Origin of the sequence: Bacillus cereus group sp. MYBKT14-1, assembly GCF_051915185.1 — a bacterium.
Lineage (GTDB): Bacteria > Bacillota > Bacilli > Bacillales > Bacillaceae_G > Bacillus_A > Bacillus_A cereus.
Genome location: NZ_JBQAEF010000011.1, coordinates 1 through 115,343 on the forward strand (window position 1 = coordinate 1; position 115,343 = coordinate 115,343).

Consider the following 115,343-nt stretch of genomic DNA (forward strand, 5'->3'; position numbering starts at 1 on the left):
CAAGGCCATATAATCAAGTCATGTACGATTTCTATGACACCTACTGGTAAATACTATGTGTCCATTTTGACTGAATACGAAAAAGAGATCGTACAAAAAGAAGTAGAAACAGTTGTTGGATTAGACTTTGCGATGGATCAATTATACGTCAGTTCTGAGGATGAGAGAGCCAATTATCCTAAGTTCTATCGTGAAATGTTAGACCGATTAGCAAAGGCTCAACGAGTATTATCAAGACGTACAAAAGGTTCAGGGCGTTGGAATAAACAACGTATCCGTGTAGCTAAGCTGCATGAAAAAGTAGCAAACCAACGTAATAACTTCCTTCATCATAAGTCTAAAGAGTTAGCTACTCATTTTGATGTTGTAGCTATTGAAGATCTAAATATGAAAGGAATATCGCAAGCACTTTATTTTGGAAAAAGCGTCGCTGATAATGCTTGGGGTATGTTCACTTCTTTCTTAGCTTATAAACTACATGAACAAGGCAAAAAGCTTGTGAAAATAGACAAATGGTTTCCTTCCACAAAAACATGTAGCAGTTGTGGAAATGTGAAAAATATGTCATTGTCTGAGCGAGTCTATTCTTGTATATGCGGTGTAAATTTCGATAGAGATTATAACGCAGCTATCAATATCAAAAATGAAGCAATACGCCTATTGGCGTTAGCATAGATAGCAATAAAATAACCCTTGGAACAAGGGAGTTAGCTCGGCTGTCTTAGGACGAATTCGTTAGCTACCAAAAGTAACGACTAACCGAGAAGCCCCCACTTCAAACAGTCCGTTAGGACGTTAAGTGGCGGGTAGTTCACAAACCTAGAAACGTATATTTTATTAATTCTAAAATAAAACCCTTACTTGATAGCGAATTAGTAAATTTAATTCTTATTTAACAATATAAATTTTTTCTTCATAATATGTTTTGTAGCGATTCATATGAAAGCGGGCTGAATGATTATGCTTTATTCGAATATAAGTAAGCAAATTAGAGTACATTCTCATGGTGCAGTTGGGGTTCATGCTATAACACATAGTGCTGCACACAGTACAGTTCAAGCTGTTCATCAAGCATTGCAAATGCAACAACAAATGTATGAAAGTATGCAGCCGCCTATTTATCTGGATATGCAACCATACTATATATCTGGAGGTTATTACAACCCTATAGTGATTTCAGGGGAAGGGATATATTTTTCAACAATTCCTTATGAAACTGTATACAATCTATAGAAAGATTTTGATTGTTAAATTAGTATTTATAAGTAATAATGGTTTTACTAAATTGGTATAAAAAAAGAGCAGCTGAACAGGGTGTTCTCCCCATAATTATGAATTATTCTCCATCATACGTGCAAACAATTATAGGTTATTTTAAATTGAAATATTTTCAAAATACACAAGGAGATCTCGCCTAAATTGAATGAGTAAAGAAAGCATACTAAGAGAGCAAAAATGCTTATCAATCAAAAAATTTTTCTTCATTTTATAACTTGTTGAAAAGTATAAGATACTTTTTTGCAAATGACAGAGGGTTCTCAATTGAACTAAAATGTACAAACATAAGTAATGGATTCATAAAAAGCCAATGGTTATGGAGAGAATCAATAATTATTCCTTGTTGTTGTAAAAGAAATATAAAAGGGTATACTTCTTCTTGCCTTAAAGCAGTTTCTCCTAAATTTAAAGCATTTCCCTGTTCAGCTAAGCTTTCAAATGAAAACATAGCCCCAATGACGTGATTGGGGGCCGCATTCCTTCCCATAATTGAGGTATATAAATTATTCCTTTTTATTTTTACTGAACAAACTCCATCTTCAACTGTATGTTTCCCACCTAAGATTTGTCCAAATTGTTCACATAAGGTATTCATATTAGCCATGAATCTTTAACCTTTTAAATAAGACTTATATTATAAGGTTTACTTAAAAGGTTAAAAACATAGAACAGGTACAGAACTCTTCTGTTAAAAAATATAATAGTTATGACAATTTAAAATAAACTATGAATAATTTTATTTAATATTTGTTCTACCGTATTTAATAATGAATTTTTATTTTTGTTTATTATAGAAAGACTAACATTATACTCATCTACATTAAAATTATTTTCTGTATAATCAATACTGTTTATCATGTGCTGGAAAGCGTTCGACATTTCATTTAATCCATGTATCAGAATCGAATGTTCTTCTAATATGATATTTGGAGGTATTGTTGTTTTTAGCCCTTTTAAGTTCTCATCAAAATTCTTAGTGTATGCTACAAGTTTTTGATGTGTATCTTCTCCAGAAGAATTAGAAAGAAAAACTATTTCGTCAGATAATTTAATAAGAATTGAACCCATGTTTTGTAGATACTTTCCGTATTCCGAAAGTTTAGCATTCATCTGCATCTTCCTTTCATTGTTTCAATGAATTAATACAATGTTCAAAGACTATTGGGATGTAATTAGCATGTATCATTGTTCTTTACATATTAATATGTAAGTTAAATTAATAAATTACATAAATTATTGCTTTTCATCATTGATGGAAAGCATAAAACGTAGTTGATTGAGAACAACAATATTATTTTTATAACTAAATAAAGCTAACTTATTTGAATATATTTTCTCTAATTTATTAGGTATATATTAAAAATTAAAGTAGAACCTAAGAAATAAAAATGTAGCGTATAGAAGGGTGATCGTGTGAATTTTATTTGGCAATCATTAATTTTAATTCTTGCTGGAATTCTGTTATTAAGAATTGCTGGAAGAAAATCCATATCTCAAATGACTTTAGCACAAACTGTTGTCATGATTTCCATTGGTACGATTATTGTTCAACCCATCGTAGAAAAAAGTACTATAAAGGCTATTGCTAGTGCTTTTATATTTGTGGTTACGGTTATACTTTTAGAGTATTTTCAATTAAAGTCTAATACCTTTGAAAAATTTATCACTGGTAAATCTAAAGTAGTCATTGAAAACGGTAGACTTAATATTGAAAATTTAACTAAATTACGTTTAACAGTCGATCAGTTAGAAATGCGTTTACGTAATCAAGGGATTTCTAAAATTGCAGATGTAAAAACAGCGACTCTTGAACCTAATGGTCAATTAGGTTATGAATTGGAGGATGAGGCAAAACCTTTAACGGTGAGAGATTTTCACAAAATCATGCAATCATATAATCAGTCTCTATACGATGTACATAATGAACAGGGAGAAAATAATAATATATTTCAAGAAGTAAAAAACAAAAATAAAAATAAAAATAATCATAGTCATAAAGAACTTAAATAAAAATGGTTCTAACGTACCTTACTTAAAGGATGAAAAATACAACTTTAATGAATATGCTATGTTTTGGAAATAAAGAGGAAGCATAGCGTATTTAATAAACTTGTTACTAAATAACCCAATCATGTGAAAAGATAAATAGCAATTAATTATTTTTTTGTATAAAAAGCCCATCTCCTTCTAACCATTCTGCTAAAAAAACATCTTCATAATTAGAGATTTTTTGAGAAATAAGTTGAGTTTCCAACCAAGATTCAGAAAAGTTTAAATCCTTTAATTCATCCCATAAGACCTTACCATCCCGTATAAGAGTTACGGGTACATAAACCGGTTGATCAGGCATATTAAAATCCTCCCGAGTAGTTTTTTGGTATTGTGTCTTTTTTTAGATGCTAATGGATCCATTGACTTCCAAATAACAAAATGCAACTTCTCGAATAGAAAATGTTTCACTCTGCCTTAGCAAACTTTGTAATTGACTAATATTCATTTTATTTTTCTTTAACTCTTCTCTGTCAACTATGCCATTTTTTATAAGTGGTGATGGTTTTCCTTCAAACGCTCCTCTAAAAAACAGAAATTTTTGTCCAAGATACTCTACGATAAAAAGTAAAAGTCCCCATAAAGTCATAGAGTAGATAATAGTAAAAATACTAATTTTTTGGTCATAAATTGCATTTCCTAATAATTCACCTAAAACTATAGCAGAGATAAATGTAAACGGGGTAATTTGATTAATAATTTTCCTTCCAACAAATTTAACTATTATAAAAAGAAGAAAAAAACCACTTATAAGTTCAGTAGTTATATATATATTTCATATTTTAAAACCTCCAATCATCAAAGTTTTTTAACATAAAAGTTAATTTAATAAAACATTAAATTATAAGAACTCCGAAAGTAAGTTATAGAAGATATTAAAATATATTTTAATTAATCCACAAAGAGTATATTTAATGTTATTTCCAGCATTGATGTTACATATTCATACTTCAATCTAATATTTGAATACTTGTGAGGAGGTATTTATAAAAAGAGACCTAACTAAGTAAAAATAGAAAACAAATGATTCCATTTTTCACGGACTAGAAAACGAAGTTTCTTATACTAAGGCATTATTCTATTCATAATCTAAATTATATATAAACAAGATAGATATTTTGCATTTTTTATAATCAAATATAGAGTAGTTGTAACAAAAATACGTAACATTATTATTTGTAGCAATATCCTTGTTCAAAGGTTTTTGGTACAATGTTTTGTAAAGAAGATGATAAACATGAAGTTTGGTTATATGCGTGTTTCTACATTTGATCAAAATTTAGATTGACAAAAGAATCAGCTTGAAGAATTTGGATGCGACCGCATTTTCTTCGGAAAATAATCGGTACAAAACGAAACCGGTCGGAATTAAATAGTATGCTGGAATTTCTTCGTTCAGAAGATACAGTGATTGTAACGGATTTAACTCGATTATCACGTTCTACAAAAGATCTCATTGAAATTAAGGAACAAATTTCTCAAAAAGGGGTACAGCCGCACGCCCATCAACTTAAGGGGGAAACAAGCTAAACCTTCATTCTGTCAGGTCAAAACATTCTTAAAATAGAAGTATAAAATATATAATGCTATGAACATTTACAACATAGTCTTGGTCGTTAAAAGCAAAACCACAGCAATCGCTGTGGTTTTGCTTATTAGAGGCACTTCTGTTATTTCCTAAATTTTATACGTTTATTTTGATTGAACATCACCAAAAAACTCTGCAATTAAGAAATATGGCACCATTTAAGCATCAAAAATTTTACGTTTAAAATAAAAAAAGATCTCTAAAAAATAGAAATCTTTTTTTAAAACTAAAGAATTGAGAACTTAGATAATTATATAGATTTAGTAATTGTCATATTTATTTTTACAATTTTTTTTGTGATGAGGGTAATAAGGTTCAAAACGACAATAGCATTTTTTCACGTAGTATTTTTTGTAGTAGTAGTCATAGTCTTTTTCTTCATATTTATATTTATCTTTTTTATAATCATCACAATCATATCTTTCATTTTTATGATGACCACACTCATGTTTCCAATAACTCATCTTTATCCCCTCCTTTATATTTTTATAATATGTTCTTTTTATTCTGTAGTATCAGCTTGTCCCCTAGATTAGTTAAAAAAGGGGCAATGTCCATGCCCATCAAATTAAGGTATACAAATTCACCCAAAAATGAAAGAATGAGCTGTATATCCGTGACTTAGGAGATTTTCGTCTACAAGACTTTAAGTCTATTCAAGACAAGCAGGGCGATTATTTATCCCGTCTTAAGTTACCAATTAAAATATATAGAAAAGGGTTCGAAACAGTCATATTTAAAACATAACACCCTCAATTGAAACCAGTATATATACAAATTCATTTGGAAGAAAATATGAAACAACTACAATATTTTAGTTTAGACTTTCTTGTCCCAACCAAGTCTAAAAAATGAAAGTTTAGAGTTTCCTATCTTTGTACAAAGAATAGGTGTAAAAAGACATGAAAGTAGGAACTTATTTTATAGTGTAATATGTTGAATTATCTACGGTGAAAGTTTATTTAGTATCCATTTTCTTGTCCTCATATCGGGATAAGAAAATAGATACTTCTTTAAACGGAGACACTAAAGTGGATACTTTTTCACATACATACATACAGACAACAATCAAGTGGGTACTTTTTAAAACTAGCTGCAAACAAAATGAATTTTTAACTACTATACGTTGAATTTTTAGGAGCTGGTTTCAATTTTAAACAAATGAAATGGGATATGGTAGAAATCCAATTGCTCAAATGAGTGGTCAAAAACTAAAAAAAGTAGATTCTAAGATGATTGATATAAATGGGGATAGAACAGTGGAGGGATGGGAATATAAATGGGATGCTTCAGGACAGCAAAATGGGCAATTTAAATATCAAAATACATCTACAAATGCACCTTGGAATACATTATCTACGTCATTAAATATTAAATAAACTAACAGAAGAATGCGATGTTATTTTTTTATGTTTGTTATATATGTAATGTGTAGATACCTAAAGGAGTCTATGTTTTTAAGTAGGCTCTTTCTAAATAATGATAAGATATCAGCGAATTGATAAACTATTTTGTCTAATTGGCAAACCGAAGTTTACATAATATTTTTCTAGTAAACAATTCTGGGTTTAATAGTGTAATCAATAACGAAAAGAAATCTTTTATAAAATCAATTAAGTTATTTAGTGGGTCTTTCATCATAAATATCTAAAACTACATATTTATGAAATTTTATAAAATTTTCACTTTATATTTAGTCCTAAATCATACGATTTTAATACAAAATACTATAATTTGATTAATAATAGCAGTGTAAAAAACATTAAATATATTTAGATTTTAGAGCTAATGTTACTTTATTACATAATTTGTTTAAAGGGATATATAGGGTTATTATTCAATGTAACTAAAATAATTTAAAAGGAGATAGGAAGTTATGTTTAAAGTAAAAACAAGGGGAAAAATAAAAAGAATTGTTATGGTTTCAACGGCTTGTACCATGTTGTCAATGTATGGAGCACCAATTTCTAGTACAGAGGCAGCAACCCGATCGCATGCCCCATCAGTTTATGTAACACCACAAAATACTGCTGCTTCAGATATTATTAGTATAGACTGGTCACCAGTCCAAACAGCACCTTATACGTATTGGGCTGTGCATAACTGGAATCAGGGAGGGGAGGGTGGTGGTTATGCGGGATTCCAACAACAAAGTGGTTTTGATCAATTCGGTAAACGTACCCTTCACTTTGCACTTTGGGATCCAATAGCATCAAACCAAGCAATAAAAGCTGAATATTTATCGCCGACTTCAGAAGCCAGTAGATTTGGTGGAGAAGGAACAGGTCTAAAGGTACAAACAACTTATAATTGGAAAGATAGTGAATGGTATCGAATGACTCTACGTTCTTGGCAAGAAGATGGCCATACAAAGTTTGGCCAGTGGATAAAAGATAATACACTAAATCAATGGAAGTTAGTTGCTATTATGGATCATCCAGTTGCGAATGTTGCATTTAACTATGGTTTATCGATGTTTCAAGAGGACTGGGCTGGTAATGGACAAGATGTAAGAGAAGCACGTCTTAAAAATGGATACAGCAGAAAAGTTTCAGATAAACAATGGAATTCTTGGAATAATCAGCGTATCTCTGGGCAACATGATACGTCCTATCAATACGATGGAGGAGCAACTTCAGAATATCTATGGGTTAGGGCAGGAGGAAATACTCAATCAACTATTGGTACTGGAAAAACTTTTAATATAAATCAGCCTAGTCAACCAGAAATGGGAAATTTAGATTTTGATATCCAAAATACTCGCTTTGAAGCTGGAAAAATAAATGTTTCATGGAAATTGAAAGAACAAAGTACTCCACAGTTTAAAGGGAAAATTGAAATCTATGACAATGAAAAGTTAATGGGACAACCTTTAAAAGTAATTGATAATATTAAGTCCTACCAAACTGAGGTAAGTCAAACTATGCAATTGCCTCAAACAGCTTTTGCTAAAATTACATTAACAGATATATTTGATCGAACTGTAGAGAAAAAAGTAGGAATTACAAATGGAAATTCTGATATTTTAGTAGGGAATCGATTTGCATGGTCCCTAAAAGGAATTAGTGATTTTGAGTTTGCAAAAATCAATTTCAATAAGTCGACAGAAGAAATGCAAATTGACTTAAAAGCAGGCGTACCGCATCATTATTTTAATGAAACGTATGCGAGTATTAAAGTACAAAATGCATCAGGAAAAGTAGTATATAATAATGACTTTTATGGAAACAAACAACAAAATGCTGAATCGCAAAAAGTTCCAGTCAAAGTAGGAGATTATATTGAATTAACACATCTTGAAGGTGTACATAGAGCGAATTTCACAAATTTAGACAACAGTAAACAAGAAAGCTTTGGAAAAAAAGCAATGTATGAAGTCACACAAGAAGGCTTGAAGAAAGTAGAAAAAATGCCAGAAGCAACAATTTTAGATGGAAATCAATTTACATGGTCCCTAAAAGGATATAGTGATCGAGAAATTGCAAAGATGGATTATAATAAAGCGGCAGAAGAGCTAAAAATCAAATTAGAAGCTGGTGTACCGCATTCTTACTTCAATAGCACATATGCAAGTATTAAAGTCCAGAACTTGTCTGGTAGCGTTATGTACAATAAGGAAATCATAGGAAATAGACAACAAAATGCTGAAATCCAAACAGTACCCGTAAAAGTGGGAGATTACATTGAATTAACTCATATAGAAGGAGACGCTGTAAAGGAAAAAACACGCGCAACATTAATGAATCTTGAAAATAATAAAAATGAAACTATTGGAAAGACAGCAAGATACCAGGTTACAAAAGAGGGCTTAAAGAAAGTAGAAAAAATGCCAGAGACAACAATTCTAGATGGGAAACAATTTACATGGTCATTAAAAGGATATAGTGATCGAGAAATTGCAAAAGTAGATTATAATCAAACAGCAGAAGAGCTGAAAATCAAATTAGAAGCTGGCGTACCGCATTCTTACTTCAATAGTACATATGCAAGTATTAAAGTCCAGAACTCGTCTGGTAGCGTTATGTACAATAAAGAAATCATGGGAAATAGACAACAAAATGCTGAAACCCAAACAGTACCTATAAAAGTGGGAGATTATATAGAATTTACTCATATAGAAGGGGATGAAGCTAAGGAAAAAACAAGAGCGACTTTAACTAACCTTGAGAATGGAAAACAGGAATATATAGGAAAGAAAAGAACATATCAGGTTACATCTACAGGATTAATAAGAAAATAAATGTATAAAAAAGTTGGGGGAATCCTCAACTTTTTTGTCATTTTAGCCAAGAAGACTCCTTCCAAAAGGAACGCGAATTGAGTAGGTGAAGATGAATTGGTTTCGAGCAAGAAATGAAAGGAAGCTATCTTAATTGTTTGACATACATAAACAGTTACTCCATTGCCTTTCAAGTATATGTTTATTGTATAACAGACACATGCCGAAATGGAGCTGAAATGAAGGATAATTAATAAAACACAAGCAACTCTAATTGTAATAGTCTATGGGAACATTATTAAAATTGAACGATTTTAATAGAACTTTGTTGATAATTAGTTAAAAAAGTATTGTACGATTAAATGTTTTATGTTACATTTGCGTTACAAAGATGTTACATAATGTTAAAATTATTTCATTTTTATTTCCTCTAATTTCTGTATTGTTACAAAAAGCTATAGATGTTTTTATGTGGATAGGAGTGTGTGTAGTAAAGAGCCTGAGTTGAAAATACGTGCACACTTTAAATTTCTTTTCTGTCTGAATGAAGAAGACTACCAACTAATTAAGGGGTTTAAAGTAACAACTTTAAATAAAATGTGCTTCCTTTCCCACACACACAAATTAGTACATATTTAAAGTACAGCCTAGTTGCTACACAGACTCTTGTACATATAAACATTAAGGTGAAATAGAGATAAAGATTTATTACATAAAAAGCATTACTTAGCTAAACGTAAAAATATCATCTGTGCATTTTTATGAAATGTTAAAATGCCTAGATGATATTTTTTTGAAGATTTCTTGGATATGTTTATGAATAACGATTTCTAATCTTTAATGATTTTTTACAACTAAAACATCCAATAATTTATGTAATTGAATTTATAAGGTGTATGTACATTCACTTATATAGGGAAAATGAGGTTTTTCATATGAAGTATGATTATAAAGTGTTTATATTTATTTGGACAATTATTTTATTATTTTTTCTACTTTATTATGGTTACAGTAAAATTTCTGACACCGAGCAAGTACCAGTAATAACGATCAAACAATAGAAGTACAAGATATTAGAAAAAACAAATAAGATAAAAATAGATACAGTAAAAAGTCTACGACAGGAAGTAATTAATCTTACTGTATCACATGAAAATCTTAAAGTAAAAACGCCGGTTCTATTAGAAGTGCAAAAACGTAAGGCTGTTACTTCGCGCATAGCTTAGTGGGGGCGTCAACCATCCATATGTATTCGACTTGTCGAGGCTTGTAGCTCACGTCGGATTCATCTGAGTGGTGGCTTCTTCCACAAGGAAGAATTGCTCTTTTTTGAAAGGGTGGTGCAAGTGGGAAAGCAATAGTTCGTTGCTAGTATCAACAAAAAACATACTTGGGGTGTTACCTTACGGTGGCATGAATTCTAGAGCGTCAAACTGTCTAGCGATAGAAGAAAAGACCTAGAGTTCTAACTCAAGCCTCCACTGAAACGCTTCATCTCAGTGGGGGTAGTTGACTTGAGTAGCATGCATGTGTCTGTTAACAGAGAATACATGTGACTAAAATGGAAAACTTTTAACCTATTTTTATTTATTCGTAACCTTTAGAGTTTCTAACACGATTTTCGTAGCGTCTGCAATAAGTGTATCATCGTATTCTGCATCTTCTTTATCATGATTAGAAAGGATGGAAAGAACAATCGGCTTTTTATTTGGTGGCCAAATAATTGCGATATCATTCCTTGTTCCATAAGATCCTGCACCTGTTTTATCAGCTACTTCCCATCCTTTTGGTACACCCGCACGAATTAATTTATCCCCAGTCGTATTTCTCTTCATCCAATCTACTAACAGTTCACGTTTCTCAGATGGTAGTACAGTTCCTAATGTAAAAGATTGAAGCGTCTTAGCGATTGCTTTTGGTGTACTCGTATCATGTGTTTCTCCCGGATTTACTTCATTTAATTCAGGTTCAAATCGCTCGGAGTTAGTAACAGTATCACCCATTTCCCTCAAGATTTTTTCAAATGCGGATGGACCACCTAATTTTTTAAGAATTAAATTATGTGCCGTACTGTCACTATATCGAACAGAAGCATCTGCAAGTTCTTTTAACGTCATTCCTGTATCCACATGCTTTTCAGTAATTGGATTATAATTAGATAGGTCTTCACGTGTATACGTAATTCTTTCATCAAGAGCTTCTATTGAATTCTGACGTAAAAGAGCTCCCACTGCTAATGATTTAGATGTAGAGGCAAATGCAAAACGATCATCTGCATGGTAAGCAACAGTCTGATTCGTACTTGTGTCCAGTGCGTAAATACCAAGTTTAGCGTTATATTCTTTTTCAAGTTTAGCAAAAGCATGATTACCTATATTTTCTTGCTTAACTTGATTGGTTTGATTTGTTTGTTTAGTTGATTCTGATTGCGTATTACTATTAGAACAGCCTATCAGTGTCGCGCATGAAAGTAATACGACAGGTACAATCTTTTTGTAATGTGAATTGGTAAAGAACTTGTTTAAAACGAACATAAATTTTCAACCTCTTTCAAGAATATATGTTTTTAATTTAGTACTTCATACTGATGCGAGTGTAGAGAGCATACGATAACGATACTCTACAGCTTAAATTTTTCAGGTTACAGCACATTCAAAACGTTTATGGAGCGAATAACCCAAAATTCAAGTGAATTATTTTTTACTTTTTCACTTGCAATGAGTATCCCGTAAAAGTATGAAACTGGTAACATGTAAACGTAGTATTTCAATACACACCTTTTATACATCCTTCTCTTTTGCAAAATAATGAATCCTTTCATTTTTTTATTAACCTTATAAATAGGTGTCCAGCGATATAGGTTGTATCCAATTTGGACATCTATTTTCTGGAATACACGTAATAGACATTCTAAGTAATGCATTTGTTCCACTTTTAGATGAAGAAGAACTTGAGTATGGTGAAAAAATATTATGAATTACTATATAGAAACCTAGTTCGGTAAAGGAAAGTAATCGTGTAGCATTCTTTTTGCTATCTCCTCAAAAAATACGCTCACTGACTTTATAAACTGTATTTTCAGAAACATTGCAAGCGTGTAAGACAAATGAAAGGTAATTCAATATGAGAAAAACACCCTTACTACTACAATGAAAAACAGAAACATGAATAAAAATCATGTGTTACGATATGAAATTTAATTTGGTACTTAATAAATTTGACCAAGTATTCTAGTTTCAATAGGAGAAGCCGAAACAGATTAGTTGTGAATGGTACATGACTCGTATTAAAAAATCATAATGTGGGCAGATATCTTCTATCAAATCTTATTCGTAGTGTGTACATTTGGAGGGAATTTCTCATATGAAAATAGTAAAAGTAAATGATCTTAGTAAAGAATATACAGGAAAGGTTCCACATACAGCACTTTCAAATATAGACTTAACAATTATGGAGGGGGAATTTGTTGGGATAATGGGACCTTCGGGAAGTGGGAAAACAACATTATTGAATATGATTTCTACTATTGACGCGCCAACATCAGGCAGTGTATGTATTCATAATCAAAATCCGTATCAACTCTCCTCCGATGATTTGGCCTTATTTCGCAGAAAGCAATTAGGATTCGTTTTTCAATCCTTTAATTTGCTGCATACCTTAACAGTAAAAGAGAATATAGTTCTTCCACTCGTATTAGATGGCATGAATGTGAAAAGAATAAATAAACGAGTAGAATCTATTTCGGAAAAATTAGGAATCAGCGAAATTTTAAATAAGCGAACATATGAAATATCAGGAGGGCAAGCACAGCGAACAGCGATTGCCCGTGCACTCATTCACTCTCCTAAATTGGTTCTTGCCGATGAGCCGACAGGAAACTTAGATTCTAAAGCCTCTCAAGATGTGATGGAACTATTAACACTATTAAACAAAGAAGAAAAGGCAACAATGATGTTAGTAACGCACGATCCAGTTGCTGCAAGTTACTGTGACCGCATAATTTTTATTAAAGATGGCCAGTTATGCAATGAAGTTACTTGCAAAGATGATCGTCCATTATTCTATAAAAAAATTATGGATAGTCTTTCTATGTTAGGGGGGGAATAAACATGACTTTTCGACAACTCGCATTTAATAATGTTTTACGAAATAAAAGAATATATCTTGGTCATTTTTTTAGTAGTACATTTGCGGTATTGATTTTTTTCACTTATGGGCTACTTGTCTTTCATCCGAACCTACAAGGTGAGCTGACTCATCTAAGTACCATCATGAGTGCATTTGGAAAAATAGGATTTCATTTATCCTATTACTTAATCTTTGTTTTTTCTTTCTTATTTATTTTCTATTCTGTTAGTGCATTTTTAAAAAATAGAAAAAAAGAGTTTGGATTATTAATGTTACACGGAATGTCTAATAAGCAGCTTCATCGATTAATTTTCTTCGAAAATATGTTGATTGGAATCCCTTCAATCGTAGTAGGCATTGGACTAGGAATGGTTTTTTCTAAATTGTTTTTATTAATTAGTAGTTCTTTATTAGGGATAGAGCAAACGTTAGCATTTTACTTTCCAATCAAGGCAATGATAGTAACAGCAATGTCCTTTTTTGTTTTATTTCTACTTATTTCTTTGTTTACATCAAAAATGGTGAAAATGAATGAACTTGTAGAACTCATAAAATCAGATGAAAAACCAAAAACTGAGCCAATAGTGTCTGTTTATATATCCTTGTTGGTCATTATTTTATTTGGAGCGGGTTACTCCTGCGTTCACCACAGTATCGCCGCGGTCGATTACATGCGTTTAAATCAATTATTCCTACTCGTAGGAGTAGGAGTCGTATTCATTGTATGTGGGACCTATTTTTTCTTTACTCAATTGTGTGTATATGTGTTATCCGCTTTAAAAAATAGAGAAACTACATTCTTTAAAAGAACCAATCTCCTTGTTATTTCAGAATTAATGTATCGTATGAAAGATAATGCGAGAACCTTTTTTATCGTATCAATTATATCTGCAGTATCTTTTACAGCAATTGGAGTTTGTACGGCTATTGCAAATCCTGAATTGGCTAAGCATGAGACTCCATATGCATTTACCTATCGTTCAGATAAGGGGAATATAGAAGAAAAAGCTCATATTGAAGAGATAAAGAAACAATTAGAGGAATCTGGATTTTCATATAACCTTGTAGCAACAGAATTTAAAAGGACATTAGACGGATTGGCTTTGATTAATCTTTCTGCGTATAATGAATACGCTAAAAAATTAGGGTATGAAATAGAGAAATTAACAAATGAAAATGATAGCATTGCTATACGACTTAATAAGAAAGAGAAAAGTACAGAGCATCTGGATTTTTTTGAAATAAATCATGGTGAACTCGAGATTCCACTTTCTGTACAAAAAACAGTGTATATCCCAGAGTTAGCCATGATTGATAACCCTGTTATTGTTTCTGATGCTGTTTATAATAAGGTCCTACATGTTCAAGAAGAAGGCGTACTCCGAGATTACACGATTTACGGTTTTATCGTTAAAGATTGGTCTGAAACAAGTGCGATTTCGACAAGTCTTAAGAAGTTCATTGGTACGAATCAAGAAGACTATTATAAGTTTTCATCACTGTATTTAAGATGGATTGAAATGAAACAACAAAACGGACTACTTTCTATTTCAAGTGTAATGGTGGGGATTGTATTTTTCGTATTTACGTTAAGCTTTTTATATTTCCGGCTATTTACTGATTTAGAACGCGATCAAGAGCAATATGAAATGATTTCAAAATTAGGTTTAAGTAAAAGAGAGTTAAAGCAAATCGTGACAAGACAAATGATGTTACTATTTTTCCTGCCGATAGTAGTGGCTATGCTTCACAGTAGTTTTGCATTTCTAACGTTTCATCAATTAGGACAAACAGTAAGTAGGGAAATGTCTGTTTTACAAAGCTCAATTGTAGTATTAGTAAGCTTTATTTGCATTCAAATGGTTTACTTCTTTATTATTAGACACCACTATTTAAAACGTATACGTACAAAAATGCATTCATAAACCTTTATTTATAAGAGCCATTCTCAGTTATGAGGATGGCTTTCCTAATTTTTTAAAAATTAACTAACATGGTTTTAAATTTTCGTTATGGGGATAATTTAAAACCTTAAGTTGATTGTTGTGTGGTGAGAACTCATTAAGTAGAAATACGCTGTAGTCATTAAACAGTGGCAAAATACGCGTATATTATCACTATATTAAATCCTTGAACAAAATGACTAATCGTCTAGTATAGTCAACTGGACATCTGATTTATAGTCGTGTAAAATTTTATATGTAACTAAATCATCATAATTAGATAAGTGAGTAACTTGGGGGAGAGACTACAAATTATGGAATCAAAGAAATCTACATTTACCGAGAAAGTACAATCTATTAAAGGAAGACAGCTGCAAAGTATGGGGCAACAGTTCTTCTATTCTTTGGGCTGACATCTTGTTATAACCAAAAAACCAATAGATTATCATCACAAGTAGAACATTATCAAGCAGAGTCAGAGAAATTAGCCAAAGAGTATGATGAATTAGAAATTAATTACATTAAGCTGAAGGCTAAACTAGATGCGATAGAGAATCTACCCGAGGAGAAACCTGCAGAAGTTGATGACACTGAAGAAAAACCTGTTGAGAAGGTGGAAGAGACGCTGATTCAAGATAAGGAGCCAGAGAAATCTGAAGAGGAAACACTCAAAGAGGAGCAATATGCAGCCCGAGAAAAGAAAGCATATGAGAATCTCAATTCTCTAGGAAGTTTAGAAGCGCAGGAGACATACAAAGAGCTAATTAAGCCGAAGCTTTCGAGATGGGCTAGTAAGGATATGTTACAAGTAGCTAAGGAGGGTGTAAACTTTATTGAGATAGATGATAGTAACCTACCATGGACAGATATTACCGAGCTGAACGGAACAAGTACGAAGCATATCTATAAGAGTGGATTCGACCAATTAGAGATTTCATACAACTTTGACGGGATCATTACAAAATCTAAATGGAAAACAGGAGTGAACAAATAAGATGAAAAACTTAATGTCTACACTTACATCGTTAAATTTTGATAAAACTGTTATCGCATACTCGAATGGGGTTCAGGTGTTTAAAGGAACATTACAGGATTACTTATTTATGTCCCACCAAGAGAAGCAGGCACTGAAGGTAACAACATTCCGTATCTGCACCAAAGATGGGAACTAATATGTCTACATTTGAAAGATTACAAGAAGCGTAATCCTATAGCAGTAAGCAACATTCATGATATTAATGCAAGTAGAAACCCACTTGTAGTTACAAATCTAATTTAGATTATTGAAGATTGTTTTAGTGCAGCATAAAATGTAGAACCCCATATCCATCAACTTAAGGATTTTATAACGCCCTCAAAAAAGATTTTTGTACATTTTTACCCAGAAATATCAATTTTACTGTTTTGGGTTGTTTTTTCACTAGCTTGATGAATATGGCGTACTGACACATCGCTATTAACTTAAAAATTAATTGTTTCCCAAAACGAAAAAAAGAAACATAGAAGTGAAAAATCTCTGTGTTTCTATTTTATTATAGAAGCTATTTTGAACGTAAGTAATTTGTAAGGAATAGGTAAGAAAAAAGAGATTTTTAATGTGTAAGATCAAAATATAAGGAGGTGTGAAAGGCGGAACAGATATGACTTATATATGAAAAACAAACCAGTAACAAGAGTGTTTCAAGGAAAAGAAGTAATTTCTGGCGTTAACATACATGTGGAAGAAGGGGGATTTACCGTTTGCTATAAGACAGAATAGCGTCCGTAAAAATAATAATTATGAATATGATTACGAATTCAATTCTGACATTTTGTCATTGGTGGAGATAATAGCTGTGTGATTAATACGAAACAGCAAGCAACTAACTTTACAATTTAAATAAAGGAGAGGATGCTTTATGAAAACATGCAGTAAAATTACATGTGCAAATCTATCACTTTTAATAGCTGGAAGTTCCCTGTTATACATAACACCAGCCTCAATTGTAAAAGCAGAAACCACGCAAAATGTATCTAGTTCGTTACAAACAAGTAATCAAAGCGATCGTTCTTCCGTTAAGAAAGCAATGCGGGATTCACTCCAACTTGGATACCCTGGAATACTCGCTCAAATTTCTAAGGGTGGTAAAAATTGGAGCTATGCCGCCGGGATAGCGGATCTGAGAACCAAGAAGCCGATGAAAACAGATTTTCGCTTTCGCATTGGCAGTACGACGAAGACATTCATTGCAACAGTTCTACTTCAATTGGCTGGAGAGAACCGCTTGAATCTAGATGACTCCATCGAAAAATGGTTGCCTGGCGTCATTCAAGGAAACGGATATGATGCTAACCAGATTACGATTCGGCAGATATTGAATCATACAAGTGGAATTGCTGAATACTTAAAGTCAAAAGACTATGATATTATGGATACAAAAAAATTGTATACGCCTGAAGAATTCGTAAAGATGGGAATTTCTCTTCCACCAGACTTTGCTCCAGGTAAGGGCTGGTCTTATTCAAACACAGGATACGTAATACTGGGTATCCTTATTGAAAAAGTAACTGGAAACAGCTATGCGGAAGAGGTTGAAAATCGGATTGTTGAACCGCTCGAATTGTCGAATACATTCCTACCTGGTAATTCAACTGTTATTCCAGGTACCAATCATGCCCGTGGATATGAAAGATATGACGGAGAAAGTGAGCTAAAAGACGTTACTTATTCATACCCAGGTAGCTCGGATGGAGATATGATTTCTACTGCTGACGATTTAAACAAATTCTTCTCTTACTTACTCAGTGGCAAATTACTGAAGGAACAGCAACTAAAACAAATGCTTACTACAGTTCCTACAGGAACAGAAGTAATCGATGGATATGGTCTTGGAATCTATGAAACTAAACTTCCAAACGGTGTCTCGATATGGGGACACGCAGGTGCCTCTCCAGGGTTTTCTACTTTTGCTGGAGGCACAATTGGAGGCAAGCATACATTGGCTATCAATTTGAATGGCCATAAAACTAGTCGTTCTGATCCTTTTAAAAATATTTTACTTGCTGAATTTAGCAAGTAGGTAAAAAGGAAAAACAGATAAATTTTCCTATAATTTTTATAGTTAAAAATATACCTTTCTGGTTCCAAAAAACAACTTACTCTCAAAAAAATAGGGGGTAAAACAAGTTCTTAGCTTGATGGATATGGGGTACCGACACATATCCATCAAGCTAAGATTTTAAAATATTCTCTAAATTGAAGGTTTGTGTTTTTATCGTTTGGAGGTAACAGTTGTTGTAAGTTATTATAAATCGAAAAAACGAAGTTTGGTTGTTGCAAACTTCGTTTTCGTTTATATCTTTTTATTGTTTTAAAAACTCTCCCATTATTTCCATTACGTCCTCTGAATCGGTTACTTTACCTTTAGAAAAACGCCATTGTTCTTTTCCATATCGTTCCATCTCAACCTTTATTACTTTTTCTTTATCTGAAACTTTTGCTTCTGGCAAAATAGATATGAAGTAACTAAACGATTGGCTAAATAATTTAGGCTGTTCGATTCCTGGATTTTCTTTTAACAATTTTTCATTTTTCTTATTTAATTTTGGCTGCAATTCGCTTAATAATAATGGTTTTACTTTTAATTCCACTTCAACTTTATCTTCCTCAGGAGAAGAACCTACTGATTTTACTGTAAATGTAACTTTTTCCTGCAGTACAGATTTTAACTTTTTATAATAGCTTTCAAATTCCTGGTCACTAATTCCATTATGCGTACTGGACATTGCATCTTTTTTAAATTCTTGATGTATATTTTGAGTAAATTGTTTTCCATCTTCACCGGACAATTCATTAATTTTGTCTATATCTTTATCATAATAAACAGCGTTTATATAGGTTTTTAGAGCTTCAGCTGGTTTGTTTAAGTCTTTTGTATTCTTTTCTATTTCTTGTGTATCAATTTTGAAAGAAACTTTTTCTGTTTCATCGTCTCTTTTTTTTGTTTCTTCATTGGAATAAACGAGCTCATATGATGAGGCTTTATTCACTTCATAGTAGAGAATCCCCGATGTTTTTTTACCAGGTTCTAATTCTATTAAACGTAATTTATCTGAATCAGCCTTATCATATTTCTTCATTTTTTCATCACCTTGATATAGTGTAAAGAGATAAGGTGATATCTCTAACATTTCATCCCCTTTATTTTTCAAACTCACTTTGAATTTCAATACTTTATCTTTATTTATTCCTCCCATTGACCCACTTAATGGTAATACGTACTCAGCATTTTCAACTTCAATTTCCACGTTCTTCGAAGACGAAGATGCCTTTCCATTTTTTACAGTTGTAGAACTTTGTGAAGAACTACAACCAGTCACAATAGTTAATGTGAATATAAATAAAAAACAAATCATAAAAATCTTTCTAAGTTTCACTTGAAACCCCTCCATCCCCTTATTTAAAAACATTTACTATTTTACCATGAAATTCTATTCGTTTGTCTATTGAGCGACAAGATAGCCAAACTTAGAGATAGAAGAACTAGAGATCCTCAAAGCCATACTGGTGACATAGTGCACTTGTTACTTTGCGAATGCAGAAAAGAATGAAATTCTTATTTGTAGAGGGAAATTATTAAAAATTTACATCTGATGTGTTCGGATTAGCTTGAATTAATTAATTTTGATAAGGTAGTGCAAGTCACCAACTCAATGCATCTCAAATTATCATAAAAGGAATGCAAAGATAAAAAGGACAATCCTATATATAAGAAATTTGTTGATAAATCGGATTTGAAAATAAATGAAGCGGTATTAAAAGACATGTATAAAAAGAAAGGAGTAATTGAAAAGAGCTCACCAAAATAAGAAAGCCTTAAGCAGTATCAATCTATAATTCATTATAAAAAATACCAAACAAGATGATATTGTTTTCCAATGAGATAAAATGTATAATGAGAGTGTAGACATAAACCTTTTATTAAAGGTTTTAACTCACTAACTATGTGCATAATAATAAAAGACGAGATGCTGGTAACATCCCGTCTAATTTGTAACTGCTGCCGTTAGGTGGTAGATTGCAAAGTTTAATTATTTCCTCTTTGAACCACCTTTCTTACGTTTGGCAGACGTCTGGGTGGTTCTTTTACTTTTATTATTACGTTTTGCCACTAGCTTGTTAGCACAAGCTGTTGCAAAAGTTGTTATGAACACTGTTACGAATAGTTTCGTAGCGTCCTGTAATAATTGTTGTAAAAATTCCATATTGGTTACACCTCCTTTCCCTCTAAATTAAGAGAAAGAAAGGCTGCAACCTCCCACCACACGCCTTCGGTTACTAGCTATATTATATCATAATTAAAATTAGTTATAGTTTATATTTTATTGCGAAACTTGTTATTACAGAAAACGTTACTTCAACAATAAAATGACCTTTATATTACTTCCCCCTTCTAAATACAATAGAATAATTTAGTGATTTACAAAAAATTCATAATAAACATACTTTAAATCTGCTTGAAAAACATATTAGGATTATATAATAAGATCAAAATTACATAAAATATAAATCTTTTAGAAAGTGAGCTATATTATGAATAGATTTCAAGATAATAACTTTGACACCCACACCATCAAGTTAAGAAAAATAAATGCACCAAAACGAAAAACCTCACTTCTTATCTGAAAAAAGATGAAAAGTGAGGTTTCTTGCTTAGCAGGGTAATGTTCCAAAAATGCTGATAGTATTACATGTCTATCAAGCTAAGATTGGATTTTCTATCAAATTCCATTTTTCGTTGCTGTAGCCCTTCTGTTAACGTTTCTGCTCCGTTACTATACCAACTCAAATTTCTTTCTCATCTTTAAAGTGGAACAAATTTATTAATTAAATTGTCTATTAAATGTAATCCTAAGATACTCTCAAGTGAGGGGATTGATTTTCCCTATGCTTTCTGATTCCCTGTATCCATACCATCTATAGGATAAAATTAGAAGTCGATTCTTTTTTTACATTCCATTCATGCTGATTACGTTAACATGAACCATTTTTGATTACGCCCCTGCAATTGAATATTTAAAATAGCCTACTTACCATCAAATTGATGACTCTCCATTTAAGTATTCAACAGGACAAGAAGTTAGAAATGCAGATAGAAAGCATTTAGGACCAATTACAATGCGTGATGCATTGAAGACGTCCCGAAATATCCCGGCAATAAAAACTGCAAAAGAAGTAGGAATTAATAAATCAAAGAGTTTCTCTGAAAAGCTAGGTATTACATTTAATGTTGCACCGACCGAATCAACAGCGATTGGTACAAATGAAGCGTCCCCAATTGAAATTGCATGTGCTTATGCGGCACTTGGTAATGAGGGTAAGTATACGAAGCCGTATTTTGTTAAGAAAGTTGTTTATCCAGATGGAAAGTCAAAAAGCTTGGAATAAAAAACTAAACGAGTTATGAAGGATTCTACAGCATATATGATTACTGGTATGCTTCGTACATTTGTTTCATCCGGTTTGGGTACAACAGCTAATATAAGTTATTTAGATATAGCGGGTAAAACAGGTACAACAAACTATTTTTTAGAACAAATAGCACAATATAATTTACCAGGAAGTGCAACTCGTGATAGTTGGTTTGCTGGTTATACACCACAATATACGATGGCTGTATGGACCGGATATACAAAGGATAGTAAAGATGATTATATTAGTAGTAAAAATACGAAAATTGCTCAATTGATTTTTAAAGAAATGATGAGTAAGTTTGCTACAGATAAGTCGCAATTTAAAATGTCAAACAGTGTGGTTCAAGAAGGTAGCGAATTACGTATTAAAGGTGAGAAGCGTGATTCTTCTCTAAATATGAAAATAGCAAATACAACTGAACAGCCGAGTGAAAATAAGCAAAAAGAAAAACAAAAGAAACCAGAAGAGAAAAAGCAAAGTGAGCCAAAAAGTGGTGGTGACCAGGGAAATACAAATTAACCGAACAATGGTAGTGATCGAGGGGATACAACGCCACTAAATAATGGGGATGACCATGGAACGCCATCGCCACCAAGTAATGATGAGAATACAGGAGAGATTCCAGCTAATAATTGACAATAAGTAATATGAGGGGATTTTTGGTTCTGTTGCAAATTTAAAAACCATAAACAAGTTGGCTAATGAGGAACAATATTTAGGAAGTAGCTTGTGAATAACTGTCCAATTTTCTTTTTTTGATATGGTGACTCCGTGCCAATTAAGCTAATATTTTAAATTTCACGTATCGTATTAATTAATAAAAAACACAACAGAATAAAAACTAGTATACATTTAAATCTTATGTTGAATTAATACGCTAAATAGCTAATGTATTGTTTGTTTTCGATTGACTTCTTGCGAAATATGTACCAAGGCAGTTTTTCAATTCTAATGTAGTAAGATATATATTAATAATAAAAGGGGATGGGTAAAATGAGGGATTTCCAAGAAGAAAACTATGAACAACTAAAAAGAGAAAAAAAGAACATTACTCTGGTTTTAAAAAGTGGAGTTAGAATACCAGGACAAATTGTTGGATTAGACCGTTTTACGGTTCTAATGATTGTTAATGGAAAACAACAATTAATTTATAAACAAGCTATATCCACAATTGCTATGTAAAAAATAATAACATTAGCTTTAAGAAAAGTGAATCTATATCTAGGAGGCGTTTAATTGAACTTATCTAAAGAAAAAAAACTAAAATTAATGATGCATACTATTACTTTATTTTCTTTCATGATTCTTACTTTTTTGGGCATTACAATTTTCTTTGTACCATTCATTTTTTATTTTATATTCAAATCTAAAGAACTTCGTATAATAGCTATTGAAACAGGTGTTTATCAGCTATTCACTTGGATTATTGTATTGATCTGGAATACTTTTATATTAAGGATTTTAATGTTTTCTATGTTCCATTTAGATATGAATAAGAGTAGTTTGTCAATGATATTGTGGACAGCACCATTATATATAATCATAGTTATTTTATTAGTTTTTGGGCCTTTTAAAGGGATTATATATGTATTACAAGGAAAAGAGTTTCATTACCCGATTATCTCCAAATGGACTAGCAAGTACAAATAAATAAAGAAGAATCTAGCAAATTATCAATCCGTTCTTATTATATATGAATTGTCTATTGGCGGAATTTATATATACTTTACGTTTAAAATTTCCACTTCAATCTAAATTATTTTAACATTCTGTATTAATGTGAATTTAAATAAAAAGATTTACAAGGGACTTACTATAAAGGGCACTTATAACGAGTTTCTTCCTATTATATAGAAGGTGGTCGGTGATATGAATTAAAACTGAAACACGAATTAGCTCAAGAAGCTAAAATGTAAGGTATGAAGTATGATTTAAGTGATAATAACATGAAATTATAGAATAACAGATACCAATGGGCAGAAAAGGTGTACGAACAAAAGAAGACAGGTGCCCCCATTGGGAATAAAAATATGTGGGTAATTTGGATAATAAGAACCAAAATGAGGAAACAAGATTGTCGCGGGTCGTGACGCTCCCACAGAATAGAATGATTAAATTGAATAATTTAAGAAGCGTAGAAAGGTTTAATTTCTTCGCTTCTTCTAATTTATAACAAATTTAATATTTTTCTAAATTTGTTATATAAGATTTTACAGCTTGCAATAAGAATTCTTCCTGCCCCATACCAGCACCGGCTGCCATCTGAACTACTTTTTGCTTGAATTGATGATCTACATGAAAAGTTAATGGCTCTACATTACTTTTAAAGTAAATACCTTCTACATGTGGAAGGATCGTGCCAGATTTCATATGAGAATGTAAGTACTTAATCTCCTCTTGAAACTGCAATGGATCTACTTGTAATACGAAAGGCTTAATTTCTAATTTAATAGTATCTGATGAAATACTCAATCGCATATTTGTGACACCTAGCTCCTTATAAAATAAGTTTATTAAATTATAAGTAATGGAATTAAATAATTGAGGTTTTTTAAATGAAAAAGATAAATACCCTCGTTTAGTGATTACCGCTTTTTTATTGAAAGGTTCAAAGGAGTAATCATGTTCCTTATAAGTGGATAGAGGGAAAATTTCTTCGTCCTCTGTAAGAATCTTGCCGTCTCCTCCATTAATCTCTATTACCCTAGCGGTTTTTCCAGTTTGTAGATGTTTTAGTAATTGATATAAATATATATCTTCATCTTGAATCTTAATAATAAATGTTTTTCGCTCTTTTGTTTTAGTTTTTTCATAATCAAGCATAAAAATCTCTAGCTCTTCCTCATCGATAATATATACTTGTTTTCCTCGTTTTTCTACCATTGTTGCGGGTAATTTTCCAGATTTGATGTATGTAAAGATAGTAGATGGTGCAACATTAAGAATTTCAGCTACTTCTTTCGTGCTAAGGCCTTTAACCTCATTTTTATTTTTTAAACGTTCAATATCCTCTAAATAGAAAATCTTACTACCGAATTGCTTCCAGTTATCTTTATATACACATTCTATTAATCCATCTTTTTCTTTTTTTAAAATTGTTTGTACCGTTACTCCTAATAAGTCGGCTGCCTCTTTTGTCGTTACAGTAGGTTTTGTAATGAACAATAAATCTTGTGTCATGAAAGGACACCTCCATAACTATCGTTTGCTAATATTTTAGGTATGTATATATCATATCAGAATCTGATTTATATTTAAAATAAGAAATAGATTTTATTAAATATTATATTTATAGTTATGGTTTTAAGATCTTTTTCATTCGCTTTATATGTTAATTGATTTTTATAGTTGTTTTTATTATAAAATCACTATGAATTTTAAATAATTAACTTTTAAATAATATCTATTTATTAATAAATTATAAAAAAAATATAAATATAAGTAAATGAAGAAGAATGTAGCGTTCTTACAGAAAGAAAATGAATTATCATTTGTATAATTAATAGAAGTAAAATAAAATAATAATTATAGGTAATAAAGAGAATTATATTCATAATCTTCTATAGGAGAGGTGAATTCGAAATATGAATAAAAAAAATGTAAAAGAAAATTTATTAATTATAAACAATCAAAGTGAGTATATGGATACATATATAGAGAATATAAAAGATATCATTCCATATCTATATAACAACAGTTATGTAGATATGGTGGAAGATAAGATGGAGGTTGCAGAAAAAGAAGGAAAGGGTAAATATACGTATTTAAGTGACATAGAAGTCATTTATCATTTCGTACATTTACAAAAAGATATGGATGAGAAGAAGAATAGAAAAGAGGATACGAAAAAGAGCTATATCTCAGAAATCTTATCATTTTGTCAGTGCATGGTGCAGCATGCAGAAGAATTTGAATTGGATGGGGAAGAGGTAAAGCAAAAGGACTCTTTATTGAAAACATTGCAACCTTGGCATATTCGTAAATACAATTCGTGGTTGAAACGGGTAGAGAACGGTAGGAATGGTGACACGTATGCAGTCGCGACACTTGCAAAGAAAACAGTGCTCATTCGTTCTTTTCTAAAACATCTACATGTATTTTCTTATATTGAAAAGCCTCTTCATGAAGAACTACAGCGCGCAAATGTGAATGAGCAGGATCGGCCAAATCGGGACCTATCCTATGATGAGGTTATGAAAATTTTAGGGTTTTATAAAGAAAGAGGACATTTAGTAAACTATACAATTTTACTGGCTCTAGCAAGTACTGGTGCAAGAATTCAAGAATTGTGCACCGCGAGAGTGAAAGATTTACATTATGACGGAAAGTACTGGTTAAAAGTCACTGGAAAAGGGGATAAAGTGCGTGAACTTTTTATTTCGGAACATTTATATCAATGTATTTGTGAAATGAGGCTAAGAAGAGGATGCCAAACAGTATTGGATAAAGGGGATGAGAGTCCGGTATTTATAAATCAAAGAGGAAATACTTATAACTCTAAAACATTATCGAATCAAGTAACAGATATGATAAAAAAGACAAACTTAGAGTTTCTACTGTATCGTGAAAATCCAGTAACGGCGCATACATTCCGTCATGCTTTTGCAATTATGGCAGTAGAGCAAGGTAATGCAGATCTATATCATTTAATGCAAACACTTGGCCATGAAAATATTCAAACAACTAAAATATATTTAGAAAAGCATATGAAGCGTAAAAACAACGTTGGATCTACTTTCGCTGATATGCTGGTTTAAATTTTATGTAGTATATAGGGGTGTTTAATTATGTATTTTTTACATAATTAAAAAATGTATATGTTTGTTTATTTATTGTGAAGAAATATATAAATTAGGGAAATAAATAAAAATAACGAAATTCATTTTATACAGAAAAAACCAGGATGATTTTAAAAAGTTATCCTGATTTTTTCTTAAATACACATAATTATTCATATTTCATAAAGTTAATTTGAGCTAATTATAAGTTAGCAGAATTTATATCTATTCCAATCTTGATAGTGTTAATAACATTATATAGTTTGTAGAATTAGTTTATAGAGATTATGAAACTATTTTTCATTAGGTGTATCTAATTGATGATTGATTACAGTGCTGGACTTTTTATTCATAAGTATATAGATCCCACCTATGAATGATAAGATTACTGGATAGAAAATCGCCCAACCACTAAATGAGTATACAAAAATACATATAACTAACGATAGGAAGGCCATCCACCAACCTATATCTTGAACTTTTAATAACTTAAGAGCAGCTAGCATTGTAAAAATATACGAGGTAATAAAAATTACACTAGGGCCTTTTAGAAGCATCTCTAAATTTGGTCGTGCTATACCATAAAAAATTAAAATACAACTAAAAATTCCGCCTAAAACTAGTAAAACCCTTGTTGGAGTTTGGAATTTAGAATGTAATTTAGCAAAGAAGGAAGGGAAATGTCCTTCTCTAGCCTGAGCGTAAATCATTCTTGAAAAACCTGCAATGTTAGCATGTACAGCACTAAACGAAATGAAAATTGCTAAAATAGTGGTTATATATGTACCTATTGGTCCTAATCCTTTTGATATTAGAATGCTAAGGGAAGCTATCTGGTTCTTATCACCATATGAGTGAGTCCCTATTGTTACAAAAGATATTGCAATGTACATAATTGAGATGCAAATTGCCCCTAAAAGTAGACTAATGGAAATATCTTTAGCAGGTCTTTTAAACTCTTCAGCTAATGGGGTAATCATTTCTCATCCTACAAATGAGAAAAAGATAATTACAGAAGAAGCTCCAACAGAAGACCATCCGTTTGGTACAAAAGGTGTAAAAGAACTTAATTTTACATAGGGGATAGAAACGACAACAGCCACAATTATTAGAAGTGAAATTATACAAATGACAAACACACTTACTTTTGATGATAACTCAATTCCTTTAATATGAAAGAGTAAAGAAGTAATCAAAATTAATGCCGAGATGCCAATAACTCCTGCATTACTTATTGGAAAAACATAGCCAATATATTGGGCACCTGTTAAAGCGATAATAGGTACTCCAATAGGAATAGATCCTAACATAATCCACCCTAGGATGGCACTCGTATTTGCATTAAATGCCATTTGAACATAAGCTGTAATTCCTCCTGCGCTAGGAATCATTTTAGCAAGACGCGCCAGAGTTGCGACAATGGGAAAAGCTAATATAGACATGATAAACCAAGAGAAAAGCGAAGCTGGTCCAGCGCTATTTGCAGTAATATTGCCGGTTTATACAGTTATCTAACAAAGGTAGTGACAGAATAAGTACATATACTTGAAGACTATATTAATTTGTGCTTAGAGTATGGAAAGCCTACAACCTTAATAGTGCTTTTTTCTCCAGTAGAACATAAATCACTTTTTACAGAGAGTGAAAAATCTTGATTACATATGAGAGATTATTCTAAAAAGATAAATATTGTGAAATGATAAAATTTAAAATTATATATTTGGTATAGTGTTAGACTAGGGCTTCGGCACTAGCTTTTCTTTCGCTTGAATATATTACTAAGTCATATATAATATGCTTATATACTTGAAAGTGAGGGAGAGAATGGTATACAGCAAGGCGCAAAATGAAGCCACAAAAAACTATAAAAAACGTAATCCAGTACAAGCGAAGTACCTTAATTATAAAACTATGGCTAGAAGTTTCATCAAGAATTTAGCCACACAAGAAGATTTGGATATGCTAAAAGAATTAATGGCAGAAAAAGAGGAGAATGACCGTGCTAGAAAATAAATTAGGTATCAAAAATCAGTTGGAATTGAATCGAGTGGAAGAACGACTATCAAAAATGAAAGCCAAAGATTTATATGATTCAGGAGAAATAAACCACATAGAAGTTGGCACATTTAAGGGTCTTTCTGACATTCATAATTATTTATTTGAAGATATTTATTTCTTTGCTGGAAAGATTCGAAAGGTTAACATAGCGAAGGGGAACTTTCGATTTGCTCCTGTTATGTATCTAAGCCATTCACTAGAACATATAAACAATATGCCACAAACAACCTTTGATGAAATCGTTGAAAAGTATGTTGAAATGAACATTGCCCATCCTTTTAGAGAAGGAAACGGTAGAGCGACTAGAATATGGTTAGATTTAATCTTTAAGAATGAAATTCAAAAGGTAGTTGACTGGAATAGGATTGATAAAGAAGATTATTTACTGGCAATGGAACGCAGCCCGATTAAAGATATTGAAATTAAGTATTTACTCAAAAATGCACTAGTAGATAAAATTAATAGCCGTGAAGTATTCATGAAAGGCATTGATATTAGTTATTATTATGAGGGATATACTGAATATGATATAGAGGATTTATAAATAAAAAAGGGCTGAAATTGCCCTTTTTTATTTGCGTTTTGAAGAGGATTTTTCATATAAAAACAGTATAAAATGCATTCCACTAGGGATTCCTAGTGTTATTTGGAACTTATCTTTATAGTATTACTTTTATGTAAAGATCCGCAAAAGAAGTTCCTCTTTTCTGATAATAAATATTAATGAGTAATTATTAATTAATATACATAAATTACTTTATGGTTCATTCATGTATTCCTTTCCATCTACATCAATTATTTATTGCAACAGGTTTCCCGTCCCAAATAAGATATCCTAACTAAGGACATTAGAAGTATCTTTATAATCATTTTCCAATATAATCAATGTGTTTATGAAAGGAACTCTGTGTTATTTTTGCTTTTTTACTAACTAATACAGCTTCAAACAAAGGACACAATTGCTACATACTAAGTGTAATTTATTACCCATTCAAAATTCTGTCTATTCAATCTTTCTAAAAATAAAAAAAGATTAAACTTATAAATATACTAGTTATAATGAGGGCGTCGAGACGTAATTCAATACCTCTAGAGAAAATACCAACCTCGTTTAGTTTTAAAAATTCTAAAGAACTTGCCAGTGATTTTTAAAAATTGGACATAATGCTATGATTACTATACGGAGTGTAGTGGATCAGAAGGAAAGTTTATTCAACACAATAAAGAAAGCGTTATCAAATAAATTTCATTTTGAATTGGTCATTCCAATAACTTAGATTCAACTGTAATTAAAAATAATAAATTATGGGGGTGTTTATATGAACATGAATGTACTATCTATTAAAGAAAAAAAGATTGTTAAATACAAAAGTTGTTTTGATGTGATTGGGCCCATAATGATAGGTCCTTCAAGTTCACATACTGCAGGTGCTTTGGCTATTGGAACAGTTGCTAATAGATTATTTCAAGGTCTTCCCAAAAAAGTTGTGGTAAAGTATTATGAATCATTTGCTGAAACCCATAAAGGTCACGGAACTGATTTTGCAATTATTGCTGGTATATTAGGCTTTGCTGCCGATGATAGCAAAGTGCCAGATGCCATTAAAATAGCAGAGTCTAAGGGAATTGACATTACCTTTATTGAAAAATCGGGTAATAGTCCTGCTGGTCATCCAAATACGGCAGATGTATATGTAGAGGATGAAAGTCGAAGTATTAGAACGATGGGTATTTCGGTCGGTGGTGGGTTGATTGAAGTCAAACATGTTGAAATTGATGGTTTTAGCTTAGATTTGCAGGGGCCATTGCCAGTTGTTATTGCGATTTCGGAAAGAGCTGACTTTGAATTTGTTTTACGCAGAATCTTTAAACAATATGATGTGGAAATTAACAGCTTTCATAGTTTGGAAGATAAAACAAGATATTTATATGCATTCGCTTTGGATTCGATATTACCTGGTACTGTTCAGAAGGAATTAGGAGATTTAAGCAATATAGCTAGCCTTATTATTCTTTAGTTACATTAAGGAGTGAAAAATATGTATATGTCCATAAAAGAGATTGTGGATGCAGCTAATAAAAGCCAAAAGCCAATTTATGAATTAGCAATCGAACAGGAAATCAAACAAACTAAAACTTCTTATGAAGAAGTTTGGAGTAAAATGGAACGAAATTTAACGACTATGCAACATGCAATAAATAAAAGTATTGAAGGCGATGGTGTATTTTCTCCAACTGGGTTAACCGGAGGGGATGCTGTAAAACTTAAAAACTATCGAGAACATAGGAAAACTCTTTCTGGAGATTTGATGGTGTTAGGGATTCAAAGTGCTATCGGTGTTAATGAAGTAAATGCTGCATTAGGAGCTATTTGTGCAACTCCAACAGCAGGTGCGAGTGGGACGATTCCGGGAGTCCTATTTAGTATTAAAGATACGTTGCAGTTAAATCATGAAGATTTGATTCATTTTCTATTCACTTCAGCGTTATTTGGAACGATAGTCGCAAACAACGCTTGTATTTCAGGAGCGTACGGAGGATGTCAAGCTGAAGTAGGAAGTGCCTCAGCGATGGCGGCTGCAGCTGCGGTAGAAGCTGCGGGTGGAACCCCACAGCAATCTTCTGAAGCTTTTTCGACCGCATTACAAAATTTACTCGGTTTAGTTTGTGATCCGGTCGCTGGTTTGGTAGAAATTCCTTGTGTAAAGAGAAACGCCATTGGAGCGACAAATGCTTTAGCAGCAGCGGACATCGCATTAGCTGGCGTAAACAATCTCATCAATGCTGACGAAGTGATTGAAGCCATGTATAGAGTTGGAAGACAGATGCCTCGCGAATTAAGAGAGACAGGTTTAGGTGGTATTGCAGCTACACCTACAGGAATTGCCATTAAAAATAAAATCTTTGGGGAGAAACAATCAAATCAATAAGTTATCGAATATATTGTGAAGTTTTTAACAATCTTTACTCTATTGTTCGCCTAAGGATGTCTGTATATTGGGGGAGTTATCAATAAAATATACTACTATATAATTAAAATATTTTATAAGTGGTAACAAACCCTTCAGGTTGATGCTTCGCTAATTTTTTGATTTTTATTAACCTAGAAGGGGGATATTCGTTGTGGGGCACTATATAAGCTATTCATTTTTCAAGAACGGTCTATATTCCTATATCTTAAAAAGAGAATTAAGAATAGGACACAAGGAGGAATTATTATATGGATGGGAATACTGCAAAAAACATAGAATTTCAAGCTGATAACACTGCAGTAAAAAATGAGAAATATCTAGACCCTAAAAAGTGGCATAAACAGGATACTACCTGGGCATTGAGCCTTTTTGGAACAGCAATTGGAGCAGGAGTACTCTTTTTACCGATTAATGCAGGTTCAGGTGGTTTATTATCATTGCTGTTAATTACCATACTTGCATATCCTGTTATGTATTATTCACATAGGGCGCTTGCTAAAATGATTTACGCTTCGAACTCTGCCGATGAGGGGATTACAGGTACAATAAGAGAGTATTTTGGAAATAAGGCAAGTATCATTTTTAATATTGTATATTTTATCTCCATTTATACGATCGTGCTGATGTACTCGGTCGCACTTACAAATACCGCTAGTAGCTTTATCGTGCATCAATTGCACATGTCGGAGCCTCCAAGGTCCATTTTATCGCTTATTTTAGTACTCGGTCTTATCGCTATACTAAATTTTGGTCAAGATATAACTGTAAAGATCATGAGCATGCTAGTGTATCCTTTTATAGCTTCTCTACTTTTTATCGCAATATCTTTGATTCCACAGTGGAATACGTCAATGCTTAGTTTTTCAAGTGTTTCTACTGCTTCAACAGGAACAGGATATTTAGGAACGATATGGATGATACTTCCAATCATAGTATTCTCGTTTAATCATTCGCCTATGATTTCGTCATTTGTTATGAAACAGAGAGCTACGTATGGAATAGATGCTACTGATGCTAAATGTGCTCAAATACAAAAAGTTTGTTATATTATGACATTCGCAGTTGTTATGTTCTTTGTTTGGAGCAGTACCTTAAGTTTGACTCCAAATGATCTTAAGGTGGCAAAAGAACAGAACTTGTCAATCCTATCATATCTTGCTAATGAGCTTAATTCGCCAGTAATCACTATTGCAGCTCCTATCATTGCATTTGTGGCTATTACAAAGTCTTTCCTTGGTCATTATATAGGAGCGTATGAGGTAATGCGTGACATGATTATCAAGTCCAGTAAAAAACGTGGGAAAGATATAGGAGAAAAAACAGTTAAGACAATGATTCTTACTTTTGTCGTATTAACATGCTGGTATGTTGCTTATACAAATCCAAGTATTCTTGGAATCATTGATGCCCTTAGCGGTCCGCTAGTTGCTGCTATCTTATGTATATTACCAATGTATGCGATCCATAAAGTACCAGTACTTGCTAAATACAAAGGGAAAGCGAGCAATGTATTTGTCATTATTATAGGTATCCTTACTGTCTTAGCAAGTATTCAGTCATTATTCTAATCCACTGTTGTTAGTACTGATGCAAAAAACATGGGATATGAAAAAAATAAAAATTCTTATCGGAACTGAACTCTATATTGTTGAACTAAAGAGATCATGGTTTTGGACAAACTCCTCATCTTGGAGAGTTTGTCTTTTTAATTATATGCATAACTTTTATACTAGCTTAAACAGACTAGATTAATAGTAAATGAAAACTTCATACAAACCACACATTAACTCCACTACTAGCACAAACTACAGTTGTATACTTTAAGTATCATTTTTCAACAATAAACATTCGAACATACTAATATTATGTAATATGGAAGTTACACTACATTAGAAGAAAACAAATAAGGGAGAGCGTATACTATGACAAGATTTGCGAATCAGCATGTAGAGAACACGATTTTAGAAGAGGATGTAGAGCTTTTAAAACTTATGGCACACCCAATGCGTTTAAAACTGATCAATGAGCTTTCTAAACATAAAACACTAAATGTAACCCAAATGACCGAAATTTTAAACATTCCACAATCAACAGTTTCCCAACACTTATCTAAAATGAGAGGGAAGGTTCTAAGAGGAAATCGTCAGGGGTTAGAAATTTACTATAGCATCGAAAACCAAAAAGCTGAAGAAATTATGGGATTATTAGGACCAATACAATAAAATATTAAGTTTACCATTTAAAGATTTACTTATATAGAATACTAAGCCCTCCTTGTTGTGGAGGGTTTTTATTTATTAATTTTTTAAGTAATTATTACTTTAATCCAATGACATCAATATCTTAAATATGTCACGATTTAAAAGAAGAGGGAATATCAGCTGTTTTTCATAGCTTATCAAATGGCGAAGTTCCTAAGGGTGGAGTAATCACGGAAGAAGGTATATTAGACAATACCATCTATACAAGCACTATGTGCATGGAGTCTGGCGCATATTATTATCATACCTACGATTGTAGACAAATTAAAACCATTGATTTATTTGATGCAAACTAAATAGAATAGGTAAACTGTATAAAATACAAATTCAGGGTTCTTATGTGGTTTTAATCTGTTTTTAAATGAAAAATCAATAACTAATAAATATTACAACCTTCCAAAAATCAAAAAGGAAGCGTGATTAGCTTGTAGATTAAGTCTGTTTTAAAACTGATGTATACGGGGGACAATCCCATAAACATCAGTTTTAAAACATTAGATACTTTATTTATCAAGTTAATGCGAGTTACATCAGTATAGGAAACGTTGGAAATCTAAATCTTTGTTTATATGTTAATTACTTCAAACGTATCCCTTCGAATGCGTTTATAACCAAGTCATGTACATAGGATTCATCCAACTTTTCACCGGTTACTAGCAAGCGATAAAAAATTGGTCCGTAAATGAGATCGATGCTTAATTCAACATCGAGGTTTTCTTTTAATTCTCCTCTGTTAATTCCCTTCTCCAGAAGTTGCTTTGCTTGCAGTCGACGTGGCTGGAAATATCGAGCACGATATTCCTCTGCTAGTTTCGAATCAAATTGCCCTTCGCCAACTAACTCATTGATAATAGTTCCTTCTCGACTTATCAAAAAACTGGCTAAACTTGTGGCGTGAATTAAAATATCATTCAACGCTGAACCTGTGTCAGGTACAGGCAATCTGGCAGCAGCAGCAGAAAGAAAACCATCCATTACCACAGCAGCCTTATTTGGCCACCATTTATAAATCGTAGCTTTGCTGACTTTAGCACGTTCTGCAATTTTATCGACTGTGACTGCTTTAAAGCCACTTTCCAATAATAACTCATAGGACGCAGAAAGGATGGCCTTTTGGGTTTCAATATTACGTGGTCGACCTCTTCTACTTTGCACATTAATCATTCCTTTCAAAACATAAACTATACGTTTAGTATACTTAATACGAACAAAAAACGAAATAGCCTATTTACAAAACTGAACGTTTAGTATATATTTTAGTTAATTAATGAACTGTACGTTCAGTTTATTAATTAACTAACTAACATCTTGTAATGGTATGGATATATTTAGGTTCCAAAAATCACAAATTACATTGCTAAAAAACATTTAGAAAAGGGGGTTAAAAAGAGAGGGAATTGGATCTTTTAAAAGCAGAATGGAAATTAACTCAGACTTAATTTATTACAATAAAAAATGGCATCGCAGTAGTACTTGCCAAAGTGATTTAGTAATTTTGAAATAAAAGTATGGGAGGAAATACTTATGTCTAATTTTAAAAATAAAGCAATTGATAAGGACATTTCATCAGGTTTAATCATTCTTTTAGCAACTGCATGTGGTATTATTGTGGCTAATCTTTATTATGCACAGCCTTTAATTGGGCTAATTAGTAATGAAATTGGGCTTTCTAATAGTAGCGCTGGATTAATTGTAACGCTAACTCAAATTGGATATGTTGTTGGCTTATTATTTCTTGTGCCTTTGGGGGATATTGTTGAGAATAAAAAATTGATACTTATATTGTTATTTTTAAGTGCATTTGCACTCATTTCTATGGTTTTTGTAAAAAGCGCAACCTTGTTGTTAATTACTTCATTCTTTATCGGACTGGGTTCGGTCGCAGCGCAAGTGCTTGTACCTCTTGTATCATATCTTTCATCTGAGAATGCACGCGGTCGAGTAGTTGGCAATGTCATGAGTGGTCTGTTACTAGGTATTATGCTTGCGCGACCAATATCTAGTCTAGTAGCCGATATGTGGGGATGGGGTGCAATATTTGCTTTATCTGCTACTGTAATTATTGTCCTAGCGTTTGTTTTATCGAAAGTACTCCCTACAAGAAAACCAACAGCAAAAACAAATTATATCGTCTTACTTAATTCAATGTGGCAACTGCTACGAACTACTCCCATTTTACGTCGTCGCGCCATTTATCATGCTTGTGTATTTGGGGCTTTCAGCTTATTCTGGACCACTGTTCCATTATTATTATCAAGTCCTGCTTTTCATTTTTCTCAGACTGCCATAGCACTGTATGCACTTGTCGGAATTACAGGTGCAATAGCAGCTCCAATAGGTGGTCGTCTAGCTGATCGTGGCTGGACACGATCAGCCACTGGGATAGCTCTCACTGTTGTTATTATTTCTTTATTACTACCACTTATTATTCAAAGTAGTTCGCCCATCGGAATAGCTGTTTTAGTAATTGCTGCAATTCTGTTGGACATGGGAGTATCTGCAAACCTTGTGCTTAGCCAACGTTTAATTTTCTCGTTGAGTCCAGAAATCCGTAGTCGATTAAACGGGCTATTTATGGCTATTTTCTTTTTGGGAGGTGCTGTGGGATCCTTTATTGGAGGATGGGCATATGCCTTAGGTGGATGGAATCTAACATTATGGATAGGAATCGCTTTTCCGACTATAGCTCTACTTTATTTTGCTACAGAGAAATAGTTCTATAATTTAGTTTTACCAGTCAGGATAGGGAATGCCTATTTATTGTTATATCTGAGTTTCAAAGGTTATTTGTGAATTGTATGGAGTTTTTGTATTAGAAGCAAATTTTTATTTTCTATTGCTGTAAGTGGAAAAGACTCACCTTGTTGAATATATCTGAAATGCAATAAAAAAGAGCTTGTGTAAAAACACAAACTCTCTTTAAAAAGAAATAACGCAATTGAGATATCTATATATTAACAATTTGTTTCTTATAATTCTATGCTTCCTATGTTGAGAAATAATATATTGTTAGTTTGTTAAAACTTAAATACATTATTGACTTAATATTTCGTCTTTCATGCAAATAATCTTGAATTTGGGATATTTTTTAAAATATTGGTAATGATGAGGTTTTATCGTGAAAATCGTTTAAATCTTATGTTTAACCGATTGAATTGAGAACAAGGTCTTCCTATATACAGCACGAAATACACGGTTCTTTACAGAAAAAGAAACACAAGGTAACATCAAAAAGAGACAATATGCACATTTATCCATACTTTCTGCTATTAACCTCCTAGTCTTGGAGGTAAAAAACAAGCATATCGAGTCTGCATTGATAGTAGTAAGTGGAAAGTTTGTCTATGGGACAGATAAAATTCAAAAATTATCACCTTCAGCTCCTAAATCTAGAACAGGTAGGATACCAATAATTACTTTTGGGGGTATGATAATAAATCGAAAATTAAGCATCGATTAGGTTATATTATGAAGATTACGATATAGGGAAGCCAGTTGTATTAATTCATGTTTGGCCGTGAAGTGGTCGATCTTGGGAATGTCAAGTTCCAGCTCTTGTTGAGGCTGGATACAGAGTCATAACTTATGATCGTCGGGGATTCAATAAATCTTCACAGACATAGGATGGTTATGACTATGATACGCTGGCTAATGATTTACATCTGTTATTGGAGCATTTGAATCTCCAAAAATATCACACTGGTTGAATCTTCAATGGGGGGGATTTACTGGCCTGCCATGAAAGAACACGTTATCGAACTTAATGCGGCATATCCTGTTGCGATAGCTGAGTTTGCGATTATCTCAGGCTTAGAAGAATATGAGCAGCTGGCGAAAGAAACATTACAAGTGAATGATGACCACTAGCACTCCAACCAGAACAAAGAAAATGGGCCACAACAAAAGCAAAGTGGCCTATTTGGAAATGGGTGCATATCAATACAGTTGCTCCAATATGGGTTAGCTTCATAAAAATGTGGATTTACAACGTTAAGGAAATCCCAATATTAAAAAAGCCTAACTTCTCAATTTAATGTGAAGAAATTAGGCTTTTTTATTTAGTGATGAAACCCATTATCACATTTCGTATCATGTGGCATAGGCCCATCCAGGGAATCCAGAAAGGCAACAGTCTGTTTGAGGTTTCTCAAAAATAAATGCGCAAGATCCATGGAAAATCCATTTCGAACCACAACTCGCATAATCGTCACCGTTTCCATATCGGGAGGCAATGGATAGGCGGGTACTTGCCAACCGAACACACGCAATTGTCGAGATAAATCATAAAGGTTCCAGTTTGATGTGTAGCCATCTTTCAGTCGCCAAGCGAAAACCGGAATATCCGACCCATCGGACAAAAGTTTGAACGGTTCCATCTTCTGAATGGCCTTGCTTAGAAAAAGAGCGACTTTCTGTGAAGCCTTTTGAACATTATAGTACCCCTTTTTCCCTAAACGTAAATAATTATAATATTGCAGGAGCACTTGTGCGCCAGGACGAGAAAAATTCAGAGCAAAGGTCGGCATATTCCCGCCCAAATAGGAAACGCGAAAGATTAGATCCTCAGGGAGATCTTCAGCTTCCCGCCAAATTATCCAACCCAATCCAGGATAGACTAATCCATATTTATGTCCGGATACATTGATGGACTTCACCCTTGGTAATTGAAAATCCCAGACTAAATCTGGTTGGAGAAATGGTGCTATAAATCCTCCCGAAGCTGCATCCACATGCATGGGAATGTCAAGACCAGTCTTCGCCTGTAAATCATCCAACGCTTTCGCAATTGCGGCAACCGGTTCGTAAAGACCGGTATAAGTTTCACCGAGAATCGGTACTACACCAATCGTATTTTCATCCACGGCTGCGAGGACCCCCTGAGGATCCAATTGAGGATGTTCAGGGCTAACCTTCACATAACGTGGTTCAATCTCCCAATAATTCGCGAATTTTTCCCAAACGACCTGAACAGCAGAACTAAACACAATATTGGGACGATCCACCGGCTTCCCTTCGCTTTTACGTGCATTTTGCCATCGTCGCTTTAAGGCAAGCCCACCGAGCATACATGCTTCTGACGATCCAGTTGTTGAAACGCCCATAGTCGTAAGGGGGCTGGGCGAATGCCAGAGGTTGGCTAAGATACGGACACACCGCTCCTCAATTTCAGCTGTCTGTGGATATTCGTCCTTGTCAATCATGTTCTTGTCGAATGATTTTGCATATAATTGCTCTGCGGTAGGCTCCATCCATGTACTAACAAAAGTTGCAAGATTCAGGCGGGCGTTGCCATCAAGAGTAATTTCATCATGGACGATTTGATATGCTGTTTCTGGTAACATGCCTTCATCAGACATATGAAAGCGTGGAACGACGGATTCTCCTTCGCGGGCAAACAAAGGATTTACAGAAAATTCGTGAGGCAGCTCTTTTTGCATGTGAAGTGGTAGAGATTGTGAATTATCTGGCATAATAACTTTTCTTTCGTATGTATCGTTTTGAACTTCTGCTTTTCGATCCTGTGGCATAAAAGCCCCCCTTAATTAAGTTTTTAACAAACATATTATTTACAAAAAATCATTTGTTAAACCAAGGGGACATAAGGCTTCAAGCACTTTTCTATCAATCTTTATTTCAACGCTACACGGAAGCCTGTGGTTATAATTCAAAGGAGTGAACAGCCGATTTATTCCTTACTTTTATTATTCCCTACTGAAACTTTTCAAGCACTTTCTGGTTAATGAGGACATGTAACGTTCCTTGATTCAGATTGCCGCGATCCTGGTCTGGAGGGAAGGACTGTCCATTTCCAGACTACTGTGGTTCGCCAGCTCAAATGCGGATTTCGGGATGATTCCGATGCCGAGATTGTCTTTCTGACAAGTCTCGTGGATCATCTGGTAGAATCAGCGGTAAATGACCAGAGGTTGCTCGTGCAGCTCTTCGAATTATTGTTTTATGCTTTATTCAAGTTGTTGAAAGTAAATTTCTAATGTTGATGAATCAGAATATTCTTTCTGTTATTTCTACAGTTGGGATCTATTTACATATAAGGTTATAAGGATTATATTGGCAATGTAAGTGAAAACAATAATAGATGGAAGGGGATGTTTTTTATGTTTAAAAAAGCAGCACTAGGGATTTCATCGTTAGCAATCACAGCGTTCGTCGGATTAGGAATGGCAACAGAGGCTTCTGCTGGACCAGCAGCACCACTTACTTCATTAAACGTCGTACAAGTAGAATCTGAACTGGGCGGAGTAGAAACGATTAACCAGAACAGCTTTAGCACATCACGTAATCACGGAGGAAAATACTTATATATTACCACGAAAGAAATGGGATATGGCCAAAACCCATTTGCTAAAATGAATGGCTCTAATGTAAAAAGTATTGGATCCACTATAATTGGCGGAAGACCGATCGTTGGCTGGTATTATAAATGGGATGCTTCTGGGCACCAACAGGGAACGTTTGAGTACCAAAAGACATCTATAAATGCACCATTTAATACAATGCGTACATCAATTTATATCCAATAGTTTTGAAAGCGTTCGCACATTTAAATAGTCAAAGAAAAGGCACTCCTAGGAGTGCCTTTTCTTTGACTTGAACCATGTTCATATATATATTCCCCATCCCATAAAAACACTTCCCATAAAACAGGATCCTAGACACCAATAGACTTTATTTGAAAAATAGTTTACATATGTATGGGTGATAACAGTAACGCTACATCATGAATATAAAATGCGTTACGCCTTCTGGTCTAAGAACCTACTTTATAGAAAGTGCCTTTCTCAAATATTTTACCACATGTAACATTGATTTTATTAAGTATTTAGTTATTATGCACAATTACATAGTAAATACCGTTTAAATAGGAGACTAAGAAAAATGCAAAATAAGTGATTCTAAACATATTCCAGATAACTTCTAATTTTTTATTAATTATTTGTTTAGCGCTCGCTAATAGAAGGAAGTACTGCTTGTATTCCATTTAACAAATCTAACACATTCACATCACACATTTATTTCTATTCACTAGGAGCTTGAATTAATTAGAAAGAAGCATCTGCAATAAATAATTCTGTTTTATATAACATCCAACCACTTAAAAATCCAGTAATAAAAAAGGAGGGAGAAGGTATCTTTTATTGAAGTTTGTTTATAATAGCTTTTTAACTTGTTAGGGGGAATCATAAAGGAGATTAGTAATCTCTTCGATCATTTTTATTTTCCTTATAGTAATAGATTTATTGTACTAGAAAATTCAAATTTTGAAAGGAGTATCAATAAATATGAGTAAGAAAAAAGATTCGTGTCTATCAACTTAAGGATAGAAATTAAATGGGTTTTTGTTTAAATAAACTAAACAAAGGGGTGTTCTTTATGTGTACTAGTTTGACATTACAGACAAAAAACGGCCAACATCTTTTTGCAAGAACGATGGATTTTACATTAGATTTCAATCAAGAAGTAATAATAGTTCCTCGAAGTTATCGATGGAACAATATAACTGGTGAAATCATCGAAACGAAACAAGCAGTTATCGGGATGGGGATTAACTATCAAGAAAGGGTCATTCTGGCAGATGGAGTCAATGAAGCAGGTATGACTTGTGCAACGCTCTATTTCCCAGGCTTCGCGACTTATAATGAAAGTATAGATGACAATAAAACGAATCTGGCTCCATTTGATTTTGTGGCTTGGAGTCTCACGCAGTTCAATTCTATTAAAGAGTTAAGAAAGTCTGTTGATAGTATTTCTTTTTTGGATGTACCATTACCTATTTTAGGACTTACTCCGCCGCTACATTGGATTATAGCGGATAAATGGGGAGAATGTATTGTACTAGAGCCGACAACTGAGGGGCTAAAAGTGTATGACAATCCGTTAGGGGTAATGACCAATAGTCCAGAGTTTAACTGGCATCTACAAAATTTAAGACAATATATTGGTCTTAGATCGCAGCCCTATGAGTCTACACAATGGGGGGATTTATCATTAAGTGCTTTTGGACAAGGTTCAGGTTCAATAGGGCTTCCGGGTGATTTTACCCCACCATCAAGATTTGTTCGGGCAGCATATGGCAAACAAAATATCCAAGATATAGATAACGAAGATGAAGGGGTATCGGCCATTTTTCATATCTTATCGAATTGTGAGCTTCCAAAAGGTGGAGTGATAACGGAAGAAGGTACATTAGATAATACCATTTATACAAGCGCAATGTGTATGGAGTCGGGTATATATTATTATCATACCTATGATTGTAGACAAATTATAGCCATACATCTATTTCATGAAAATTTAGATACAGATGAAATTAAAACCTATCCATTTCAGCGTAAACAACAGATTTTTTATGAAAACTAATCGGAACCCTGTAAACAGTGTACAGATGTTAGACTATATCATTTCTGTTGTCTAGTTTACTAAAGTATTACTAAAAAGGAAGGATGATACCACATGTTAGGAATAGAGCGTAAAAAAAGGGGATTTTAAGGCATTATTTAAAGTGAAATAGATAATTTAAAGGAGGAATTTAAATGGATGCAAGGAAAGAAGGCATAAAATAAGAGAAGATGCCAAAGAACTATAACCGTATTTATTTCGTTTCGCCTATTAATTTTATCATTTTAGCCAAGAAGACTCCTTCCTCAAGGAGCGTGAAGGGGCACAGCTCAGTGAGTAGGTGGGAGATGAATTGGCTTCGAACAAGGGATGGCAGGAAGCCATCTTAATTGTTCGACATACAGAAAGTGTTACTCACTACCTATCGAATGTACGTTTGGTGTATGATAGTCATATACCGAAATGGAGGTGAATCAAATAATGATGAATAAAGCCTATAAGTTTCGTATCTATCCAAATCAGGCACAAGCAATTCTAATCAACAAAACGATTGGATGTTCTCGCTTTGTATTCAATCATTTCCTATCCTTATGGGATCAAGCATACAAAGAGACAGGAAAAGGCTTGACCTATGGTACATGCTCTGCCAAACTTCCTGCCATAAAGAAAGAGCTTGTTTGGCTAAAAGAAGTGGATAGTATTGCGATGCAGTCGTCTGTTCGCAACCTTGCGGATGCGTATACACGCTTTTTCAAAAAACAAAACAGCGCACCGCGCTTTAAATCTAAGAAGAACAACGTACAATCTTATACCACAAAACAAACAAATGAAAACATCACCGTTGTAGGGAACAAAATAAAGTTGCCGAAACTAGGCCTTGTTCGATTTGCCAAAAGTCGCGAAGTAGAGGGGCGTATTGTAAATGCTACAGTTAGACGGAACCCTTCTGGTAGATATTTTGTGTCACTATTAGTTGAAATAGAAGTACAAGAACTTCCGAAAACACATTCTTATATTGGAATAGATGTAGGACTAAAAGATTTCGCTATTTTGTCAGATGGAACACACTATGAAAATCCGAAGTTTTTCCGATCATTAGAAGATAAGTTGGCGAAAGCACAGCGTGTTCTTTCTAGAAGAATGAAAGGATCTTCTCGCTGGAATAAACAACGAGTAAAGGTAGCTAGAATTCATGAATACATATCAAATACTAGAAAAGATTACTTGGACAAAATTTCAACTGAAATCATCAAAAACCACGATGTTATCGGTATAGAGGATTTGCAAGTATCGAATATGTTAAAGAATCATAAGTTAGCAAAAGCAATTAGTGAAGTATCTTGGTCACAATTTCGATCCATGTTAGAATACAAAGCAAAATGGTATGGCAAACAAGTCATTGTCGTATCGAAAACATTTGCTTCCAGCCAATTATGTTCTTGTTGTGGATATCAAAATAAAGACGTTAAAAATCTAAACCTACGTGAATGGGACTGTCCTTCTTGTCGTGCAAACCATGATAGGGATATTAACGCAAGTATCAATCTAAAGAATGAAGCAATAAGGCTTCTAACCGCAAGGACTGCGGGGTTAGCCTAATCAATTAGAGTTCGATAGAACTCTTTACTTAGGAATCCCTCACTTCTAAACCAAGTGAAAGTGGGGGTAGTTCAAATAAATAGTTTTTTAGCAATCTAGGAATAGAAACCGTACCTTATTAAAATGTTATTTCCGTTCCTATAATGAATTATCCTTCTAGCATATATATAAGATTTATATCATATATTAGGAGAAAGAATGAAAGTTAGAAGGGAGTCTTATAGAATGAGTTATTTGGAGGGAAATGACTTTAGTGAACAAAATATGGTAAGTGTGCCTAATCCCTACGTATATCAGACATTACAATCAGTAATTGGTAAACATGTGGTTATTGAAACTGTAAGAGGTAATGTAAGAGGAAAGTTAAAGGATGTGAAACCAGATCACTTGCTCATTGAAGATACAATGCCATATATTGTACGGATTCAACAAATTGTATGGATTATGCCAAAACAATAATCAAATTACATGTAATTTGATTTATAACAGATTAGCGTAATAGACCACCAAATAAAAACACAGGGTTTTATCTCTGTGTTTCTTCAAATTTTCGTTTTTGAATATATGCTTGGGCATGAATAATTTCTTCCTGAAGCTCTTTTAATTCTTTTATAGATTCTGATTCAATAGTCGTGTAAGTAGTAACTAAACTGATCATCATATCCATCTTCTCTACTATATTTTGAATGACCTGTTCAGATTGCTCTTTTTTAGGGTGTTGTATTGCTATTAAAGCATTTTCTATATAATTGTTTTTTCTTTGCTGGATATCATAAATAAACTGTTTTGTGTTTGAGTTCATTTGCTGTTCCTCCATTTGGGGTATACTTCTATTCTATCATATTCGAATGGGAGATATTAGATTATCCTAAATATACATCTGTCTCGCACATCTCCTCGAATATACAAACTAATCCTTTAATGTAAAGGAAGCTAAGAAAAATTTTTATAAAGAAAAAGCCGATTTCCCTATATATTAAGGGTATCGGCTTTTGTTCATATTCTTTTACTTAATTAATTTCTGACATAAAACTTATAATAATAAAATTACTTTTACTAGCTAGAAAAGGGTTGATACTGTACATTTTAAAATATCAATTAAGCACTAATATTTTGGTTATGCACTGTTTCACCTTTATGGGAAACATAGCTGTGTGCTATCATTCCTAGCATTATTACAAACATGCCACACCAAGATAAAATAGAGGGGAATGAAGAATGTAATAAGATTAGTTCTCCAATAACAGCAAAAAGCACCTCCATAGATTGTGTTGCTTCAACAGTTGCAAGTTTCTGCATATCTCCTTTAACCATATCAGTAGCTTTAAAAAATAAGATAGTTGCAATTACACCAGAGCAAATAGCAACTAAAATTGATTGCATAGTTTGCTCCTTACTAGGTATTCCTGCTGTAAAAAGACCGTACAAGGATAATAAAAACCAAAATGGTAAGCTAGCTAATGTCATTCCAAGGACACGTTGATAAGCATCTAGACGATCTCCACAAACCTCCATCATTTTACGATTCCCGAGTGGGTAAGCAAAAGAAGCTACAATAACAGGGATAATACCTAACATAATATCTTTTACAGCAAGCGATTTTGCTTGTTCCATTTGCATAAGGAAAATACCAAGAAGAATAATTAATGACATACTCATACCCTTCATTGGAATTTTTCCTCTTTTCTTAATAATTCCATCTGGTGTTTGATAAGTTTGGATAAAAAGAGGAGCTAACAAAGATCCTGATATAATAGTAACTTGCCATGTCCCTGCAATAATCCATCCTGGTGCATGTGCAGCGGCAAAACATAATGGAGCATAAAATAGACCAAAACCTACAAAACTCCATAAAAACCATGCACTTAAATCCTCTCTCATAACTTGTAATAATATTTTTAATTTTTTTCGGCTCATAACAAGAAGTAAAAGGAATGGCAGCATGAAAATAAACCTTAATGAAGCACTCCATATCCAGCTACCACCTGATAATTCCATTGCTCGATTCAATATAAATGTGAAAGCAAAAAAGAAAGCAGCACATATACCTAAAAAAATAGGGCGCAAATTTCTCACCTCAATCTGCCTCATAAGTCATTAATTTCTCAAGACTTAACCAGTTTTGTTCTACAAGGTGCGCTGTTGCTTCTTTATCTTTATTTTTGCACGCCTCTATAATTTGCTGATGTTGTTCTACTGACTTTAGACCATTTATAGAAGTGAACTGAGAAATTTCGAGGCGTTGAATCTTAGATATACTTCGTTCTAACGCACGAATGATTTCAGGATTTCCTGCCACATCTAAAAAAACATTGTGGAATAACTCGTCAGCTTCAATTGCTTTTATAATATCTTTTTTCTCAATAGATAATAGTAAAGCCTTATTACTGAACTCTAATTCTTGAATATCCGACGCTTTTAATAATGGTACTGCTAAACGAGCAGCTAACGAGTGTAAAACTGCTACCACAGTAAATGCGTGTTTCGCCTCCTCAATATTTAATGGTGCAACACGAGTAACTGAACCAGGAATAGATTCAACAAGTCCTTCATCCTCAAGACGCTTTAACGCCTCTCTAACTGGAGTACGGCTAATTCCAAATTCTTCTGCTAATTCTTTGTCATTTAAGCGTTGCTCTGGTTGCAGCTCTAATGTAACGATTGCTTTTTTCAAAGTTAGATATACTTCATCTCTAAATGACATACGTTTAATTGGTTTAATTATATCTTTTTTCATAAAACCAATATATCGGATATTGGTTTTATGGTCAACTCTAATTTTTCAATAAAATATACTCGATTATCAAATTCTAAAAACGACCATTTAAGGAATGCTATTTAGTTCTAACAAAACTTAAAAAATACTGTCAAAAACTAGTTCTAAAAATCATTGCCAAAAACAAAGTATCATAACAAACATCAAATACTGTTTAAGGAACCTTCTTAACGTATGAAAAAAACAAGTTCTTTAAAGAAATAAATCCTTAGCGTACGAAATTCGCGTTTTATTGGTGGGACTCTCTAATTAATTCGCTTAATGGATTCGGTCTCGTCTATTTTGGATACTATTTTATGTGAAATGGAGATATTATTTTTATTTCGTATAGATTTCTTGCGAAATATGTATCTAGAGCCGTATGTTAATTTAAATGTGATACGATAATTGTATATATGCATTTAGATGGTAAAAGGGGATGAGTGTTGATGAAAAACCATACAATCGTAAACGGAAAACTCCTTCAGACTAATAAAAAGTGGTCACATCTCCGGCAAAAACAAAAAGATCATATTTATAATTGGTTATGTAGGGAATACATACAACAATTGAAAGAGAAAAAAGGGGAAGTAACTGTATTTTTAAAGAATGGTGTTCCAGTACGTGGGCAGATCCTTGCAACAGATAAATTTACCGTCCTAATGATGGTTCATGGTAAGCAACAACTAGTCTACAAGCAAATAATTTCTACAATTCTTAAGTAATTCTTTTTCCTTTTTTCGAGAGAAGAGGAAAAAACAAAAAAAAATAGAAGATTGAGATCAATCTTCTTTAAAAAAGGAACAGATGACAGATCACTACTCCAACTCTTAATCAATTATAAATAAGCACATGTAAATATTCAATCCATTCTGAGTTTTCTCAACATATTTGTCTTATTTTTAAATTATATATCCTTATTCTCCTTTTCTAATAAACATTTTATATCATTGCAAAAGAAAAAATAATAAAGAAACCGAATTCCTTAACAGGTGGAATTCGGTTTCTTACTACAATATTTAACTGCAATTAGGAAAAGATTGTCCCCTTTAAAAGATAATATATTTATTTATAATTCGGATCGGAAGGTTTTACCTAACTGGTTACCAAGACCAAAGTAATGACGAAAATTATATATAAGTGGGCTCCATTTATTTGGGTCAATATGATTTTCTTCAATAATGATTTCCTTGTGAGCATGCACATGTATAGCTTGTGTCTCAACAATTGCAAAATCAGAAGAATAATCAGGAATTCGAATGTGTTTCACCCTTGCCTCAATTTGAATTGGACACTCCATAATTCGAGTAGGTTTTACCGATTTAGACTTAGTAGGTGTTAATCTACTAATATCATATTTTTCTTTTTCATATGTAAATCCATTCTTTTTCTTATAATCTGGAACGGGATTTTTCCCTGTATAGGGGGCTAACTGTTCAACATTCTCCCATAATGAAGGACTCGGAACATTGATTACACATTCAGGATGTCGTTCTAAATTTTCAATCGCTTTCCCGCCAAGTCCAATCCCTAATATAATACAATCTCCTAATGCCCATGATGATGACAGAGGGCTGATATTTACTGTTCCATCTTCATTTAGCGAATTTAGTAAAATCACAGGAGTTCCGTAGTATAGAATTTTAGGTTTAATAATTTCTGTATTTGGAACATGAGCCATTTTTTTCATCTTTATTTCTCCTCCTATTCATATGTTCTTCCTTATTTATTGTAGAATATAAACATTTCGATTATCATCGAAATATGGATTACATTAGGGGGAATTAAAATGAATGCAAATCCAAATGTAGCAATGATTGCTACCCTTGTCAGTGAAACTTCTCGTGCAGCAATATTAACAGTCTTATTAGATGGTAGATTCCATCCTGCAAGCGAATTAGCATATATGGCAGGAATCAAACCACAGACGGCTAGTTTCCATTTAACAAAAATGGTCGATGCGAATGTAGTTACAGTTGAAAAACAGGGAAGACATCGATATTATGGGATTCGAGATCAGGAAGTTGCTCAAGTTATGGAGTCATTTTTATCAATAGCTCCGCCAATTGAAATTAAATCATTAAAACAGGCTTCAGAAGATAAAGCGATGCGTTTTGCAAGAACATGTTATGATCATCTTGCGGGAAATTTAGGCGTACAATTAACAGATTCTTTAATTAAAATAGGTGTTATTTATGAAGAAAAGGACGGGTTTACTGTTACTGAAAAAGGAGAGTCATTCTTTACAACTTTTCAAATTGATCTTGAAAAGGTTAGGAAAAAACGTCGTTCATTCACACACAAATGTTTAGATTGGAGTGAAAGACGTCACCACCTTGCGGGAGCATTAGGGAATGCACTTCTAGAAAGACTATTAGAATTAAATTGGGTTCAACGTTTACCTAAAACAAGAGCAATAAAAATCACTGCTGACGGGGAAAAGGGACTAAAAGAAACATTTTCTTTTGATATTACAAACAACTAGGTTTTGAATAGAAAACAGCCGATTTACTCTTAACAGGTTAAAATTCGGCTCTTTTCTTATCCCAAATTGCTTAGCGTGGTTTTTTTCCGAAATGCTGGCGGTACCCCATCGCCGTCAAGCTAAGATTTTACATTATCCATAAAGCAAAAAATACGTTATCCCTTCCTGTGATTCTGCAGAAAGAATAGCGTATTTTTTCATTTTAGTAGGAATTTTGTTTTCTTTGCTTGATAGAGATGTGGTGCTACTCCATTAGTAAAACAAAGAATTTAATTAGCTTACTGAAAAAGTGACTTTAAGTAGGAGGTATATATACGGAATACCACCAGCATTTCTCTCATTTTCCACTTTAATTTATGGAATGAAGTATTTGACGTAAATAACTTCTTCTAATAATAAGGTAGTAAATTATTTGTACGCTAATAAAGCTCGTGAATATGAGAATAGAATTTCCTGCAATAGGTAAGTCTATGTGTCTGCTCTGCGCTAAAAACCTTATTGCCAAGAAGGCCACGCTACTATGAAGAACAGAAATCACAATAGGTATAAAAAATAATATACTAATTTGTTGGGTTACAATTTTTTTTATCTCTCTTTTAGTTAACCCTAATTTAGAAAGCATTTGAAATTGGCTTTTATCTCGATCTAAATCTGTAAATAAACGGAAGTATAAGAAACTAATTGTAAATATAAAAAATACAACACCTACTAGTACACTGAGAATAGATAGTATCGCATTCACTTGTTTACCTTCTAACCATTTTAATACCGGGGAATCAAATATAAAAGGTGGGCGTCCGCTTCTATAATCATTTGGAATTATCTTTGTAAGTTTTTTAGCCATATCTGCTGTTTCATACATGTTTTTAATTAAAAAACGATAGTCTATATACTGATCGATCTTTGCTTCTCCTAACTGTGTATTTAGCATTGTTTCGTACATTGAATCCGAAACAACGACAGAAAAATTGTCAGATGGGCTGATAATATTATCCATTAATATTTTATTATCAGAAAAATTATAATTCATAGTACCGTGTTCCAGTGTAAGGGATGAAGACAGTTTCTTTAATTTCTCTTGAGAAGCTACTCTCAGATACATTTTTGATGGCAGGATTAGACTGTCTGTTTCCTTATTTAACGTTTCTGCTGGGTATCCTAGTGTTTTGGCAGTTGCGTTGTAATCAGTCAGTTTCATAATTGGTGTTGCGTGACTTGTTGTATTAAAACCAGTAGAAGTTACTAATTTATATGAGAATCCATCATTATGTAATTGTTTCTCTATTTGAGAAATATGAAATGCCTCCTCATTGTTGTGTTTATATGATTTATATTCAAATGCATAAGGACTGTTAACTTCCGCTAATGCGCCATTTCCAATAGAAAGGCAAGCACCAATAGAGGTAAAGGCAACTGCGGAAAGTATACTTACTAGAAAGAGTGTTCTTGCGTTATCTGTCATTCGATATGTTAACTCTGAAATCATTAACATATTGGTTTTTTTAAAGAAAGTGTATTGACGATTTTTCAATATTGTAATGACATAAAAGCTGAGCTGAGTAAATAAAAAGTATGTTCCTAATACAGTTAAGAAAACACATAGTAATAGAACATATATCTCAATTCCTTTTTTTAATGCTATATCCAAATAAAACGCTGAGGCATATCCAATGCAAATACAAAGAATTGAGAAGAAAGCTAGCCATTTAGATGACTTTGGTTCCGCTTTTGGTTTTTCTTCAGATTTCATGAGTTCAATTAGCTGTGATACCTTCATTACTCGTACAGTGAAAAAAGAGACAAGTATAAATAAAATAAAAAACATAAGAGATGTCACTAAAATTGCATTAGTAGGAAAATGAAATGGAAGCCCACCTTTTAACAGGAAAAGGGAACCACTTATCAGTAAGATTAATTTTCCAAAAACTAATCCAAGTCCAATCCCAACAATAATTGCAGAACATCCAATTAACATATTTTCCATGAAAATTAGCTTTTTTAATTGTGCGTTAGACATGCCATGGAGTAATAAAATCCCAAATTCCTTTTTCCTTGTTTTTAAAAACATAGTAATAGAATAGAGAATGAAAAAGAAGGAGAAAAATATAATTAGATATTGAGCAATTTTAAATCCTTTTGTACTTAAAGAACTCATGGTTTCACTGGTCGATACAAGATTTCCAGTGAAATTAGGATGAAATGCAAGCAATTCAAAAGTAAATAGAATCATCACGGCAAATGTACTACTCAAAAAATGTCCAAGGTATAATCGTTTATTACGAGTGACATTATTATATACAAGTTGACGAAAATTCATGTTAATTACCTCCTAGTAAAGATAGTAAATTTGTAATATCTTTGTGAAATTTTGAACGATTTTCATCGCAATAAATTTCATTATAAAAAGATCCATCTGTAATGAAGATTACTCGATCACAGTAACTCGCAGCTACGGGATCATGTGTCACTAGCATCATAGTTACTTGTTGATCTTGATTTAATTTCTTTAGGAGTTCCATCACATCATTTGCCGCTTTTGAATCTAAATTTCCTGTTGGTTCATCTGCTAATATTAATTGAGGAGAATGAATAAGGGCACGAGCAATGGCGGTTCGTTGAGCTTGTCCTCCTGAAATTTCATAGGTTCTTTTATTTAAAATCTGTTCAATCCCTAGTTTTTTGGAAATGACTTCTACTTTGTTGTTCATTTCATTCAAACTTACATTATCTAATGTAAGTGGTAAAACAATATTCTCTTTTACAGTTAGCGTATTCATAAGGTTAAAGGATTGAAAGACAAACCCTAGTTCACGGCGTCTAAATAATGCTAAATCATTAGAAGATAAACAATGGGGATTTTTTTCGTTAATAAATACTTCTCCTGATGTTGGTGCATCAATAGTAGAAATCATATTCAGTAAAGTTGATTTGCCACTGCCTGATGCTCCCATAATTCCTACAAATTCTCCTTTTTGTATTGTCAAATCAATATTGGAAAGAGCTTTATAAGCTACTTTTCCTGTATTATAAATTTTACTTAAGTTACGGACTGTTAATATACTCATAGTCATTATCTCCTGTTCGTTTGTTGGCTATATATAATTTAATCTAAAGTATTATAGTCCTCATATTGAATTGTCTTACATTTACCTTACAAGTATGTAAGAATTCTATCTTTTAAGAAAATTATTTTAGAGGAGGTTAAAGATTTAACTCAACATATTTACAGTGTATAACGTCTATTAAATTAAAGGAAGGAACCTATTAAATTTCCTAATAGGCTCCTTTTTTTAAGGCGAAAATTTCAAATATAGAGTTATACTTCAAATCGTTTGCGTTTTCATACAAATTTTATAAAGTTAAAAATTTCTTGTTTTATTTTAGCTTTATATTGATAAGATACTAGCATCCAATTTTTTTATGATTCAATCCAGGATAAAATATCTACTACCGTTTGATAGGCAGTGCATAATGACCAAAAGATAAATCCAGCAAGGCACTTGCTTCTTGACGCAGTAACAGATCTTTCGGACGGAACATAAAGGACCCATCAGCATTGATGGAAGTATCAGGGTCTAGAATTCCTTGGGAGGCAAGTGCCTGAATCGATTGGACTGCCCAGTCGTCTGCGGCATCAAGTAATTTAACTTTAATAGCTTTATCAGGTTGAATCGGTTTCAAGTCTTGAATTTGCTTAACGTTTTGAATCATGGTTGCTGCGACCTGTCGGGTAATCGGAGTAGCACGAATATACTCTGGAATTCCATTCATCATTTTTTCCCTTGCCTCCTTGGATTCGTCTGGAAAACCATTCCATCCGTGAGCAAGTAACAGCATATCCGCAAATTCTCCTTGTGTCATGGTGTCCATCGGATTAAATAGATTATCTGTTTTAGCACCCATAATGTTTAGAGCATGAAGGTTATCAATGTGACTTCTATATTTACTCTTTGCTGGCACGTCATCAAACGGTGATTTGTTGTTAATTTTCTGAGCATCTGCTACAAAATCAAGGCTTTTAGGAGAGGTGTAGTGAAAATATGTGATTTCTCCTGCTGAATTCTTTTTGAAAGCGACTTTATTGCCTTCTGAATCCTCAAATAACAATGGATGAATCATTTTGAGAACTTGTTTTCCCGTTGTTCCACCCTCCATGATCAAATTCCCATTTTCATAAGTAAAATGAGTGCGAATGGCAGCGAAACGCGTATTCTGGAATAAACCCAAGTATTTATGAGCCTCTTTTTCCTCTAACGGGAGATAACTTGTTTTTACTTCATTCTTCTTAGCGGGGAAATAGTGATCCATGAGAGCTTCATATATGTCTATACTCATCATTGAATCATTATTGTAAGACATGAAGAATGCTGTTTTTTGTTCAGGCACTAAAATCAGCAGTGATTGATGCCCAGGCATACTTCCACCTTTCATTACAACATGTTGACCGTTAGCAAATTTATTAAAAGGCGTTTCAAATCCAATTGTCGCAACAGGGACTGTCTTATCATCAAAAACTTGATAGGCATGCATCATATCTATGCCTTTTTTACTTACAATTTCTTTGTCTTTAAACGTTCCTTTCTGTAGTTGCATAATCATGTATTTTGACATGTCTTCCGCAGTAGATAAAATGCCTCCTTGTGGTGTATCCCTTAAACCGCTCCCACTTGTTGGAATCGGATCACCTGTGGGACCATAATGTGTAGCCATTCTTTTGAGAAGGTCAGGCGTAAAACTCATACTCGTAGATTCCATATCTAATGGTTTGAAAATATTTTTTTCCATATATTTCGAGAAAGGGGTGTTAGTAGCATTTTCTACTGCAAACCCTGCGAGCGCAAATGAGACGTTGTCATACGTATAAGCTTCCCCTGGTGGCCGTATCACCGTTGGCATATGCTTAGAGAAAAATTCTTTCATTGGTATACTATTATGAACGTATTCGGGTCCAGTTATATTTGTGAGATCCGGAAAATCTACCCCGCTAGTATAAGTAAGCATATCAAACAGGGTGAGAGGTTTCCCTGTTTGATTAGGAATTTGTAATCCACCAAGGTATTTTTGTACATCTTGATCTAGTTTAAGCTTTCCTTTATCGACTTGCTGCATCACAGCCAAAGCAGTAAAGGTTTTTGAGACTGAAGCGATTTGAAAGACCGTGTCCTTAGTGACAGGGATTTTCTTTTCTTTATTGGCATATCCATATCCTTTATTGACAACGACCTTTCCATCATGAACGACGACAAAACTAGAACCGTTCACATTATACTTCTTCATTTTTTCTTCAAATAACGGGTCTGCAAAAGATTCTATTTCTTTTTTATTAGTAGGTCCTTCCATCATTTGAATATTAGTTGAGGATGTTAATGGTTTTGATTTTTCAGCTTCTAATAATTGTTGGGAACACGCAGAAATCATGGTTGAAGAAGAAAGAAGAACTGCAACGATCCCCAGTTTGTTAATTGCTTGTTTCATTTTTGTAAGCTCCTTTAATTGATTTGTTTTTTTGTTAGCGAAACGAGTTAGCACCCGTTAGCGTATGAACAGAGTGTAGCAAGAGGCCAGTCATAGTAGGTAGTGAGTTTTTGTCATATTTATAAAGGAGAACAAAATTGAGTGGATAAGGCTGTATTAATAGTTATGTCATAAAAGTCATGACATTTTGACACTACCGTGTGTGACAGAAAAACATTTAGAATCAAGGAGCAGTTTTTAACGCATTAACAATAAATGGGGAGGGGAGACCTACATTGTGTATGTTAAAAAATATAATGAGGCGTGAAAGGGGAAATAGGCATGATTTATTTATGAAAAACAAACCAGTAATAAGAGTGGTTCTTCTAGGGTTAACATACATGCGGAAAAAGAGGGATTTATCGTTTGTTAGAATACAATTGCATTTGTGAAAAAATAATTAGCAAGATAATTACAAATGTAATATTGAACTTTTAATAGAGGTGATAGCTGTGTGCTTAGTATGAAACAGCTAATAACCATCTACACAATATGAATAGAGGAGAGGGAGAATCTTATGAAAACAAGTAGGCAAATTACGAGTGCAAGTCTGACCCTTTTAATGGCTGGAAGTTCTTTGTTATATACAATGCCAAGCTCAATTGTAAAAGCAGAGCCCAATCAAAATGTATCTAATTCGTTACAAACAAGTAATCAAAGCGATCGTACTTCCGTTAAGAAAGCAATACGGGATTCACTCCAACTTGGATACCCTGGAATACTCGCTCAAATTTCTAAGGGTGGAAAAAATTGGAGCTATGCCGTCGGGATAGCGGATCTGAGAACCAAGAAGCCGATGAAAACAGATTTTCGCTTTCGCATTGGCAGTACGACGAAGACATTCATTGCAACAGTGCTACTTCAATTGGCTGGAGAGAACCGCTTGAATTTAGATGACTCCATCGAAAAATGGTTGCCTGGCGTCATTCAAGGAAACGGATATGATGGTAACCAGATTACGATTCGGCAGTTATTGAATCATACAAGTGGGATTGCTGAATACTTAAAGTCAAAAGACTATGATATTATGGATACAAAAAAATTGTATACGGCTGAAGAATTAGTAAAGATGGGAATTTCTCTTCCACCAGACTTTGCTCCAGGTAAGGGCTGGTCTTATTCAAACACAGGATACGTAATACTGGGTATCCTTATTGAAAAAGTAACTGGAAACAGCTATGCGGAAGAGGTTGAAAATCGGATTGTTGAACCGCTCGAATTGTCGAATACATTCCTACCTGGTAATTCAACTGTTATTCCAGGTACCAAACATGCCCGTGGATATGAAAGATATGACGGAGAAAGTGAGCTAAAAGACGTTACTTATTCTTACCCAGGTAGCTCGGATGGAGATATGATTTCTACTGCTGACGATTTAAACAAATTCTTCTCTTACTTACTCAGTGGCAAATTACTGAAGGAACAGCAACTAAAACAAATGCTTACTACAGTTCCTACAGGAATTGCTGAAATCGGCAGATATGGTCTTGGAATCTATGAAACTAAACTTCCAAACGGTGTCTCGATATGGGGACACGCAGGTGCCTCTCCAGGGTTTTCTACTTTTGCTGGAGGCACACTTGGAGGCAAGCATACATTGGCCATCAATTTGAATGGCCATAAAACTAGTTATAGTCCTTCGGATCCTTTTAAAAATATTTTACTTGCTGAATTTAGCAAGTAGGCAAAAAGGAAAAATAGATAAATTTTGTCATAGTTTTTATAGTTGAAAATATCCTTTTCTGGTTCAAAAAATACCTTAATTTTAAAGTTTTTTTAAAATTAAGGTAGTAAATGCTGTTAAGCTAATAAAACAAAATCCTCCGTAACATGAAAAACGTTATTCTTTCTCTAGAATCATAGGAAAGGATAACGTTTTTTTACATTTGGGGTAAAGTAGGTTCCTAATTTGATGGACATGTGGCAGTACCCTAGCCTATCAAGTTAATAGAACTGAGTTTTTCTTAAAATAAAAACCACCGAATTATAGAAGTGGTTTTGAGCGTAAGGAATTTGTAAGAAAGGAGTAAGAGAAAAGAGATTTTTATTGCGTATGATCAAAATGTAGAGAAGAACGAGAGGGGGAATAGATACTATATATTTATATAAAAACAAATTCATTAACAAAACTCTATGGAAGAAAAGAAGAAATTACAGAGGTTAACATACATCTGAAAAAGAGGAATTAATCATTTATTAGGTCAGAAAGTTGTTTGTAGAAATAATTGGTACATAGATGATTGCAAATTCAGTGTTGACTTTTATCATTGGGAGAGTTGATAGCTGTGTGGTTAGCATATGACATAGCTATCAACCATCAATACAATTTAAATAGAGGAGAGGAATGCTTTATGAAAACAAGAAGTAAAATTACATGTGCAAGTCTAGCACTTTTAATAGCTGGAAGTTCCCTGTTATACATAACACCAACATCAATTGTAAAAGCAGAACCTACGCAAAATGTATCTAGTTCGCTACAAACAAGCACTCAAAGAGAACGTAATTCCGTCAAAGAGGCAATGCGGGATACATTGCAACTTGGATATCCTGGAATACTTGCTAAAACTTCTGAGGGTGGAAAAACATGGAGTTATGCCGCTGGGTTAGCGGACCTGAGCACCAAGAAACCAATGAAAACAGATTTTCGCTTTCGCATTGGTAGTGTAACGAAGACGTTCATTGCAACAGTTCTACTTCAATTATCTGGAGAGAACCGTTTGAATCTAGACGACTCCATTGAAAAATGGTTGCCTGGTGTTATTCAAGGAAACGGATATGATGGTAACCAGATTACGATCCGGCAAATATTGAATCATACAAGTGGTATTGCTGACTATACAAATTCAAAAGACTTTGATATTACGGATACAAAAAAATCGTATACGGCTGAAGAATTCGTCAAAATGGGGATTTCACTTCCCCCAGACTTTGCCCCAGGAAAGGGTTGGTCTTATTCAAATACAGGATACGTATTACTGGGGATTCTTATTGAAAAAGTAACTGGCAACAGTTATGCCGAAGAGGTTGAAAATCGGATTATTGAACCGCTTGATTTGTCAAATACATTCCTACCTGGCAATTCAAGCGTGATTCCAGGCACCAAGCATGCCCGTGGCTATTTCCAACTAGACGGAGCAAGTGAGCTAAAAGACGTTACTTATATTAACCCAGGTAGCTCGGATGGAGATATCATTTCTACTGCTGATGACTTAAACAAATTCTTCTCTTACTTACTAGGTGGCAAATTACTGAAGGAACAGCAATTAAAACAAATGCTTACTACAGTTCCTACAAATAGAGAGGGAACCGGATATGGTCTTGGAATCTATGAAACTAAGCTTCCGAACGGTGACTCGGTATGGGGACACAGGGGGGTCGTTCCAGGGTTTACCACTTTTGCTGGTGGCACACTTGGAGGTAAGCATACATTGGCCGTCAATTTGAACAGTTTTAAAGCTGATAGTCCTGATCCATTTAAAAGTATTTTACTTGCTGAATTTAGCAAGTAGGTAAAAAGGAAAACCAGATAAAAAGTGAGTTTTAGGAATTAGAATAAATGTATCTTAACAGTAATAGGGGGGGTAATAGTTTAAACTGGAATCCTTAGAGCATGTCAAAAAACTAATAAGTAAGTATTTCAGGAGGGTTTTATGAAAAAGAAAATGATTATTGCAATTGTTGCTTCTGCTATAACAATGACTCATTTTGTAGGAAATACTTATGCAGATTCGAAAACAGAGGTTTCTGTTACAGCTCCCTACAATACAAATCAAATAGTGAAATGGTTAGAAGCACATGCAAAGCCTTTAAAAACAACTAATCCAACTGCATCTCTTAATGATTTGAAACCACTTAAGGATATGGTAGGTTCAGCTTCAATTGTAGGTTTAGGTGAAGCTACGCATGGGGCTCATGAAGTTTTTACGATGAAACACCATATTGTTAATTATTTAGTATCTGAAAAGGGCTTTACCAATCTAGTTTTAGAAGAGGGATGGGATAGGGCCTTGGAACTTGATCGATATGTTCTTACTGGTAAGGGAAACCCAAGCCAACATCTATCACCTACATTTAAGACGAAAGAAATGCTAGCTTTACTTGATTGGATTCGGCAATATAATGCTAATCCAAAACATAAATCGAAAGTACGTATCATCGGGATGGACATTCAATCAGTAAACGAGAATGTTTATAATAATATAATAGAATATATTAAAGCGAACAATTCAAAACTGTTGCCTAGAGTAGAAGAGAAGATAAAAGGTCTTATTCCTGTAACAAAGGATATGAATACTTTTGAAAGCCTTACGAAAGAAGAAAAAGAAAAGTATGTTTTAGATGCTAAACAAATTAGTGCTTTATTAGAGGAAAATAAAAGCTATTTAAATGGAAAATCTAAAGAGTTTGCATGGATAAAGCAAAAAGCTCGTATTATTGAACAGTTTACTACAATGTTAGCGACACCTCCTGATAAACCATCGGATTTTTATTTGAAACATGATATTGCAATGTATGAAAATGCGAAGTGGACTGAAGAACATTTAGGAAAAACCATTGTATGGGGACATAATGGACACGTTTCGAAAACAAATATGCTGCCTTTTATATATCCTAAAGTAGCTGGGCAGCATTTAGCAGAATATTATGGAAAACGGTACGTATCTATTGGAACGTCAGTTTATGAAGGGCAATATAATGTCAAGAATAGCAATGGTGAATTTGGCCCCTATGGAACATTAAAATCGGATGATCCAAACAGTTATAACTACATCTTTGGACAAGTTAAAAAAGATCAATTTTTTATTGATTTACGTAAGGCAAACGGCGTGATAAAAACTTGGTTAAACGAACAACATCCAATTTTCGCTGGAATAACTACCGAAGGGCCTGATATACCAAAAACTGTTGATATATCATTAGGTAAAGCGTTTGATATACTTGTTCAAATTCAAAAAGTGAGTCCATCTCAACTACATCAATAAATTTGTAATAATGTGGCTCAACGAAGTGTAGTATTGATGATAGTGTTAAGTGTCAATAGTGTTGTTTAGAAATGTCAGTTAGGTTATTTTATTAAAGGATTATTAGATGAAATAAATGTTTTCAAATTAGAGACGATGTGGGATAGAAGAACATTAACATTAAGTTAACAAAATAAAATTCTCCCTAATTAGATAAAATGAGGAACTAAGGAATTTATCCCACATTAACGGACAATAAGAGCTCAACCTCAAAATGCAGCGAAAACAAAGAAGTTAGGCTAGGTGGGTTGCCCGTAAAAAACTGATTGGTGAGGGCTGATTAAAGTTTACTTTATACGTGTGATGAACTAAATTAAGAAATTGATTAGGGTACGTCGTTTCTTTTAGGAATCCTTATTATAAGGATTCCTTTTTTGTACCAAAAAATTTGCAAAGAAAAAAGATAAGATTGGGAACACAATCTTATCTTTAACATAAAGAATTAGCGTATGAACAGAGTATAACAAGCGGCGAGTCATAGTCGATAGTAAACTTCTGTCATGTTTATAAAGAACAACAAAAATTGAGTAAATAAGGCTGTATTGATGGTTATGTCATACAAACCGTGACATTTTGACACTAACGTATGTGACAGAAAAATACTTAGGATTAAAAAAGTAGTTTTTAACACATTAGCAATGAATGAGGAGGAGAGATTTTAATGATAAAAGCATCAGCTCAAAAAACTTTGCAAGATTTTTATTTCTTGTTATTTACCTTTGTATCCGGTTTTTTTTACTTTTGTTTCTATCTGGTCAGCATTACATTTGCATTAGTAATGACGATTATTTTTTGGGGTATTCCCTTATTAGCGTGGGTACTACAAACAACTCACACGTTTGTTCAGTATGAACGCATTCAAACGAAGGTTTATACAGATATATCGATAGATTTATTGGAACCAAGAAAAAAAGAGGAAGGAGATAAATGGATTAAAGCGATAGATACAATCCTCAATAATAGCAACTGGAGGGCTATTTTTTGGCTCATGCAGAAAATTTTTGTTGGAATAATGAGTCTTATATGTGCTGTTTTACTGTATGTAATACCACTAGGATGTATCGTTACCCCCTTACTTTTTCAATATTTTAATATATACTTATTGGGCATTGTAGTGAATTCATGGGAGACAGCAATTTTTGTCATGATTGCTGGTTTCATTCTCATCTGGATACATAATCTTATTGGAAACAGCTTAGTTCGAACTATTGGAATGTACACGCGTTTCATGTTTAAAGCTATAAAGGAGTGATAATTTGTTTAAGACTTTAAAACTATGGTTTTGGTATGATTGGGCCTTACTTTGTATGCGCTTTATTGTTTGGCTATCATTGATATCAACGACTATCCAACAACAAGATCATTTGACAGTCCCACTTTGGATTATAATCCTTTGGGAAGTCGTTTCATTTTCAGTACCTTGGATTTGTTTAATGTTCAGCTATCGCTATTATTTATTTACTGAAATAATATTATTTGGCGGAGTTTGTTTCTATTTAACTTTATTATTTCCGTTAGCGTATCTTGCTTTTTTAATGCCAACTTTTATGATTGCGGCAAATAGCGTTCATAAATCTTACCGCTGGTCGGGTCCTATCACAATTATTTTGTTCCCGTTGCTCATTGCGATATTTTCCAAAGTAACAGATTTATGGGTAATCATCCTACAACTCAGTTTAGCTTTTGCTATGGGCTCTTTCTTTCGTTTACTGGCTATTAATTACCGTCAAAGTGAAATTATTCGGAACCAGAAACATGTATTGGAACAGTACGTATCCCAAGTTGAGCGGATTACATTACTGGAGGAACGTGATAGGCTCTCAAAAGACTTACACGATACGATGGGACATTCCTATACTTCAATTATTATGGGGATGGAAACATTGCGTATGGAATTAAAGTCTAAAGAAGGAGAGCAGCAGCTAGATTCATTATTACAATTGGCCCGTAACAGTATGGAAGAAGTAAGACTGTATTTACACCAATTAGATTTATCACAAGAGTCGCTTCCCTTAGCTACCACACTACAACAATTGACAGAGGAATTTAAGAAACATGCAAAAGTAAATGTACGTACTCGAATAATAGGGGAAGAGTATATGGTCTCCAAACAATCAAAAATGACACTATATCGGAGCTTGCAGGAATCACTAACAAATGCTGTTCGCCATGGGCATTCCACAGAAATCATTGTGTCACTTCATTTTGAACCACAACAGATAAGATTGGATGTACAGGATAATGGCTGTGGGGTAGAAGAGTGGAAGGATGGCTTTGGATTAACTGCAATGAAAGAGCGTGTAAGTCAGTCACAAGGAAGAGTCATTGTTTATTCCAAAAAAGGGGAAGGGACATTAATCTCATGTGTTTTACCGAAACAAGTACAATTGGCTAACGAACAAATTCGTCTGTGTATTGTCGATGATCATTCTTTTATCCGAGAAAGTCTTCATACAATTTTGGGTGGACTGGAGGATTTACAAGTAGTGGGAATGGCTGAAGATGGAGAACGGGCTTTGGAATTGTGCGAGAGACTAAAACCAGATGTAGTATTAATGGATTTAGAGATGCCAAATCTGGATGGGATTCATGCAACTAAAATGATTAAGAAAAAATGGCCGGACATTCGTGTACTCATTCTGTCAACTTTCCAGAATACAGAAAGGGCCAAAGAAATCATACGAAATGGTGCGGATGGATATGTACTGAAATCCATAGATTCGCGTGAACTAGCTGAATCAATTCGTCTAGTCTATCGAGGAGGCACGATGATTACTCATGACTTGTTCCATAGGATGTGGGAAGAAAATGAAGAAACAGGATTATTTGAATCACGATCAGCTGGAATAGAGTATGGATTGACGAAACGAGAATTAGAGATTTTGAAACTATTATCACAAGGAAGCCGTTATAAAACAATAGCTTCGACACTTTACTTGTCAAACGGAACAGTAAGAAATTACGCCTCCAATCTCTATGAGAAGCTAGGAGTTAAAAATCGAGAAGAAGCAGTACAAAAGGCAAAAGATATAGGATTACTTTCATGACTCTCCCACTTGAACTAGTTAGCTGAAGTTAATGGGGAACTTACAGATGATGCAGGACATCACTACCCAATCCCACATTTGAAACTACAATGAAAAATAAAGATTTGGAACGCCTCTGCTTTTTTGTGAAAAAAGTTGTTTAAAAAGGTTATTTGAATTCTCATATCGAAAAAGTAAAACACTATAGACGAAGACTATAAAATTTGTAGACTATAACTAAATTTGAAACAAGGTTTAAGGTAGATGAATGTTTTATTGAAACCTATCTTTACAAAGGACTGGTAAATAGTTTTCATATTTGTTAGTACATCGGTTCTAAATCTAAAAGTAAAATAGGTATTTCGATCAATAACATCTTTGATTTAAATGTTATTGACCCAATTTAGAAAATATCTATTAAGTTGCCATGAGTAATTTTAGAATTGAAAGAGGTAATTTCGTAAATTCGGGGATAATAGTACTCACTAAATTAAAGCTCTCTATAAAGAGAAGAATTTAGAAACTAAAGAAATCAGTGTGAAGGTGCTTGATTGTAGTCAAATATAAAATATGTTGTTTTGAGTTGAAGTAAGATGTGTAATTGAAAAAGATAACAGGATAATATATTTCTAATTATTTAAAGGGAAGGGGATGTGATTGAGGTGAATAATACATATAATGAAAAGACGCATACATTGATTAAACAATTATTAAAAAAGTTTTCACCAAAAGTTCCTGGCTTTGCATATATTGCTAGTTTTGATAGCGGAGTAACGTATAAAGGTGCAGTTGGCTTAGCTTCTATAGAGAAAAATCTACCCATAACTACCAAAACCGTTTTTAATATAGCCTCAGTTTCTAAACAATTCACAGCATTTTCTATATTACTCTTAGAACAAGAGAGGAAATTGAGTTTAGATGATTCAATTGTAAAATTTGTCCCTTCTATAGGTGCATATGCTGAACCTGTAACATTGAGATATTTAATTCATCACACTGGTGGACTAGTTGATTATATGGAATTGGCTCAAGCAGAAAATATTAAATTTACTGATATATTAACTGTGGAAGAATCGCTAAAACACCTTAATGGTCATCAAATTGCAAGGTTCCCTGTTGGCACAAAATTTGAGTATAGCAATACAGGATATTTTTTATTGTCATTGGTGGTAGAGAAGGTAAGCGGGAAGTCTTTACGTCAGTTTGCAAAGGAACGTATTTTTGATCCTTTACACATGAAAGACACAACGATTGTGGATTGCTACCCAACTACTATTTCAATTGCTAGAGGGTATTCAAAGAATGAACAAGGAGCATATATGGTCTATGAAAGCCCTTGGGAACATACAGGGGATGGAGCAGTTCATACAAATGTTGAAGATCTTGTAAGATGGGGAGAAAATTTAACTACAGGCACCGTTGGTGGAAAAGAACTTGTTAAAAGAATGAGCGAAATAGGTCCGAAAATTTCTCCAACTTGGGAAACGATTATTGACAATGAAGATTATGCTTTTGGGCTAAGGCTTGCAGAAGGTTTTAACTGTCGATACTTGGAACATTCAGGTAGCTGGGCAGGTTATCGTTCATACTTCATGCGGTTTCCAAAAGAATATTTGTCTGTTGTAGTACTAAGTAACTATGATGAATTTGACTCTAAAAAATATGCTAATGAAATAGCAGAAATTGTTTTAGAAAAGTAAAAAATAGGACGTAGAAGACAGTATCTAGATTTGGTTAACCTTACGTTGTTTTAGGTTTAATTGATTATGAGAACGGAAGGCAAGCATATATTTATGCCTGCCTTTTTTCGTATTAAAAGGAACATAAATATTAATATTTATACAGTTAAAATAAATTAGAAATTCTTTAAATATAGATCAATTAATGAGGTCAGATTTTAAATTTTTTAATTAAAATATATAAATTATATATAATGATTATCAAACTTAATTTTATTAAAAATTGAAATATTAATTAATATTCCTACCGATATTAAATTGACCATTAAAGAACTTCCACCAAAACTTACAAATGGAAATGGAGTACCTGTAAGAGGAAATAGTCCCGTAATACCACCTAAATTTACAACAGATTGCATACCAATCATACATCCTATACCAATTGCCATAAAACTGCCGAATGGATCTACACATAATTGTGCAATTTTTAAGGAGCGAAGTACTATAGTCAAAACTCCAACCAATAGAATAAATACACCAATAAATCCTAGTTCTTCAGAAACTATTGCCATTATAAAATCTGTATGTGGTTCCGGAAGATAACCTGTTTTTTGTATGCTATTTCCAAATCCACGACCAGTGATTCCTCCAGAGCCAATGGAAATAAAAGAATTTACAAGCTGGTATCCATTTCCTTGCGCATCAAGAAATGGATTGAAAATCGTAGTAATACGTGTCTTTTGAACTTCTGACAAACCATATTGAATCAAGAAATATAAAATAGGTAACCACAAAATAGAACTGATGATAGTTCTTTTGATTAGTAGATTTATATTTATTCCTGAGCAAAGAAATATGCTAAAACCTATACCTAATATTAAAAGTGCAGATCCTAAATTTGGTTGTTTAAAGATAAGAAAAAAAATTGTAGCTAAAAAGAATAAAAGTTTTCCGATACCTCTCCAGTTATTTTTAGCTTGTTTTTGTCTTAATGCAAAAAAGCGGGCTGTTACAAGTATTGTTCCTAATTTAAGAAATTCAGCTGGCTGTATTCCAAAGATCCATGATTGGGCATTATTTACCACTTTTCCTTTCCATAAAACCATAATCAATAAAAAAATCCCTCCAACCATAATACAGATTGAGACTATTCGTTTTTTCCATATTTCATATGGGAGTAAAGCACAAACTATTAACCCAATTGTTCCTAAAAGTAGCTTTGTTAATTGAGAATCAACAAAATGTCTACTGTTATAACCGTAATGTTGAACAGCAACAATGGAGCTTGCACTATACATCATGATAATACCTAAAGTACATGTTATGAATAGAGGAAGGAGCAATAGATAATCGAGTTTTAATATTTTTTTCATTTTAATATCCTCCTGATTTAAAACAATACATAATATTACATTTGCTAATGAATAGAATATTGTTCTCGTCAATTACTAAATATGACTTTTGTTTAGAAAGATTCTATCACTTACTCCCTGTTTTTTACGCAAAAATCCCCCTAGTATGTAACTAGAGGGATTCAAAATGACATGACTAAATAAGGCTTTTCTCCCCCTAGTAGAGCTTTGGCACTATACAACGTAAAGTAATGAAAATTCATTACTTAGCTATCTTAAGAAGAGCCTTAATCCGACAATTCCTGTTCTACCCATTGGCGTCTTTCGACATTTTTGGGCAATAGCCTGTGTTTGCATAGGAGCCTCACCTAACAGGTTAAGCAACATAAATTTTATGTATTTGTTTCGTGTAGCAAGCATAAATATATTTTTTTTGCTTGTCAAGCAACCGTATTTCTAATTTTATCTGTTTTATTGCTTTATAGTCCTTTGAGAAATGATATGAGAAAATGTATGTAATCATTCTGTATAAGTACATATTTTTGACTTTAGTGTATAGTTTGATTAAGTAGTTTAACCATATAAATTTGATAAACCGTAAAGAAGATTTTAATCATAAAAGAAGATTTGTTAAGAATATTCTTTTGATATACAGAATGACTAATTATTCATCCTCTGTTATAAAGTTGGAATTTGATTGAAAACAATAAGTTTCATATGTTTCATAACGTTTCTTCGAATTAAATCTATTTAAATTCTATGTTTTTTAAGGAGAATTTTAAATTTATAATAAAATATAATTTCATTTTCTATAAAAGATTTTTTATGAATGGATTTGAAAGTCAGTTGACAAATATTAAATTCTGGTTTAAATTTTGAAGTAATTCAATAAACTTTGTTAGGTGAGGCTCCTGTATAGAGAAACGCTGCTGCCCAAAAATGTCGAGAGACGCCAATGGGTCAACAGGAACGGTCGGATTAAGGCCCTTCTTAATGTAGCTGGTTATAAAAACCTATGCTATACAGTGCTAAAACTCAACGAGGGAGTGGTATACGATTTGATAGAAAGGCACCTCTGAGATTTTGGCAGAGCTGTCTTAATAATCATTTATTTGTATTGTAAAAAACCTTTACTCCTTTTTGAGTAAAGGTTTTTCTGTTTAATGTTATTTGTTTTATCTTGTCTATATTCAAAAAGGAGGTAATTCTAAATAGTGAATTGATTGCAATGTAACTATTATTGCTCTAATAAAAAATTTAAGACAGATAAAATAAAACAAAACCACTCATGAAACTCTAGAGTCTCCCTTAGCAATATGAGGAGGAGTTAACATGAAGAAATTATTAAATGAATTACTTGTAACCAAAAATAATTTGGATGCAGAGAAAATTTTACGTCATCCGTCGTATGATATTGCGCAAGAAGTAAAACAGTTTTCAATTGAAGATCAAATCATATTGCTAAATACGATTCCTGTATTAAAAAGCTCTAAAATTCTTCAATATATGAGTGCAGAAGAAAAATATAATATCTTAATTCACTTATCTGAAAACAAAGCTAAAAAGTTACTAAATTTACAACCGATTGATAAATTAGTAGATTTACTGCTAGCGGTTCATCCGGAAAAACAGGCTAAATTAATGGCGTATTTAGATAAAATCACAAAACATAACGTAAAAAAATTGATGATTTTCAAACCTGAAACGGCAGGAAGTCTTGTCACAAGTGATTTTGTTGCAGTTAGAGGAAATTGGTCAGTAAAAATGACATTGAAGTATATTAGGGAACATTCTGAAAATGTAGAATCAATATCTTATAGTTATGTTCTTGATAGTCATGGTTATCTTGAGGGGATCGTTTCCATACATGAGTTATTATTAGCAGCAGATGACGAGATATTATCTACTATCATGATTCAAGAGATAATTTCAGTACAAGCTGAAGTTGACCAGCAAGAAGTTGTAAAAAAGCTTCTGAATTATAATTTAGCAGCAATACCTGTAACAACAGCAAATAATAAAATGATTGGTATTATAACATTTGATGACGTAATGAATGTTATGGAAGCAGAAGCTACAGAAGATATTCAAAAGTTAGGCGGAAGTGAACCATTGAATCAATCTTACTTTGAAGCTAGCACTTGGAGTATTTTCTTAAAACGTCTACCATGGTTATTACTTCTTTTTGTTGCTGAAGCATATACAGGTACAGTATTAAAGTATTTTGAAGACGAAATTGAAACTGTAGTTGCTCTTGCTTTCTTTGTTCCGTTATTAGTAGGTACTGGTGGGAATACAGGAACACAGGTTGTAGCAACAATTACTCGTGCAATCGGTATTGGAGAGGTCAAATTTAAAGACATTTTCCGTGTAATGAAAAAGGAATTTGCAATAGGGATGCTTCTTGGACTTGCACTTGGAATAGCTGGGCTCACTCGTGCTTATATGTTAGGAGTTGGAACAGATGTTGCACAAGTTGTAGCAATTACTTTATTATTTATTGTTATTTGGGCCTCTCTTGTAGCAGCTGTTTTACCTTTAATTCTAAGAAAATTAAAACTAGATCCTGCAGTTGTTTCAGGTCCATTTATTACAACATTTGTTGACGGAACAGGATTAGTAATTTATTTCATGGTTGCAAAAACGTTATTAAATTTATAAATATACACTAAAAAAACGAAATTCGGAATAAGTATTTTGCCTAAATTGCTAAAGTATAGTGGGGAATTCAGACATGAGGAAATCAAACACTTTTGTATTTAGATAAATAATATTTTAATGGATTTATTGAATGTAATGAATGCTGGAGGATAAAACTATGAAACATCTCAGCAAAATCTTCAAACGAATTTTGCTTCTATTGTCTATTTTCATGCTTATTGGCATAGGCATATTATTTGGTACTAGCTATGGCCGAGAGCTTCGCATAACAATGGCTGGGAGTATACTAACTTCTCAGCATCCGCAATATGCGAAATATACATTCCTATCCCAAAAGGAACTAGATAAATTGCAAGATAGAATTAATCATCCGAAATGGTCAAATAGTGATGAGCATATTTATAAAAAAATAGCAGGAAAAAGGTTAGAAGAATTTAAAAATCAGCCATTAGAAATTGATGTAGAAACGATAAAAAGTAACAAAGATAGTCGCTTTCTTTTTGAAGGAAATTTAGTTACTATTAGCAATCCCTTCAATGTTAAACTTGTTAGCCATCAAGGAACACAGGGCGCTAACAGAGGAGAAAAAATTAGCGTAATGGCAAAGCGTAATCATGCATTTGTTGCTGTGAATGCAAGTGGATTTGCAGATGAAACAGGAAGGGGTGGAGGAAATGTTGCTACTGGAATTGTAATAGAAAATGGGAAAGTTATTGATACGAATATGGATAGAAATATCCCTACAATTATTACAGGCTTAACAAAGTTTGGACAAATGATAACAGGAAATTATTCTACACAACAACTTTTGGATAAACAAGTCGTTTCAGCAGCAGGATTTATGCCACAGTTAATTGTAAATGGAGAAAAAATGATTACAGAAGGAGACGGTGGTTGGGGTTCTGCTCCGCGAAGTATTATGGCTCAAAAAGAAGATGGTACAATTATGTTTCTAGTCATTGACGGTAGACAGACGCATAGTATAGGGGCTACGTTAAAAGAGTGTCAAGATATTCTATATGAAAAAGGTGCTATAAATGCAATGGCTATGGATGGTGGTTCTTCTGCTACTCTATATTTAGGAGGAAAGGTTATAAATTCACCTTCTACATTATCACATGAAGATCGTTATTTACCTAATGCTTGGGTGGTAACAGCAAATCCGAAACAGAAAATAAGGATGACAATAGATGGGAAAAAAATAGATGCTAAAATACCAGATGAATTTGATATAAATATTTCAACTGATTTATAAATTTCTAAGAAAATGAAGGTTTAATTAAAGTTTAAAGACTAACATCCAAAGAGGTTTTAAATTAATACTTTTACCATTTAATATATATTAATGAAGTGCTTATAGAAACACTCAATCATATGGAAATTCTTTTAATTGAGTAGTATTTGCTACAGCTATATGAAATGGACAACCTGTACAACGAATTGTTGTAATCAGATGAGTAAAAATTAATACGCAGAATAAAGTAGTGGTCATACCTGAAAATCATTTGATAAATAATGAAGAAGATGTCGGTTTATATTTAAGCCTAGTATAATTAAAAATGAAGCATATTACGAAAGAAATGGGATTTAAAAAAGGCTTAGAAGAAATCAAAGGTGAAAAATTGAGAGATTAGCTTATAGTATATAGAAATCGTTTAACAAAACCGTTTGAAAACAGTTAAATTCTTTTTAAACGACTTAACAACTTAAAATAGACTTTTAAGTTGTTTTGCATGTTTTTATATTGTTGTGGTATTTAAAGGTCGATACAAACGAATCTGAGAGACTTTTTTTTGGGGTAACTAGATAAAATAAAGAATTTAATATAAAAAGCGGTGCTAATTTATAAATATAGTGGGATGAAAATATTATTTCAGATGAATATGAAAGAAGAGAGGAATGATAGAAATATAAATTGTTTAATCAAATTCTCTAATAAAAAAACATTAAATAACTAGCTATATGATAGATGGTATTATTATTTTAAGAAGACGGTTTCAAAAGAACCGTCTTCTTTTTGTTTCTTTATAAAAAGATACAGATTAATTAATGCCCATTTTTATGTTTTATAAATGTAATAGATTTATTTTAAACAGCCTTTTTAGTAGTAGCTATTTTAAAGGTATTACTTCGCATGCTATAAAATTGTAGGCCTAATGAAATAATCATAGAAATTATCGCAAAGTAGATTAGAGCCATAGTCCCCATTCCAAGAGAAATTACTACTCCACCTAATGTGGCACCTACGGAACTTCCTAGATAGTTTATCGAACTATTGAGGGCCACAGCTGCACTTCCGTGCTTAGGTTGATAGGATAATAAAATATGTTGCTGTGGTGCTCCTGATGCCCATCCCATTGCTCCCCATATGAAAAATGGTAAGTATTTTATAATTGTTAGATTAATCATTATAGGAATACATACAACTGAGACAGTTAAAATAATTAAAATAAGAGCCATTAAAGTTTTTGGTTTTTTGAAGTAATCAATTAAATATCCAATTGTTATACTTCCAAATAATCCACCCAATCCCCAAGCCCATAAATAAATTGTTAAATCACTTGTGCTATCAAGATCTTGTAATAATGGAGATAGATAGGTATATAAACCTAAACTTGAAATACTTGCAAAGAATGTTATTAAAACAGTGATAGTAACTCTTTTATCTAAAAACATTGCAAGTCTTTCTTTCATAGCAGGTGGTGCAGTGACTGGAACATGTGGTAGAAACTTAAGAATACTAATAGCAGCAATTAAACTAAGTATTACCACAAACCACATTGCTGATTGCCAATCAAACTTGTCTGCGATATAAAGACCTATCGGAACACCTAATACAGTTCCCATACTCATGCCACCGATTGTTAAGCCAAGTGCGCGTCCTTTCTTTTCTACAGGTACTAACATAGTTGAGCCTGCAACAGCTAAAGGAGAAAATAATCCAGCACCAACACCAGCAATCGCCCTTGATATTAAGAATATCGAAAAGTTTGGAGATACTGCGGTTAATGCATTTGCAAGTCCAAATACAATTATTGAAGTCAATAGAACTTTTTTTATAGGTTTACCTGCTAAGAGAGAGGCAAACAGTGGAGCGGATATTGCATAGCATAATGTAAATATACTTACAGCTTGCCCAACTTGGGATGCACTTTTTTGATAGGTATCACTAATTCCAGGAACCAGTCCAGCAATAATATAAGCATCGAATCCCAAGGCAAACATACCAATAGCTAAAAAGATAACTTTTTTCATAGTTCTGCCACCTTTACATTGTCAAGATTATAATAAATTATCAATCTTATACACTCTAGTTGCTAGTTTTATACAGATAGAGAATGATTATTGAATCAATATATAACTCTATAATGATGTTACTTACAATTATAATAATTGAGTTATATATAATTATTGAATAATGCCATAGTAATTAAAAAATCTGCAGATTAAATTAAGGTAAAATAACATTTGATAATCATTACTCGTCTAGCTTAAGTAGGTTAATATTAGTATACTTAATGAATGGGATTAAATAAAATGAATAATATTAATGCAAGGGATGAAAAAAACTCATGAGTATTATTAAGTATGAAATTTTTGAATCAGTTATTACAACGGGGAGTTTTACAAAGGCTGCCGAAAAATTAAACATGACGCAATCTGCAGTAAGCCATGCAATTTCTAGCTTAGAAAAGGAATTAGGAACGTCTTTATTCCTGAGAACTGGTCGGACGATTACTTTAACTCCTCAAGGCACTAAAGCTTATGAGTATATTGGTCAGATATTAAATATAAACCGTAAATTAATAGAGACAAATTTTAATGATCAATTATTGCCTAAAACACTGAGGATTGGAGCCTTTACAAGTGTAAAAAAACATATATTACCTCCAATTATGAAAGAATTTAATAAATTGTATCCGTTTATTGAAATTATAATATTTGAGGGGACTTATGATGAAATACAAGAATGGGTTATTAATAAAGTAATTGACCTGGGATTTACAATTAACGGGGAATTCGGATGTGAATCCGTCCCATTTTGGGAAGACGAGTTAGTTATAGCAACACCAAATAACTTAAAGTTAATTCCTGAAGATTGCTCTTTAAAGGATTTCTTTGATCAAAATAATATTATTATGCCAGCAGCGCCATACAGAAATCAAGTTGAGAAATTTTTTAATCAGCACAGTATAGAGCCAAAGGTTCATTCGTATATAAGTGACTGCAATACAATTGTGAAAATGATTGATCTAGGAATAGGTATTTCTATAGGACCAAAGCTTTTCTTAAAATCATTTGATAATATAAAGATATATGAATTGCCGGATAGACATTATAGAAATATATACATATCTTATAAACATGCTACAGAATTAACACATGCAGAAGGACATTATGTTCAGGAATTTATAAAAATAGCAAGGAACTTATTTTAAGTTCCTTGCTATTTTTTATCCTAATCGTCCAAATCCACTATTTTCGTTGAGCAAGACTCTTTTCTCAGAACTGTTATATTTAACTCTATAAAAGCTCGATTTCTTAGAATCAATTTCATTAAGTAATTCCTGTAAGCGAACTGCATCTTTTAGATTTGGAAAACCAAAAGAAGGTTCTTTTTCCAGCATAACAAAATCAGTAACATCTTTGACTACATTTATAATTCGCTCTATTTTTCTATCCCCATTATATTCGTGTTCAAGGGAATTAAAGTATAACAGTTCTTCAGATTGTGTGCTAGTTTCTGTCCAAATTTTTACTGAATCTTCATACCAGTTTGGTGTGTCATAAGAGAGTTGTGCAAAAATTAATTGATTATTAGCATCCTGAAAAACAAAATCTAATTCTCTTCTTCTGAATAAGTTTACAAAACTACTATATCCTGTCACTACAGCACCATTTATTTCACCCATAACAGAAACGCTATCTGAAATTTCATCTCCAGAAATTGAATAATCAGACTTCACTCCTTGAATATGTCTTAATTGTAATGGTGAATTACCGTTGATCCATTGAACAAGATCTAAAGAGTGTATAATTTCACTGATAACTCCTGTTGTAGGTCGATAATCATTAATTCTATTTTTTTCCCATAAGAAGTTGGCGCGTACTAATTTTAAATTATTTTCATTTACATATGCTTTTAATAATCGAGCGGCTTGTGAATATCTTGCAACCATATTTAAACAAAAGCCCGATGTGTATTTTAATAGTTTCTCTGCATTTTCTAACTTGAAATTTGGATCAACAAAAGGCTTTTCACATATTACAAATCCATTGAAATTTTGAATTGAAAATAATACTTCTCCATGATTTTCGTCGTTAACGGATATTACTAAAATATCTGGCTTAAATACTTCCAAGGCAGATTCGATAGTCGGATAATACACTAAATCAATATCTTTTTGAGATCTTGAAGTATAAGCAATATCAATATCATTATTGTAGAGAGGTGAGATGTTGTGGAAAGCTTCTAAAAACATTTGACCTGAAAAACCCATTCCAATAATTAAAACTTTCATTTTGATACGCTCCTATTCTATTGTTTTAAATAATAACTGTTCCCCAGTTTGGAGATAGCCTCTTTTTCTATTGAACTCTTCGGCCATTTTACTAGATTGGACAACAATTTTTTGAACATTATTTTCTTTAAACCAATTATGAAAAGCATCCATCATTGCTTCTGCAATTCCTAGACCACGTCTATCTTTGCTTACTACAAGAGATTGTCCCCAGCCAACTCGTCCGTTAAGTGCACCTACCATAGGAGCGCGTGAATCAATTATTCCAATAACACATGAACATATTTTTGCATCTTCATCATATTGACCAACCTGAATTAGTACATTCTCATTTGAAATATTTTCTTTAATCCAAACGCGATAAGCATTTTGCCAGGCCAAATTATCTTCTTCACTTTTTGCTGCATAATGTGTGTCACCACCAGATAATAAAATCTTTCTTAATTCCACTAATTCTTCAGTGTCTTGAATGGTAGCTTTACGAATCAATAATTTTTCTTGCATAATCAAAATTCCTCCTAAAGTTCATTGTGTGATGGATCTGTATTTTTAGGGGTAAAATAACCAGACTAAAGACATCAAAATTATCCCTTAATTAAAATATAATGATATATTATTTTAATAATCATAAACTTAATTTGAGAAAGTATAGTTGATCTTTAACTATTAATTTTAATAACCTAAAAATACCTTTTTTGTAAAATTAGTTTTCACGAGCCAAATATTATCACGACTTAAATATTATATCAATATTAATTTTCTAACTCTTTAGAAATAAATTAAAAAAATAAAAAATCTATTTTCTTGTTAAATAAGTGGCTAAAAACACTCTATTTATAAGCTTTTCACTATTTCTAATCGAACTAAAGCTTAAAATTTAATATAAATATATATATATAGGAAGAGTAAAAATATAATTTACCGAAAAAATTTTATTTTTAAAATTTTTGTTTGTTTTTTGTTTGTATTATGCCTATAATGAGAGAGCACCACAACTTTATTAACATTTTTTTACATTACCCCCTTTAAATTGATAGTTAGAGAACTTATAATTGGAGGCACTATATGTATACAAAAATATTAAATGAAAAATTAGTAGAACTGAAAAAAAGTGGGCAATATCGTGAGTTTGTTACATTAAATCGAATTCGTGGGCAATATCCTTTAGCTAAATTAAATGGATCAGAAAATAGTCAGCCTGTAGTTGTTTGGTGCAGTAATGATTACTTAGGAATGTCACAACATCCAGTTGTTGTTGAAGCCATGCATAACGCAATCAATTTATATGGTGCGGGATCAGGTGGTTCTAGAAATATTGGTGGTACACATTACCAATATGAGGAATTGGAGTCATCATTAGCTGAATGGCATGGTAAAGAATCTGCACTTGTATTCCCGACAGGATATGGATCAAATGATGCAACACTTCAGTGTTTACTACGTTTATTTGAAGATTGTATTGTTTTTTCCGATGAACTTAATCATGCATCTATAATTAATGGGATACGTAGTACGAAGGTAGAGCGTACAATATTTAAGCATAATGATACAGAACATTTAGAGCAATTACTTGCATCACAACCATATAGCCGACCAAAAGTAATTGTTTTTGAGTCAGTTTATTCTATGGATGGTGACATTGCACCAATTGAAGAAATTGTTAAACTTGCTAAGAAGTATAACGCTTTAACATTCCTTGATGAAGTTCATGCAATTGGTATGTATGGACCTAGAGGAGCAGGGATAGCTGCTGATCTAGGTATTGCAGATTCAGTTGATATTATTCAAGGAACTATGGCTAAGGGAATTGGTGTTATCGGAGGCTATATTACGGGTTCGGGACCAATGATTGATGCAATCCGATCTTTTGCCTCAGGTTTTATATTTACGACTTCACTACCACCAGCTATAGTAGCGGCATGTTATACAAGTGTTGAGCACTTAAAGGTTTCTAACGTAGAAAGAGATGGTTTACATAAAAAAACAGAAATGTTAAGAAATTCTTTTGAAAGAGCGGGAATTCCAATTATGAATTCAAGCGAGACACATATATTACCAGTTTTAATTGGTGATGCAACAAAGTGTAAAGCTGCTGCACGTCAGTTACTTGAGAAACATAATGTTTATTTACAACCAATTAATTCACCAACTGTACCAATTGGGACTGAGAGATTTAGGGTAAACATTACTCCAAATCACACTGAAGAACAAATAATACAATTAACAAATGCATTGACTGAGGTATTTATTGCATTCGATATACCTTTCTTAAAGGAAGAACAAGTAATAGTATAATATCTGTATATAAAATTATTTTGATTGTAAATCAAATGATATTTTAGGATATTAAAATTACATGTAGTTTATTACTTAAAATACCCCATATTTATATGGGGTATTTTAAGTAAGGGGGGAGTTAATTATGGAGAGTTGTCCTATGTTCGATCTTGTAAAAACTAATAATTTATCACCTGAAATTTTAGGAACTGAAATGGGTAAGTTAGTTAGAGAGTTATTTATTTTAATACCAGAACAAGTGAATATTTCAGTCTATGGAAGCTTTAAACACGTTACAAATAAATATGAATTGCAAATAGCGTTTTTGAAAGGGATATTTAATCTTACAGAAAAAAGTATGTTAGAACAAGATCCTTTTAGCATTTGTAATAGCACTGGAATTAAATTTGTAGAAGAATTTGCAAAAACACCTTATTCTTATACTGCAAAAATTTCTTTATTTAATGAAAAAGAAAGTATAGAAGTTGTTACATATAAAAATGATATAGGAAAAATACTTATTTCAGAAATTAATGGGTTTCATTTTAACATATCAGAAAATAATCCAACTATTTTAGTAAGGAATAAAAATAGTTGTAAATTTCTCGCTTTTATAACATCCTTATGCAGTGATTATGAAATTAATATTATAAAAATTCAAAGTTCTTCTCAAAAGATAAATAATATTATGGTCATTGAATTAGATAAGTTACCATCGTTTAAAGTAATTGAGAGGATTAATAATAATCCTTATGTATATAAGACTATAATTATAAATTGAACTTACTTACAAAATATAACTTAAATAACTAATAAGCTATCCTTCCTATGATTCTAATGAAGAAATTCAATTCCATAGTGATGGTACAGAAAGTGAAAATGGAAAAATTATTTTTTATCTATGGAATTTTAGAGAGGGTAGAACAAGTACAGAAGCCAATCCTAGCTATGGATATGGAGAAAAAAGAACATATAATGTAGAACGAACAGTTAAAGATAGTAGAGGAAAAGAAGGTAAAGAACAAATAAAAGTTAATGTAAAAAAGACTCGCAAACAGGTGGATTGCTTGAAGAAGAGAAGATACTCAGGTTTAATAAGCTTGGAAAAGGAAATATGATTAGTCCTAATCAAACAGATGTTTAAACGTTTGATGTTACAGTTCCAAAAGAAGTAGATATCTCCGTGGTAAATAAAATATTGGAATGACATGGGTGTTTTATCATGAATAAAACATGCAAAATTACTTAGCTTGTGGTGAATATGAAGGAAATACTATAAAGGGAAATATCATTTGAATGTGTATAAATTTGATGGTAAAAATGGTGGATATTGATTATTAGTAAAATGAATTTATTTATAACATGTATACTACAGTTTTTTTGTAGGAGGGGCCTGTCACTATAGGCTCCTCTTACTTTGTTATTTATACATTAGAACCATCTTAATAAAAAACAAATATCCGCTTTAATAAATCTAATATTCAACGTGGAGAATCCAAGTGCTTATAAAGAATACTGAGCTAACTGTTCACCCCAAGAAGATAATTTTGTTTCAATAAATCCTGCTTTTTTATATACAAATTTAGCTGTAAGGTTTTCAGGAGCATATCCAATCATTATTATAGAAATGTTTGTATTATTATTTCTTCTTATCTCATCAATTACCAGATATATAGCTTGTTTACCTATACCTTTCCCTTGAAATTTTTCATCAATCATAAGTCTATAAATCCAATAATTATTATCATCACGATCTATTCCAAACATAGTAAATCCTATCATTTTTTCATCAAAATAAATACCGTACGCATAGAAATTATCTAGAAATTGAACTTCTGCGATAGAATAAAGGTTGGATGCAATAAATGTTTGCTGTTCTTCTTTAACAGACAGTCTAATTGCTTCTTCCCAATTACTTTTGTCAATAGGCTTTAAATAAATTTTCTTCAATTTGATACTCTCCTTCTAATATTGAAGAGGAACCACGTAGTTTATGGGCTAGTGAAACGTTATCCTCTTGTTTTTTTGCCCAATCAAATAAAAATATTTTCTCATCGACATCGCCTCCTTAAAAATGCAATTTAAAATACATTATTATATTCAATATAATTATATTTTTCCCTCTATAGTTTATTGTCATCCAACGGTCCCTTAATCGATTTTTCAATTCCAGAAGATGTTTTTTCTTTATAAATAGAAAAAATCTTGATGTGATTTAAGTTATATGAAAAGCTATATATTTAAAATAGGAGGGGTAATACCGTTAAGAAGATCCCAAGCACTTAATCCAAAAGAATATTCGAAATGCGGATAATCAACTATGGTAGTAAAGCGTCCACCCCAAGTTAGACCAAGTTGTTCCCCTATATACCCCATTTGCTTGAATTTTTTGATGTTATTCCAAGGTATAGAATTATTTTCATAAGGTGCAGCATCAAAGGCTAATCCCCAATTATGATATGATTCCCCGCCTCGAGCGTTTGTAACCTTTTCACCCGGTTTCCACCTGCCTAAAGAAAATAACCTATCTTGTTCACTCCAACTCCTAAACACTGAATATATTCGAACATCTAAGCCATTAGTTTTTGTTAATTGAAGAAATTCTTTAGCTAACATCTCCACATATGGATGTAAGGATTGTAAATGATTAGAGCTAGTATAAAATTCAGATTGAGAATTGGGATTAAATAATTTGTGGCGTGTTCTCGGTGTAATATCTCCAGAAGGGTATAAATTTTGCTCTTTTTGGTATTCTTGTGTGGCTTGGGTAGTTGATAAACCGAATACTCCATCAAGTTGTCCAAAATAAAACCCTATAGATTGTAGCTTCTTTTGTATTAATATTACGTTCTCAAATAATGATTTCCATGTGTTAACTTCTACTATCCCATTAGGCTTTAATTTAGTTTTCTCTTGGAAAATTTTTGTGCATTTATGTGTTTTTTCATCAAAAAAGCCGGTAATAGCAAGTTTCTCGTAGCTTACTCCCAAACCAATTAAATTTAATTGGAGTACGGTTACGTAGTAGCCTGTGGAACCTAATTTAAGAATGGGTAAATTCTCCATATTTCACCCCTTGATTTTAGAATACTGTTACTTATTATAGTTAAATTGAACTTTAATATGACAGGTACTAATCGTAAAAAATAAAATCAATTTTATTAAAGTTACTATATTTGAATGTTCGTAAGTGTTTTTTCTACTCATAAAATATAGATTTTAAAGGAGTAATTCTAAAAAATCTCTTTATAAATCAACTGAAATTTTCAAATTATAACTTTCTTTGTAATAGACAAATAGAAATATGAATTACATAAAATTATCTTTGTAAATAAGGTTATTTGACTTTTATAGTATGTAATAAAAATATAACTAGATTAACCTTTTGGATTGAAGGAGATTTTGGTTAGATTAGCAGGAAGTGGTCAAGTAAAAGTAGAGTAGTCCATACTTATTTTTAAAAAAATCTAGAGAATCTTTAAAGAAAATAGGCAATTATATGATTTCAAAAAATAGAGTTGAGCATAATATCATGGATAAAGGGCCTTTTTATTTTTTTATATACTAGAGTTTTAATATAAATAGGATTTATCGAGAGGAGAGGTGAATTTGTATAATTCTTATCCATATTCTTCAGGAGGTTATAAACCACCATATCCTGTAGCAGGAGTGAGTGATGAAGGTCAGGAAGATTTTTATCGGCAACCAAGTGGAAAGATATTTGCAAAAATATATGAAAAAGATACAGAAAGTCCGATTAAGGGTGTCAAAGTATCTATTTATAAAATGACAGAGGAAGGACGTATTTTATCTTCCCGCCAAAGTGATATTATTACTTTGTATACGAATGAATTCGGTGAAACTGATACAGTTGCTTTACCTACCCCATCTAAAGAGAACGCTTTAGATCCTTTAGGCTCTAAACCATATTCAGAATATGCTATATCTATTGAGGCTGCAGGTTATGCGCCTTTAATACTGAGGGGGACACAAATTTTTGCTGATGTTACAGCCGTTCAAAAAATGGAGCTTATACCTGTTAGTGGAACAGAAGGACGGGATTCTGTTGAAATAATTGATATTCCGGAACATACATTAATCGGACAATATCCTCAGCAAGAATCACAACAGGAACTACAACAAGAACATAAGGAACAACAAGAGTCAAGACAAAACTTAGATGTGGATGTTGTATTACCGGAATTTGTTATCGTTCATGATGGTCATCCGAATACGCCTGCTCCAAGATACAAGCTAAGGTTTAAAGATTATATTAAAAATGTGCTTGCTTCTGAAGTATATCCAACATGGAAGAAAGATGCATTGATAGCCAATGCACTTTGTGTCATTTCCTATACATTAAACCGGATTTATACAAATTACTATAAAGATAAAGGATTTACAATCACAGGTATTACACAGTTTGATCATAAATATACTCATGGCAGAAATACTTTTGAAGAAACTGATGATGTGGTAGAAGAAGTATTTAAACAATACATTGCAAAGCCTGGTGAAAACGCACCGCTTTTTGCGCAATATCGTGCTGGTAAAAAGCAACCATGTCCATTCGCAAGTCGACCAGGGATGCTTTATCAATGGGGGACAGCATGCCTTGCAGAACGAGGGATGAATTATATGGAGATTTTAAAATATTATTATAAAAATGTAGAAATCCGTTTAGCTGACTTTATACAAGTAACCAAATCATTCCCAGGTTATAATATAAAGGAAGGAGATCAAAAAGGACCTGTTCGCACTATTCAGAAATACTTATTTCAAATAAGAAAAAAATATTCAAATATCCCTGAAATAATAATAAGCGGCACGTTTGATTCAAATACAGTAAATGCAGTCAAAATTTTTCAAAGGAATTTTCAAATTCCTGATAATGGAATTGTAGATGAGCTAACTTGGAATAAGCTAAATGATATATATGTATATGTGACAAATCTTCCTGGGTTTTACCCGATTTTGCAGAATGGTAGTCAAGGAGAAAGTGTAAAAATGATACAGAGTTTATTGAAAAGGTATGGTTTTTACACAGGGGAAATAGATGGATTTTTTGGACTTGGAACTGAAAAATCAGTAAAGGAATTTCAAAAAATTAAAAGTTTTACTGTAACAGGAGTAGTGCGTAAAGAACTATGGAGATTACTTGAAGAATTACAATATACTGCAGGTACCACAAGGGATTTGAAATATAATCCCATTCCAGTACAGACAAATACACGTGCAAATATTAAAACATACACACCTTCTCAACATACAAACCAATTGTTTATTAACCCTTCCTCTACACCTTCTATAACAAATTCCTCTACATCTCATTACCCACAATCATTCTATAATCAAAATGGATACTATCCTAATTATTAATCATGGAAAGCAATAAAAACATAAAGGAGTGATTACAATGAATTGTTATAGAGGGAGGGCGAATAGTTTTGATTGATTATCACTCTTATCCATGGGATACAGGAAAGCAGTTATGTTATCAACCAAATATATTTTTGAATAATCAACAATTTTTTTATGATACTCAGGATACTTTTCGGGCATCAAGCGGTAAGTTAATTGTGTCTGTTTATGAAATGAATACAGATAAACCAATTAAGGGTGCAAAGGTATTCATTCGTAAGCAAGATGAGAGTAGTCAAGTTATTACCACACTTCAAACAAATGATATTGGTTTAACAAGTGTCGTTTCTTTATCAGCTCCCCCTAAAGAATATGCTTCAGATCCTTCGGGCCCTAAACCTTATTCAGAATATATCCTTACAATTGAAGCACCTAATTATGGTGTGAAAATAGTTAGAGGTGTACAAATCTTTGCGGGGACTACAGCTAAACAAAGAGTAGAAATGATTCCTATAAATCGAACAGGAGAGCTGCAATCAATAGAAATTATTGATGTACCTCACCATAAATTAACTAAACAGCATTTAGAAAGACAACTTCAGCAGTACTCTATGTATTCTTCAGATATTCCATTGCATGCATATAATCTACAAATACCACAATATATTATAGTTCATGATGGGAATCCTTATGAAAATGCTCCAAGATACAAAGTGGATTTTAAGGAATATATAAAAAATGTTAGCGCTTCGGAATTATACCCAAATTGGTCGAAAGAAGCTTTAAAGGCAAATGTCATTTGTATAACTTCATTTGTATTGAATCGTATATATAAAGAACATTATTTTGAAAGAGGGTTTACAATTAGTAGTTCTTCTTTGTTTGATCAATCTTTTAATTATGGTAGAAATACGTTCTTAGAAATAGATGATGTAGTTGATGAGATTTTTAATCAATACATTGCAAAACCTTATAGTATTGAACCGATGTTAATTGTATATAGTAGTGGGGTAAGAGATTATTCAAATGAATACTTCTGTAGATGGGGCAGTAAATATCTTGCTGATCAAGGTATCGATTATATAGGTATTTTAAAAAGCTATTATCCATTTGCTCAAATTTATTTTTTGTAGTTTATTATAAATATGGATTATTTTTTTGGGGTGTATGAAATAATTAATAAGAAATGGCACATAGATTCTATGGCAATTAAAGAATTATAAATAATTAATAATCGTAAAATAGCTCCAACTATAGATATAATTTTATCTCCACTTCATGTTTCATAAAATTTCTTCTTTAGTAGGGGGATTTTAAGTTATCTGCTATATTAGTTTGAATAAAAAATAAAAAGAGGCACATTATAAATATAATGTGCCTCTTTTTATTTAGAAACATTTTAAAGTTAAAGTTTTTTAGTTAACAATAAATTTTTGCACTTTTGCATCATAGCTTTGTGCAACAGGAGTAAGATAATTATGACAAGAAAAAAACATATAATCATTATTCATGGAAGATCTACAAAACCACAACAATCTATAAAGCAAACTTTAGTTAATAACGCTCTAATAAATGGAATCCAGCGAATAAATAAAAAAATGGCAAAAGCAATTGAAGTTGGTGATGTAAAAGTAACCGTTGTATACTATGGTGATATTTTAAACCAGATATTGGTGGAAAATAGACCGGAATTAAAAAAAGAACTCGTTTGGATTCCAGATAATTGGTATGTTCCAGATAATACTTACAATAAACCCTTACAAAAGCTAATAAAACGACCTCTTGAAAAGCACACAAAAGAAGATTATGATCGATTAATTGAAAAACAAGAAATTATAAAATTTGGTGATGATTTAGCTACAATTGCGAGCCCCTTCTTATCTTTAATTGGAATAACTCAAAAAGTAATAAATAAACTCCTTCCAGATTTAGGTTCTTATCTAACTAGCAGGGTAGTAGGCTCGCAAATTCGTGAACGTTTGCAACCAATTTTAAGGGAATCTTTATTAGCAAATGATGATATTGCTTTAATATCACATAGCATGGGATGTATGGTTTCTTATGACGTTTTATGGAAGTTTTCAAGGATGAGTGAATATAAAGATTTATGGGAGAAAAAAATTTCATTGTGGATGACATTAGGTAATCCATTAGGCGAGCCTGCAGTGAAAAAAAGTCTCTATGATTCAAACGAACCAAATGATGGAATGTACCCAACTAACATTTTAAATTGGATTAATATACGAGCTGTAGATGATTTTGTAGCACATGATGGTGACATAAAGGATGATTTTCATCAAATGCTTGAGAGGAATCTTATTAGAAGTATTATAGATGAGCCTGAAATCTACACATTTTGGGTAGATGAGAAAGGGAAATGTAACCCCCATAAATTATATGGATATTTGAATCATCCTGCTGTATCAGAAAAAATACTTAATTGGTTACAAAGTTAATTGTATAAACCTATTTTATAAATTGCTATAAAATATTTATTATAAGGGCCTAAAATTAGTTCAAGCCAACTAAACAATTAGCTCTTGTAAATAAAATTTATTTTTAAATACAAATAATTTACGGAACGAGTAGCTTACTCCTTTCATTTCCTTTTCTTTAAACTTAGTCTCCATAATGTTATAACTAAGAAAGAAATGTTAGTACAAAAATTTAAACAAAAAGGCATACCTTTAGGTGTGCCTTTTTGTAGTTAAGCTTTTATGCTTAGTTTTGAACTAAATAGAACTGAGCCGACACTGTATAGCACAATACTTGATTCCGGATATATTCGATCTTTCACACAAGGTAGTACTATAAAACTCCAGCCGAACGATATTTAAAATCTCTATAAATTGTAAGAGAACTTAACTAAATAACTGTAAGATGAATGAATCAATAAAAAAAATTTTTAACTAATACTGAAATGCTATTGTCGCATACTGAATTAGATGTAGAACTTTTCAAAGTGTAGAAAAGAACTATTTATCATTATTTTTATTAATATACAAATAAAACTTTATTCAAATTAATATATATTCGTATCTTAATATAAATTGTGTATATGAATTTAATAAAAACTTATAGATAGATTTTTTTCAGAATAAAATTCTCTTATTTAATTCATAATATAAAAGGTAATTTAAATCGTATAATTGGGAGGATTGAATTTGTCAAATAATGAAGCGCTAGATCATTGTGTGCAAATGAACTTAAATGATAATCAATTAATTGAAGCATCTCGTTTAGCAATTCAAGAAAATCCGGATAATGCGCCCGACTCTTATGGAGTACCAAAGGAAGCCATTGATAATAATGAAATGGCTTTAATAACAGCAAAAAAATGGAAGAGTGGCCGAACTCTACGTGTACGTTTTCTTGATGGGAACACAGTAATACAAGAAAAAGTTAAAAAATATGCTAATGAATGGAGCAGATATGCCAATATTAAATTTTTATTTGGTGATGATTCAAATGCAGAAATACGTATTACATTTCGACATAAGGGATTCTGGTCTTATGTAGGCACTGATAATCTAGGAATTCCTATAAATCAACCTACTATGAGCTTAACCGGTTTAACACCTGCAAGCTCAGAATCACAAATTTCTCGTGTTGTTTTGCATGAATTTGGTCATTGTATAGGTATATCACATGAACAAGCTAGTCCAGGAGCAAATATACCTTGGGACAAACCAGCTGTATATCGATATTATGCAGAGAATAGTGGTTGGTCTAAAGAAATGGTTGACCAGAATGTATTAGCTAAACTCAATCCACAAGGAGTTTCATTTACACCACACGATTCTAAATCTATTATGCAATATCCTGTGCCCAATGAATTAACTATCGGTGATTTTGAAATTGGTTGGAATACTTCTTTATCAGAAATAGATAAAATTTTTATAGGGAAGATGTATCCTTTATAAATTGAGCAATTTTTAGAGAAATATATAGTTACTAAGAGAATGTATCTCAAATTACTATATAAACTCTATTTTAAGTATGAAAACCAGGTTAATAATCATTTAATTTCGATATAGAAAGGATTAGATTTTGTGCCTAAAACAGTTAAAGTATGCATTGATAAAATATCACCTAATTTTTCTAAAGAAATAAGTCTTATTGATCAGTATAAGTGGGTACCAGGCCAAACAATAAATGTGTGTTTTTTAGAGGGTCTTCCTGAAGTGAAAGAAAAAGTCAAAAAACATGCAAAAAGATGGGAAGAATTTGCAAATATAAAATTGGAATTTGGAAATAATCCTGACGCAGAAATACGTATAGCATTTGACATGAATGACGGTAGTTGGTCGTATATTGGAACCTCCTGTAAGGAAGTGGATAAGAAGGAGCCAACAATGAACTATGGTTGGCTTCAACCAGACACTCCTGAAGTTGAATACTCAAGAGTGGTATTACATGAATTTGGACATGCCCTGGGGTGTATTCACGAGCATCAAAATCCGAGTGCGAAAATTCCTTGGGATAAAAAAGCTGTATATAAGTATTATATGGGCCCACCAAATAACTGGTCAAAAGAAGATGTTGATAACAATATATTTAATCGATACGATAAAAATATAACGAGTTTCACAGAATTTGATCCAACATCAATAATGCTCTATACGATACCCAATGAGCACACAATTGGAGATTTTGAAGTCATTGGAGGAGTAACATTTTCGGAAAAAGATAAGCAATTTATTCAACAAATGTACCCTTTCTAATTTCTAAATATTTTTGAAGTGAGCTACTACTATTATTATAAGAAAATTAAACAGTATTAGAAAAGATACTCATATTCATACAAATGGTATTAAAAAATGTATATTTGGGAGGACTAACTACATGTCTAATATGCAATTCGAAAATGATTTAATTTTCAATCAGAAATTAATGTCTTTACAACAACAAAATGCTCTGAATCGCTTTATTGAACGCTCAAACAAACGTGAACATCTCAAGAGTGAATTACAGCATAAAAATCCATTGGAAGTAAGCAAACCAGAACGGGCTTCTTTTCGAAAAGCAATTATTAACCCACGGGATGGCTTAGCATTAGAGCGCATTATTGAAGGAAATGATTTATTTCCTATCTCTTACTTTGAAGCAGGACTTAAAGCTGCTAAGTCTGTTTGTAGAATTGAGGTTCGCGATCGTATTGGAAGGGTTCGCGGACATGGTACAGGTTTTCTTGTGTCTCCATCTTTACTCCTTACAAATAATCATGTTTTAGCAGATGAAGATGCTGCGCTTTTTAGTCTTGCACAATTCAATTATGAGTTGGGGTTAGATTTAAAAGAAAGAGAAATTAAAAATTTTCGTTTAGCGCCAAATCGTTTTTTTATAACAGATGAGAAACTTGATTTTACATTAGTTGCAGTAGAAGAAACATCTGCTGACGAAGCGAAATTAAGTGATTTTGATTTTTTACCGCTTTTACCGCATAAAGGAAAGATATTAGTTGGTGAGCACGTATCAATAATTCAGCATCCTTCAGGTGCACCTAAGATGGTAGCGAATAGAGAGAATAAAGTTCAAGATATATTTGATGATTTTATTCATTATGAAACGGATACACAGCCAGGTTCATCTGGATCAGCTGTATTTAATGATGAATGGATGGTTATTGCACTTCATCATTCAGGAGTTCCTGATCCAAAAGATAGTACAAAATATATAGCAAACGAAGGAATACGAATTAGTAGTATTGTACAGTTTGTTATGAATCAGTCTCAAAATCTAAGTGATGATAAGAAGAAATTACTTGACGATTTTTCAAAATCGTGGGAATTAGTTGAAAACACAACTGGAGAATTAATTTCTGAGGAGTTACCTTTAGAGTGGCACAAATACTCGACAGGTCATGATACTAAATTTTTAGGTGATAATTATGAAGTTTCACATCCTAAATTACGTCCCGATCTTGAATCAGATATAGCGCTTCTCAAGAATGGAGAAAGAATATTAAACTATACACATTTTTCGATTGTTATGAGTAAAAAACGCCGTTTAGCTTACTATACTGTAGTTAATATTGATGGGGATAATTTGAAAAATGTGGGCCGTGAAGATGACTGGAATTTTGACCCTCGTATTGATAAAAAATATCAGTGCGGTGATGAACTATATATAGATAATGATCTTGATAGAGGACATCTTGTTCGTAGAAGGGATCCTGTGTGGGGAAATTCTGCAGAAGAAGCAAACAAAGATACTTTCTATTTTACAAATGCCTCACCACAACATAAAAAATTAAATCAAGAGACATGGTTGGGTCTTGAGGATTATATCTTGAAAAATGCTAAAAACTTTAACCTTAAAGTAACAGTGTTTACTGGACCAGTATTCCGAAGTGATGATTTGATTTATCGAGGAGTACAAATACCAGCAGAGTTTTGGAAGGTAGTTGTAATAGTTAAGCAAGATGGTAATTTATCTGCTACAGCTTATTTACAATCGCAAAAAAATTTAATAGATAATCTGGAATTTGCATATGGCGAATATAAAACATATCAAGTAGCCGTTTCGAAAATTGAAAACTTAACAGGTCTTGATTTCGGTGAGTTAAGAAATCATGATCCACTTAATCAAATAGAATCGACAAATGGTCATATTATTGAAACGTATGAAGATATAAACTTTTAAATTAAAGAATACACTAATCAATTACAAGGAGCATGTTTTTGAAAGATATGTTGAAATATGCTCCTTCTACTCCTTTTTGTTTTGCTAACTATTCCTAAGTCTATTGGTAAATTTGTAGAGAAAATTGGTGACCTTGAAAAGAAAGGAAGGCACTAGAAGCAGCTGCAAAGAATACAAAACATGAATGGAATATTTTGTTTGTACGAAAGGGATAAATGATTGTTGCATTTATTAATCCCGATTTATTTGATTTAAAAATTTACTTCTATACAGATGGTGAAAAGGGGATAACTCCGATTTTCCCAAGTTTATATTAAATTCACATTTAACGTAAACAACAATTGTAGGAATCTAAAATTTTCATTTATCTAATCTAGAGAGAGTTTTTATATACCAATTAAAGTAGAATTTTAACTATTTATTTTTTATATAATAAAATTAAATATATAATGAATAATGTGTGACATTTAAAACCACTAAACTCTAGCAGGGAGAATAATAAAAGTTCAGCAATGTTGTATTGCTGAACTTTTATTATTTATTCTTTCCTATTCTTCCTAAGCTATCTTTGATAGTTGTTTCTCCAAGCTGTGTATATAATAAGGCCGTATCCTGGCTGGTATGTCCAAGTTGTTGCATCACTTGTAACGAGTCTTTTTCTTCCATATATAACTTATTTGCTAATGTATGTCTTAATTTATGAGGAGACATTTTTTTGCCAAAGGCTTTAGTATATTTTTCTACTATATCTTGGATAGCCCTAACAGAAAGAGGCTGTGCAGTATGTTTATACTTAGATAAGAATACATTTTGTAATTCTTTTCCTGGAGCATATTTGTTATTTCTAATCTCCATATATTTTTCAAGATCATTTAATGCAATTGGGGTAATCCAAACGGAATCTTCTTTGTTTCCTTTTCGGATTACATCAATTAGTCTTTCCTTTAAGTTTATATCTTCCATGCGGAGATCGGCCAATTCACTTACACGAATACCACTACCAAGGAAGAGGGATAGGATAGCTACATCACGCTCCTTATCTCTTAGGAAATAGAATAATTGATGTTTTGTTAAAGATTTTTCATGTTCGTACTTAACATAATTCAGAAATTCTTGATCATCATCATTATGGAATATTTTAGATCTCATACGTTTTGCACGAGCATTTAATGTTTCTTTATCTTTATGTATTTCAATTTTAGCCATTACATTTCTATAAAAATAGCATTCTCCATCCTCGTCCTCTGATAGGGAGGTGAGGTACTTAAATAAAGACTTTAAGGCCGAAATTTTTCTGTTAACAGAGGAATTTTGCATGTTTTGTTGTAGTTTTAGAAACCTCATAAAGTTCTCAACATCTTTTTTCTTTAAATTCTCCAAATCAGAGAAGGATATGTCTTTAATGGGCTTAAATTCAATAATTCGTTCAGATAATAGCCAATTAAAGAAGACTCTAAAATCATATACATAATTCAGTAGGGTGGAGGGAGAGGCATCATGCAATTCTTTGTACTCCACAAATTCTTCTATGTAAAAGGGCATCTCATTTAAATTCTCGTATAATTTCTTACGATGTACGGATTTTTGACGTTGTTTGCTGTAATCCATAAAAATCACCTCATATATACTATAACAGAAAATATATACGAACACAAGTTCGCGTTAAATTCAATTTTTACACAAACTTATTTACATAATTAAATTATGAAATACTAAAATATACACAAAATTGAATGATATAGTGTAGTTAGTCAAATGAAAATTATAGCTAACTAAGTGATAAATTTGTATAAGACCATAAAAATTAGTGTAAAAACTACATATAAATGTATGTAAAATAAAACAATTTTTTCATATAAATTCATACAAAAAAATCAATATATGAAAACAGTTTAAAATTAGTTATCTAACATGAATTGGCTAATTTAATCATGATTATGAGGGGTTAATTAGATCAACTTAAGAAAAAATCTTATAAATTAAAATGTAATCTACCATAAAAAATATTAATAACTAACGTAGCATTTTATGATTTTTATATAAAGCATGAATTATATAGACACATACCAATATACAGAGATTCATGCTATCGAGCTCGAAATCCCTAAATACTGTATTAGATTTTTAATTATACATCTTATTGTTCGTAAAATTGGTATTTCGTGCGAACTTGTTGTTTTTTAGAGTAAATAATCATACCCTTCTATTATTAAACTTCATCGGTCCATTTTATAACTTAAGCTCATCACTTAACCTTTTCTAATATTATTCATACGTTAATTTTGAAAAGATTATTATTTGAATCTACACTAATTCTAATAATTCTCTCTTCGTATAAATTCTATTATCTTATATTGATTTTACCTTATCCGAAAGAAGAAACACATTTATATAGTATATTTTAAAATTTTGAAGACAAACAGGATCTCCCATAACTACTTTTATACCTTTTCGTTATTTTTGATGTGCATATATGCTATAGAAAGCGATTAAAATGTAATTAACAACCATCCATAAATAAAAACATCTGCTCACTTATTTTAATTATAAGCAAACGGATGTTTAACAATATATTTATACAAACTTATTATTCATAAATAATATACTCGATTTAAATCTTTCAACAATTTTTCATTAGATGCACTACAACCATGACGTTTATAACTATGATCAAGTTGCGAACCATGCGTATTTTCATCCCAATACATTCTGAAACTTTCGCCATCAACATTTTTCCAAGAAGTTGGTGAGAATCTGTATGTATCTACGAAACCTTACTATTGATACTCTATTAAAATAGGGTCAAAATTAACTTCTCCTGATGTTTCTATACATGCACGGATACACTGAGTGTTGATAAAACAAGGCTTACGCATGCTGTAAAAATTGCAAATAGCATCTTCATATTTAAAAACTCTTTTTTATATCTTTTTATTATTGTAACGATAATAATTTATATACTAGCAACCCTCCATTTTAATATTATTAAGAAACAATATTAAAATGAAAAATATTCACTATACCTTTATTTCATGTATTCTCACCTCATTCATCTAAATAATGCTACAATACTATACTTCTTTCCTCCTACTTTTACTTTATTATCTCAACTTTCATACTGTGGAACCATATATGTCCCTCACCTTTCAGGGTTAATCCTACAGATAGACGTTTTACATCAATAGGGATATCTACAATTATCGAATATTCTTTCCAACTTTCTTTTTCTTTTATTGGCTCACATTCTAATGATTTCATTTCCCATAAATCATTAGGCTTTTCACCCCTTATCCATAAGTCTGCGTACTCCTGAATAGATTTAGTTCTAATCATTCCTGACAATTTAATTCTTTTCCCTAAATATAAATTTTTATTTAGAAAGCAAAATACTACACCATATCCTTCTATCTTTTGTATCGAATGCAAATAATGTACAAATTTATTTATTCCGTTGATATCAAACGTATTATATAAAAAGTAATTACTAGGTGTCTTACCTCCAAGCATCCATTCGGTCAAAAAATTATCATTCATAATCTCTATCCTCCAAATCTATTATACTTACTACTACAATACCATTGACTTCATATATTTTTTTGATTTTTTTTGCTAAAAATCTCCCTTTAAATAAAAGCACATTTTCTGTAAGGGAATAATGTTTATCTATCATTTAATTACTATAAAATAATGTTAGTTATGGTAATAACGTCGTAAATCCTAATCTCCCTAAGATACGCAAGTATCCCGTAGAACTATGAATAATTACATATAAGACAGCAAATGCGTTACGATGAATATTTATAATAAAAAGGTGGAATAACTGATATTTTGTATAAAACATTCATGTATATACTAAAATTAAGATAATCTATTTGATATTAATAAGCACTCAAAATATAATTCAAAATTCCATGCGGCGCCTTGTGGAATAGAGTGAGATGAAGTATATAAATTAGAAGAAAAACAAGCGGCTACGTTATTGAACTAATCTGATAGAAACGGTTCAATTAGAGCTGTTGAAAGACATAGTTGGACGAAAATTATATGTAATAGTAGCAGTAAGATATGTTTATTGGCTGAAAATATTGTTATATCTGCTATTCTATACTCTTTAGTGTTATCTCAAAAATATTGTTAACCATATATATAGACGCTTCTTTACTATGTTCAAACAAACTATCTACTGTTGTAGTGACGTATGAAGCTGTGGACTTCTCCTAAGATCACCCACCACTCTCTGTACTAGTAGGAAGTAATTTGTTTAATTCCTCCTTATGTTAACTAAAATATTTATTGTTTATATTTTTATATTGTTATATAATATTCCATGTCTTTACTTATATGCGATTAAGATATATCGGAATTAGAAAAAGGGATCTTTCGAGATTCCTTTTTCTATTTAAAATAAAAAGCAACGGATTCGCTACCTATCCATATTTCTCGCCTCACAGTGGTTCCTTTATATTATTATATTATATCCTCTCCTTTTAAATTCATTTATTTAGATGTGTAATTGTACGACCACTAACATTTTGAATCGAGGTGACAATCATGAGGAGTTTTGGTTCATTATTGATCTCTACTATCTGTTCGACAATCCTTTTAGTTTGGAATGCCTTTTCTTTCTACACTGGATTCACAGCAGGACATACATACTACTGGGTTAATGGAATCATAGCCTTGGTTTTCCTCCTATTTTTTACCCTAAACATGCGAGATATTATCAAGAAAGACTACAGAACATCAGGAAAATAGAAGTTGATACATATTATAAAAAGACAATAAGGTGAGTAAAATTTGAAACCTCAAACATTTTAACCCGTTCTAAATTTAGGACGGGGTTAAAATGTAGTTGTATAATTTTTAATCTAAGATTTTTGTAATATTAACAACAAAAAAGACGCCTCCCAGATCACGGTAGTGCCTCCGATAATTGCTATAAGCTTGATCAAACTAATTTATCATCACATTATTTATTTCTTTGTTTCCATACCCCATTAGCTTTACGATAAGTATGCTTGTCATCCATGAAATCAGCCGTTTTACCCGGAATACTATATTTCTTATTCTTTTTCTTAGCCTTTTTCTTCAGCCTTTTCTCTTCTTGAATAGCTTGCAAATCCGCCTTCCATTGTTTCAACAAATCCTTTTCACGTCGCATCGAATTTGTACCCCTTGGATTAAAATGTAAACCAAATAATTAAATTCTACCTATTTATATAGATATCCTCTAATTCAATGTACCAAGTTATGTTTTTCTTTTTAAATAGGCTAACAAAATATTAAAATATTCAATATATCGATGGAGGTTTGTCATGGTCAACTTTCATAAAGACTTACCCCTATTAGGGTTCTTTTTGTTTTTATACAGTTTTATTGGAATCATCTTTTTATTACTATTCCTTAGCGTTTAGTAACAATGCAATGCGTATAAATAGTAGCTACATCTTTAGGCTCAATTCTCACCCTTTTGAGAGTTGATCTTTTTATTTATAAGGTTATTCCCTGCAGTCCTGCTTATCCACTTTCCACAGCCCTAAGAACAATCCTTAGCTTTGCATTACACGCCATACTGTTATGCCTCTTAATCCAAATTCAGAAACATTTAATATAAGTGCATTATTATATGTGTTTTCTCCAAACCATCTTAAGGATAATACAGTTTTTTATTTTTTCAATAGTACTTACTAAGTATTTCTGTTAATATTTAATTACCGATATGTGTATCAACCGGCCTGTGCTTCTGTACGGGCTTTTTTTGATGCTTTCACGCTTCGTAATCCCCAGGAACCTGCCTATTAGGTGGGGAATTCTACTAGATTCTCGAATATTAATACAAACAAAGCCTGCCCTATTATCTCTATAAAGACATCATTGCAAACATAATCCCTTATAGCTTCTATAGATTAACAACTTTTTCATAATATTTATCAGAGTTTTTTATATTCATATTTCTGTAACATCTCTATATAAAGTTTTAATATTTTATGTGTTAAACTTAAAACATTCCAAGAAGTCCTTTACTTTTAGAATCGACAATTCTTCAATACCCTTGGTCTTGCCCTGCATCCCCTGCAGGGCTTTTATCATTTAGCTAAGGGTTAATATAGGTAAACTTTTTGTACGTTTCTTCAACCTTATCTGTGCTGTTATTTGCACCTTTAACTCCCCTTCATTTTATATAATTTCATTAATAGTATCGGTAGAATTACATTTTATTAACATTACATTTTTGTTATATTGAGTGATACCTCTACATGTAAGTTATTAGAAATAGCTATGGTATTCGTAAGGATTATTCGATGCCTTACTAAAGAGGCAGAAAAATGTAGAGGTATCAACGATAAACCTTATGTAATTAGTGGAAATAAACAAACTAGTTAAGGAGTAATAACAGCTCAATTAAAAAAATATAGATTCATATTCACTTCAGAATAAGATTTTGAAAACAGAAAAGGATTTGACCTTTAATGTCAAATCCTTTTTATTATTTCGCAGCAAGTTTTCTTTCACTTTTGCAGGAAGTTCGTCCTGCTGCACTTCTTTCTAAGTGGATTTAGTTCTAAATACGGTACATGAAATTACCAATAATAAGAACCCTCCTCAAATAAGAGCATATTACATTTTCTCATTCTGTGAGATTAATCTAATGATAAAATAAAGTACAAGTATCTATTTTAAAGAACTGGAAAACACAATATTCTGGTGCTGTAGTCGTACATAATTCCATTACAGTGTCGATATAAAATAAAGCATTAAAGCTCTGTTCACAATCTAATGATGCAAAAATCATCAAAGATAAACGTCGCCACTTTTTTCATATAACATCTCATTAAATAATACAACCAACAAATCCGTTACATAAAAAAGAGGGGCAAGCGCCCCTCTTAAAATTGAAATCCACCCTCTTTACTATCACCTTTAGCTTTTCCCTTACTTTGAATAGGTTTAAGATGCTTTTTTATATCCCAGCTGTATACTATCTATATTATATGACTTCATAATTTCATAATATCTTGTTTCGTTTGTTGTAGAATTGAAAAATGAATCTCTTCCATCCCTAGTAAGCTGATATTTTCCCTTTTCAGTAAACTCAGCTCGTATTTTATATTTGCCTTCTTCTACCTCAAAATAGTAATGAGCTTGCCCATTTTGTAATCTAGAAACTATTTTTTCCTCAACTATTTCTTCATTTTCATTAATTAAATTTAACTTTATTTCACCTGTTTCTGGTGCAATTGTTTGTTCCTGGGGATCAATCCAACCATCCTCATTTTCATCGAACCAGATATAACCAGAAATAGTCCCTTTCTCTGGATCCCAAACCTTATCCATCTCTTCTGCGAATACTAAATTTTTTGGTAAAAACAATGTGAAAATTAATAATAAAATAGACATACATGTCATACATTTAATTGTTTTCATCGATATCGCCACCCAATCTTATAATATTTAACAAGAATATATAAATATTAATACGATATACAATATACTACAAGACTGGTGTTATTACCCAATGTTTATTATAATTGTAATAACATAAGCGATTTATTAATAAGATAAATATCTAATTTCATGTATTACTAGATAAAAATTAATTCTCGTATGGTAACCCAAACTTTTTCCACTCGAGAAATCCGCCTTTTAAATTAACTACTTCCTTTATACCAGATTTTTGTAAAATGCTAGCTGCTATAGCGGAACGCAAACCAGTTCGACATTGTAAAACTATTGGACAATCTTTCGGTATAGAATCTATCTTCTCAAATAGATTACCTAACGTAATATGTATTGCATCATGAAGGTGTCCTTCCTCCCACTCTTTTTTACTACGCACATCGATAACCTTAACACTTCTATCTTTTATATGCCGATATAATTCAATTGATGTATTTTCCTTGTAACTTTCTAATATATCAAATTTTTTTATTACTTTTAAAGGTACAAAAGCAACAATATTATCTAGCCCGATAGATTCAAAGTCCCTAATGACTTCCTCTATTTTAACCTTTTCCTCATCTAGAATTATTAAAGTCTCTGTTTTATAATCTAGTAACCATCCACACCAAGTTGTGAAAGAATTGTTATACGGTATGTTAATTGATTTCTCAATGTGACCAGAAGCAAAACTCTCTACATCCCTTATATCAACTATTTGCTGAACACTCCTCATAACTTCTTGAAGCTCTTCTACTGTATTAATAGTAGTAATCTTTCTCTTCTTACGAATTGGAGGGCCATACTTATTTAAATGCTTCATTAATGAAAAATACTTTGGAGGCTCTGGCTGTCCCGTCAATAAAGTCGATATAAAATCACTTTCTTCATTACACTGAAATGCCCAATTGAACATCTTTTCATAACCTAATGTAGAAGTTGGAATTGCTCCTAATGCTTTTCCACATGCGCTTCCCGCACCATGTGATGGCCATATTTGTAAATAATCAGGGAGTATTTTTACTTTTTGTATAGAATCAAATAATTGTTTCGCTCCTATTTGTGCAGTATCTTTTATACCAACAGCTGTTTCTAATAAATCAGGCCTTCCTATATCTCCTACAAATATAAAGTCACCTGTGAAAATTCCTATCGGTTTATCATTCGTAAAATTATTTTGACTTGTATCAGTTACTAAAAAAGAGATACTTTCAGGCGTATGCCCTGGGGTGTGAATTACATTAAATTTTATATGACCTACTTTAAACTCTGTACCTTCACTTACTAATTGGTATCGACCTTCATTAAGATATTGATACTTCCAATCACAATCTCCTTCATCAGATATATATAAATTTGCATGATAGAGATTAGAAAGTTCTCTAGACCCAGAAAGAAAATCAGCATGAATATGAGTCTCAGCCGCAGCAATTACTTCCATCCCCTCTTTCTTAGCAAATTCTATATATTGTTCTATATAGCGGCTAGGATCAATAACAATTGCTACGCCTTCTTTCTGACAACCAACTAAATAGGAAGCATGAGCTAATTTTTCATCATAAAAATATTTTAAAAGCATAACTATTCCCTCCGAATACTTATTTCGAATTACTTTTCAATTTTTACAACTACTCTCTATCTTTCCTTACATAATCCCTTTCAACATTAAATTCCAATACATATATGGCAACATATATCTTTTAAGTAAAAACATACTATACCGTTCTTTCGCTTGATTAAATGGAAACGTTTCTTGTGGCTCGTGTTCATAGTTAAATTCAGCGAGTATAAGACTTTTATATCCTGTAACAATCGGACATGATGTATATCCATCATATTTAGCCTGCAAGTCTCTTCCGTTAAGTACGTCCATAATATTTTGTTTTAAGACAGGTATTTGCTTTCGAATTGCCGCTCCAGTTTTAGAGGTAGGTAAATTAGTACAATCTCCAAGTCCAAAAATATTCTTATACTGTACATGCTGCAAAGTATAAGGGCTTATATCTACCCAGCCCTGATGATCACTTATCTCACTTTCTTTAATAAAGTCAGGTGGTCCCATTGGTGGAACAACATGTATTATACTATATGGTACTATTTCTCTTTTCATGGTTTGCATATCTTCAAAAATTGCCTCTCTCTTTTCAGCAATAATTTCTACTAAGTTTTTATTATAGTTCGTTATAATTTGCTTTCTTTCTAGTACTTGTTCTAAAGTATTTGCATATCGTGGAACCTGAAAGATGTTAGTGTTTGCAGAATAAAACATTACTTCACTTCTGTTTCTTACACCAATTTTACAAAAATACTCTTCTGCTAAATACATAATTTTTTGTGGAGCGCCACCGCATTTAATAGGAGTATTGGGGTGGGTAAAAATCGCATTTCCTCCTTTGAATTTTTCGATTTCTCTCCAAGTAGAATCAACATATGTATAAGAATAATTGCTACAAACCCCATTAGTCCCAATAGACTCTTTTAAACCTTTAATACCTTCCCAATTTATTTGTATACCAGCTGCTACAATAAGAATTTCATACTCAAGCAGCATTCCATCATCTAAAAGTATCTTATTTTCTTCCGGAAATAACTTAACAACACTTTTCGGAATCCACGTTGCGCCTTTAGGAATAAATGATTCTTGATCACGCACCGTACTTTCCTTTGAAACAATTCCACCCCCCACTAAACTCCATAGTGGTTGAAAGTAATGTTTTTTTGATGGATCAATAATCGCTATACTTTCTTTAAATAGGGATACATTTCGTAATAAATGTGCAGTAGAAGATAGTCCTGCAGTCCCAGCACCAATTACAATAATTTTATAACTATCTCTAGTCTTCATTTTCCTCTTCCTATCTAAAATTGATTTTTAAATTAACTAATTAGTAGCCGTATTTTCATCGTAGTAACATTATTATAAGTTAAAAACACCGTTACTTTATCTGATTTAAATGAAAATTTTGTTAATTTTACCAGCAATATTACTATATGCGTAAGTCCACTATGTTACTTCCATATTTTATTTTTAATACTAAAACTATATATTTTTCAATAATAGTCTTTACCTTTTCTTACTCTAATTACAGTTTCTCTCTGCTCTCAAAGCTATCTTTATCTTCTTTTTCGAAGAATACTTTGTAACCTGTAATTCAAATTTAGGAGTTCAAATAGTTCGTCCCCAATGTAACCGCGGATAATACGTCAGCTGTTTTTGAAAAAGCTGATTATCCATTAAATACACCAAAAGATATTTTGGATTTAATTTAATCAATCTTGTTTCTAATATAATTATAAAACCTAAAAAAGGGACATGAGCATAGCTTTACTCATTTCCCTTTTTTATACACTCTTTTTCTGTTTTCGTAACGCTTTTGGAATGTATACACAGAAAGGTTCACTTTCCATATAATCTCCTGTCATCGCATATGCTTTAGAACGAGATCCCCCACAAACATATCGAAACTCGCAAACACCACACTTTCCTTTATATCTGTCCGGATTACGAAGGTCTTGAAAAACATGGGAATTTCGATAAATTTCAGCTATTGGTGTTGCTCTAATACTCCCAGCCTTAATTGGCAATAGCACACTAGGATATACATCTCCAATATGTGAAATAAATACAAAACCGTTTCCATCATTCACCCCCTTTGGAGCACGCCCAAGGCCATTAATTTGTCCCGTCCTCCCATTCATTAATACATCCTGATATTGAATAACCTGATTTGTTTTTTTATTTCCTTTCATTTTTTCTTGAATAACAACACGTCTATAATGTTGACCAGCTGTTGTTTTAATATCATAAGAAACCTTTTTACTAAGTTGATATAGCCAATGAAATACTTTTTCATGTTGGGCTGGTGAAATCATATCTTTTTCCTTACCACGCCCTATTGGAACTAAGAAAAATATACTCCAGAGTACACAATCTAATTCTTCTATTAACATTGCCATTTCTTCAAGTACATCCACATTATAATTAGAAATAACAGTGTTAATTTGAATTGGAAGTTTTAATTCATGCAAATAACGAACCGCATTCATCGTTATTTTAAATGAACCTTCTGTCCCCCTAAAATGGTCATGTATTTCAGCTGTTGGTCCATCTAAACTAAATGCCCATCTAGCAAGTCCTACTGCTTTTGCTTTTTGAATTGTTTCTTTTGTAATGTTTGGAGTAGCACTTGGCGTCATGGATACTCGAATACCTTTTTTCACTGCGTATTCTGCTATATCATATACATCCGGATGCATTAATGGATCTCCACCTGAAAATACAAGCATTGGATTGTCCATTTCATATATATCATCAATTAGTTTTTTTCCTTCTTCAAATGTTAGCTCTAGAGGATGACGATGATATTGTGCTTCTGCACGACAATGTAGACATTTTAATTGACATGCTCTTGTTAACTTCCATATCACAATAAACGGGTTTTCATTAAAATCACGATTAATCACAATTAACCCTCCCATCAATTGATATTCTAATTGTAAAGTTATTAATGAATTGATGGTGTGAAGTACATCACAATTGAACTACACCGTTTAGAAGTGAAGAATTCCTTACGGTTAGAAACCTTATCGCTTCATTCTTTAGATTGATACTTGCGTTAATGTCCCTACCATATTGTGTACGACAAGTATTACATATCACTTATGTTCCGTTACTTTTTTCTGTATATAATGATAAAAAATTGTGAAGTTTTACCGCATTATGTAAGACATTTAATGTCAAATATATTACTTTTTCTATGAACTAAACGTATTTATAAGACTTTTCTTGATAAACAAAGTGCTAAATTGATTCTTAAGAAGTCATTACCATTACATTTATCTAAAAATTGAAAAAATATGTGTAGATAGATATCATCTTAAATACATATATAATTAACTTTAATTTTCTGACACGATTTCACATTATTCTTAAACTGATTTTTACGTACATTATGAAAAAAAATTGTACCGTGTCAATCTTTAAAAGATTATATATCATAACTTTAAGAGAGGAAGGAAAACTATGAAGATGAAAAGAAAAAGCATTATGACAACAGCTCTTGCAGCTATATTAGCTACAGGTGCACTACCTACTACTTCGGTGTTTGCTGCAGAAAAAGAGGTTCCTATTCAACAAAACGAGGCACAAATGAGTATTCAACCTTTTGCACAAAACAATTTGGAAACAGCCGTTCAAGCTGCCTTAAACGGTCCAGAAGTCAAAAAAATCAAAGTATTTGAGCATGAATTTAATGTGAAAGAAATAGAAGTAGTAAATCTAGGTGCAGGAAAAAAATATGTTAAGGGGCAAATTTCTCATCATTTAAGTTTTCGTCCAGATGATCAATTTTATTATGAGTTTACCGTACAAGATGGAAAGGTACTAGATAAACCTGTATTTAGTATTGATAGAGGTGGTTGGACACCATTTGCTGCTCCACTTTTATCAATTCTTGCTACGTATAATGGAATTCCAGTTAATCCAAATGATTTAAATACACTTGGTCAGCAGATTGGTAAAGTTATAGATGGAAGCTGGGAACATGCAGCCCAATCAATTGCAACTGTAGTTAGTCTAAGTTTTAATGAGTAGGATTTCCCAATTTTTATTAGCATTGTAGAGATCCACTTTTCGTAATTAGCCTTGTTATAAGAGATTCTAAAAAAGCTATTAATAATTTTTTACCACTCAGTCACATTATCTTGATTTGTTTACCACCTTATCATTCATTATATGTCACAAAATAGAAGTCTATTTTAGGCTTCTGTTTTGTTTTTATACAATACGATAAACAGTTGTTTTTTGGAGGCTATACTTCGATTTTTCAAGAATCCGTTTGGCTATTAGGTACAATTCTTTAAAACAAATTATTAAAGTCTCAAATAACTTACTCCCCCTATTTTTAAATACAAAAATTTATTATCTTAAGAATGAAAAACAATAAATATAGGATAAAATCATCTAGCAATTGTTTAAAGGTCAGGAGAGATAAAATGAAGAAAATAAAAATGAGAAATTTCATTAAAATTAGCATCCTCACTTGTATTACACTAGCAAATTTAAGTACACCATCTACTATTTTAGCTGATAGTCATTCAGGTTATTCCTATGAATCCAATATAGGATATCAAAATCCAGCGTGGATGTCGAAAATAGAAGATTCTACAAAATTAAGTGAAATATCTATTCCAGGGACTCACGGTACAATGGCTTTACATGGAGCAAGCTTTCTTGATGAAAATTTGACAAGAAATCAAACTATGAGTCTATCCCAACAATTAAATTCTGGAATCCGATATGTAGATATGCGTGTTAAACGTGTAAAAGATTCTTTTGCAATGTATCATGGCATTGTAAATCAAAAAGCTGTGTTTGAAGATGTATTAAAAGAGACAATTCAATTTTTAAAAGATCATCCAACAGAAACAATATTAATGCGCCTAAAAGAAGAAACTAATCCTGAAAGTGGATCTCAATCATTTGAGGAGATATTTTTAAAATATAAAAACGTTAATGCTTCATATTTTTGGAATCCTAATTCCGTACCAACTTCAGATAGACATAACCCTGCTTTAGGGGATACCCGCGGGAAAATTGTAATCTTACAAAACTTTACATCCACTCAATTGCAAGGTATTGATTACGAAGGTTTGGATATACAAGATAAATTTGAAATTGGAAGCGGACCAGACGAAGTATATGCAAAATGGATTGCGATAAAAACCCATCTACAAAATGCAAATACTAATTTTAATAATGGAAAAATTCATCTCAACCATTTTAGTGGTACGGGAGGCGCAGCAGCATTTTTAAATAATGTATATCCTTGGTTTGTTGCAAGCGGAAAAGAGAGCAGAAATACTGATAGTAGTCCTAAATTGATTCAAACGAATTCCACAAATGCATGGAGTGATTTCCCTCGCGATAGAAACGGACAAGTATACTATGGGGGAATGAATACACTTGGGACCGAACTCTTACAACAAGACATAATTAAACATTCTGGTATCATCGCAGCTGATTTTCCTGGTCCAGGTTTAATTGATAGTATCATTAAATTAAATGGTATACATTCTAATGAAAAAGAAATATTAATTTCGCAGATACCATCTGATTCTAGTCCTTTATCCGGGCAACAAAATCGATCCAGTCAAAACTTTAAAATTGATAGTTTACCTGTAGGTACCAAAGAATTAAAATGGGTTATTGAGCCTTCAGAAAAAGATTACCCTTCTACTATCTCTTTCAATGTAATGATTGATGTTTCCCTAGGAATAGATTCTACTCGTTGGAAAAACATTTCACATGGATCTAGGACTGAAGCTTACACAAATACTAAATATTATATTGCAAGTCCAATGGGTGCCACTAACAAATTCACAGTGAAAATATACGCTATTACAAATTAAAAAAGAATCCCAATGAAATTCCATTGGGATTCTTTTTTAATTTCATTTCGTAAACATTAGGATGGGGTTTAAATCTTATTGATTTATCATTTAAATCATAAGATAATTCATATTTGGAACAGCCCTTAATTTTTAAAAGAAAACCCAAAAATGTTAACTACCTTTTCCCACCTATCACTTATTCAAAACTGGCTTCCAAAGCGATAAGGCAAAAATCCAATTTGAGTCGCCATTTCCTTGATGATCTTGAACTGCTTCATACACTTTTCCCTCATGTACTACTCTATCGCCTTTAGTATATGCTTTTCTTGCATCCCATTTTTCATATGTGGAATCCTCTGACTTTGTTGTTACATTCAAAACATCACTTCTACTAGATTCATTTCCAGCTAAATCAACCGCCGTCACTACATATTTATACGATGTATTAGCCTTCAAATCTTTATCCATAAAGGATGTATTAGCCGCTGTCCCAATTTTATTCATAACCCCAGCGCTTTCTCTATATACAATATAATGGTCAACACTTACATTATCTTCAGACGGACTCCACATCAAATCAACAGTTGTCGCTGTTGTACCCATACTATGTAATCCTTTTGGTTGACTTGGAGCCTCTATATCTGGGATTGCATGTGTTGTCTTAACCTTTAGATTTTCACTTTCTTTTGATATGTTTCCAGCAGAGTCTAATGCCTTTATTGTATAGGTATATTCCGTATCTGCTTTTAGTTTTTTATCAATAAAAGTTGTACCTGGTACCGTATCAATTACTTCGCCATTACGTAACACTTGATATTCTTTTACACCTATATTATCAGTAGAGGCCTTCCAAGTTATTTCAACACTATTGGCAGAAACTTTAGAAGCATTTAATTCAGTTGGTTGACTTGGAGCTACTGTATCAGGAGTTTCATTATTTACTAAATTTACATCAATTACATTATAAAACGCATTTGACGTATCTGCTACATCCCATACAGCTAAAATAACATGATAACCATTACGATCAGTTGGTACATTAATTGTATGTGTTAAATTATTTGATGCGGCCGAACCGTCATGTTTCACAGTTCCAATTGGTTCTAATTCAGCACGTGTTAATGGTTTATTAGGATCCCATCCCTTTTTTGTAATGTAATAATGCCATTTACTTGTAGAATGTGCTGCTGTATATTTCCATGTAAATGTATTTGCTCCACCCTTAATTGTGTTTTTGAACCAACGATTTGTTGTTTGTTGGTCAAGATTTCCTCCAAATAGTCCTCCTGCCGAAGCGATTTTACCATCAATCGGCCCACCATCTGGAAACCCTTTAGGCGCTTCTAGACTCTGAGGTTCATACATTACATTTCCACAATTTAAATTTAATGCCCCATAATTTTGACTACATAAAGTAGCACGACTACTCGGCTTTTCAACAAACCCATGTGCATACGCATTTTGAGGAATCATTGTAATTGCCGTCACCCCTGCAGCCAGAACACAAGCACCAATTCCTTTTTTACTTTTTCTTAATCTTTCCAATTTAGATGTTAATTTCAAATTCATTCTTGTCCCCCCAATATATTGTTCTCGCTAATATAATAGCAATATAGGGATAAACGAACAAATCACCAATTAATATATTAATATCTCTCATAAATTGGTACATTTATTATTATTTTTAATCTCCTATAAAAATAAAGTAAATATAATTACGCTATTTTGTAACATTATGCATTTAAAGAAGAATAAAAACTTTGTTTAATTTCACAAAAAAGTCAAATATTAAAACAGATAATTAAATCCTGTAGGAAAAATAAATTTTTTATATTACAAAAAAGCAAAAAAAGTCTGGAAGAAACCGATTATATCCGTTCCTTCCAGACTTTCACTTCTTTTATACCACTCACAAGTCCTTTAACCTTTAACATATACACTTGAGGTTAGAACCCACATAACTAATATAACCTATATGTTGACTAGCTTCTAAATATTAAAATTCATAAATTAATAGTAACAGACCAATTAAAACAAGCCATTTAGCAAACACATATAATATTCTTACTAATTCAATTTAACGCTTAATTACTTATAAAATAACTTAAAGTATCTAGCTTAACTGTATTTTCTTTATTAATACCATTGTCTACCCTGCATTTCCTTACTTTAAACAGATCATCAATAGATTGTTAATATTTAAGGAAAAGATTTGAAAACCCATTTTTCATTACCATATTCCAAAAAATTATTATGTTATTTTTATCTAATAAGGCACAGAAACAAAGGGTAAACTTCAGTGTGCTTGAGAAACGTTCTTAGGGTGAAACGTTTAAAGGGTACTTTAGTACTGAGTTTTTATTAAATGTTCCTGTACCTAATATTTAAATTAACGTATGTCAAAATATTTTACAATTCGAGTGTTAAACGCTACATATTTCTATATAAAATGGTACATTTCATCAGCAAGCCTCTCCTAATATTTATGCTAAATATAGAAAATTCAGCTCGTTAGGATTTAATTTTAGAATTCGCATAAAAGATTAGGCACGTAATTGTCACAAATTAATAGTCTATTTACTTTTTAATCACCTATGAAAACTCTATTACCACTTTATTATTTACTCCTAAACTAAGGTACATCTATACCTACAATTTCTTAAAACTCTTTTAGATAATATTTCAAAAGGAGCGATAGTTTTATTTTTTTATTTTTTTATTGTACATTTGTGCATTTGATGTTAGGATTATGCCTATTAAAATTGAATCCTAACGATTCTTCTTTATAATTTCCATACTTTAATTGTTAAATAAAAATATAGATTCTGATATATATTCAAAATCAGACCTAAAATGTATTTATTTTACAATGATGTCGTGGCATACCTTTAGAATGGAAAGATATATGCAACAACGTGTTAAGGGGTTACAGGAGGAACAAAAATGAGAGACTTTTTTGATGATAAGTACAAAAATATTGAATTAAAAAGGAGGTTAATAAATTTAATAAGTGAAATTAGCGAATTCAAAGGAAAATTAGCTGCTTATCAGGAACAAAACCCTGACATATTTAATAGTTTAGAAAAAACTATACCACTACATTACATAAAAAATTTCACAACTATTTATGAGGATATAAAAGTTCCTAATAAAAGATTAAAAGAACTTATTTTAGATGATATAGTACCTCAAAATATTTCTGAAGATGCTATTTTTTGCTATTATCAAACACTTTCTTTTGTACATAAAAACTCCTGTACTTTATTAATTAATCCAGCAACTATACAGGAATTACATTTTCAATTAATACATTATATTACCTCTGACAGTGCCAAATGGCGTGAAAAGCCTTTTATTATTCCAGGAGTTCCAGAACATGGAATGCACTTGAATAGTTACCGCATTCTTCCGCATGAACTTATCCCACAGTTTATGGAGCAATTATGTGATCAATACAACTCATTAAATACTAGTAAGGGACTACATTCACTTTTATTAATAGCTCGTTTTATATTAAATTTTTATTGCATAGTCCCTTTCAATCAAGGTAATAACAGGCTGGCATTTATGTTAATGCAATTGCTGTTAATTAAGAGTGGACATACATTTGTAAAATATGTATGTTTGGATAAATATATTAAGAAAAATGAATCTGATTATTACAATTCGATTTATAAATCTTCGGTCAATTGGTACTGCGAGGAACATAATAATAGCTTTTGGTTAAAAACGTTTTTAACAATTATATTAGAGGCTTACAAAGATCTTCATAACACAGTTCTAGATTCTATATGTAAACATACTAAAGTTGAGAGAATTCAGGATTTTATACTTAAACAAAAACAACCTTTTACTAAGGAAAGTATTCGTAACACTTATCCAGACATTGCAGAAAGTACAATCAGTAAGGCTTTGAATTCCTTGCAAGTGTTTGGCCATATTAAGCTAGTTACAAAGGGAAGAAACGCAACGTGGATTAAAATTTGACCATACTTTCAATACACCTGAGGTTTAAAATTCAATTATAACCTTATCATTGAATTTCATTTTAATTTTAAGCTAATATTACTTTTTTAGTTATTTCTAATTCCAACAAAACATTTTATAGGAAAAGGTCCGCTTCCCCCTGCCTTTTCCTATAATAAAATGAAATACAAACATAAAATAATTGTCGAAAAAAGTCTCATTTTAATATTTTTTCTTTATTTTCTGGTTGTAAACGCTTCTATTTCGTGTTACCATCTTAATCAAACAATAGATGGTCATAAAAATGAAAGTATTTCTTTCCCTTAGAAACATATAAACGTACGGTAATATCAAGAAAATAAGGCCATAGAAATATTTGATACCTAGCAAAATATTTAATAAGAATTTTGTTGCATTATTTTTTCTGATTATTAAGAAAATACATTTTGTCCCTAAACAAAATTTGTTAGTGCGCAAAATTCAAATACACTATAACACCTAAATAAATGAAATATTCTTTTTCATTGAGCATTAAGGTATGGAAAAAGAATTCTTCTTACAAAATTCAGCTGATTAACTTAAAGGCATCTAAATTACTACCTTAATCGCCATCTATTGTTGATAACATATTTACCAACTATGAAAAAGAGCTTATCAAGGGTTCTTTTTTATTATAAGCATTCAAATTTTAATTCTATCTTGAAACTTAGATTTCCACATAAATTACCTCTACTTTTTTTCTCTCAATTATTGAATTAATAATATAGCACATCAAATTTATCAATTCTTACATCCAATTCGATTAAATTAATGAATAAAATTCAATTATATAAAAATAATAACTACAACTAATCGGTATATATTAAAGAGGTGTCAATTTTGTCCTTAAATGAAGAGACCTTAGAAACTAAGACATATAAAACCATTGAAAAGATCGAAACAAATAACCTAAAACAACTTAAAAATACACTAGATAATATCTTTGATATTAGTGCAGATTTGATTGAACATCCTTTGCAATTAAAAACAAAAACGAATATTTTGCTTTATTATTTTGAAGGCCTTACAGATGGTGTTGCATTAAAAGCCAATGTTGTTACACCATTATTACAAGAAGTAAATGAAGACAGTCAAATTTTTAATTCTAATATTATTGCTACTCATACAAAAATCGTATATACATGGAATGAAATTAAAGAAGGATTACTTGAGGGTCAATGTGTACTGTTTATGGAAGGAGAAAATCGATCACTTCTAATAAATACAAAAGGCTGGGCAGAGAGAGCCATTCAAGAACCAATTTCAGAAGTTACTATTAAAGGCTCACATGATGGTTTTATTGAGAATGTCACAAAAAATATAGGCCTAATTCGTCGATATATTCCTTCTACAGAGTTAAAAATCAAAAAGCTGACGATTGGAGAACGAGCCACTTCTTTAGTCTATTTAATTTACTTAGGTGATGTAGCAAACGCAGATGTAGTCCAAGAAATAGAAACTAGAATCTGCAAAATCAAAACAGATGCGGTATTAAGTATTGGAGAGCTATCTAATTATACAAAAGATCAAAATTGGACTCCTTTTCCGCAGGCTTATTTAAGCGAACGTCCAGACGCCATTTCAAATCATATACTTGATGGGAAAGTAGCAGTGTTAATGGATAGATCCCCTGGTGCTATGGTTGTTCCTATGAATTTGATTGGATTTTTTCAAACCCCAGATGACTATAATATTCATTGGCTCATTGCATCTTTTTTTCGTTTATTACGATTTGCAGGATTTATTATAGCTATTTTTTTACCCGCATTTTATATTGCTATAGTATCCTTTCACTTTGAGATCATTCCTATAGATTTATACACTTCTATTGCAACGTCAAGAGTTAAGGTCCCCTTCTCTCCCTTATTGGAAGCTTTTATAATGGAAATTACACTGGAAATGCTACGTGAAGCTGGTATTCGCTTACCACAACCTATTGGACAAACTATTGGTATTGTTGGAGGGATTGTAATTGGACAGGCGGCTGTTCAAGCTGGACTTGTGAGTAACGTTATGGTTATTATCGTATCTATTACAGCCATTGCATCATTTATTGTTTCTAATTATGATTTATCAAGTTCTATACGCCTTATTCGTTTTCCAATGATGTTATTGGCATACTTTTATGGGATTGTAGGTATTGTTAGTGGATTAATGCTCTTATTTGCTCATTTTGTTTCACTGACTTCCTATGGTTCACCATACGGATTGCCAATCGCGCCATTTCGGCTTCAAGAGTTAAAAGATTCTTTTGTAAGGTTTCCTATTTCGATGATTACCACCCGCTCGAGTACTGGACAGCCGAAACAAGAGAAGAAAAAAGAAGGTGGTCCGCATGGGGAATCTTAAATTCAAAAATATAACTTTATTCGAATTTATTATTTTCATCCATTCGCTGCAACTTGCATCTGGTATGTTAATTATGCCAAGCCCACTTGCTACTACTGCTGGTACAGATGGCTGGATTTCGATCATTCTCGGATGGATAGTTACTTCTATAATCGGTGTAATTATTATATTAACGTTACAAAAAGATCCCAACAAAAATTTCTCACAAATCTTAAAAACATACTTTGGTAAATGGATAGGAACAATTCTTTTTCTTGCATATGCCTCTTATCTATTTTTTGCTGGATTTAATACTTTATTAAAGGCAACTGATATTGTAAAAGTGTGGATCTTTCCTTCCACTCCTGCTTATCAAATCACCATATTATTACTATTACCTTTTATTATTTTAGTCCTGAGTGGGTTAAGGGCTCTTACTAGTTATTCTATGCTTGTTTTCTTCTTCACTACTTGGATGCCACTATTTCTTCTTTTTTCACTAAAGACTAACTACAACCCTTTACACCTACTACCTATTTTTAAAGATGGATTATACCCTATTATTAAGGCAACAAAAGAAACCATTACACCTTATGCTGGCTTAGAAATTGCATATTATATATACCCGTTCTTACAAAAAAAACACAAAGCCATAAAAGGACTACTAATAGCGAATACTGGAACTATGTTCTTCTATCTATATGTGACTATTCTTTCTTATATATACTTTAGTCCAGAGGGGATAAAAGACGTAATCTGGCCAGTATTTCATCTGTTAAAAGGGGTTCGTTTTTCTTTCATAGAACGTTTAGAAATTATATATATCGCTTACTATTTAATTGTATTTTCCACTACGATATATCCGTATTTATTTTTCAGTTTTGAATCTGTGACCATTTCATTTCAAAAAAACATCCGCAATTGGTCGCTGCTTGCTTTTATGCTATTTATAGTTGGTCTATTTATTTTCCTAAATCCCGATGTGGATCAATATTCGTTTATATATTCTCTTATGGATATGTTAAATGTCATTTTCTTTATTCTATTACCAATGTTATTTTTCGCTTACAGTATTCTTTTCACTTGGATTACTAGGAGGAAACAACTTTGATTCGAAAATGGATATGGATTGTAATTTGTTGTGTATATATAATTGGTTGTAGTCAGAGAATTCCTCTTGAGAAGGTTTCATTAATCCTGTTAATTGGCTTGGATAGAACCCCTAATGGAGACATAAAAGTTGGAACAAGCATACCACTCTTTCATCATAAACAACCAAAAAGTACTATAGAACATTGGACACAAGCATCAACTGTATATACTGGATTCAGTAAGATAGATACGAAGTTAACAGGCTTTATGACAGCTTCCAAAGCTGAAATCATTTTAATTGGGAAAAAATTAGCGCAAGAAGCAAATTGGTTGCAGGAGCTTGATTCTTCTTACCGTGATCCTTACGCTACCATTAATGCTAAAGTAGTACTTGTAGATGGACCTGCAGAAGAAATTTTTAAAATTCATAAACCTAGTAAACCATCACTTTCATCTTATATAAATGGTGTAATCGAATCGTCAATTCAAAATAACCAATCCGTCTCTTCTACAATTCAACAATTAATGAGAGAACAAAATGAAGAAGGAATGACGCAAACTGTTCCAATTATCAAAAAAACAAAGAATGAAATCGACACAGTAGGAATTGCATTTTTAAATCGAAAAGGGAAATATTTAACTCATATCCCTAAAAAAGATGTTAAATTTTTCAATCTTATAAATAAGCAAAAAAGTAGCGGGCGAATGATACTACACCTTGAACTTCCTCCTAAATCTAATAAAAAACCAAACACTTCTATCTTCGTACAGGACGCGACAAGGAAGGTAGATGTTAATTTTCAAAACGGAAAGTTTGTATTTAATCTCGATATATATGCTAATGTAGCATTAATTGAAAAAACAAATATGAATTTAAACAAGGAGCATTATAATAATAAAAAAAACATAAATAATTTAAAGTCTGCTATTCGAAAAGAAATTAATAAGAATTTACAAAATATGTTGAATGAAATTCAGCAGAATAAAATTGATCCAATTGGATTATCGCTATATGCTAGAGCTTTTCAATATAAGGAGTGGAAAAAAGTAAAAGGAGATTGGTTGCAAGCGTTAGCAGAGGCTAAAATAAATGTAAAAACACACATCAAAATAAAAGATACCGGTACTATTAGAAATTAGAATAGTCTATTCTTATATTTGATAACATTTCATATGGTTGTGTCCCCCTTAATAATTATTATGTAAAAGATGATAATTCAAAATAATCTTGCGGTTCTTTTAAAAGAGCAACAACTTAACTACGGTAATCAAGTACAAGTCTCTAATTTAAAAAACTGAAGAAATTATAACTCTGTTGCAGTAGATATGCCAGATTTCATTCCGATTGAAATTCCATAGCATAACGACAAAGCCGAAATTCCTAAAAGTTAAGGAATTTCGTTTTTTTGACTTCACAAGAGTATCTTAGTTCTAGTTCAATATTCCTAGCTACAATAAATTATAAGTACATTCGACAATAACTGAACATTTTCTGAATTTTCTTGAAAAACTTGTAAAATCACTCCTTTTTTGCTTCTATTTTGCTATGATAGTTACAATTAAATTGGATTAGGATATTTCTATAAGATGGGGGCGTATATTATGAGTGTCTCAGTAAACGGAAATGAGCAGTTAACCTCTCTATTGAACGACTGGTATCGATCTATGCTATCTCAACAAGTTATAAAAGCTACTAATCTAAAAAAGAAAATTGATGAGAAAATTAATAAGTTAAGCATTGAACCGAATCAAGAGCATCAAGATCAAAATTTGTTACTATATTACTCATTACTTGAATTTCGTTACACTGTCTTAACAAATAGCCTTGGTATTCAAAAAAATAGCTTTGATGTTATTAGCGACTATGATATGCCTACAGACCATTTTCTACGCTTCTATTATCACTTTTTCAAATCCATTCATTCCACTTTTATATCAAATTATACTGAGGCAGAGGAACATTATAAACTGGCTGAAAAGATATTAGTAGACATACCAGATGAAATTGAACACGCTGAATTCTACTATAGAATCGCTACTTTTTATCACCATACCTATAACATGCTCGCTTCTATCGAATACGCAAATAAATCGAGAGCAATCTTTTCAAAGTACGAAGGTTATGAAGTAAAAACAGCCTTTTGTAATAGTTTGCTAGGTGGTTGCTGCATCTATTTAAAACAGTACGAACAAGCAGAAGAATATCTACATTGCGCAATTGATTTACTACAAAAAAATAGGGAAGAAGATTCCTTGTTATACGTAAAAAATACTATGGGGTGGCTGTATTCTGATCAAAGTATGTCTACTTTAGCTATTCGTCACCTTTCAGAAGTAACAGAGAAAATCCCTACACACTTCAAGGCCATCTTCCTACAAGCTAAGGAACATTATAAGTTAGGAGAACAATCAACGGCCAGCCAACTCATTGATAAGGGACTACAGATTTGTAGAGAAATTCATAACGAAGAATACACACACCACTTCTCTATTTTAAAAAAATTAAACGAAGATATTCCATTGGAAGAATTAGAAAAAATCATTCAAGAAGGAATCTTATACTTTGAGGAAGAAGAATTATGGGAATATGTTGTCGAATACGCCGAATTATTTGCCACAAAATGTAGACAATTAGAGAACCACCGAAAAGTAAGTGACTATTTCCATATTTGTTATCAAGCAAGACAAAAATCAATCGCAAAAGGAGTGTTAAAATAATGAAAAAAATTAGCTTATTATTATCAGGCATTGCTTTTATTGGGGTATTAACGGTGGGAATTTTTCAGTTTTCTAAAACAGATCAGCTTGCTACTCATGGACATTATCCTGCTCCTTCATATAGTGTTAGCGATTATGGTGGTGCACCACCACAAATTTAATGTACATGTATTTAAAAACCCTCCAAATGGAGGGTTTTTAAATGGCTTCTCTGTTTGTTCAATACGCATAGAGAGTACAATACTTATTTACTATGTTATAAGATTTTTCATTTCCACTCTGTAACAAGATTCTAGCATTCTCTCCTTGAATCTCAACTTAAATCTTAAATCCACCAATTAACTCTTGAAGTTCTTCCGCCATCTGTGCTAATTGTATTGCTGAAGAATTTATCTCTTCCATAGAAGCATGTTGTTCCTCAGATGAACCAGCTATCGTTTGCATACTTGAAGAATTTTCTTTTACAGCCATAGCTATTTGATCAATCGATGTATCAACTTTCATTGCATCAGTTGTCATTTTATTTGATAGTTCTACCATACCATGCACTTTTGATACAATATCATTTGCAGATTTTGAAATCTCATAAAAACTTTGTTTTGTATCGTTCGCAACTTTAATTCCCGACTGTACTTCTACTCCCACTTCATTCATAGCTTTTACAGTCTCATGTACGTCTGCTTGTATTTCCTTAATTAAGCTTCCAATTTCCATCGAAGATTCGGATGATTGCTCTGCTAGCTTCCTAACTTCATCAGCAACAATTGCAAACCCTCTCCCCTGTTCCCCAGCTCTAGCTGCTTCAATCGCTGCATTTAATGCTAATAAATTTGTTTGTTCCGCAATATTTTGAATCGCTTCTAATATACTGCCAATTTGCTGTGATTTCTTATCTAATAATTTTATGACATTATCGGATTGAGAAACAGAGTGATGGATAGACTGCATTTGTGTTACAGTTTGTTCTACTAATTGTTCACCTTCATTGGCTTTTTGTTTAGTGTATATGGATGAAGCCGATACTTCAGAAGCATTCTCAGCTACGTATTGAATATTTCGTGTTACCTCACCAATTAATTCAGCTCCAGACTCAACTTCATTATTTTGAACCTCTGCACTGTTCGAGATTTCTTCCATCTCTTTTGTAATTTGTTCTGTCGCAACACTTGCTTGCTCTACACTAGCAGTTAGTTCCTCAGAAGACGCAGCTACATGTCCTGCAGATGTGTTAATTTGAGAAATAATATTACGTAACGACTCTGCCATTGTATTGAAACTACCGCCTAATTGACCAAGTTCATCCTTTGAACGAATATCTATTTTTTCGGTTAAATCTCCCTGACTAATTCTTTGGGCCGAAATAACTAATTGTCTTAGTGGATTAATAATAGATCTAATTATGAATAAAATTACAATTCCACCTAACAATAATGAAGCCCCTATTATAGTGAGCGTTTTATAAAAAATAGGATTGGTAGCTTCTTCAATTTCTTTCGTAGGCATTACCCCAGCTATCTTCCAACCTGTTTTTTTATTTGTCTTAAAGCTTATGTCTCGATCTTCACCATTGAGGCTATAAGTAATTACTCCATCTTCTTTCTTGTACAATTCATCCGCTAAACTTTTCTCTAATTTCTCTCCAGGCTTTAGTGATGGATGAACAACTATAGTTTTATCTTGACTAACTATAGATACAAATCCTTGCTTTCCAATTTTTATCATTTTGGATGTTTTTACTATATCTGTAATATTCAAATCTACGCCAATGACACCACTTTTATCTGCATTTTGCTTTGCAATTGCAATTACCATATTTCCTGTAGACTTTGATTTATAGGGAGATGAAACAATAATCTCTCCATTTGCTTTTACTGCATCCTTATACCAACTACTTTCTAACGGATTAAACCCTTCTGGTATCTTGCCAACAGGTGCATGAATAAATTGATTGTTACTAGATGCCGTATAAATCGTTTCTATCTCTGGATGTAACTGTATATATTGATCAAATTTACTCTGTACATTTTGCGATTGTTCAGGATTATAATCACCTTGTGTAAGTACTTTTGCAAAATGAGTGACATCTATATGCTTATTTTCTAATTCATCATCAACAATCTTATCTAATATACTTATATTATCTTTTGCTGATTGTAGAATTGTTTCATTAAGATCTGTTTTTGCTTTATTATAAGATGATACTCCTACGATAAGACTTGGTATAATTAATATTGCTATAAATGCCATAGACAACTTCGTTTTAAGCTTTATTTGTCCCAATCTTTCTTTTATATTAAACACTAGATACTTCTCCTTTTCATTTTTACTACTTATATAGTTTATTTAAATTTTTCTCCTTTACTTTTCCACATTCATTTATGGAACCAT

80 protein-coding genes, 12 pseudogenes and 2 riboswitches are annotated in these 115,343 nt (G+C 32.3%); of the genes and pseudogenes, 59 read left to right on the top strand and 33 right to left on the bottom strand.

From position 1 onward, the window contains the following. The coding region (locus ACTFO4_RS22610; protein ID WP_440018867.1) for an RNA-guided endonuclease InsQ/TnpB family protein at positions 1-675 on the top strand (675 nt) is incomplete at its 5' end. 285 nt (positions 676-960) lie between these two features. After that, entirely contained in the window at positions 961-1,233 is a 273-nt protein-coding gene (locus ACTFO4_RS22615; RefSeq protein WP_142954745.1) for a DUF3947 family protein, read from the top strand. 253 nt (positions 1,234-1,486) lie between these two features. On the opposite strand, the gene ACTFO4_RS22620 is transcribed toward ACTFO4_RS22615, so the two are convergent. Both ACTFO4_RS22620 and ACTFO4_RS22625 read right to left on the bottom strand, forming a co-directional pair. After that, a complete protein-coding gene (locus tag ACTFO4_RS22620; RefSeq protein ID WP_409532409.1) occupies positions 1,487-1,882 on the bottom strand; it encodes a DUF1259 domain-containing protein in 396 nt (131 codons plus the stop codon). A 110-nt stretch (positions 1,883-1,992) separates the two neighbouring features. Next, positions 1,993-2,388: a hypothetical protein gene (locus tag ACTFO4_RS22625; protein WP_322471625.1), complete on the bottom strand. Its 396-nt coding sequence runs from the start codon at positions 2,386-2,388 to the stop codon at positions 1,993-1,995. Between the two features lie 303 nt (positions 2,389-2,691). On the opposite strand from ACTFO4_RS22625, the gene ACTFO4_RS22630 reads away from it, so the two are divergent. Next, positions 2,692-3,288, top strand: coding sequence for a DUF421 domain-containing protein (locus ACTFO4_RS22630; RefSeq protein WP_324656912.1), 597 nt, complete (start codon positions 2,692-2,694; stop codon positions 3,286-3,288). Positions 3,289-3,430: 142 nt separating this feature from the next. On the opposite strand, the pseudogene ACTFO4_RS22635 reads toward ACTFO4_RS22630, so the two are convergent. After that, positions 3,431-4,099: pseudogene (locus tag ACTFO4_RS22635) on the bottom strand (DUF421 domain-containing protein). Between the two features lie 465 nt (positions 4,100-4,564). Between ACTFO4_RS22635 and ACTFO4_RS22640 the strand changes: the two are divergent. Continuing rightward, a pseudogene (locus ACTFO4_RS22640) lies at positions 4,565-4,842 on the top strand (recombinase family protein); the annotation flags it as partial. Positions 4,843-5,175: 333 nt separating this feature from the next. Here ACTFO4_RS22640 and ACTFO4_RS22645 read toward each other — a convergent pair. Then, positions 5,176-5,379 carry a hypothetical protein gene (locus tag ACTFO4_RS22645; protein ID WP_098852686.1) on the bottom strand — a complete coding sequence of 68 codons (204 nt, stop codon included), beginning with the start codon at positions 5,377-5,379 and terminating at the stop codon, positions 5,176-5,178. 133 nt (positions 5,380-5,512) lie between these two features. Here ACTFO4_RS22645 and ACTFO4_RS22650 point away from each other — a divergent pair. From ACTFO4_RS22650 to ACTFO4_RS22660, 3 genes and pseudogenes are all read left to right on the top strand, one after another. Next, a pseudogene (locus ACTFO4_RS22650) lies at positions 5,513-5,764 on the top strand (IS4 family transposase); the annotation flags it as partial. Positions 5,765-6,072: 308 nt separating this feature from the next. Next, positions 6,073-6,294: pseudogene (locus ACTFO4_RS22655) on the top strand (DUF4879 domain-containing protein); the annotation flags it as partial. A gap of 497 nt (positions 6,295-6,791) precedes the next feature. Next, positions 6,792-9,155 (top strand): putative mucin/carbohydrate-binding domain-containing protein, encoded by a 2,364-nt coding sequence (locus ACTFO4_RS22660; RefSeq protein WP_440014455.1) that lies wholly within the window; start codon positions 6,792-6,794, stop codon positions 9,153-9,155. A gap of 1,562 nt (positions 9,156-10,717) precedes the next feature. Here the strand turns inward: ACTFO4_RS22660 and blaIII are convergent. Next, positions 10,718-11,668, bottom strand: a complete 951-nt coding sequence (gene blaIII / locus ACTFO4_RS22665; protein WP_063538711.1) for a class A beta-lactamase BlaIII — start codon at positions 11,666-11,668, stop codon at positions 10,718-10,720. An 829-nt stretch (positions 11,669-12,497) separates the two neighbouring features. On the opposite strand from blaIII, the pseudogene ACTFO4_RS22670 reads away from it, so the two are divergent. The 4 genes and pseudogenes from ACTFO4_RS22670 (at position 12,498) to ACTFO4_RS22685 (ending at position 18,264) form a co-directional block, all read left to right on the top strand. Continuing rightward, positions 12,498-13,269: pseudogene (locus ACTFO4_RS22670) on the top strand (ABC transporter ATP-binding protein). Then, the gene (locus tag ACTFO4_RS22675; RefSeq protein ID WP_440014454.1) at positions 13,244-15,187 is read left to right on the top strand and encodes an FtsX-like permease family protein; all 1,944 of its coding nucleotides are present in this window, start codon (positions 13,244-13,246) and stop codon (positions 15,185-15,187) included. The pseudogene ACTFO4_RS22670 and the gene ACTFO4_RS22675 overlap by 26 nt, the downstream one beginning before the upstream one ends. 631 nt (positions 15,188-15,818) lie before the next feature. Further along, positions 15,819-16,199, top strand: coding sequence for a hypothetical protein (locus ACTFO4_RS22680; RefSeq protein WP_440014453.1), 381 nt, complete (start codon positions 15,819-15,821; stop codon positions 16,197-16,199). Between the two features lie 904 nt (positions 16,200-17,103). Further along, positions 17,104-18,264, top strand: a complete 1,161-nt coding sequence (locus ACTFO4_RS22685; protein WP_440014452.1) for a serine hydrolase domain-containing protein — start codon at positions 17,104-17,106, stop codon at positions 18,262-18,264. 283 nt (positions 18,265-18,547) lie between these two features. Here the strand turns inward: ACTFO4_RS22685 and ACTFO4_RS22690 are convergent, their stop codons facing one another. Then, the gene (locus ACTFO4_RS22690) at positions 18,548-19,621 is read right to left on the bottom strand and encodes a DUF5105 domain-containing protein (protein ID WP_440014451.1); all 1,074 of its coding nucleotides are present in this window, start codon (positions 19,619-19,621) and stop codon (positions 18,548-18,550) included. Positions 19,622-20,275: 654 nt separating this feature from the next. Further along, on the bottom strand, positions 20,276-20,449 hold the full coding sequence (locus tag ACTFO4_RS22695) for a hypothetical protein (protein ID WP_206906240.1): 174 nt from the start codon (positions 20,447-20,449) through the stop codon (positions 20,276-20,278). Positions 20,450-21,230: 781 nt separating this feature from the next. On the opposite strand from ACTFO4_RS22695, the pseudogene ACTFO4_RS22700 reads away from it, so the two are divergent. From ACTFO4_RS22700 to ACTFO4_RS22710, 3 genes and pseudogenes are all read left to right on the top strand, one after another. After that, positions 21,231-22,295 (top strand): annotated as a pseudogene (locus ACTFO4_RS22700) (penicillin-binding transpeptidase domain-containing protein); the annotation flags it as partial. Between the two features lie 357 nt (positions 22,296-22,652). Next, complete coding sequence (hfq, locus tag ACTFO4_RS22705) at positions 22,653-22,841, top strand: RNA chaperone Hfq (protein ID WP_001204524.1); 189 nt, start codon at positions 22,653-22,655, stop codon at positions 22,839-22,841. A gap of 54 nt (positions 22,842-22,895) precedes the next feature. Continuing rightward, positions 22,896-23,309: a hypothetical protein gene (locus ACTFO4_RS22710; protein WP_440014450.1), complete on the top strand. Its 414-nt coding sequence runs from the start codon at positions 22,896-22,898 to the stop codon at positions 23,307-23,309. Between the two features lie 528 nt (positions 23,310-23,837). On the opposite strand, the gene ACTFO4_RS22715 is transcribed toward ACTFO4_RS22710, so the two are convergent. After that, complete coding sequence (locus tag ACTFO4_RS22715; protein WP_206906241.1) at positions 23,838-24,839, bottom strand: helix-turn-helix domain-containing protein; 1,002 nt, start codon at positions 24,837-24,839, stop codon at positions 23,838-23,840. Between the two features lie 404 nt (positions 24,840-25,243). Between ACTFO4_RS22715 and ACTFO4_RS22720 the strand changes: the two genes are divergently transcribed. Beyond that, positions 25,244-26,416 carry a site-specific integrase gene (locus ACTFO4_RS22720; protein ID WP_326264139.1) on the top strand — a complete coding sequence of 391 codons (1,173 nt, stop codon included), beginning with the start codon at positions 25,244-25,246 and terminating at the stop codon, positions 26,414-26,416. Between the two features lie 314 nt (positions 26,417-26,730). Here ACTFO4_RS22720 and ACTFO4_RS22725 read toward each other — a convergent pair. Further along, positions 26,731-27,930: pseudogene (locus tag ACTFO4_RS22725) on the bottom strand (APC family permease); the annotation flags it as partial. On the opposite strand from ACTFO4_RS22725, the pseudogene ACTFO4_RS22730 reads away from it, so the two are divergent. The 8 genes and pseudogenes from ACTFO4_RS22730 to ACTFO4_RS22765 form a co-directional block, all read left to right on the top strand. Then, positions 27,919-28,092 (top strand): annotated as a pseudogene (locus ACTFO4_RS22730) (Lrp/AsnC family transcriptional regulator); the annotation flags it as partial. The pseudogenes ACTFO4_RS22725 and ACTFO4_RS22730 sit on opposite strands and share 12 nt — an antisense overlap. Positions 28,093-28,261: 169 nt before the next feature. Continuing rightward, positions 28,262-28,450: a hypothetical protein gene (locus tag ACTFO4_RS22735; protein ID WP_440014449.1), complete on the top strand. Its 189-nt coding sequence runs from the start codon at positions 28,262-28,264 to the stop codon at positions 28,448-28,450. Beyond that, a complete protein-coding gene (gene fic, locus ACTFO4_RS22740) occupies positions 28,431-29,039 on the top strand; it encodes a protein adenylyltransferase Fic (RefSeq protein WP_440014448.1) in 609 nt (202 codons plus the stop codon). Before ACTFO4_RS22735 ends, fic begins: the two co-directional genes overlap by 20 nt. 775 nt (positions 29,040-29,814) lie before the next feature. After that, entirely contained in the window at positions 29,815-30,513 is a 699-nt protein-coding gene (gene sdaAB, locus ACTFO4_RS22745) for an L-serine ammonia-lyase, iron-sulfur-dependent subunit beta (protein WP_440014447.1), read from the top strand. A gap of 21 nt (positions 30,514-30,534) precedes the next feature. Then, the gene (gene sdaAA / locus ACTFO4_RS22750; RefSeq protein ID WP_440014446.1) at positions 30,535-31,425 is read left to right on the top strand and encodes an L-serine ammonia-lyase, iron-sulfur-dependent, subunit alpha; all 891 of its coding nucleotides are present in this window, start codon (positions 30,535-30,537) and stop codon (positions 31,423-31,425) included. A 290-nt stretch (positions 31,426-31,715) separates the two neighbouring features. Beyond that, the gene (locus ACTFO4_RS22755) at positions 31,716-33,035 is read left to right on the top strand and encodes an aromatic amino acid transport family protein (protein WP_440014445.1); all 1,320 of its coding nucleotides are present in this window, start codon (positions 31,716-31,718) and stop codon (positions 33,033-33,035) included. A gap of 354 nt (positions 33,036-33,389) precedes the next feature. Further along, positions 33,390-33,689 carry an ArsR/SmtB family transcription factor gene (locus ACTFO4_RS22760; protein WP_000196515.1) on the top strand — a complete coding sequence of 100 codons (300 nt, stop codon included), beginning with the start codon at positions 33,390-33,392 and terminating at the stop codon, positions 33,687-33,689. A gap of 134 nt (positions 33,690-33,823) precedes the next feature. Next, a pseudogene (locus ACTFO4_RS22765) lies at positions 33,824-34,021 on the top strand (linear amide C-N hydrolase); the annotation flags it as partial. A gap of 283 nt (positions 34,022-34,304) precedes the next feature. Here the strand turns inward: ACTFO4_RS22765 and ACTFO4_RS22770 are convergent. Continuing rightward, positions 34,305-34,892 (bottom strand): TetR/AcrR family transcriptional regulator, encoded by a 588-nt coding sequence (locus ACTFO4_RS22770; protein WP_242278788.1) that lies wholly within the window; start codon positions 34,890-34,892, stop codon positions 34,305-34,307. Positions 34,893-35,252: 360 nt separating this feature from the next. On the opposite strand from ACTFO4_RS22770, the gene ACTFO4_RS22775 reads away from it, so the two are divergent. From ACTFO4_RS22775 to ACTFO4_RS22785, 3 genes and pseudogenes are all read left to right on the top strand, one after another. Next, complete coding sequence (locus tag ACTFO4_RS22775) at positions 35,253-36,443, top strand: MFS transporter (RefSeq protein ID WP_440014444.1); 1,191 nt, start codon at positions 35,253-35,255, stop codon at positions 36,441-36,443. Between the two features lie 740 nt (positions 36,444-37,183). Further along, a pseudogene (locus tag ACTFO4_RS22780) lies at positions 37,184-37,451 on the top strand (alpha/beta fold hydrolase); the annotation flags it as partial. Continuing rightward, a pseudogene (locus ACTFO4_RS22785) lies at positions 37,446-37,595 on the top strand (macrolide 2'-phosphotransferase); the annotation flags it as partial. The pseudogenes ACTFO4_RS22780 and ACTFO4_RS22785, both read left to right, overlap by 6 nt. A 191-nt stretch (positions 37,596-37,786) precedes the next feature. Here ACTFO4_RS22785 and ACTFO4_RS22790 read toward each other — a convergent pair. Further along, entirely contained in the window at positions 37,787-39,256 is a 1,470-nt protein-coding gene (locus ACTFO4_RS22790) for a glutamate decarboxylase (RefSeq protein ID WP_440014443.1), read from the bottom strand. A 588-nt stretch (positions 39,257-39,844) separates the two neighbouring features. On the opposite strand from ACTFO4_RS22790, the gene ACTFO4_RS22795 reads away from it, so the two are divergent. The 4 genes from ACTFO4_RS22795 to ACTFO4_RS22810 all read left to right on the top strand — a co-directional run bounded on the left by ACTFO4_RS22795 (position 39,845) and on the right by ACTFO4_RS22810 (position 44,144). Then, positions 39,845-40,270, top strand: coding sequence for a DUF4879 domain-containing protein (locus tag ACTFO4_RS22795; protein ID WP_000472918.1), 426 nt, complete (start codon positions 39,845-39,847; stop codon positions 40,268-40,270). An 850-nt stretch (positions 40,271-41,120) separates the two neighbouring features. Next, on the top strand, positions 41,121-42,107 hold the full coding sequence (gene bsh / locus ACTFO4_RS22800) for a choloylglycine hydrolase (protein WP_440014442.1): 987 nt from the start codon (positions 41,121-41,123) through the stop codon (positions 42,105-42,107). A gap of 459 nt (positions 42,108-42,566) precedes the next feature. Continuing rightward, complete coding sequence (tnpB, locus tag ACTFO4_RS22805; protein ID WP_440014441.1) at positions 42,567-43,685, top strand: IS200/IS605 family element RNA-guided endonuclease TnpB; 1,119 nt, start codon at positions 42,567-42,569, stop codon at positions 43,683-43,685. A 225-nt stretch (positions 43,686-43,910) separates the two neighbouring features. Beyond that, complete coding sequence (locus tag ACTFO4_RS22810) at positions 43,911-44,144, top strand: YuzF family protein (RefSeq protein ID WP_000120813.1); 234 nt, start codon at positions 43,911-43,913, stop codon at positions 44,142-44,144. Between the two features lie 67 nt (positions 44,145-44,211). Here the strand turns inward: ACTFO4_RS22810 and ACTFO4_RS22815 are convergent, their stop codons facing one another. The 3 genes from ACTFO4_RS22815 to ACTFO4_RS22825 form a co-directional block, all read right to left on the bottom strand. Next, positions 44,212-44,487 (bottom strand): hypothetical protein, encoded by a 276-nt coding sequence (locus tag ACTFO4_RS22815; protein WP_440014440.1) that lies wholly within the window; start codon positions 44,485-44,487, stop codon positions 44,212-44,214. 296 nt (positions 44,488-44,783) lie between these two features. Continuing rightward, complete coding sequence (locus tag ACTFO4_RS22820; protein ID WP_440014439.1) at positions 44,784-45,776, bottom strand: DMT family transporter; 993 nt, start codon at positions 45,774-45,776, stop codon at positions 44,784-44,786. Continuing rightward, positions 45,763-46,422 carry a GntR family transcriptional regulator gene (locus ACTFO4_RS22825; RefSeq protein WP_440014438.1) on the bottom strand — a complete coding sequence of 220 codons (660 nt, stop codon included), beginning with the start codon at positions 46,420-46,422 and terminating at the stop codon, positions 45,763-45,765. Before ACTFO4_RS22825 ends, ACTFO4_RS22820 begins: the two co-directional genes overlap by 14 nt. A gap of 578 nt (positions 46,423-47,000) precedes the next feature. On the opposite strand from ACTFO4_RS22825, the gene hfq (ACTFO4_RS22830) reads away from it, so the two are divergent. Next, the gene (gene hfq, locus ACTFO4_RS22830; protein WP_440014457.1) at positions 47,001-47,165 is read left to right on the top strand and encodes an RNA chaperone Hfq; all 165 of its coding nucleotides are present in this window, start codon (positions 47,001-47,003) and stop codon (positions 47,163-47,165) included. A gap of 344 nt (positions 47,166-47,509) precedes the next feature. On the opposite strand, the gene ACTFO4_RS22835 is transcribed toward hfq (ACTFO4_RS22830), so the two are convergent. Then, positions 47,510-48,130 carry a flavin reductase family protein gene (locus ACTFO4_RS22835; RefSeq protein WP_086388150.1) on the bottom strand — a complete coding sequence of 207 codons (621 nt, stop codon included), beginning with the start codon at positions 48,128-48,130 and terminating at the stop codon, positions 47,510-47,512. A 99-nt stretch (positions 48,131-48,229) separates the two neighbouring features. Between ACTFO4_RS22835 and ACTFO4_RS22840 the strand changes: the two genes are divergently transcribed. Then, complete coding sequence (locus ACTFO4_RS22840) at positions 48,230-48,925, top strand: ArsR/SmtB family transcription factor (protein ID WP_290102716.1); 696 nt, start codon at positions 48,230-48,232, stop codon at positions 48,923-48,925. A gap of 349 nt (positions 48,926-49,274) precedes the next feature. Here ACTFO4_RS22840 and ACTFO4_RS22845 read toward each other — a convergent pair whose 3' ends face one another. The 3 genes from ACTFO4_RS22845 to ACTFO4_RS22855 all read right to left on the bottom strand — a co-directional run bounded on the left by ACTFO4_RS22845 (position 49,275) and on the right by ACTFO4_RS22855 (position 54,400). Then, on the bottom strand, positions 49,275-51,242 hold the full coding sequence (locus ACTFO4_RS22845) for an FtsX-like permease family protein (protein WP_440014437.1): 1,968 nt from the start codon (positions 51,240-51,242) through the stop codon (positions 49,275-49,277). A 1-nt stretch (position 51,243) separates the two neighbouring features. Further along, positions 51,244-51,990 carry an ABC transporter ATP-binding protein gene (locus ACTFO4_RS22850; protein ID WP_440014436.1) on the bottom strand — a complete coding sequence of 249 codons (747 nt, stop codon included), beginning with the start codon at positions 51,988-51,990 and terminating at the stop codon, positions 51,244-51,246. A 382-nt stretch (positions 51,991-52,372) separates the two neighbouring features. Continuing rightward, entirely contained in the window at positions 52,373-54,400 is a 2,028-nt protein-coding gene (locus tag ACTFO4_RS22855; protein ID WP_098818907.1) for a serine hydrolase, read from the bottom strand. A 556-nt stretch (positions 54,401-54,956) separates the two neighbouring features. Between ACTFO4_RS22855 and ACTFO4_RS22860 the strand changes: the two genes are divergently transcribed. From ACTFO4_RS22860 to ACTFO4_RS22885, 6 genes are all read left to right on the top strand, one after another. Further along, on the top strand, positions 54,957-56,123 hold the full coding sequence (locus tag ACTFO4_RS22860; protein WP_440014435.1) for a serine hydrolase domain-containing protein: 1,167 nt from the start codon (positions 54,957-54,959) through the stop codon (positions 56,121-56,123). A 667-nt stretch (positions 56,124-56,790) separates the two neighbouring features. Continuing rightward, positions 56,791-57,948 (top strand): serine hydrolase domain-containing protein, encoded by a 1,158-nt coding sequence (locus tag ACTFO4_RS22865; protein WP_063538672.1) that lies wholly within the window; start codon positions 56,791-56,793, stop codon positions 57,946-57,948. A gap of 141 nt (positions 57,949-58,089) precedes the next feature. Beyond that, positions 58,090-59,421, top strand: a complete 1,332-nt coding sequence (locus ACTFO4_RS22870; protein ID WP_440014434.1) for an erythromycin esterase family protein — start codon at positions 58,090-58,092, stop codon at positions 59,419-59,421. A gap of 700 nt (positions 59,422-60,121) precedes the next feature. After that, positions 60,122-60,712, top strand: coding sequence for a sensor domain-containing protein (locus ACTFO4_RS22875; RefSeq protein WP_440014433.1), 591 nt, complete (start codon positions 60,122-60,124; stop codon positions 60,710-60,712). Positions 60,713-60,716: 4 nt separating this feature from the next. Continuing rightward, complete coding sequence (locus tag ACTFO4_RS22880; protein ID WP_440014432.1) at positions 60,717-62,507, top strand: response regulator; 1,791 nt, start codon at positions 60,717-60,719, stop codon at positions 62,505-62,507. 641 nt (positions 62,508-63,148) lie between these two features. Next, on the top strand, positions 63,149-64,186 hold the full coding sequence (locus ACTFO4_RS22885) for a serine hydrolase domain-containing protein (RefSeq protein ID WP_440014431.1): 1,038 nt from the start codon (positions 63,149-63,151) through the stop codon (positions 64,184-64,186). Positions 64,187-64,410: 224 nt separating this feature from the next. On the opposite strand, the gene ACTFO4_RS22890 is transcribed toward ACTFO4_RS22885, so the two are convergent. Next, positions 64,411-65,538, bottom strand: coding sequence for an FtsW/RodA/SpoVE family cell cycle protein (locus tag ACTFO4_RS22890; protein ID WP_440014430.1), 1,128 nt, complete (start codon positions 65,536-65,538; stop codon positions 64,411-64,413). Between the two features lie 185 nt (positions 65,539-65,723). Beyond that, a riboswitch (M-box (ykoK) riboswitch) is annotated at positions 65,724-65,900 on the bottom strand. 504 nt (positions 65,901-66,404) lie between these two features. Further along, a riboswitch (M-box (ykoK) riboswitch) is annotated at positions 66,405-66,570 on the top strand. Between the two features lie 279 nt (positions 66,571-66,849). Between ACTFO4_RS22890 and mgtE the strand changes: the two genes are divergently transcribed. Both mgtE and ACTFO4_RS22900 read left to right on the top strand, forming a co-directional pair. Continuing rightward, the gene (gene mgtE, locus ACTFO4_RS22895) at positions 66,850-68,178 is read left to right on the top strand and encodes a magnesium transporter (protein ID WP_440014429.1); all 1,329 of its coding nucleotides are present in this window, start codon (positions 66,850-66,852) and stop codon (positions 68,176-68,178) included. A gap of 157 nt (positions 68,179-68,335) precedes the next feature. Next, entirely contained in the window at positions 68,336-69,433 is a 1,098-nt protein-coding gene (locus ACTFO4_RS22900; RefSeq protein WP_440014428.1) for a phosphodiester glycosidase family protein, read from the top strand. Positions 69,434-70,266: 833 nt separating this feature from the next. Here ACTFO4_RS22900 and ACTFO4_RS22905 read toward each other — a convergent pair. After that, the gene (locus ACTFO4_RS22905; protein ID WP_000755603.1) at positions 70,267-71,433 is read right to left on the bottom strand and encodes an MFS transporter; all 1,167 of its coding nucleotides are present in this window, start codon (positions 71,431-71,433) and stop codon (positions 70,267-70,269) included. Between the two features lie 317 nt (positions 71,434-71,750). Between ACTFO4_RS22905 and ACTFO4_RS22910 the strand changes: the two genes are divergently transcribed. Continuing rightward, entirely contained in the window at positions 71,751-72,617 is an 867-nt protein-coding gene (locus tag ACTFO4_RS22910) for a LysR family transcriptional regulator (protein WP_025687816.1), read from the top strand. 15 nt (positions 72,618-72,632) lie between these two features. Here the strand turns inward: ACTFO4_RS22910 and ACTFO4_RS22915 are convergent, their stop codons facing one another. Beyond that, complete coding sequence (locus ACTFO4_RS22915; RefSeq protein WP_440014427.1) at positions 72,633-73,700, bottom strand: Gfo/Idh/MocA family oxidoreductase; 1,068 nt, start codon at positions 73,698-73,700, stop codon at positions 72,633-72,635. 12 nt (positions 73,701-73,712) lie between these two features. Further along, positions 73,713-74,204, bottom strand: coding sequence for a GNAT family N-acetyltransferase (locus ACTFO4_RS22920; RefSeq protein WP_001156572.1), 492 nt, complete (start codon positions 74,202-74,204; stop codon positions 73,713-73,715). A 561-nt stretch (positions 74,205-74,765) separates the two neighbouring features. Here ACTFO4_RS22920 and hemA point away from each other — a divergent pair. The 3 genes and pseudogenes from hemA to ACTFO4_RS22935 all read left to right on the top strand — a co-directional run. Then, positions 74,766-75,995, top strand: a complete 1,230-nt coding sequence (gene hemA / locus ACTFO4_RS22925; protein WP_440014426.1) for a 5-aminolevulinate synthase — start codon at positions 74,766-74,768, stop codon at positions 75,993-75,995. Positions 75,996-76,122: 127 nt separating this feature from the next. Beyond that, positions 76,123-76,758, top strand: a complete 636-nt coding sequence (locus ACTFO4_RS22930) for a serine dehydratase (RefSeq protein WP_326235560.1) — start codon at positions 76,123-76,125, stop codon at positions 76,756-76,758. A gap of 55 nt (positions 76,759-76,813) precedes the next feature. Beyond that, positions 76,814-77,311: pseudogene (locus tag ACTFO4_RS22935) on the top strand (PKD domain-containing protein); the annotation flags it as partial. Between the two features lie 169 nt (positions 77,312-77,480). On the opposite strand, the gene ACTFO4_RS22940 reads toward ACTFO4_RS22935, so the two are convergent. Continuing rightward, the gene (locus tag ACTFO4_RS22940; RefSeq protein WP_440014425.1) at positions 77,481-77,927 is read right to left on the bottom strand and encodes a GNAT family N-acetyltransferase; all 447 of its coding nucleotides are present in this window, start codon (positions 77,925-77,927) and stop codon (positions 77,481-77,483) included. A 282-nt stretch (positions 77,928-78,209) separates the two neighbouring features. Continuing rightward, on the bottom strand, positions 78,210-79,043 hold the full coding sequence (locus ACTFO4_RS22945) for a peptidoglycan-binding protein (RefSeq protein ID WP_168455133.1): 834 nt from the start codon (positions 79,041-79,043) through the stop codon (positions 78,210-78,212). A gap of 543 nt (positions 79,044-79,586) precedes the next feature. Between ACTFO4_RS22945 and ACTFO4_RS22950 the strand changes: the two genes are divergently transcribed. From ACTFO4_RS22950 to ACTFO4_RS22975, 6 genes are all read left to right on the top strand, one after another. Further along, positions 79,587-81,356: a peptidoglycan-binding protein gene (locus ACTFO4_RS22950; RefSeq protein WP_440014424.1), complete on the top strand. Its 1,770-nt coding sequence runs from the start codon at positions 79,587-79,589 to the stop codon at positions 81,354-81,356. Between the two features lie 68 nt (positions 81,357-81,424). Continuing rightward, positions 81,425-82,471 carry a SpoIID/LytB domain-containing protein gene (locus ACTFO4_RS22955; RefSeq protein WP_440014423.1) on the top strand — a complete coding sequence of 349 codons (1,047 nt, stop codon included), beginning with the start codon at positions 81,425-81,427 and terminating at the stop codon, positions 82,469-82,471. A gap of 345 nt (positions 82,472-82,816) precedes the next feature. After that, positions 82,817-83,794, top strand: coding sequence for a hypothetical protein (locus ACTFO4_RS22960; protein WP_440014422.1), 978 nt, complete (start codon positions 82,817-82,819; stop codon positions 83,792-83,794). Between the two features lie 708 nt (positions 83,795-84,502). Beyond that, positions 84,503-85,261 carry a M12 family metallopeptidase gene (locus ACTFO4_RS22965; protein ID WP_000069206.1) on the top strand — a complete coding sequence of 253 codons (759 nt, stop codon included), beginning with the start codon at positions 84,503-84,505 and terminating at the stop codon, positions 85,259-85,261. A gap of 129 nt (positions 85,262-85,390) precedes the next feature. Next, complete coding sequence (locus ACTFO4_RS22970) at positions 85,391-86,062, top strand: M12 family metallopeptidase (RefSeq protein ID WP_440014421.1); 672 nt, start codon at positions 85,391-85,393, stop codon at positions 86,060-86,062. Between the two features lie 121 nt (positions 86,063-86,183). Continuing rightward, positions 86,184-87,983, top strand: a complete 1,800-nt coding sequence (locus ACTFO4_RS22975) for a DNA/RNA non-specific endonuclease (RefSeq protein WP_440014420.1) — start codon at positions 86,184-86,186, stop codon at positions 87,981-87,983. A 534-nt stretch (positions 87,984-88,517) separates the two neighbouring features. Here the strand turns inward: ACTFO4_RS22975 and xerS are convergent. Together xerS and ACTFO4_RS22985 are read right to left on the bottom strand one after the other, a co-directional pair. Continuing rightward, complete coding sequence (xerS, locus tag ACTFO4_RS22980) at positions 88,518-89,591, bottom strand: tyrosine recombinase XerS (protein WP_000386620.1); 1,074 nt, start codon at positions 89,589-89,591, stop codon at positions 88,518-88,520. Positions 89,592-91,076: 1,485 nt separating this feature from the next. Beyond that, positions 91,077-91,517 carry a hypothetical protein gene (locus ACTFO4_RS22985; protein ID WP_000999354.1) on the bottom strand — a complete coding sequence of 147 codons (441 nt, stop codon included), beginning with the start codon at positions 91,515-91,517 and terminating at the stop codon, positions 91,077-91,079. Positions 91,518-92,534: 1,017 nt separating this feature from the next. Here ACTFO4_RS22985 and ACTFO4_RS22990 point away from each other — a divergent pair. Next, positions 92,535-92,738, top strand: coding sequence for a hypothetical protein (locus ACTFO4_RS22990; protein ID WP_074625306.1), 204 nt, complete (start codon positions 92,535-92,537; stop codon positions 92,736-92,738). Between the two features lie 214 nt (positions 92,739-92,952). On the opposite strand, the gene ACTFO4_RS22995 is transcribed toward ACTFO4_RS22990, so the two are convergent. The 5 genes from ACTFO4_RS22995 to ACTFO4_RS23015 form a co-directional block, all read right to left on the bottom strand. Next, a complete protein-coding gene (locus tag ACTFO4_RS22995) occupies positions 92,953-93,144 on the bottom strand; it encodes a hypothetical protein (protein WP_001250592.1) in 192 nt (63 codons plus the stop codon). A gap of 1,787 nt (positions 93,145-94,931) precedes the next feature. Next, entirely contained in the window at positions 94,932-95,408 is a 477-nt protein-coding gene (locus ACTFO4_RS23000) for an SdrD B-like domain-containing protein (RefSeq protein ID WP_440014419.1), read from the bottom strand. A 169-nt stretch (positions 95,409-95,577) separates the two neighbouring features. Further along, complete coding sequence (locus ACTFO4_RS23005; protein ID WP_440014418.1) at positions 95,578-96,999, bottom strand: MBL fold metallo-hydrolase; 1,422 nt, start codon at positions 96,997-96,999, stop codon at positions 95,578-95,580. Positions 97,000-97,065: 66 nt separating this feature from the next. Beyond that, a complete protein-coding gene (locus ACTFO4_RS23010) occupies positions 97,066-98,265 on the bottom strand; it encodes an FAD/NAD(P)-binding oxidoreductase (RefSeq protein ID WP_440014417.1) in 1,200 nt (399 codons plus the stop codon). Between the two features lie 497 nt (positions 98,266-98,762). Further along, positions 98,763-99,884, bottom strand: coding sequence for a TIGR04053 family radical SAM/SPASM domain-containing protein (locus ACTFO4_RS23015; RefSeq protein WP_440014416.1), 1,122 nt, complete (start codon positions 99,882-99,884; stop codon positions 98,763-98,765). Between the two features lie 559 nt (positions 99,885-100,443). Here ACTFO4_RS23015 and ACTFO4_RS23020 point away from each other — a divergent pair. Both ACTFO4_RS23020 and ACTFO4_RS23025 read left to right on the top strand, forming a co-directional pair. Next, a complete protein-coding gene (locus tag ACTFO4_RS23020; RefSeq protein ID WP_440014415.1) occupies positions 100,444-101,013 on the top strand; it encodes a methyltransferase in 570 nt (189 codons plus the stop codon). A 401-nt stretch (positions 101,014-101,414) separates the two neighbouring features. Then, complete coding sequence (locus ACTFO4_RS23025; RefSeq protein WP_440014414.1) at positions 101,415-102,830, top strand: phosphatidylinositol-specific phospholipase C; 1,416 nt, start codon at positions 101,415-101,417, stop codon at positions 102,828-102,830. A 174-nt stretch (positions 102,831-103,004) separates the two neighbouring features. On the opposite strand, the gene ACTFO4_RS23030 is transcribed toward ACTFO4_RS23025, so the two are convergent. Beyond that, a complete protein-coding gene (locus tag ACTFO4_RS23030) occupies positions 103,005-104,381 on the bottom strand; it encodes a lytic polysaccharide monooxygenase (protein ID WP_440014413.1) in 1,377 nt (458 codons plus the stop codon). Positions 104,382-105,755: 1,374 nt separating this feature from the next. Here ACTFO4_RS23030 and ACTFO4_RS23035 point away from each other — a divergent pair. From ACTFO4_RS23035 to ACTFO4_RS23060, 6 genes are all read left to right on the top strand, one after another. Next, complete coding sequence (locus ACTFO4_RS23035; protein ID WP_089607856.1) at positions 105,756-106,799, top strand: Fic family protein; 1,044 nt, start codon at positions 105,756-105,758, stop codon at positions 106,797-106,799. Positions 106,800-107,657: 858 nt separating this feature from the next. Next, on the top strand, positions 107,658-109,166 hold the full coding sequence (locus ACTFO4_RS23040; protein WP_440014412.1) for a spore germination protein: 1,509 nt from the start codon (positions 107,658-107,660) through the stop codon (positions 109,164-109,166). Beyond that, positions 109,153-110,256 carry a GerAB/ArcD/ProY family transporter gene (locus tag ACTFO4_RS23045; RefSeq protein WP_440014411.1) on the top strand — a complete coding sequence of 368 codons (1,104 nt, stop codon included), beginning with the start codon at positions 109,153-109,155 and terminating at the stop codon, positions 110,254-110,256. The genes ACTFO4_RS23040 and ACTFO4_RS23045 overlap by 14 nt, the downstream gene beginning before the upstream one ends. Next, positions 110,253-111,377 (top strand): Ger(x)C family spore germination protein, encoded by a 1,125-nt coding sequence (locus ACTFO4_RS23050; protein WP_440014410.1) that lies wholly within the window; start codon positions 110,253-110,255, stop codon positions 111,375-111,377. Before ACTFO4_RS23045 ends, ACTFO4_RS23050 begins: the two co-directional genes overlap by 4 nt. 462 nt (positions 111,378-111,839) lie before the next feature. Further along, the gene (locus tag ACTFO4_RS23055) at positions 111,840-112,955 is read left to right on the top strand and encodes a tetratricopeptide repeat protein (protein ID WP_440014409.1); all 1,116 of its coding nucleotides are present in this window, start codon (positions 111,840-111,842) and stop codon (positions 112,953-112,955) included. Further along, positions 112,955-113,116, top strand: a complete 162-nt coding sequence (locus tag ACTFO4_RS23060) for a hypothetical protein (RefSeq protein WP_440014408.1) — start codon at positions 112,955-112,957, stop codon at positions 113,114-113,116. The genes ACTFO4_RS23055 and ACTFO4_RS23060 overlap by 1 nt, the downstream gene beginning before the upstream one ends. Before the next feature lie 157 nt (positions 113,117-113,273). Here the strand turns inward: ACTFO4_RS23060 and ACTFO4_RS23065 are convergent, their stop codons facing one another. Then, entirely contained in the window at positions 113,274-115,256 is a 1,983-nt protein-coding gene (locus ACTFO4_RS23065; RefSeq protein WP_440014407.1) for a methyl-accepting chemotaxis protein, read from the bottom strand. Positions 115,257-115,343 lie beyond the last annotated feature (87 nt).

Excerpts from the sequence above, each read along its gene's own strand:
- ACTFO4_RS22615 (WP_142954745.1), top strand. The coding sequence starts at position 961 with ATGCTTTATTCGAATATAAGTAAGCAAATTAGAGTACATTCTCATGGT.
- ACTFO4_RS22620 (WP_409532409.1), bottom strand. The coding sequence starts at position 1,882 with ATGGCTAATATGAATACCTTATGTGAACAATTTGGACAAATCTTAGGT.
- ACTFO4_RS22625 (WP_322471625.1), bottom strand. The coding sequence starts at position 2,388 with ATGAATGCTAAACTTTCGGAATACGGAAAGTATCTACAAAACATGGGT.
- ACTFO4_RS22645 (WP_098852686.1), bottom strand. The coding sequence starts at position 5,379 with ATGAGTTATTGGAAACATGAGTGTGGTCATCATAAAAATGAAAGATAT.
- ACTFO4_RS22660 (WP_440014455.1), top strand. The coding sequence starts at position 6,792 with ATGTTTAAAGTAAAAACAAGGGGAAAAATAAAAAGAATTGTTATGGTT.
- blaIII (WP_063538711.1), bottom strand. The coding sequence starts at position 11,668 with ATGTTCGTTTTAAACAAGTTCTTTACCAATTCACATTACAAAAAGATT.
- ACTFO4_RS22675 (WP_440014454.1), top strand. The coding sequence starts at position 13,244 with ATGACTTTTCGACAACTCGCATTTAATAATGTTTTACGAAATAAAAGA.
- ACTFO4_RS22685 (WP_440014452.1), top strand. The coding sequence starts at position 17,104 with ATGAAAACATGCAGTAAAATTACATGTGCAAATCTATCACTTTTAATA.
- ACTFO4_RS22695 (WP_206906240.1), bottom strand. The coding sequence starts at position 20,449 with ATGGAATTTTTACAACAATTATTACAGGACGCTACGAAACTATTCGTA.
- hfq (WP_001204524.1), top strand. The coding sequence starts at position 22,653 with ATGAGGGATTTCCAAGAAGAAAACTATGAACAACTAAAAAGAGAAAAA.
- ACTFO4_RS22715 (WP_206906241.1), bottom strand. The coding sequence starts at position 24,839 with ATGACACAAGATTTATTGTTCATTACAAAACCTACTGTAACGACAAAA.
- ACTFO4_RS22720 (WP_326264139.1), top strand. The coding sequence starts at position 25,244 with ATGAATAAAAAAAATGTAAAAGAAAATTTATTAATTATAAACAATCAA.
- ACTFO4_RS22735 (WP_440014449.1), top strand. The coding sequence starts at position 28,262 with ATGGTATACAGCAAGGCGCAAAATGAAGCCACAAAAAACTATAAAAAA.
- fic (WP_440014448.1), top strand. The coding sequence starts at position 28,431 with ATGACCGTGCTAGAAAATAAATTAGGTATCAAAAATCAGTTGGAATTG.
- sdaAB (WP_440014447.1), top strand. The coding sequence starts at position 29,815 with ATGAACATGAATGTACTATCTATTAAAGAAAAAAAGATTGTTAAATAC.
- sdaAA (WP_440014446.1), top strand. The coding sequence starts at position 30,535 with ATGTATATGTCCATAAAAGAGATTGTGGATGCAGCTAATAAAAGCCAA.
- ACTFO4_RS22755 (WP_440014445.1), top strand. The coding sequence starts at position 31,716 with ATGGATGGGAATACTGCAAAAAACATAGAATTTCAAGCTGATAACACT.
- ACTFO4_RS22760 (WP_000196515.1), top strand. The coding sequence starts at position 33,390 with ATGACAAGATTTGCGAATCAGCATGTAGAGAACACGATTTTAGAAGAG.
- ACTFO4_RS22770 (WP_242278788.1), bottom strand. The coding sequence starts at position 34,892 with ATGATTAATGTGCAAAGTAGAAGAGGTCGACCACGTAATATTGAAACC.
- ACTFO4_RS22775 (WP_440014444.1), top strand. The coding sequence starts at position 35,253 with ATGTCTAATTTTAAAAATAAAGCAATTGATAAGGACATTTCATCAGGT.
- ACTFO4_RS22790 (WP_440014443.1), bottom strand. The coding sequence starts at position 39,256 with ATGCCACAGGATCGAAAAGCAGAAGTTCAAAACGATACATACGAAAGA.
- ACTFO4_RS22795 (WP_000472918.1), top strand. The coding sequence starts at position 39,845 with ATGTTTAAAAAAGCAGCACTAGGGATTTCATCGTTAGCAATCACAGCG.
- bsh (WP_440014442.1), top strand. The coding sequence starts at position 41,121 with ATGTGTACTAGTTTGACATTACAGACAAAAAACGGCCAACATCTTTTT.
- tnpB (WP_440014441.1), top strand. The coding sequence starts at position 42,567 with ATGATGAATAAAGCCTATAAGTTTCGTATCTATCCAAATCAGGCACAA.
- ACTFO4_RS22810 (WP_000120813.1), top strand. The coding sequence starts at position 43,911 with ATGAGTTATTTGGAGGGAAATGACTTTAGTGAACAAAATATGGTAAGT.
- ACTFO4_RS22815 (WP_440014440.1), bottom strand. The coding sequence starts at position 44,487 with ATGAACTCAAACACAAAACAGTTTATTTATGATATCCAGCAAAGAAAA.
- ACTFO4_RS22820 (WP_440014439.1), bottom strand. The coding sequence starts at position 45,776 with ATGAGGCAGATTGAGGTGAGAAATTTGCGCCCTATTTTTTTAGGTATA.
- ACTFO4_RS22825 (WP_440014438.1), bottom strand. The coding sequence starts at position 46,422 with ATGAAAAAAGATATAATTAAACCAATTAAACGTATGTCATTTAGAGAT.
- ACTFO4_RS22835 (WP_086388150.1), bottom strand. The coding sequence starts at position 48,130 with ATGAAAAAAATGGCTCATGTTCCAAATACAGAAATTATTAAACCTAAA.
- ACTFO4_RS22840 (WP_290102716.1), top strand. The coding sequence starts at position 48,230 with ATGAATGCAAATCCAAATGTAGCAATGATTGCTACCCTTGTCAGTGAA.
- ACTFO4_RS22845 (WP_440014437.1), bottom strand. The coding sequence starts at position 51,242 with ATGAATTTTCGTCAACTTGTATATAATAATGTCACTCGTAATAAACGA.
- ACTFO4_RS22850 (WP_440014436.1), bottom strand. The coding sequence starts at position 51,990 with ATGAGTATATTAACAGTCCGTAACTTAAGTAAAATTTATAATACAGGA.
- ACTFO4_RS22855 (WP_098818907.1), bottom strand. The coding sequence starts at position 54,400 with ATGAAACAAGCAATTAACAAACTGGGGATCGTTGCAGTTCTTCTTTCT.
- ACTFO4_RS22860 (WP_440014435.1), top strand. The coding sequence starts at position 54,957 with ATGAAAACAAGTAGGCAAATTACGAGTGCAAGTCTGACCCTTTTAATG.
- ACTFO4_RS22865 (WP_063538672.1), top strand. The coding sequence starts at position 56,791 with ATGAAAACAAGAAGTAAAATTACATGTGCAAGTCTAGCACTTTTAATA.
- ACTFO4_RS22870 (WP_440014434.1), top strand. The coding sequence starts at position 58,090 with ATGAAAAAGAAAATGATTATTGCAATTGTTGCTTCTGCTATAACAATG.
- ACTFO4_RS22875 (WP_440014433.1), top strand. The coding sequence starts at position 60,122 with ATGATAAAAGCATCAGCTCAAAAAACTTTGCAAGATTTTTATTTCTTG.
- ACTFO4_RS22890 (WP_440014430.1), bottom strand. The coding sequence starts at position 65,538 with ATGAAAAAAATATTAAAACTCGATTATCTATTGCTCCTTCCTCTATTC.
- mgtE (WP_440014429.1), top strand. The coding sequence starts at position 66,850 with ATGAAGAAATTATTAAATGAATTACTTGTAACCAAAAATAATTTGGAT.
- ACTFO4_RS22900 (WP_440014428.1), top strand. The coding sequence starts at position 68,336 with ATGAAACATCTCAGCAAAATCTTCAAACGAATTTTGCTTCTATTGTCT.
- ACTFO4_RS22905 (WP_000755603.1), bottom strand. The coding sequence starts at position 71,433 with ATGAAAAAAGTTATCTTTTTAGCTATTGGTATGTTTGCCTTGGGATTC.
- ACTFO4_RS22910 (WP_025687816.1), top strand. The coding sequence starts at position 71,751 with ATGAGTATTATTAAGTATGAAATTTTTGAATCAGTTATTACAACGGGG.
- ACTFO4_RS22915 (WP_440014427.1), bottom strand. The coding sequence starts at position 73,700 with ATGAAAGTTTTAATTATTGGAATGGGTTTTTCAGGTCAAATGTTTTTA.
- ACTFO4_RS22920 (WP_001156572.1), bottom strand. The coding sequence starts at position 74,204 with ATGCAAGAAAAATTATTGATTCGTAAAGCTACCATTCAAGACACTGAA.
- hemA (WP_440014426.1), top strand. The coding sequence starts at position 74,766 with ATGTATACAAAAATATTAAATGAAAAATTAGTAGAACTGAAAAAAAGT.
- ACTFO4_RS22930 (WP_326235560.1), top strand. The coding sequence starts at position 76,123 with ATGGAGAGTTGTCCTATGTTCGATCTTGTAAAAACTAATAATTTATCA.
- ACTFO4_RS22945 (WP_168455133.1), bottom strand. The coding sequence starts at position 79,043 with ATGGAGAATTTACCCATTCTTAAATTAGGTTCCACAGGCTACTACGTA.
- ACTFO4_RS22960 (WP_440014422.1), top strand. The coding sequence starts at position 82,817 with ATGACAAGAAAAAAACATATAATCATTATTCATGGAAGATCTACAAAA.
- ACTFO4_RS22975 (WP_440014420.1), top strand. The coding sequence starts at position 86,184 with ATGTCTAATATGCAATTCGAAAATGATTTAATTTTCAATCAGAAATTA.
- xerS (WP_000386620.1), bottom strand. The coding sequence starts at position 89,591 with ATGGATTACAGCAAACAACGTCAAAAATCCGTACATCGTAAGAAATTA.
- ACTFO4_RS22985 (WP_000999354.1), bottom strand. The coding sequence starts at position 91,517 with ATGAATGATAATTTTTTGACCGAATGGATGCTTGGAGGTAAGACACCT.
- ACTFO4_RS22990 (WP_074625306.1), top strand. The coding sequence starts at position 92,535 with ATGAGGAGTTTTGGTTCATTATTGATCTCTACTATCTGTTCGACAATC.
- ACTFO4_RS22995 (WP_001250592.1), bottom strand. The coding sequence starts at position 93,144 with ATGCGACGTGAAAAGGATTTGTTGAAACAATGGAAGGCGGATTTGCAA.
- ACTFO4_RS23000 (WP_440014419.1), bottom strand. The coding sequence starts at position 95,408 with ATGAAAACAATTAAATGTATGACATGTATGTCTATTTTATTATTAATT.
- ACTFO4_RS23005 (WP_440014418.1), bottom strand. The coding sequence starts at position 96,999 with ATGCTTTTAAAATATTTTTATGATGAAAAATTAGCTCATGCTTCCTAT.
- ACTFO4_RS23010 (WP_440014417.1), bottom strand. The coding sequence starts at position 98,265 with ATGAAGACTAGAGATAGTTATAAAATTATTGTAATTGGTGCTGGGACT.
- ACTFO4_RS23020 (WP_440014415.1), top strand. The coding sequence starts at position 100,444 with ATGAAGATGAAAAGAAAAAGCATTATGACAACAGCTCTTGCAGCTATA.
- ACTFO4_RS23025 (WP_440014414.1), top strand. The coding sequence starts at position 101,415 with ATGAAGAAAATAAAAATGAGAAATTTCATTAAAATTAGCATCCTCACT.
- ACTFO4_RS23030 (WP_440014413.1), bottom strand. The coding sequence starts at position 104,381 with ATGAATTTGAAATTAACATCTAAATTGGAAAGATTAAGAAAAAGTAAA.
- ACTFO4_RS23035 (WP_089607856.1), top strand. The coding sequence starts at position 105,756 with ATGAGAGACTTTTTTGATGATAAGTACAAAAATATTGAATTAAAAAGG.
- ACTFO4_RS23045 (WP_440014411.1), top strand. The coding sequence starts at position 109,153 with ATGGGGAATCTTAAATTCAAAAATATAACTTTATTCGAATTTATTATT.
- ACTFO4_RS23055 (WP_440014409.1), top strand. The coding sequence starts at position 111,840 with ATGAGTGTCTCAGTAAACGGAAATGAGCAGTTAACCTCTCTATTGAAC.
- ACTFO4_RS23060 (WP_440014408.1), top strand. The coding sequence starts at position 112,955 with ATGAAAAAAATTAGCTTATTATTATCAGGCATTGCTTTTATTGGGGTA.